The organism is Microbacterium halotolerans (assembly GCF_003569805.1).
Lineage (GTDB): Bacteria > Actinomycetota > Actinomycetes > Actinomycetales > Microbacteriaceae > Microbacterium > Microbacterium halotolerans.
Map to the genome: position 1 here is coordinate 779,033 of NZ_KZ984051.1, position 112,738 is coordinate 891,770.

The 112,738-nt window shown below is 68.8% G+C and carries 103 protein-coding genes and 3 pseudogenes (2 of these 106 cut by a window edge); 74 read left to right on the top strand and 32 right to left on the bottom strand.

Going from position 1 to position 112,738, the window contains the following annotated elements:
• The 4 genes in view from DZG09_RS03560 to DZG09_RS03575 are tightly spaced (each overlapping or abutting the next) and all read left to right on the top strand, a layout consistent with a single transcriptional unit that may run on beyond the window.
• Window positions 1–247, top strand: partial view of a cysteine hydrolase family protein gene (locus tag DZG09_RS03560; RefSeq protein WP_119696315.1) — the final stretch only. Its footprint begins 467 nt before the window's first position; only the last 247 of its 714 coding nucleotides appear in the window; its start codon lies off the left edge, out of view; its stop codon occupies window positions 245–247.
• Window positions 244–1,581, top strand: a complete 1,338-nt coding sequence (locus tag DZG09_RS03565; protein ID WP_119696316.1) for an amidohydrolase — start codon at window positions 244–246, stop codon at window positions 1,579–1,581. The genes DZG09_RS03560 and DZG09_RS03565 overlap by 4 nt, the downstream gene beginning before the upstream one ends.
• The gene (locus tag DZG09_RS03570; protein ID WP_119696317.1) at window positions 1,578–2,597 is read left to right on the top strand and encodes a phosphotriesterase family protein; all 1,020 of its coding nucleotides are present in this window, start codon (window positions 1,578–1,580) and stop codon (window positions 2,595–2,597) included. The genes DZG09_RS03565 and DZG09_RS03570 overlap by 4 nt, the downstream gene beginning before the upstream one ends.
• The gene (locus DZG09_RS03575) at window positions 2,594–4,009 is read left to right on the top strand and encodes an amidase (protein ID WP_119696318.1); all 1,416 of its coding nucleotides are present in this window, start codon (window positions 2,594–2,596) and stop codon (window positions 4,007–4,009) included. Before DZG09_RS03570 ends, DZG09_RS03575 begins: the two co-directional genes overlap by 4 nt.
• A gap of 33 nt (window positions 4,010–4,042) precedes the next feature.
• Here DZG09_RS03575 and DZG09_RS03580 read toward each other — a convergent pair whose 3' ends face one another.
• Entirely contained in the window at window positions 4,043–4,546 is a 504-nt protein-coding gene (locus DZG09_RS03580) for a RidA family protein (RefSeq protein WP_162893138.1), read from the bottom strand.
• A gap of 398 nt (window positions 4,547–4,944) precedes the next feature.
• Between DZG09_RS03580 and DZG09_RS03585 the strand changes: the two genes are divergently transcribed.
• Genes DZG09_RS03585 through DZG09_RS03605 form a run of 5 tightly spaced genes read left to right on the top strand, consistent with a single transcriptional unit; the run spans window position 4,945 to window position 11,393 of the window.
• Entirely contained in the window at window positions 4,945–6,510 is a 1,566-nt protein-coding gene (locus tag DZG09_RS03585; RefSeq protein WP_162893139.1) for an ABC transporter substrate-binding protein, read from the top strand.
• A gap of 44 nt (window positions 6,511–6,554) precedes the next feature.
• Window positions 6,555–7,616: an ABC transporter permease gene (locus DZG09_RS03590; protein ID WP_119696321.1), complete on the top strand. Its 1,062-nt coding sequence runs from the start codon at window positions 6,555–6,557 to the stop codon at window positions 7,614–7,616.
• Complete coding sequence (locus DZG09_RS03595) at window positions 7,609–9,339, top strand: dipeptide/oligopeptide/nickel ABC transporter permease/ATP-binding protein (RefSeq protein WP_240423669.1); 1,731 nt, start codon at window positions 7,609–7,611, stop codon at window positions 9,337–9,339. Before DZG09_RS03590 ends, DZG09_RS03595 begins: the two co-directional genes overlap by 8 nt.
• A complete protein-coding gene (locus DZG09_RS03600; protein ID WP_119696322.1) occupies window positions 9,336–10,109 on the top strand; it encodes an ABC transporter ATP-binding protein in 774 nt (257 codons plus the stop codon). Before DZG09_RS03595 ends, DZG09_RS03600 begins: the two co-directional genes overlap by 4 nt.
• Before the next feature lie 3 nt (window positions 10,110–10,112).
• On the top strand, window positions 10,113–11,393 hold the full coding sequence (locus DZG09_RS03605; RefSeq protein WP_119696323.1) for a metal-dependent hydrolase family protein: 1,281 nt from the start codon (window positions 10,113–10,115) through the stop codon (window positions 11,391–11,393).
• Between the two features lie 21 nt (window positions 11,394–11,414).
• On the opposite strand, the gene DZG09_RS03610 is transcribed toward DZG09_RS03605, so the two are convergent.
• A complete protein-coding gene (locus DZG09_RS03610) occupies window positions 11,415–12,101 on the bottom strand; it encodes an alpha/beta fold hydrolase (protein ID WP_119696324.1) in 687 nt (228 codons plus the stop codon).
• 21 nt (window positions 12,102–12,122) lie between these two features.
• Window positions 12,123–12,782, bottom strand: a complete 660-nt coding sequence (locus DZG09_RS03615) for a cyclase family protein (RefSeq protein WP_119696325.1) — start codon at window positions 12,780–12,782, stop codon at window positions 12,123–12,125.
• A gap of 181 nt (window positions 12,783–12,963) precedes the next feature.
• Here DZG09_RS03615 and DZG09_RS03620 point away from each other — a divergent pair, with 181 nt between their 5' ends.
• Together DZG09_RS03620 and DZG09_RS03625 are read left to right on the top strand one after the other, a co-directional pair.
• On the top strand, window positions 12,964–13,728 hold the full coding sequence (locus DZG09_RS03620; RefSeq protein WP_119697368.1) for an amidohydrolase family protein: 765 nt from the start codon (window positions 12,964–12,966) through the stop codon (window positions 13,726–13,728).
• A 4-nt stretch (window positions 13,729–13,732) separates the two neighbouring features.
• Window positions 13,733–14,176: a cytidine/deoxycytidylate deaminase family protein gene (locus DZG09_RS03625; protein ID WP_119696326.1), complete on the top strand. Its 444-nt coding sequence runs from the start codon at window positions 13,733–13,735 to the stop codon at window positions 14,174–14,176.
• A gap of 33 nt (window positions 14,177–14,209) precedes the next feature.
• Here the strand turns inward: DZG09_RS03625 and DZG09_RS03630 are convergent, their stop codons facing one another.
• Window positions 14,210–14,569, bottom strand: a complete 360-nt coding sequence (locus DZG09_RS03630) for a cupin domain-containing protein (RefSeq protein WP_119697369.1) — start codon at window positions 14,567–14,569, stop codon at window positions 14,210–14,212.
• A gap of 122 nt (window positions 14,570–14,691) precedes the next feature.
• Between DZG09_RS03630 and DZG09_RS03635 the strand changes: the two genes are divergently transcribed.
• The 5 genes from DZG09_RS03635 (at window position 14,692) to DZG09_RS03655 (ending at window position 19,753) form a co-directional block, all read left to right on the top strand.
• Window positions 14,692–14,910 (top strand): hypothetical protein, encoded by a 219-nt coding sequence (locus DZG09_RS03635; RefSeq protein ID WP_162893140.1) that lies wholly within the window; start codon window positions 14,692–14,694, stop codon window positions 14,908–14,910.
• On the top strand, window positions 14,907–15,734 hold the full coding sequence (locus tag DZG09_RS03640; RefSeq protein ID WP_119696328.1) for an N-acyl homoserine lactonase family protein: 828 nt from the start codon (window positions 14,907–14,909) through the stop codon (window positions 15,732–15,734). The genes DZG09_RS03635 and DZG09_RS03640 overlap by 4 nt, the downstream gene beginning before the upstream one ends.
• Before the next feature lie 141 nt (window positions 15,735–15,875).
• Complete coding sequence (locus DZG09_RS03645) at window positions 15,876–16,667, top strand: sulfite exporter TauE/SafE family protein (protein WP_119696329.1); 792 nt, start codon at window positions 15,876–15,878, stop codon at window positions 16,665–16,667.
• Window positions 16,668–16,854: 187 nt separating this feature from the next.
• On the top strand, window positions 16,855–17,709 hold the full coding sequence (locus DZG09_RS03650; protein WP_119697370.1) for a dihydrodipicolinate synthase family protein: 855 nt from the start codon (window positions 16,855–16,857) through the stop codon (window positions 17,707–17,709).
• A gap of 184 nt (window positions 17,710–17,893) precedes the next feature.
• A complete protein-coding gene (locus DZG09_RS03655) occupies window positions 17,894–19,753 on the top strand; it encodes an HNH endonuclease signature motif containing protein (RefSeq protein ID WP_119696330.1) in 1,860 nt (619 codons plus the stop codon).
• Between the two features lie 263 nt (window positions 19,754–20,016).
• On the opposite strand, the gene menE is transcribed toward DZG09_RS03655, so the two are convergent.
• Genes menE through DZG09_RS03680 form a run of 5 tightly spaced genes read right to left on the bottom strand, consistent with a single transcriptional unit; the run spans window position 20,017 to window position 25,116 of the window.
• Window positions 20,017–21,609, bottom strand: a complete 1,593-nt coding sequence (gene menE, locus DZG09_RS03660) for an o-succinylbenzoate--CoA ligase (protein ID WP_119696331.1) — start codon at window positions 21,607–21,609, stop codon at window positions 20,017–20,019.
• Between the two features lie 35 nt (window positions 21,610–21,644).
• Entirely contained in the window at window positions 21,645–22,103 is a 459-nt protein-coding gene (locus tag DZG09_RS03665; protein WP_119696332.1) for a MaoC family dehydratase, read from the bottom strand.
• A gap of 33 nt (window positions 22,104–22,136) precedes the next feature.
• On the bottom strand, window positions 22,137–23,324 hold the full coding sequence (locus tag DZG09_RS03670; protein ID WP_119696333.1) for an acyl-CoA dehydrogenase family protein: 1,188 nt from the start codon (window positions 23,322–23,324) through the stop codon (window positions 22,137–22,139).
• A complete protein-coding gene (locus DZG09_RS03675; RefSeq protein WP_119696334.1) occupies window positions 23,321–24,205 on the bottom strand; it encodes an amidohydrolase family protein in 885 nt (294 codons plus the stop codon). The genes DZG09_RS03670 and DZG09_RS03675 overlap by 4 nt, the downstream gene beginning before the upstream one ends.
• Entirely contained in the window at window positions 24,202–25,116 is a 915-nt protein-coding gene (locus DZG09_RS03680) for an SDR family NAD(P)-dependent oxidoreductase (RefSeq protein WP_119696335.1), read from the bottom strand. Before DZG09_RS03680 ends, DZG09_RS03675 begins: the two co-directional genes overlap by 4 nt.
• A gap of 132 nt (window positions 25,117–25,248) precedes the next feature.
• Between DZG09_RS03680 and DZG09_RS03685 the strand changes: the two genes are divergently transcribed.
• Entirely contained in the window at window positions 25,249–25,701 is a 453-nt protein-coding gene (locus DZG09_RS03685; RefSeq protein ID WP_119696336.1) for a MarR family winged helix-turn-helix transcriptional regulator, read from the top strand.
• A 54-nt stretch (window positions 25,702–25,755) separates the two neighbouring features.
• On the opposite strand, the gene DZG09_RS03690 is transcribed toward DZG09_RS03685, so the two are convergent.
• A complete protein-coding gene (locus tag DZG09_RS03690; RefSeq protein WP_162893141.1) occupies window positions 25,756–26,343 on the bottom strand; it encodes a DUF4870 domain-containing protein in 588 nt (195 codons plus the stop codon).
• Window positions 26,344–26,651: 308 nt separating this feature from the next.
• Between DZG09_RS03690 and ectA the strand changes: the two genes are divergently transcribed.
• The 5 genes from ectA (at window position 26,652) to DZG09_RS03715 (ending at window position 30,772) form a co-directional block, all read left to right on the top strand.
• Window positions 26,652–27,167 carry a diaminobutyrate acetyltransferase gene (gene ectA, locus DZG09_RS03695; RefSeq protein ID WP_162893142.1) on the top strand — a complete coding sequence of 172 codons (516 nt, stop codon included), beginning with the start codon at window positions 26,652–26,654 and terminating at the stop codon, window positions 27,165–27,167.
• A gap of 53 nt (window positions 27,168–27,220) precedes the next feature.
• On the top strand, window positions 27,221–28,483 hold the full coding sequence (ectB, locus tag DZG09_RS03700) for a diaminobutyrate--2-oxoglutarate transaminase (RefSeq protein ID WP_119696339.1): 1,263 nt from the start codon (window positions 27,221–27,223) through the stop codon (window positions 28,481–28,483).
• Between the two features lie 29 nt (window positions 28,484–28,512).
• Window positions 28,513–28,914, top strand: a complete 402-nt coding sequence (locus DZG09_RS03705) for an ectoine synthase (protein WP_119696340.1) — start codon at window positions 28,513–28,515, stop codon at window positions 28,912–28,914.
• 154 nt (window positions 28,915–29,068) lie between these two features.
• The gene (gene thpD / locus DZG09_RS03710; RefSeq protein ID WP_119696341.1) at window positions 29,069–29,968 is read left to right on the top strand and encodes an ectoine hydroxylase; all 900 of its coding nucleotides are present in this window, start codon (window positions 29,069–29,071) and stop codon (window positions 29,966–29,968) included.
• Window positions 29,969–30,058: 90 nt separating this feature from the next.
• Window positions 30,059–30,772, top strand: coding sequence for a hypothetical protein (locus DZG09_RS03715; RefSeq protein WP_119696342.1), 714 nt, complete (start codon window positions 30,059–30,061; stop codon window positions 30,770–30,772).
• Between the two features lie 10 nt (window positions 30,773–30,782).
• On the opposite strand, the gene cydC is transcribed toward DZG09_RS03715, so the two are convergent.
• From cydC to DZG09_RS03730, 3 genes are read right to left on the bottom strand one after another with little or no spacing between them, the layout of a single operon-like run.
• Window positions 30,783–34,280: a thiol reductant ABC exporter subunit CydC gene (cydC, locus tag DZG09_RS03720; protein WP_119696343.1), complete on the bottom strand. Its 3,498-nt coding sequence runs from the start codon at window positions 34,278–34,280 to the stop codon at window positions 30,783–30,785.
• A complete protein-coding gene (cydB, locus tag DZG09_RS03725) occupies window positions 34,277–35,323 on the bottom strand; it encodes a cytochrome d ubiquinol oxidase subunit II (RefSeq protein WP_119696344.1) in 1,047 nt (348 codons plus the stop codon). Before cydB ends, cydC begins: the two co-directional genes overlap by 4 nt.
• Before the next feature lie 18 nt (window positions 35,324–35,341).
• Complete coding sequence (locus DZG09_RS03730) at window positions 35,342–36,943, bottom strand: cytochrome ubiquinol oxidase subunit I (protein WP_119696345.1); 1,602 nt, start codon at window positions 36,941–36,943, stop codon at window positions 35,342–35,344.
• Window positions 36,944–37,057: 114 nt separating this feature from the next.
• On the opposite strand from DZG09_RS03730, the gene DZG09_RS03735 reads away from it, so the two are divergent.
• Together DZG09_RS03735 and DZG09_RS03740 are read left to right on the top strand one after the other, a co-directional pair.
• Complete coding sequence (locus tag DZG09_RS03735) at window positions 37,058–37,408, top strand: BlaI/MecI/CopY family transcriptional regulator (RefSeq protein WP_119696346.1); 351 nt, start codon at window positions 37,058–37,060, stop codon at window positions 37,406–37,408.
• 55 nt (window positions 37,409–37,463) lie between these two features.
• Window positions 37,464–38,240 (top strand): M56 family metallopeptidase, encoded by a 777-nt coding sequence (locus DZG09_RS03740; protein WP_119696347.1) that lies wholly within the window; start codon window positions 37,464–37,466, stop codon window positions 38,238–38,240.
• Window positions 38,241–38,380: 140 nt separating this feature from the next.
• Here DZG09_RS03740 and ilvD read toward each other — a convergent pair whose 3' ends face one another.
• The gene (gene ilvD, locus DZG09_RS03745; RefSeq protein WP_119696348.1) at window positions 38,381–40,243 is read right to left on the bottom strand and encodes a dihydroxy-acid dehydratase; all 1,863 of its coding nucleotides are present in this window, start codon (window positions 40,241–40,243) and stop codon (window positions 38,381–38,383) included.
• 83 nt (window positions 40,244–40,326) lie between these two features.
• On the opposite strand from ilvD, the gene DZG09_RS03750 reads away from it, so the two are divergent.
• Together DZG09_RS03750 and DZG09_RS03755 are read left to right on the top strand one after the other, a co-directional pair.
• Complete coding sequence (locus DZG09_RS03750) at window positions 40,327–41,115, top strand: helix-turn-helix transcriptional regulator (RefSeq protein WP_119696349.1); 789 nt, start codon at window positions 40,327–40,329, stop codon at window positions 41,113–41,115.
• A 62-nt stretch (window positions 41,116–41,177) separates the two neighbouring features.
• The gene (locus DZG09_RS03755; RefSeq protein ID WP_119696350.1) at window positions 41,178–41,477 is read left to right on the top strand and encodes a putative quinol monooxygenase; all 300 of its coding nucleotides are present in this window, start codon (window positions 41,178–41,180) and stop codon (window positions 41,475–41,477) included.
• 205 nt (window positions 41,478–41,682) lie between these two features.
• On the opposite strand, the gene DZG09_RS03760 is transcribed toward DZG09_RS03755, so the two are convergent.
• A complete protein-coding gene (locus tag DZG09_RS03760) occupies window positions 41,683–42,939 on the bottom strand; it encodes an MFS transporter (RefSeq protein ID WP_240423671.1) in 1,257 nt (418 codons plus the stop codon).
• 64 nt (window positions 42,940–43,003) lie between these two features.
• Complete coding sequence (locus DZG09_RS03765) at window positions 43,004–44,182, bottom strand: 4-hydroxybenzoate 3-monooxygenase (protein WP_119697372.1); 1,179 nt, start codon at window positions 44,180–44,182, stop codon at window positions 43,004–43,006.
• A gap of 362 nt (window positions 44,183–44,544) precedes the next feature.
• Here DZG09_RS03765 and DZG09_RS03770 point away from each other — a divergent pair, with 362 nt between their 5' ends.
• From DZG09_RS03770 to DZG09_RS16710, 5 genes are read left to right on the top strand one after another with little or no spacing between them, the layout of a single operon-like run.
• Window positions 44,545–45,495: an ABC transporter permease gene (locus tag DZG09_RS03770; protein WP_119696351.1), complete on the top strand. Its 951-nt coding sequence runs from the start codon at window positions 44,545–44,547 to the stop codon at window positions 45,493–45,495.
• The gene (locus DZG09_RS03775; protein ID WP_119696352.1) at window positions 45,492–46,427 is read left to right on the top strand and encodes an ABC transporter permease; all 936 of its coding nucleotides are present in this window, start codon (window positions 45,492–45,494) and stop codon (window positions 46,425–46,427) included. The genes DZG09_RS03770 and DZG09_RS03775 overlap by 4 nt, the downstream gene beginning before the upstream one ends.
• A 7-nt stretch (window positions 46,428–46,434) precedes the next feature.
• Window positions 46,435–48,003, top strand: coding sequence for an ABC transporter substrate-binding protein (locus DZG09_RS03780; protein WP_119696353.1), 1,569 nt, complete (start codon window positions 46,435–46,437; stop codon window positions 48,001–48,003).
• Window positions 48,000–48,869 carry an ABC transporter ATP-binding protein gene (locus DZG09_RS16705; protein ID WP_205529045.1) on the top strand — a complete coding sequence of 290 codons (870 nt, stop codon included), beginning with the start codon at window positions 48,000–48,002 and terminating at the stop codon, window positions 48,867–48,869. The genes DZG09_RS03780 and DZG09_RS16705 overlap by 4 nt, the downstream gene beginning before the upstream one ends.
• On the top strand, window positions 48,866–49,639 hold the full coding sequence (locus DZG09_RS16710) for an ATP-binding cassette domain-containing protein (RefSeq protein ID WP_205529046.1): 774 nt from the start codon (window positions 48,866–48,868) through the stop codon (window positions 49,637–49,639). Before DZG09_RS16705 ends, DZG09_RS16710 begins: the two co-directional genes overlap by 4 nt.
• A gap of 13 nt (window positions 49,640–49,652) precedes the next feature.
• On the opposite strand, the gene DZG09_RS03790 is transcribed toward DZG09_RS16710, so the two are convergent.
• Together DZG09_RS03790 and DZG09_RS03795 are read right to left on the bottom strand one after the other, a co-directional pair.
• Window positions 49,653–51,566 (bottom strand): helix-turn-helix domain-containing protein, encoded by a 1,914-nt coding sequence (locus DZG09_RS03790; RefSeq protein WP_119696354.1) that lies wholly within the window; start codon window positions 51,564–51,566, stop codon window positions 49,653–49,655.
• Window positions 51,563–52,411 carry an alpha/beta fold hydrolase gene (locus DZG09_RS03795; RefSeq protein ID WP_119696355.1) on the bottom strand — a complete coding sequence of 283 codons (849 nt, stop codon included), beginning with the start codon at window positions 52,409–52,411 and terminating at the stop codon, window positions 51,563–51,565. Before DZG09_RS03795 ends, DZG09_RS03790 begins: the two co-directional genes overlap by 4 nt.
• A gap of 166 nt (window positions 52,412–52,577) precedes the next feature.
• Between DZG09_RS03795 and DZG09_RS03800 the strand changes: the two are divergent.
• The 7 genes and pseudogenes from DZG09_RS03800 to DZG09_RS03830 all read left to right on the top strand — a co-directional run.
• A pseudogene (locus DZG09_RS03800) lies at window positions 52,578–53,879 on the top strand (hydroxymethylglutaryl-CoA reductase, degradative); the annotation flags it as partial.
• Window positions 53,876–54,817, top strand: a complete 942-nt coding sequence (locus tag DZG09_RS03805) for a hydroxymethylglutaryl-CoA lyase (protein WP_119696357.1) — start codon at window positions 53,876–53,878, stop codon at window positions 54,815–54,817. The pseudogene DZG09_RS03800 and the gene DZG09_RS03805, both read left to right, overlap by 4 nt.
• A complete protein-coding gene (locus DZG09_RS03810) occupies window positions 54,814–56,037 on the top strand; it encodes a CaiB/BaiF CoA transferase family protein (RefSeq protein ID WP_119696358.1) in 1,224 nt (407 codons plus the stop codon). Before DZG09_RS03805 ends, DZG09_RS03810 begins: the two co-directional genes overlap by 4 nt.
• Window positions 56,034–56,882, top strand: a complete 849-nt coding sequence (locus DZG09_RS03815; protein ID WP_119696359.1) for an HTD2 family dehydratase — start codon at window positions 56,034–56,036, stop codon at window positions 56,880–56,882. Before DZG09_RS03810 ends, DZG09_RS03815 begins: the two co-directional genes overlap by 4 nt.
• Window positions 56,879–57,511, top strand: a complete 633-nt coding sequence (locus tag DZG09_RS03820) for an FMN-binding negative transcriptional regulator (protein WP_119696360.1) — start codon at window positions 56,879–56,881, stop codon at window positions 57,509–57,511. Before DZG09_RS03815 ends, DZG09_RS03820 begins: the two co-directional genes overlap by 4 nt.
• Complete coding sequence (locus DZG09_RS03825; protein ID WP_119696361.1) at window positions 57,508–58,980, top strand: amidohydrolase; 1,473 nt, start codon at window positions 57,508–57,510, stop codon at window positions 58,978–58,980. The genes DZG09_RS03820 and DZG09_RS03825 overlap by 4 nt, the downstream gene beginning before the upstream one ends.
• Before the next feature lie 3 nt (window positions 58,981–58,983).
• The gene (locus DZG09_RS03830; protein WP_119696362.1) at window positions 58,984–60,561 is read left to right on the top strand and encodes an amidohydrolase; all 1,578 of its coding nucleotides are present in this window, start codon (window positions 58,984–58,986) and stop codon (window positions 60,559–60,561) included.
• Between the two features lie 8 nt (window positions 60,562–60,569).
• Here DZG09_RS03830 and DZG09_RS03835 read toward each other — a convergent pair whose 3' ends face one another.
• On the bottom strand, window positions 60,570–62,045 hold the full coding sequence (locus DZG09_RS03835; protein WP_119696363.1) for a PucR family transcriptional regulator: 1,476 nt from the start codon (window positions 62,043–62,045) through the stop codon (window positions 60,570–60,572).
• Window positions 62,046–62,118: 73 nt separating this feature from the next.
• Between DZG09_RS03835 and DZG09_RS03840 the strand changes: the two genes are divergently transcribed.
• The 10 genes from DZG09_RS03840 (at window position 62,119) to solA (ending at window position 74,585) form a co-directional block, all read left to right on the top strand.
• Window positions 62,119–63,231, top strand: a complete 1,113-nt coding sequence (locus DZG09_RS03840; protein ID WP_119696364.1) for a DUF917 domain-containing protein — start codon at window positions 62,119–62,121, stop codon at window positions 63,229–63,231.
• Window positions 63,228–64,811: an ROK family protein gene (locus tag DZG09_RS03845; RefSeq protein ID WP_119696365.1), complete on the top strand. Its 1,584-nt coding sequence runs from the start codon at window positions 63,228–63,230 to the stop codon at window positions 64,809–64,811. Before DZG09_RS03840 ends, DZG09_RS03845 begins: the two co-directional genes overlap by 4 nt.
• Window positions 64,812–64,859: 48 nt before the next feature.
• Window positions 64,860–66,443 (top strand): ABC transporter substrate-binding protein, encoded by a 1,584-nt coding sequence (locus tag DZG09_RS03850; protein WP_119696366.1) that lies wholly within the window; start codon window positions 64,860–64,862, stop codon window positions 66,441–66,443.
• A gap of 11 nt (window positions 66,444–66,454) precedes the next feature.
• Window positions 66,455–67,462 (top strand): ABC transporter permease, encoded by a 1,008-nt coding sequence (locus tag DZG09_RS03855; protein ID WP_205529047.1) that lies wholly within the window; start codon window positions 66,455–66,457, stop codon window positions 67,460–67,462.
• A 10-nt stretch (window positions 67,463–67,472) separates the two neighbouring features.
• Window positions 67,473–69,302, top strand: a complete 1,830-nt coding sequence (locus DZG09_RS03860; RefSeq protein ID WP_119696367.1) for a dipeptide/oligopeptide/nickel ABC transporter permease/ATP-binding protein — start codon at window positions 67,473–67,475, stop codon at window positions 69,300–69,302.
• Window positions 69,299–70,066 (top strand): ABC transporter ATP-binding protein, encoded by a 768-nt coding sequence (locus tag DZG09_RS03865; RefSeq protein WP_119696368.1) that lies wholly within the window; start codon window positions 69,299–69,301, stop codon window positions 70,064–70,066. The genes DZG09_RS03860 and DZG09_RS03865 overlap by 4 nt, the downstream gene beginning before the upstream one ends.
• A complete protein-coding gene (locus DZG09_RS03870; protein WP_205529048.1) occupies window positions 70,066–71,277 on the top strand; it encodes a M20 metallopeptidase family protein in 1,212 nt (403 codons plus the stop codon). The genes DZG09_RS03865 and DZG09_RS03870 overlap by 1 nt, the downstream gene beginning before the upstream one ends.
• A 32-nt stretch (window positions 71,278–71,309) precedes the next feature.
• A complete protein-coding gene (locus DZG09_RS03875; RefSeq protein ID WP_119696369.1) occupies window positions 71,310–72,149 on the top strand; it encodes an HpcH/HpaI aldolase/citrate lyase family protein in 840 nt (279 codons plus the stop codon).
• Window positions 72,146–73,294 (top strand): CaiB/BaiF CoA transferase family protein, encoded by a 1,149-nt coding sequence (locus DZG09_RS03880; RefSeq protein WP_119696370.1) that lies wholly within the window; start codon window positions 72,146–72,148, stop codon window positions 73,292–73,294. Before DZG09_RS03875 ends, DZG09_RS03880 begins: the two co-directional genes overlap by 4 nt.
• A 172-nt stretch (window positions 73,295–73,466) precedes the next feature.
• Window positions 73,467–74,585, top strand: a complete 1,119-nt coding sequence (gene solA / locus DZG09_RS03885; RefSeq protein ID WP_119696371.1) for an N-methyl-L-tryptophan oxidase — start codon at window positions 73,467–73,469, stop codon at window positions 74,583–74,585.
• A 432-nt stretch (window positions 74,586–75,017) separates the two neighbouring features.
• Here the strand turns inward: solA and DZG09_RS03890 are convergent, their stop codons facing one another.
• The gene (locus tag DZG09_RS03890; protein WP_205529049.1) at window positions 75,018–75,596 is read right to left on the bottom strand and encodes an XRE family transcriptional regulator; all 579 of its coding nucleotides are present in this window, start codon (window positions 75,594–75,596) and stop codon (window positions 75,018–75,020) included.
• 296 nt (window positions 75,597–75,892) lie between these two features.
• Between DZG09_RS03890 and DZG09_RS03895 the strand changes: the two genes are divergently transcribed.
• A complete protein-coding gene (locus tag DZG09_RS03895) occupies window positions 75,893–77,401 on the top strand; it encodes an MFS transporter (RefSeq protein ID WP_205529050.1) in 1,509 nt (502 codons plus the stop codon).
• A gap of 4 nt (window positions 77,402–77,405) precedes the next feature.
• Here DZG09_RS03895 and DZG09_RS03900 read toward each other — a convergent pair whose 3' ends face one another.
• Window positions 77,406–78,167 carry an IclR family transcriptional regulator gene (locus DZG09_RS03900; RefSeq protein ID WP_119696373.1) on the bottom strand — a complete coding sequence of 254 codons (762 nt, stop codon included), beginning with the start codon at window positions 78,165–78,167 and terminating at the stop codon, window positions 77,406–77,408.
• A gap of 47 nt (window positions 78,168–78,214) precedes the next feature.
• Here DZG09_RS03900 and DZG09_RS03905 point away from each other — a divergent pair, with 47 nt between their 5' ends.
• The 8 genes from DZG09_RS03905 to DZG09_RS03940 all read left to right on the top strand — a co-directional run bounded on the left by DZG09_RS03905 (window position 78,215) and on the right by DZG09_RS03940 (window position 87,277).
• Window positions 78,215–78,979: an IclR family transcriptional regulator gene (locus DZG09_RS03905; protein WP_240423673.1), complete on the top strand. Its 765-nt coding sequence runs from the start codon at window positions 78,215–78,217 to the stop codon at window positions 78,977–78,979.
• Between the two features lie 95 nt (window positions 78,980–79,074).
• Window positions 79,075–79,887: a protocatechuate 3,4-dioxygenase subunit beta gene (gene pcaH, locus DZG09_RS03910; protein ID WP_119696374.1), complete on the top strand. Its 813-nt coding sequence runs from the start codon at window positions 79,075–79,077 to the stop codon at window positions 79,885–79,887.
• Between the two features lie 2 nt (window positions 79,888–79,889).
• Window positions 79,890–80,447: a protocatechuate 3,4-dioxygenase subunit alpha gene (gene pcaG, locus DZG09_RS03915; protein ID WP_119696375.1), complete on the top strand. Its 558-nt coding sequence runs from the start codon at window positions 79,890–79,892 to the stop codon at window positions 80,445–80,447.
• 119 nt (window positions 80,448–80,566) lie between these two features.
• A complete protein-coding gene (locus DZG09_RS03920; RefSeq protein WP_240423675.1) occupies window positions 80,567–82,090 on the top strand; it encodes a lyase family protein in 1,524 nt (507 codons plus the stop codon).
• Entirely contained in the window at window positions 82,087–82,860 is a 774-nt protein-coding gene (locus tag DZG09_RS03925; protein WP_119696376.1) for an alpha/beta fold hydrolase, read from the top strand. Before DZG09_RS03920 ends, DZG09_RS03925 begins: the two co-directional genes overlap by 4 nt.
• The gene (gene pcaC, locus DZG09_RS03930) at window positions 82,857–83,279 is read left to right on the top strand and encodes a 4-carboxymuconolactone decarboxylase (RefSeq protein WP_119696377.1); all 423 of its coding nucleotides are present in this window, start codon (window positions 82,857–82,859) and stop codon (window positions 83,277–83,279) included. The genes DZG09_RS03925 and pcaC overlap by 4 nt, the downstream gene beginning before the upstream one ends.
• A gap of 304 nt (window positions 83,280–83,583) precedes the next feature.
• Window positions 83,584–85,791 (top strand): lamin tail domain-containing protein, encoded by a 2,208-nt coding sequence (locus DZG09_RS03935; protein WP_162893143.1) that lies wholly within the window; start codon window positions 83,584–83,586, stop codon window positions 85,789–85,791.
• Between the two features lie 112 nt (window positions 85,792–85,903).
• Window positions 85,904–87,277 (top strand): flavin monoamine oxidase family protein, encoded by a 1,374-nt coding sequence (locus DZG09_RS03940; RefSeq protein ID WP_119696379.1) that lies wholly within the window; start codon window positions 85,904–85,906, stop codon window positions 87,275–87,277.
• On the opposite strand, the gene DZG09_RS03945 is transcribed toward DZG09_RS03940, so the two are convergent.
• From DZG09_RS03945 to DZG09_RS03960, 4 genes are all read right to left on the bottom strand, one after another.
• Window positions 87,220–87,948 carry a Pr6Pr family membrane protein gene (locus tag DZG09_RS03945; protein ID WP_119696380.1) on the bottom strand — a complete coding sequence of 243 codons (729 nt, stop codon included), beginning with the start codon at window positions 87,946–87,948 and terminating at the stop codon, window positions 87,220–87,222. The genes DZG09_RS03940 and DZG09_RS03945 overlap by 58 nt on opposite strands.
• Before the next feature lie 92 nt (window positions 87,949–88,040).
• Window positions 88,041–89,228, bottom strand: coding sequence for an acetyl-CoA C-acetyltransferase (locus DZG09_RS03950; protein WP_119696381.1), 1,188 nt, complete (start codon window positions 89,226–89,228; stop codon window positions 88,041–88,043).
• A 61-nt stretch (window positions 89,229–89,289) separates the two neighbouring features.
• Complete coding sequence (locus DZG09_RS03955; protein ID WP_205529051.1) at window positions 89,290–89,931, bottom strand: 3-oxoacid CoA-transferase subunit B; 642 nt, start codon at window positions 89,929–89,931, stop codon at window positions 89,290–89,292.
• 2 nt (window positions 89,932–89,933) lie between these two features.
• A complete protein-coding gene (locus DZG09_RS03960) occupies window positions 89,934–90,692 on the bottom strand; it encodes a CoA transferase subunit A (protein ID WP_119696382.1) in 759 nt (252 codons plus the stop codon).
• Between the two features lie 115 nt (window positions 90,693–90,807).
• On the opposite strand from DZG09_RS03960, the gene DZG09_RS03965 reads away from it, so the two are divergent.
• On the top strand, window positions 90,808–91,590 hold the full coding sequence (locus tag DZG09_RS03965; RefSeq protein ID WP_119696383.1) for an IclR family transcriptional regulator: 783 nt from the start codon (window positions 90,808–90,810) through the stop codon (window positions 91,588–91,590).
• 172 nt (window positions 91,591–91,762) lie between these two features.
• On the opposite strand, the gene DZG09_RS03970 is transcribed toward DZG09_RS03965, so the two are convergent.
• Both DZG09_RS03970 and DZG09_RS03975 read right to left on the bottom strand, forming a co-directional pair.
• The gene (locus tag DZG09_RS03970) at window positions 91,763–92,179 is read right to left on the bottom strand and encodes a cupin domain-containing protein (protein ID WP_162893144.1); all 417 of its coding nucleotides are present in this window, start codon (window positions 92,177–92,179) and stop codon (window positions 91,763–91,765) included.
• A 76-nt stretch (window positions 92,180–92,255) separates the two neighbouring features.
• Window positions 92,256–92,573, bottom strand: a complete 318-nt coding sequence (locus tag DZG09_RS03975; protein ID WP_119696385.1) for an ArsR/SmtB family transcription factor — start codon at window positions 92,571–92,573, stop codon at window positions 92,256–92,258.
• 16 nt (window positions 92,574–92,589) lie between these two features.
• On the opposite strand from DZG09_RS03975, the gene DZG09_RS03980 reads away from it, so the two are divergent.
• The 5 genes from DZG09_RS03980 to DZG09_RS04000 all read left to right on the top strand — a co-directional run bounded on the left by DZG09_RS03980 (window position 92,590) and on the right by DZG09_RS04000 (window position 96,767).
• On the top strand, window positions 92,590–93,069 hold the full coding sequence (locus DZG09_RS03980; protein WP_119696386.1) for an SRPBCC family protein: 480 nt from the start codon (window positions 92,590–92,592) through the stop codon (window positions 93,067–93,069).
• Window positions 93,070–93,324: 255 nt separating this feature from the next.
• The gene (locus DZG09_RS03985) at window positions 93,325–94,071 is read left to right on the top strand and encodes a 3-oxoacid CoA-transferase subunit A (RefSeq protein ID WP_119696387.1); all 747 of its coding nucleotides are present in this window, start codon (window positions 93,325–93,327) and stop codon (window positions 94,069–94,071) included.
• On the top strand, window positions 94,068–94,709 hold the full coding sequence (locus DZG09_RS03990) for a 3-oxoacid CoA-transferase subunit B (protein ID WP_119696388.1): 642 nt from the start codon (window positions 94,068–94,070) through the stop codon (window positions 94,707–94,709). The genes DZG09_RS03985 and DZG09_RS03990 overlap by 4 nt, the downstream gene beginning before the upstream one ends.
• A gap of 3 nt (window positions 94,710–94,712) precedes the next feature.
• Entirely contained in the window at window positions 94,713–95,882 is a 1,170-nt protein-coding gene (locus tag DZG09_RS03995) for a thiolase family protein (RefSeq protein WP_119696389.1), read from the top strand.
• Window positions 95,883–96,005: 123 nt separating this feature from the next.
• Window positions 96,006–96,767 (top strand): IclR family transcriptional regulator domain-containing protein, encoded by a 762-nt coding sequence (locus DZG09_RS04000; RefSeq protein ID WP_119696390.1) that lies wholly within the window; start codon window positions 96,006–96,008, stop codon window positions 96,765–96,767.
• A 194-nt stretch (window positions 96,768–96,961) separates the two neighbouring features.
• Here the strand turns inward: DZG09_RS04000 and DZG09_RS04005 are convergent, their stop codons facing one another.
• Entirely contained in the window at window positions 96,962–97,591 is a 630-nt protein-coding gene (locus DZG09_RS04005) for a MerR family transcriptional regulator (RefSeq protein ID WP_119696391.1), read from the bottom strand.
• Window positions 97,592–97,674: 83 nt separating this feature from the next.
• Between DZG09_RS04005 and DZG09_RS04010 the strand changes: the two genes are divergently transcribed.
• The gene (locus DZG09_RS04010) at window positions 97,675–98,154 is read left to right on the top strand and encodes a DUF4188 domain-containing protein (protein WP_119696392.1); all 480 of its coding nucleotides are present in this window, start codon (window positions 97,675–97,677) and stop codon (window positions 98,152–98,154) included.
• 60 nt (window positions 98,155–98,214) lie between these two features.
• Complete coding sequence (locus DZG09_RS04015) at window positions 98,215–98,892, top strand: GNAT family N-acetyltransferase (protein ID WP_119696393.1); 678 nt, start codon at window positions 98,215–98,217, stop codon at window positions 98,890–98,892.
• Between the two features lie 23 nt (window positions 98,893–98,915).
• On the opposite strand, the gene DZG09_RS04020 is transcribed toward DZG09_RS04015, so the two are convergent.
• Window positions 98,916–100,349 (bottom strand): MFS transporter, encoded by a 1,434-nt coding sequence (locus DZG09_RS04020; protein ID WP_119696394.1) that lies wholly within the window; start codon window positions 100,347–100,349, stop codon window positions 98,916–98,918.
• Between the two features lie 127 nt (window positions 100,350–100,476).
• Here DZG09_RS04020 and DZG09_RS04025 point away from each other — a divergent pair, with 127 nt between their 5' ends.
• From DZG09_RS04025 to DZG09_RS04050, 6 genes are all read left to right on the top strand, one after another.
• Window positions 100,477–101,370 carry an NAD-dependent epimerase/dehydratase family protein gene (locus DZG09_RS04025; protein WP_119696395.1) on the top strand — a complete coding sequence of 298 codons (894 nt, stop codon included), beginning with the start codon at window positions 100,477–100,479 and terminating at the stop codon, window positions 101,368–101,370.
• Between the two features lie 115 nt (window positions 101,371–101,485).
• Window positions 101,486–102,871 carry a glycine--tRNA ligase gene (locus DZG09_RS04030; RefSeq protein ID WP_119696396.1) on the top strand — a complete coding sequence of 462 codons (1,386 nt, stop codon included), beginning with the start codon at window positions 101,486–101,488 and terminating at the stop codon, window positions 102,869–102,871.
• Window positions 102,872–102,983: 112 nt separating this feature from the next.
• Window positions 102,984–103,817 carry an ABC transporter ATP-binding protein gene (locus tag DZG09_RS04035; RefSeq protein WP_276116031.1) on the top strand — a complete coding sequence of 278 codons (834 nt, stop codon included), beginning with the start codon at window positions 102,984–102,986 and terminating at the stop codon, window positions 103,815–103,817.
• A 25-nt stretch (window positions 103,818–103,842) separates the two neighbouring features.
• Window positions 103,843–104,847, top strand: a complete 1,005-nt coding sequence (locus DZG09_RS04040) for an ABC transporter substrate-binding protein (RefSeq protein ID WP_119696397.1) — start codon at window positions 103,843–103,845, stop codon at window positions 104,845–104,847.
• The gene (locus DZG09_RS04045; protein WP_119696398.1) at window positions 104,844–106,919 is read left to right on the top strand and encodes an iron ABC transporter permease; all 2,076 of its coding nucleotides are present in this window, start codon (window positions 104,844–104,846) and stop codon (window positions 106,917–106,919) included. Before DZG09_RS04040 ends, DZG09_RS04045 begins: the two co-directional genes overlap by 4 nt.
• Before the next feature lie 199 nt (window positions 106,920–107,118).
• A complete protein-coding gene (locus DZG09_RS04050) occupies window positions 107,119–107,535 on the top strand; it encodes a ribosomal maturation YjgA family protein (protein WP_119696399.1) in 417 nt (138 codons plus the stop codon).
• Here the strand turns inward: DZG09_RS04050 and DZG09_RS04055 are convergent, their stop codons facing one another.
• Both DZG09_RS04055 and DZG09_RS04060 read right to left on the bottom strand, forming a co-directional pair.
• Window positions 107,536–107,961 (bottom strand): DUF1801 domain-containing protein, encoded by a 426-nt coding sequence (locus DZG09_RS04055; RefSeq protein ID WP_119696400.1) that lies wholly within the window; start codon window positions 107,959–107,961, stop codon window positions 107,536–107,538.
• Window positions 107,962–107,963: 2 nt separating this feature from the next.
• The gene (locus tag DZG09_RS04060) at window positions 107,964–108,530 is read right to left on the bottom strand and encodes an HhH-GPD-type base excision DNA repair protein (protein ID WP_119696401.1); all 567 of its coding nucleotides are present in this window, start codon (window positions 108,528–108,530) and stop codon (window positions 107,964–107,966) included.
• 66 nt (window positions 108,531–108,596) lie between these two features.
• On the opposite strand from DZG09_RS04060, the gene DZG09_RS04065 reads away from it, so the two are divergent.
• Entirely contained in the window at window positions 108,597–108,884 is a 288-nt protein-coding gene (locus DZG09_RS04065; protein WP_119697380.1) for a nucleotidyltransferase family protein, read from the top strand.
• 115 nt (window positions 108,885–108,999) lie between these two features.
• On the opposite strand, the pseudogene DZG09_RS16850 reads toward DZG09_RS04065, so the two are convergent.
• A pseudogene (locus tag DZG09_RS16850) lies at window positions 109,000–109,095 on the bottom strand (HhH-GPD-type base excision DNA repair protein); the annotation flags it as partial.
• 464 nt (window positions 109,096–109,559) lie between these two features.
• Here DZG09_RS16850 and DZG09_RS04075 point away from each other — a divergent pair.
• The gene (locus tag DZG09_RS04075; RefSeq protein WP_119696402.1) at window positions 109,560–110,861 is read left to right on the top strand and encodes an ABC transporter substrate-binding protein; all 1,302 of its coding nucleotides are present in this window, start codon (window positions 109,560–109,562) and stop codon (window positions 110,859–110,861) included.
• A gap of 130 nt (window positions 110,862–110,991) precedes the next feature.
• A pseudogene (locus DZG09_RS16855) lies at window positions 110,992–112,738 on the top strand (polysaccharide lyase family 8 super-sandwich domain-containing protein) (its annotated part continues 1,142 nt past the right edge of the window); the annotation flags it as partial.

Here is a 112,738-nt window from a genome sequence, read left to right on the forward strand (position 1 = left end):
CCACCAGCACGACTATCACGTGCGTGTCATCGCCGACTGCGTCGCGGGATCGACGCGGCGAGCGCACGACAGCGCGCTCGCCGCCATCAGATATCTTCAGCGCGACGCCCTCGTCGTCGCGGACGACGTGCACGGCTATCTCGACGCGCGCCTCGCATCGTCCTCCGTGCACGCCGGGAGCCGCACTCGAGCCGACGCTTCGACCGAGGCCCAGGAGCAGGAGCAGGAGCAGGAGAGGATCGTATGACCGCGCTGCCCGAGGCGAGGACGTACGTCGCACCGATCGTGACGATGGACCCCGCGACACCGTCCGCCCAGGCGTTCGCCGTGCATGGGGGACGGATCCTCGCGGTCGGGACGGTCGACCACGTGCGTGCCGCGGTTCCGGGCGCGACCGTCGAGGAACTCGACGGGGTCGTCCTTCCCGGGCTCATCGACGCGCACATGCACATGCAGCGAGCCGGGCTCAAGGCGCTGGACCACATCAGCGATGAGGACAGTGTGGCGACCTACATCGAACGGATGCGCGACAGCTTCGACGACGACGGTCCGGAGGATCCGCCGTTCGAAGACCGGATCCGCGCTCTCGAGCGCGTGCAGCCGCTGCTGCACGCGCTCGGGTTCACCGGTGTCATCGACCCTGCGGTCACCGTCGACGAGATGCGCGGATACCAGGAGGCGCACCGCCGGGGCATGCTCACGATGCGGACCGTGGCGATGCCGTATCTCGAGATCGGATCCGGCGCGACTCCGGACGTGGACGCCGTCATCTCCCATCTCGACGGCACGGGTCTCTCGACCGGATTCGGCGACGATCAGCTGCGGCTCGGGCCGATCAAGGTGTACGCCGACGGAGAGGCGCTCATGGGCCAGGCGCTGCTGGAACGGCCGTGGGACGACGACGGCTATGCCGGACTGCAGCGCATCTCCGACGAGGAGTTCACGCGGCTGGTGCGGTGGTGCGGCGAGCACGGCTGGGGCGTGGGCACGCACGCCGTGGGCGGCGGCGCCGTCGCGCTGGTGGCACGGGCATACGCGCAGGCAGGTGAGGCCGTGCGTCGGGAGCGATTCCAGGCGATCCACGCCTATCTCGAGCCCGCTGCAGAGTCCATCCGGTCGCTCGCGGATGCGGGGGCGATCGCCTCCGTCCAGCCGTCCATCATCTGGCACAACGGGCGCGGACTGCGTGCCAAGCTGGGTGCGCGGGCGGAGCGAGCGAACCCGGTGCGCAGCTGGCTCGATGCAGGTGCCGTCGTCGCCTTCGGCTCGGACGGGCCGTTCTTCGCGTTCGATCCCCGTCATCTGATGTGGCAGGCCGTCACGCGACGGGTCGCCGGCGAAGAGGAGCCGCTCGATATGGCCGAGGCGATCACGACGGAGGAGGCACTCGCCGCCTACACCACTGGTGCCTCGTATGCCGCAGGAGCGGAGCACGACCGAGGCGCGATCCGTGCCGGTATGTGCGCCGACTGGGCGCTGTGGTCGGATGACCCGACGACTGCCGGAACCGAAGCACTGCGCACGCTCACGGTGCGCCGCACCGACGTGGGAGGCCGTACCGTGTTCGAGGAGTCCGCATGATCGAGACCGTGCTCGGCCCCGTCTCGCCCGCCGAGCTGGGAATCGTGGCGAGCAACGAGCATGTGCTCACCGACTCACGTCATCTTCTGCGGCCCACCCGCGACGGCGCACCGCTCGAGGGACCGATCCGCACCGAGATCCTCGGCGACCTGCGCTGGAACTATCTGTCGCTGGCGGACAATCTTGCTCTTGACGACGAGGACGCCGCGGTCGACGAGCTCGCCTCCGCAGCCGCGTCGGGGCTCGGTACGATCGTCGAAGCCACGTCATGGGGGATGGGGCCGTGCCACGCGCGCCTGCCCGATATCTCCCGCCGCAGCGGAGTGCGAATCGTGTCCGCCTACGGCACATACATCGACAAGACGATCCCCGAGGCATGGCGCGAGAAGCCCGAGAGTGCGCTCGAGGCGGAGTTCACCACGGCTCTGGTCGATGCGGTCCCCGGTACCGCGTTCCGCGCAGGGCTCCTCGGCCTTCTGGGTACGAGCGCGGAGATCACGCCAGCAGAACGGCGCGCTCTGCGTGCGGCCGCGCGCGCCGCAGCCTCCGCAGGCGCGGCCGTGAGCATTCGTCTGGACGGCGCGGCGCGGCGCGGTCCGGAGGTCGTCGACATCCTCAGGTCGGAGGGGCTGGCGCCTGGTCGCATCCTCTTCTGCAACATGGACAAGGTGCTCGACGAGGGCTACGTGGGCGAACTGAGCGATCGCGGTGCGGTCGTCGAGTTCGCGTTCGGCAGCGAGAACCACTTCGGCGATCGTGCGCGCGATGCAACTGACACCGAACGGCTCGATTTCGTCGCCCGTTTTCTCAACGCCCGCCCGGATGCTCCGGTGACACTGACCTGTTCGGTCTGGACGAAGGGGCAGCTCAGCGCGTTCGGCGGAATGGGGTACGGCCATGTCGTGCGCCGTGTCGTTCCCGCTCTCCGGCGTCTCGGCGTGCCGGACGACCGTCTGCATGACGTCCTCGTCGCCGCACCGGCGGCACTCCTGAATCGAACGGAGCCGACCCCATGACCGATCAGCCGCTGTACTGGTGGACCGCCCGTGAGCTCGCAGCCGGCATCCGCACACGTGAGATCTCCGCTGAAGAGGTCATGCGTGCGCACTTGGAACGCATCGACGAGGTCAACGACGAGATCAAAGCCGTTGTGGCGATGATCCCCGAGCCGGAGGCCATCGAGGCCGCTCGCGAGGCGGACCGGGCAGTGGTACGCGGCGACCGTCTCGGCGTCCTGCACGGGCTGCCGACCGCGGTGAAGGATCTGCTCGATGTCGCCGGATTGCCCACCACGCACGGTTCCTCCGTGCACGCCGGGGCCGCTCCCGCGGCAGCGGACGCCATGATGGTGGGCAGAATGCGGCGCAGCGGTGCCATCGTGATCGGCAAGACCAACACGCCGGAGGGTGGCTTGGGGACGCTCACGTTCAGCCAGGCGCTGGGCACGTGTCGCAACCCGTGGGACCTCTCCAGGCATGCGGGCGGCTCGAGCGGAGGCGCGGCGGCCGCGCTCGCGTCTGGCATGCTTCCCATCGCCGACGGATCCGACAGCGGCGGCAGTCTGCGATATCCGGCTTCGTTCTGCAACGTCGTCGGGCTGCGTCCCACGCCCGGTCGCGTCGCGAGCGGACGGCTCGGCAACGGATGGACGGCGCACGGCGTGCTCGGCCCGATGGCACGCACGAGCGAGGATGCTGCGCTCCTGCTGGCAGGAATGGCCGGGCCCGATCCGATGGCGCCGATGTCGATCGCCGAGGATCCTGGGCCGTTCGCTGACGTTCGGGCCGACGGCCCCGTCGGAGTGCGGGTGGGGTGGAGCGCCGACGCGGACGGTGTGCCGATCTCCGATGAGGTCGCGACCGTCATGCGGGAGGCACGATCGACGCTCGAATCGGCGGGGTACGAGATCATCGACATCGATATCCCGCTCGCAGACGCCGAGGCGGCCTGGGAGACGATCGAGATGTTCAACTTCTACGCCTCGTACCGCGAGGAGGCCGCGGCGCACCCGGAGCTTCTGCGTCCCGACCTGCTGCGCAACATCCGCCAGGGCGAGCGGGTGACGGCCGCTCAGCTCGCCGACGCCCTCGCGGTTCGCACGGACGTGTACCGACGCACGGAACGACTCCTCCAGGACGTCGACGTCATCGTCACCCCGGCCACGCCTGTGGCCGCCCCGCCGACGGAGGAGGAATGGGTGCGAAGGGTCGGCGATGTCGAGTACGACCGCTACTTCCGCTGGCAGATGCTTGCGAATCGCATCACCGTCACCGCGCACCCTGCCGTAGTGACCCCTGCTGGATTCGTCGGTGCGCTGCCGGTGGGGATGCAAGTGGTCGGCCGCAATCGCGGTGAGCTCGATCTTCTGTCGCACTCGGCCGGCTTCGAGCGAGCGCTCGGCATGGTGGACCGGCGTCCCGCCGTCTGACGGGGTCCAGCCGTCGCGTCGGCGGGACCGTGCTCAGCCCGCGACCGCCGATTCGGCGGCTTCGAAGCTCAGCCACAGCTCGAAGCAGTTGCGGCGCGAGAGGCTCGTGACGCCGATCGACGCACGGCCGACGGCACCGACCTCCGGGCCGAGGACGTCGATGAAGAGCTCGGTGGCTGCGTTCGAGACCTCGTTGAGGAGGTCGAACGACGACGCTGACTGGACGAAGCAGAGCGCGCGGGAGAGCGCGACGACGTTGTCGAGGGAACCTACGGCGAGTCGAATCATGCCGAGCGCGTGAGTGGCCGTGAGTCGTGCCGCCTCACGCGCCTGGCCCAGGGTGACGTCCTCGCCGACCGTTCCGGGATGCAGCTGCCTCCCTGAACGATCCTCCGGGGTGATCCCACTGAGCTCGACGAGGTTGCCGACGCGGTGGAATGCCTTGAGCCCGCTGCCGTAGCGCCCGCCGTACGGCGGGTCGCTGTAGTCGGGGATCCGCAGTCCGAGATCCTTGGCGCGCTGTTCGGGTGACGTCATTGCGTGTACCTCCGCGATCGAGAAACCTCTCGACATTCTAGCGGATCCACAATATAGTAAATTGGATCCACGCCGATGGACCTGAACGCAAGGGAGCGCTCTGTATGACCATGGCACATCGCATCGCAATGTCGCGGTCGTCTGTCGGCACGAAGCGCCCGACGTGGAGTCGGAATGCGCGGCGATCGTCCGGCTCGGATCCCCGTGCCTGCTCGGCGTGCTCTGCGGCTGGTTCGGGCGGCTCGTTTGTTTCCAGAGCGTAACTCTGTGGAAACACAATTGGATGCGTAAATGACTACATTGGATCCATAATGATCCTGATCCGATCGCGTTGTGTCATGCGAGGCAGCGACCGTGGAACCCGTCCGGCGCACCAGAAGTCCTTGAGAGGAACAAGAATGTTCAGGAAGAACCCGATCACAGGGGTCGCACTCGTCGCCCTCGCAGGCATGGCGGTTGCGGGCTGCGCCGGCGGCAGTCCGGACGCACCAGCGAGCGAGACCGACTCGATCAATCTGGAGCTATGGTACGCGCCGGCCACGTTCAACCCGGCCCTCGCGACGGCCACATCAGATCTCCAGGATGCGCGACTCGGTTTCGACACGCTGACCCGCGCCGGCGAGGACGGGCTGGTCGGGGGACTCGCCGTCGAATGGGAAGCCGCTTCACCGTCCGACTACACGTTCGCACTGCGCGATGATGCGACCTGTGCGGACGGAACCCCGATCACCCCGAGCATCGTCGCCGACTCGTTCGAGTATCTCGTCGGCCTCGATGACGCCGCCGCTGTGACGTGGAAGAACCAGGCGTTCGGCTCGGGGGAGCCGACGTTTGCGGCCGACGACGGCGCTGGAACTCTCAGGATCACGGTGAGCGAGCCGTACTCACAGCTGCTCGCCGGAGTCTCTCAGCCCGGTCTCGGCGTCATCTGCCCCGCAGGCCTCGACGACCCAGAAGGGCTCGCCGAGGGCAGCGTGGAGGGAGCATTCTCCGGACCGTATGTCCTGTCGGATCAGCAGCCGGGCACCAGCGTCACCTACACGCTGCGCGATGACTACGACGCATGGCCGGAATGGTCATCCGTCGACGGCACACCCGCGAAGACGCTCAACTTCTCAGTGCAGCCTGACGGCAACACGAGCGCCAACCTGCTGGACTCCGGTGGCATCGACGGAGCGCGCTTCTACGACTCCAATGCGTCCCGCTTCAGCGAGGACGACGGGTACGGCACGGTCTCCTTCGCCAGTTCTGCATACAACCTCGTGTTCAACCAGGCGCCGGAGTCGGGCTCGGTGTTCGAGGGCAACAAGGCGCTGCGCGTCGCCGTTGCGCAGGCGATCGATCCGCAGGGATTCAACGACGCCGGGCTGGACGGGCTCGGGGAGACGCAGTACACGGTCAACTCGGCCGGCTACGTCTGCGCGCTGGAGGATCCCTCGCTGCTGCAGGAGTACGACCCCGCGGCGGCATCTGCTGAGCTCGAGGGTCAGACCATCCGGCTGCTGCTGATGAGCAACTGGGATCCGGCCGCCGACTATCTCGCGGAGTCCCTCAGAGCGGCGGGCGCCACCGTCGAGGTATCCGCTCCCGACCCGGCGGAGTGGTCGTCCCAGATGCGCTCCGAACCTCAGAAATGGGATCTGGCCATCGCCGCGGAGAACGCGGGGCCCGGTCTGATCCATCTCTCGATCGCGCGATACCTCGGCCCGACGTACTCGCAGGGCGGGACGAACGTCGTGGGCGCCGATAATCCCGAAGGCGTCGCCTCCTTGGCGGAAGCCATGGAATCGGCCGACCAGGACGCGCAGTGCGCCGCGTTCGAGGAAGCGCAGAGGACCGTGCTGGAGCGCGTCGACATGATGCCGCTGATCACCGACACGCACCGGTATGTCACTCGTCCGGGCTTCGCCGCCCACGTGTTCAGCGGATACTGGGACCCGACGGCGATGCGCATCACGGGCTGACCTGTGACATGCGGTCCTGACCGGAACCCACAGGAGATTCGAACATGAGCATCGTCCCCGTCGTGCCCTCCGCGACCGCGGTTCCGGATGGCCCTGCTCCGGATGGCCCGGATGACGCGGGCGGCCCCCGCGCCGCGTCCCTCGGAGGCGCATGGCGCAGGTTCCTCCTGCGCCGGGCCGTCGGGCTGGTCATCAACGTCGCACTGCTCGTGGTGATCACCTTCCTGATCGTGCAGCTGATTCCCGGCGACCCGGCGGTTGCGATCGCCGGCGAGAACGCGACGCTCGCCCAAGTGGAGATGGTCCGCGCCCAACTCGGGCTGGACCAACCCGTCCTCGTCCAGTTCGCGGACTACCTGTTCGGCGTGGTCCGAGGCGACTTCGGCGATTCCTTCCGCTTCCGCGTTCCCGCGTTGGATGTCGTCCTCGCAGCGGTGCCCTACACGCTGAGCATCACCATCCCCGCGGTGCTGCTGCTCCTGGTGCTCGGCATCGCCTGCGGGATGGCGATCGGCGTGGCCACTCGCGGCGACCGGAGACGGTTCCTGGGAGCGGCGTTCAACGTCGTGACCGGACTGATCTCCTCCGTGCCCGTGTACGTCCAGGCGACCGCACTGGTCGTGATCTTCGCCGTATGGCTCGGGGCGCTCCCGCCTGCCTACTCGCAGGCCTACGATCTCCGGCAGGCGGCCATCCTGCCGATCCTCTCCCTCACGCTCGGCGGCGCCTGTTCGGTCGCTCGAATCGTCCGCCGCGAGGCCGCGGTGATCCTCGAGCAGGACTACATGCGCACGGCTCGCGGCTGGCGATTGCCGGCTCTTGCGCTGTACGTCAAGCACATGCTCCCGAATCTGCTCACAACCGCGCTCACCCTCTCAGGAATCATCCTGACCGCACTGCTGGGCTCGGCTCTCATCACGGAGGCGGTCTTCGCTTGGCCGGGTCTCGGCGGCGTCATCGTCCAGGCGATCGCGATCGACAAGGACTACCCCGTGATCCGTGCGGCTGTGTTCGTCATCGGCCTGATCTCGCTCGTCATCACGCTTGTCATCGACGTGATCCTCGGCATCATCGATCCGCGAACGTTGGGAGAAGAGCGTGGGTGAGACCACTTCGCTGCTGCGTACAGCGGGTTCCGACCGACCCAGAGCATTTGCGTGGAACGGCGGTCTCATCGCCGGTCTGGTGATGCTCGTGCTCATCGCCGTCACGGCCATCCTCGCCCCCTTCACACTGGCGGACCAGGCCACAGGGCTCGGCACCAGCTCGCCGAACTCCGGCTCAAGTCCGGAGCATCTGCTCGGCACGGATACGCTCGGCCGCGACATGCTGGCGCGCACGCTGGTCGCCACGCGTCCGACCGTGCTGATGGCGGTCGTGGCGACGGGGCTGTCCGCCGTTGCGGGCATCGCCGTGGGCATTGCGATCTGGCTCGCGCCGCGTCGGCTGCGTGAGTTCGGACTGCGGGCGGTCGAGTTCGCGGTGAGCTATCCGACCATGCTGGTCGCGATCATCATGGCAGCGATCCTCGGCCAGGGCGTCGTGCAGGTCGTGCTCGCAATCGCCATCGCGAACACAGCGGGTTTCGCGCGTCTGACGGCGAACCTCGCTGCCAGAATCGCGTCGAGTGAGTACGTCACGACGGCGCGGCTGATGGGGGTGCCGATGTCGCGGCTCGCCGTCCGCCATGTCCTTCCCAACATGGCGGAACCGATTCTGATCCTGATCGCCGGAGCATTCGCCGGAACGCTCGTCGAGATCTCGGGTCTGTCCTTCCTCGGTCTCGGGGCGCAGTCACCCGCCTTCGACTGGGGGACGCTGCTCAACGAGGGACTGAGCAAGATCATGGTGAACCCTGTCGTCATCGCCGGACCCGCTGTTGCGCTGACCTTCGCCTCGCTCGCCGCGCTCCTTCTGGGCGACGGCTTCGCGGCCGCAGCGAACCCCCGTTCCAACGGCACCAGGGCGCGGTTCGTGCGTGCCGCCGAGCCGCCGTCATCTGCACCGATCCCGTCCGATGTCGTGCTGGCCGCGGAGGGCATCACAGTGACGCACGAGTCCAGCGGCCGCGAGCTCGTTTCCGACGTGTCGTTCACCATTCGCCGCGGGGAGGTCCTCGGCATCGTGGGAGAGTCGGGCTCCGGCAAATCGCTCACCGCTTCGGTGGTCGCCCGGCTGCTCAGTGAGGGACTCTCCGCCTCCGCGCGGCGGCTCGAGTTGGCCGGGACCGATCTGCTGGGCCGGGTCTCGGACCGAGAACTGGCGTCCCGCGTCGGTCTCGTCTATCAGGATCCTGGCACTTCGCTCAACCCCGCACTGCTGTTGGGCAGTCAGCTCACCGATGTACTGCGGCTGCGGCTCGGGCAGACGCGCCGAAGCGCAGCAGCCAGGCTGCTGGCGGGGTTCCGAGACGTGCGTCTGACGGATCCGGAGGGTCGACTGCGTCAGTATCCCCACCAACTGTCAGGCGGCATGAAGCAGCGGGCGATGATCGCCTCCGCCATGAGCCCCGATCCGGATCTGCTCATCGCGGACGAGCCCACAACAGCACTCGACGTGACCGTGCAGCGCGAAGTGCTGTCGGTGCTCAAGCGGATGAATGCGGAGTCGGGCACGGCAGTCCTGTTCATCTCGCACGATCTCGGGGTGGTGCGCGCGCTCTGTGATCGCGTGCTCGTGCTCAAGGACGGCGAGATCGTCGAGCGGATCGATGACACCGAGGATCTGACGAACGCGAAGGTGGTGCATCCGTACACGAAGAAGCTGCTCGCGGCGACGCCCGTCGTGTCGCAGTCGGATCGCAGCGCAGAGAAAGAGGCGGCCGTATGACCGGACCGATGGTGGAAGTACGCGGACTGGACGTCGCATTCGGATCGGTTCAGGTGCTCCACGGCGTGGATCTCGCGGTGGAGCGCGGCCGAACGGTCGGGGTCGTCGGCGAATCGGGATCGGGCAAGTCGACTCTGGCGAAGGTGCTCGTCGGAGAGGTGGGGCCCGCGGCGGGAAGCGTGATCGTCGGGGGCGACGATCTGACCAGGCACGACCGTACGACGCTCCGTCGGCAGCGGCGCCGCACCCAGATGATCCCCCAGGATCCCTACTCTTCGCTCTCGCCGCGTCGCACGATCGCCCAGACGCTGGCCGAGGCCATCGATCCGGTGCGCGCACGGGTGAAGACGCACGAAGACCAGATCGCGTCATGGCTGAGTCTGGTCGGTCTCGAGCCGGAGATGATGCATCGCTACCCTCACGAGTTCTCCGGCGGACAGCGACAGCGCATCGCGATCGCACGCGGCCTCGTGATCGAGCCGGACGTCGTGATCGCGGACGAGATCACCTCCGCCCTCGACGTCTCCGTCCAGGCGCAGATCCTCGACCTGCTCGCCGAGATCAAGGAGTCCCTCGGCATCACCGTGCTGTTCATCTCGCACAACCTCGCGGTGGTGCAGCGAGTGAGCGACGAGGTCGTCGTGCTGTATCGCGGTGAAGTCGTGGAGGCCGGGCCGGTGGAGAGGATCTATGCGGACCCCCAGCATTGGTACACCCGTCGACTGCTCGACGCCGACCCGGGATCGCCCGGATTCCGTCTTGCGAGCTGAAGGATGAGTCGGACACGACCTCGACTGCCGCTCACCCCGATTGCTGAAGGTCGAGTGGTCTTCCGCGGTGCCACTCTCGTCGACAGTGAGACAGACGCTCCGCTCCCCGAATCAGAGGTGGAGGTTCAGGACGGCGTCGTGCGCTACGTCGGCCCGCGGCGGGAGGGGAGCATCGACGACGGAGTGCGCGTCGTCGACCTGACGGGGGCGTGGCTGACGCCAGGCTTCGTCGACGTGCACGTGCACCTCGCGATGGTGCCGACGGCAGTCGAACGGCAGCGCGCATGGTTCGCGGAGGAGTCGGTGCTTGCGGTTGCGGCACAGCTGCGTGCGACTCTCGAGGCAGGTGTCACGACCGCACGCGATCTCGACGGCCTCACTCCGGGGTACCGGCAGGCGATCGAATGCGGGACGGCTGTCGGACCGCGACTGCACCTGGCGGTTTCGATGCTCTCGCCGACGGGCGGGCACGCCGACCCCGTGCTGCCGAACGGCAGCATGCCTGCTTGGGCGATACGCCCGGAGATGCCGGAGCCAGGCGTCGTCGACACGGATGATGACGTCATACGTGCCGTGCGCCGCTTGATCCGGATGGGCGCGGATGTGATCAAGGTCTCGGCGTCGGGCGGGTCAGGGTCGCCGACGGATGCGCCGGAGGACACCGGAATCACCGAGGAGCAGGTCCGTCTGATCCGTCGGCTCGCTGACGAGCGCGGGGGCCTGCCCATCACGGCGCACGCGCTCACCGATGCGGCGGCGCGTGCCGCCGTGCGAGGCGGTGCCAGCGTGATCGAACACGGCTATGACCTGTCGGATGCCACGATCGACCTCATGCGCGAGCACGACACGGTGCTGGTGCCGACGCTGAGCACACTGATGCGCGACATCGGCCAGGGCGTCACAGCAGAGCGGCGCCATGAGCGCGAGAACATGCGCCGACGCGGCATGGACTCGATTCGCCGTGCGATCGCCGCGGGAGTTCCCGTCGCACTCGGCACCGACGCCGGGGTGGTGCCCCACGGTCGGAACCTCGGCGAGCTGGCATGGCTGATCGAAGCAGGGCTGACTCCCGAGGCCGCCCTGCACGCCGGCACGATGGCTGGTGCGCGGGTACTGGGAATCGAGGATCGGGTCGGATCGGTTGCCGTAGGCAAGATGGCCGATTTCGTCGTCACGGACACTGATCCTCTGACGTCGCTCGACCGACTGTGCGAACCGGACGCCATGCGCATGGTCGTGCAGTCGGGCCGGGTCGTCGTCGATCGCGATCGTCGAGCTGGCTGAACGCATCGGGGCCCGGCCAGGTCATCTCGGTGAGAGCGCAGCGACAGCGCTGGAGACGAAGGAGCTGACGCGCTCCGGCGCAGCCAGCGGGATCGAATGACTGGTCGCGATCTCTTCGACTGTCGCATGAGCGCGCGTAGCCATGTCGCGTTGCGCCTCTGGGCGCAGGTGCTTGTCGAGTGTCGCGATCATGTACCACGCCGGCTTCGTCGCCCACGCGGGTTCGCCGGCGGGGCGGGTGAAGATGCCATCGGCGCTGGCTCTTCTGCGCTCGCGACGTGCCAGCATCACCTGTTCCGGCACATCCCACGACAGCGCCATGCGCGCCTCTTCGCTCTCGACGCTGCTCCACTCTCCGTCAGGCCCTCGAGTCATGAACCGTGAGACCTCGGCCGGCTCGTAGCCGGTGACGATCCCGTTCACCGTCTCGCCCTCGGCCGGCGCGAAGGCGGCGATGTAGACGACTCCTCGGACGCGTTCGTGTCGTCCGGCGTCGGTGATGACCGCGCCGCCGTATGAATGTCCGACGAGCAGGACGTCTCCGTCTGCGGCATCGACCAGTGCACGCACCGCTGCGACGTCGTCGTCGAGCGATTGGGACGGGTTGTCGGCCACGGCCACGAGATGGCCCGACGCCTCGAGGAGCGGGGCGACAGCGCTCCAGTCGTAGTCGGAGCCGCCCATGCCGTGAACGAGGATGATGTGCATCGTGCACTCCTTCAAGCGGGATCAGCGCAGTCGGGCCGCGTCCTCCGCGGGCAGCGGGAGGAGGATCGTCGGAGCAGGCGCGGCCTCGCGCCCTTCGAACGGCACCGGCTGGCAGACCATCAGGTAGTCCCCCGGTTCCACACGTGAGAGCTCGGCGTTCTCCAGGATCACGATTCCCGCCGTGCAGAGAATCACGTGGGTCGGCCACTCCTGAGTGTGTTCCGGGGCCTCGATGGTCATGTAGTCGTTCCCGGCGAATCGCACGCCGCGATCCGCCAGCCACTGAGCGCCGGTGGGGCCGAGCCCCACCCAGGTCTCCGACTTCTCAGCGCGTGTGAGCGCGTCGGTGGAGTTGCGCGTCCGGAACAGCACTCTTTCTGCGCCTTCCGCGCCGGCGGCCTCGAGATCCTCCGCGGTGATCTCCTCGCTCACCGCACGCAGATCGAGCACGCGGACGGGGCCGACGACGCTCTCCAACGCGATCTGATCCACGGTCGCACCGCCCGGGACGAAATGGGATGGAGCGTCGACGTGCGTGCCGGTGTGGGCACCGATCAGCCAGCGTGAGACATCGGAGGCGAACCCATCGGCGATCTGCTCGACCATCTCGTACGTTGGTCGGCGCCCCCAGTGCAGCATGTCGCCGTGGATGGGAATGTTGATGTCGATGGGATCGGTCATGCAGCCTCCAGACGTTGAAGTAAATTGCATTCGATTCTATTGGGATTGTATCCCAAATGAGGTCCTGCTCGCTTCCGCGATCATGATGCCGCACGTCGCCAGGCTCTCGAGTCGTGATTGAGAATGTATCCTAACATCAAGAAAGTGGATCCATATGTTCGCGAGCCAGAAGGATGACGGCATGATCATCGACGCATACAACACGACCCAGGATGTGCGGGGTCGTTCCGACTATCTGACCGGTGCGCGCCCTGGTGAGGAGCCGCCCGCATACACGCCGTTCGATCCGAATCGCATCCTCACCCGTATGGATGCGGCCGGGGTGGACATGGCGATGGTCTGCTCGCTTGCGCAGCGCATCGAGAACGACTTCATCATCGGGCTTCAAGACGCTCATCCCGACCGGTTCATCGGGTTCGGTCAGGTGATGCCTCAGGCGGACGATGCGCTGAGCGAGATCCGCCGGATGAGCGAGGCGGGAATCCGCGGACTGAAGCTGCACCCCAGCATGCACGGCTACCACGTGGCGGATCACGGCCTGCTCGATCCCGTCTTCCGCCTGTGTGCAGATCTGGGTATGGCCGTCATCGTCAATGCCCTGGACGATGCCTTCTGCGCACCGTTCGCGATCGAGGAGATCGCGAAGGGGCACCCGGACGTGCCGACGATCATCGCGCACATGGGCGCGGTGTGGAACGTGCCGGAGGCCATCATCGTCGCCGAGCGCCGATCGAACGTCTACCTCGAGACGTCGGCGACGCTGATGGCGGACGTCAAGCGCGCGTACGCGCGCGTCGGACCCGAGAAGATCCTGCTGGGATCGGAGTGGCCGGGTTCGGACTTCGATCTCGAGCGGATGAAGATATTGAAAGCCGTGCCGGACGAAGCGGATCGCGCGCTCATCGAAGGCGGGAACTACGCCCGCATCATGCGGATCGAAGGGTGAGCTGATGTCACGACCACCTCTGACCCGCCCTGCCGTCATGGGCGACGACGACGCGGAGCTGATGGCGAGGGCGCTCGACCTGCTCGACCGCGCGTACGCGGAGGGGCGGCACGAGGTCGTGGCGGCGATGCGGACTGCTGATGGTGCCGTCCATCTGGGCGTGCACGTCGACGGCTCAGCGCGTCGCAGCAGCGTGTGCGCCGAGGGCGCCGCCGCGTCCGGGGTCGTCGCGCACCGGGCGTCCGGTGGTTCCGGCGAGCTGATAGCCGCGGTGAGCGTGCTGAGGCGCCCAGGCGGATCGACACACGTCATCGAGCCGTGCGGGGTGTGCGCCGAACTCATCACGGATTACTGGCCGGAGGCCAGGGTGTGGGTGACGCAGGGGGACGAGACCGTCGCGGTCGCCGCCCGGGAGCTGCTGCCGGTCAAGCGCACGCGACGGTGGTGAGGAACGTCGAGCGGTGCCCCTCACCACGCGCACTCACTTGTAGACGACGTAGAACTTGCGCACCGGTCGCGTAACCGTCCAGACGCCGGTCCAGCCGAGCGGGAAGTATGCGACGCTCCCGGTGGTGAGCTCGACGGCTTCCTCGCCGTCGCGCTGCACGGTCATCGCACCCTCGAGAATGTGCACGATCTCGGCACGCGTCAGGAACTCCCAGCGCGATGTGCCGAGGTCGCTCTCCCAGGTGCCGGAGATAACGGTGCGCTCATCATTGATGAACTCCACTTTCGAGCGCGTGATGATCTCACCGGAGATCGGTCGGGCACTCGGAAGGGCGAGCGGCTTCGCCTCGAGCTCAGTGGCGGGAATCTCGGCGGGGCGGTAGGTTTGCGTCATCATTGGATCCTAAATGAGATACAGTGGATCCTCAATGGGAAAGGTGCGACCAGATCGGTGCTCCAGGGCTCGCAGCTGTGTTCGCTCCGAAACGAACCGTATGGATCACAGAGACGGGGTTGGTGTCGATGGTCGGCGATCACGACGGCTTCGTCGACGGGTTGCCGTTCGGGGTCATGCTCACGGGATCGCCGTTCGCTGATCGGGCTCTCGCCCACCTCGCCGAGGGCATCGCCGCGTCGGGTGTCGACCTGCTGGTGACGGGTGCTCATCTGCGTGGGCGAGCACTGAACGATCAACTGCTGGAAGCCGGCGGGAATTCTGTGGCGGCCGCGGTATGACCCGTGTCGATGCGTGGACGGGAGCCGCTCCGCTGGCTGTGCGCGGCAGGCCTCGGCGGCTCGTTCCGATGGTTCTCGGGTTCGAACCGATCCGGGAAGACGTCTCGATTCGCGGCGGGAGTGCATTCCGCCATCTGATGGAGCCGGTGACGGCAGCCGCTGTCGTCTACGACGAAGGCTGGATTCTTCTCGACGGCGGCTTCGATCCTGACCGGGTGCGGGATCCGGTCAGGCGCGCGGCATCCTTCGACTACGAGGGCTACACCCCGATCGTCCCGCAGGGCGACCCTCTTGTCGATCAGGTCGCGGAGGCAGGTCTGCAGTGGGGCGACCTCGCCGGCGCCGCGATCTCGCACGCGCACTTCGACCACACCGGCGCGGCTCGGCTGCTCGACGACGACCAGCCTCTCCTGTTGCAGCGCCGCGAATGGCAGCACGTCTGTGAGGCTCCGTCGGAGCGCGCAGCGTTCCTCTTCCGTGCCGATTTCGATCACCCGAGGCTGCGGATCGGTCTGCTGGACGGGGACACGTCGCTTGCACCTGGGGTGGACGCCATCGACACGGCCGGCCACACTCCTGGTCATCAGTCGTTCGTCGTCCGCCTCGCGGGCGAGTCGATCGTGCTGGCAGGCGACGCCGCCGACCTGCGTGCCAACATCGACCAGCGCGCCCCGACGGGTTCCGTCGCGGATCCCGTCGACGATGCGGCAGCGCAGCGCGCGGTCGACCGTCTGACGGCGCTCGATGCACGAGCCGACACCGTGGTGTGGCCGTCGCACGATCCGGAATGGGAGCCTTGGCAGCGGACCATCCGCAGGCGCTGACGAGGTGTGGCCCCGCCCGTCAGCGCAGCGCGTCGGCGAGTCGCGCACAACCAGGTCGGGAGCTTCACGTTCCTCTCGGTAGATCCGCGTTGTTCGTATCCTATAATGCTTGTATTGGATCCAACAGTCTGGAGAGTGCAGATGCACGCAGTTCCCGTCGGCGTTCGTCGGAGTCCCGGCTACGTGCTCTGGTGCATCGGCATCGGCCTGCTCACCGGGATGCTCTCCGGACTGTTCGGCGTGGGAGGAGGCACGGTCATCGTGCCTCTGCTCGTTCTGCTGCTGTCCTTCGACCAGCGGCTGGCCGCAGGCACCTCGTTGACGGCGATCGTGCCGATAGCGGTGATCGGGGTCATCTCCTACGCCGGCCACGGGTCCGTCGCGTGGTTGCCGGCGCTGCTGCTCGCGTGCGGCGCGATCGTCGGTGCCCAGATCGGCACCTGGCTGCTTCCGCAGGTGTCTCAGCGCATTCTGCGCCTGTGCTTCGTCGCCTTCCTCGCGGTCGTCATCGTGATGCTCTTCGTGGTGATTCCATCTCGGGAGGCGATATGGGAGCTGACGTGGCTCACCGCGGCGCTTCTGGTGCTGCTCGGCCTGGCCACCGGCACGGTGTCCGGACTGATCGGGGTGGGAGGCGGGATCATCGTCGTGCCGGTGCTCATGCTCGCTTTCGGAACGAGCGATCTGGTCGCGAAGGGCACATCGCTGCTCATGATGATCCCGGCAGCGGTCTCCGGCACGATCGGGAACCTGCGCCGGCACAACGTCGACCTCGTCGCAGCTGGCATCATCGGCGTCTCGGCGTGCACGACGACGGCGTTCGGTGCGTGGCTGGCCGTTCGCGTCGACCCGTTCGCGGGCAACGTCCTGTTCGCGATCTTCCTCGTCTTCATCGCCGTTCAGATGGTGATCAAGACGTTCCGCAGTCGTTGAAGCGCGCGCAGCGCCGTTGCTTCGGCAGATCTCGTGCGCCTCGCACGCGTTGCGCGTCGAGCGACCTTCCTCGGGCAGTGAAGCAGGAATCGAGGATGGCGGAATCTGAGCGCACGCCTTGTGGTCGAGCGAGCTCCGCTCGCATCCGGACGCAAGCGGCACGCTCGGCGGGTCGTACGCTGACACCATGACCTTCACCGGTGTCAGCGCGTTCCCCCTCACTCCGTTCATCGACGACCGGATCGACGAGGAGGCGTATGCGGGGATCGTGCGACGGGTGGCTGCCAGCGGGGTCTCGTCGATCACGGCGCTGGGATCTACGGGATCGTACGCGTATCTGTCGCGCGAGGAACGGGCCGCCGCGCTGCGTATCGCGGTGGAGAACTCGGGCGAGAAGCCGGTGTTCGCCGGAGTCGGCGCCACCCGCACACGCCATGTGATCGAGCACGTCGCCGATGCCGCCGAGGCCGGCGCAGACGGTGTGCTGCTCGCGCCCGTCTCGTATCAGCCGCTGAGCGACGACGAGGTGCTCGGGCTGTTCCGCGATGTAGCGGGGCAGAGCGAGCTGCCGATCGTCGTGTACGACAACCCGCGCACGACCGGCTACGCATTCACGCCGGAGATGTATGCCAGGGTTGCCGAGATCGACGGCATCGCGTCGATCAAGATCCCGGGCGTTCCCGCGCATCCGGAGGCTGCGGCGGCGCTCGTCTCGCGCATCCGGAGCATGGTTCCCGAGCATGTGACCATCGGCGTGTCCGGTGACGCGTTCGCCGCAGCGGGGAGGGCGGCCGGGAGCGATGCGTGGTACTCGGTGCTGGCGGGGACGCTGCCGGATGAGGCGGTGCGGCTGTGGCAGACGGGGAACGACGAGCTGGGGCCGCTGTGGGAGATCTACGCCGAGGCCGGCGGCGGCCTGCGCGTGATGGCGGCCATCGCCGAGCAGTTCGGCCTCGTGAGGCGCCCCTGCCTGCCACGGCCGCTGATCGGACTGGACGACGAGGTGCGGGTGCGGCTGGCGGGGGTTCTCGCGCGAGCCTGACAGATGCCGCGGGGCCTTCCGGCCGGGCGGTCGGGCCGGAGGCGACGCTGTCGCGGAGCTGAGAGCGTCCGGTTCAGGTCGAGGCTCCGGCGGGTCGTCTCGGTTGGGTGACGACCGTGTGGGTGGGCGGGTCTGGGGTGTCTGGGCGAGCGGGAATGTCGGAGGTCGGTGGGATGGTGAGGGCATGACCAGACAGCAGATTCTCGATCCCGCGGCGGCGGCAGCGTCGTCGGTGCCGGGCGCGGGCGGGGCTGATGGGGTCGGGCCGGTTCGGGCCGCGTCGGATGGCGCTGGTGCGGGGGCAGGGTCGTCGCGTCGTCGCGGGTGGGATCCGACGCCGGAGGAGGCGGCGGTGACGGCGCAGCTGTTGCAGATGCGTCGGATGGCGGGTCAGGCGATCGCGCAGCTGCAGGCGAGCCAGTCGGTGATCGATGGGTTGCTGCTGCAGGTCGCGCAAGGCCAGCAGGCGCGCGCCAGGGGTGTGTCTGTGGGGCAGACGCGAGATGGTGTGCCGGTGTTCGAGGCGGATGACGCGGCGATGCGGGCGATGCAGAATGAGATCTCCGCGGTCTGTCATGAGAGTCGTCGGGCCGTGCAGACGGATCTGAGCGAGGCGTGGATGCTGCATAGCCAGTTCCCGCAGGTCGAGGCAGCGCACGGTCGCGGTGAGATCGACGCAGACCGGGTCTCGGCGATGCTCGCCGAAGGCGCTCGCCTCACGGACGATGGTGTCCGGGCGGAGTTCGAGCGTCTCGTGCTCCCGTTCGCGAGAGAGTCCACCGTGCATGCGACACGGCAGGCCGCGAAGCGGATCGCCGCGGACCTGGAGCCGGAGGGGCTGGAGACCCGGCATGAGAAGGCGCGGCGGAAGCGGGGCGTGTTCGTGTGGGATCTGGAAGACGGGATGGCGGAGCTGTGCCTCGTCTCGGACGCGATCGCCGTGCACGGGGCGCATGATCGGGTGACGCAGATGGCGCGCCGCATCGCCGCGGCCCGCGACAGCGACGGCGACGGCGACGGCAGTGACAGTGCGGGGGACGATCTCGCGGCGGGCGCTGACCCTGCAGCAGCTCACGGTTTCGCGCCGGTGGATGCGGATGGGAATCCGGTCGTCGATGAGAGGTCGTTCGATCAGATCCGTGCGGATGTCGCGGCGGATCTTCTCCTCACCGGTGCTCCGGATGCGCATCATGTCGCGGATCCGACCGGGCGGAACATCCTCGATGCGGTCGTCGCGAGGGTGCACGTGACCATCCCGGTGGCCGCGCTCGCCGGGCTTGAGGACGAGCCGGCCGACCTAACCGGGTATGGGCCGGTCGCCGCGAGCGTCGCACGCCGGGCGGCGGCGGGCGCCGGAGCGGCGGCAGGTGGGGCAGCCTGGGTGCGGTTGTTCCATCACCCCGACACAGGTGCCCTGCTCACCGTGGATCGGTATAGGCCGACTGCCGAGCAGCGCCGGTTCCTGGTGGCGCGGGACGAGACATGTCGGTTCCCGCACTGCACCCGCACCGCGGGTGGTTCGGACATCGACCACACCATCGACTATGCGTTCGGCGGGGACACCGACGTCGGGAACCTGGCCCACGTGTGTCGCCATCATCACGTGCTCAAGCACCAGTCTGCCTGGGCCCCGACATTGCATCCCGGAGGGGAGGTGACCTGGAAGAGCCCTGCCGGGCTGGAGTACGTGACCCGGCCGGCACCGGTGGTGCGATTCGTCGACGCGGAGGATACCCGACGTGCCAGGAGCGAGCACCCACAGGGGCGGCAGGGTGCACGGGTGGATCAGGAGCCACCGAAGCGGTGGGGCACAGCGCAGCACCCCACCCCGACGGAAGACGCACGCCCGACGGGCAGCCACGGCCCGGCGGACGGCCGCGGCCCGGCGGACGGCGCCAGCCCGACCGAGCAAGACCACCCGCAGGCCCGCGCCCGCACCCGTCGCGCCATGGCGGTGCTCCGCACCGGCGACAAAGCCAAGACCGCACACGCCTGGGCGACCCTCACCGACGCGTACGCGACGACCACCGACACACCCTTCTGAAACCAGCCGCGGCACCCCTCCGCGAGACGGCACACTCCGCATCGCTCGGATCGGGAGTGCAGAACGGCCGGCCCCGCCCCGAGGGGGCGAGACCGGCCGTCTGTGCCTGCCGGTCGCCGGGTTGCCGGAAGCCGACGGGGCCACCGGCGGCCGCGGCTCAGTCGGCGATGCCTGGGCCTCCCGAGCTGGGCTTGCAGGCGAAGCTCGACGCGTCTTCTCATGGGTTCTCCTCGTCTTCGAGGGGTGGAGAAGCGGGCGGCGCCCTACGTCTTGGTCGTGCGCACCGTCTCCGTCTTCCAGGGGTCGGCGGTGCCGGGCTCGTGCTGCTGGCGGGCCTCACCCGCGAACATCGCGCGCAGGTCGGCCTTGCGGATCTTTCCGCTGGCCGTGCGCGGGAACTGCTCGACGACGCGCGTCACCTTCGGCACCTTGTACCTGGCGATCTGGCCGGTCAGGCTGTTCACGACGTCTTCCGAACTCAGTTCGGCGCCCTCGCGCAGTGACACGATCGCCCACGGCACCTCGCCCCACTTCTCGCTGGGTACGCCGATCACGGCCACGCCGGTGACGCCGTCGATGTCGGAGATCAGGTTCTCGATCTCGGCCGGGTAGATGTTCTCGCCGCCCGAGATGATCATGTCCTTCAGCCGGTCGGCGATGAACAGGAAGCCGTCGTCATCGAGATAGCCCATGTCGCCCGATCGGAACCAGCCGCCCTCGCGGAACGACTCCGCTGTCTTCTCCGGCAGCCCGTGATATCCCAGGAACACGTTCGGGCCCTGGATCTCGATCTCGCCGATCGTGCCGCGTGGTACGACCTCACCACGGTCGTTCGTGATCCTCACGCTCGTGAAGAACTGCGGCAGACCGACGCTGCCCTGCTTCGAGCGCGTGTACTCCGGCGTGAGCTGCGTCGCCCCCGGCGACGTCTCGGTCATCCCGTACCCCTGCGAGAACGACATGCCGCGCTCCTCGTACGCGTTCAGAATCCGCATCGGCACGGCCGATCCGCCGCAGGTGAGCTTCTTGAGGGTCGACAAGTCGGTGCCGGCCCAGTCCGGATGATCGGCCATCAGCTGGAAGGTCGTCGGCACCCCGGAGAGCATGGTCACACCGTGGCGTTCGATCTGCGCGAGCGCGCGGCCCGCCTCGAAGCCGCGCTCGAGGATGATCGTGCCGCCGACGAGGATCGTGGGAAGCGCGCCCATGCCGAGAGAGGCGACGTGGAACAGCGGCGAGATGAGCAGCGCGACGTCGTCACGCGAGACGCCCACATCGAGCACCGCGTTGATCGACACGAAGGTCAGGTTGCGGTGGCTGAGCACCGCACCCTTCGGCTTGCCCGTGGTGCCGGATGTGTACACGATCGCCGCAGGGTCGTCCGCGGCGACCGTCACACTCACCCGCCCGCCGGAGGGCCGGTCGATCAGCTCGGGCAGTCCGGGGAACCCGGGAAGACCACTTTCGGTCGGGATCGCATGAGCGATGCCCGCCGCCTCGATGCCCGGCAGCACCTTCTCGGCGTACTCGATGTCGTACACGATCGCCCGCGCCCCGCTGTCGGTGAGCACGTGTGTGACCTCCGGCGGTGCCAGCCGCGTGTTGACCGGTACGAACACCGCCCCGATCTGCGCGCACGCGAACAGCGTCATCAGGAACTCCGGACTGTTCTCCCCCATGTACGCGACGCGATCGCCCTTCGCGACGTCGCGCACGTGCAGCAGCTCAGCGATCCGGTCGGCCCGGTCGGCGAACTGCGCATAGGTGAACTCGCGCGCATCGAACACGAGCGCCGTCTTGTCCGGCGACTTCAGGCGATGCTTGTCGGGCCAGGCGCCGATTCCTTCGTCGTACATCTGAATGACCTCTTCATTGAGTTCGATGGAACGGGTTACTTGTAGAAGCGGTAGAGCCCTCGCGCCACTACGGCCGGCCGCTCGCCGCCATCGATCTCGATGGTCTGGTCGACGGTCAGCTGCCAGCCGCCCTTGACCTCGGCGACCTCGGCGACGACCGCGTTCATCCGGACCTTCGCGCCCACCTTCACAGGTGAGACGAAGCGCACCTTGTCGAGGCCGTAGTTGACCTTGGTCGACACCTCGTTCACGTCGAGCAGTTCGCTCCAGAACTTCACGGTCAGCGACAGCGACAGGTAGCCGTGCGCAACGGGTGCGCCGAACGGGCTCTCGGCCGTGGCGCGCTCGGGGTCGACGTGGATCCACTGGTGGTCGTCGGTCGCGTCGGCGAAGGTGTTCACGCGATCCTGCGTGACCTCCAGCCAGTCGGTCCAGCCCAGGTCGCGGCCGGTGAGGCCGGCGATCTCGGAGTACTCGATGACGTTCTTCGACATGGTGTCCCTTTCTCAGGTTCCGGATGGAGTGGTTCAGACGAATGCGGATTCGCCGGTCAGCGAGCGCCCCACGATGAGCGCGTTGATCTCGTGGGTGCCCTCGTAGGAGTAGACCGCCTCGGCGTCGGCGAAGAATCGAGCGGCGTCGTTGTCGAGCAGAATGCCGTTGCCGCCCATCGTCTCGCGCGCCAGTCGGCCGTTCTCGCGTGCGCGCTCCGCGGTGACCATCTTCGCCAGCGCGGCGTTCTCGTCGCTGAAGGTGCCGGCGTCCTGCGCCGCGGCGAGCTCGACGGCCAGAGCGAGCGAGCTCGTGGCATTTCCGAGCATCCGGGCCAGCTTCTCCTGCACCAGCTGGAAGCCGCCGATCGCCCTGCCGAACTGCTTCCGCTCGCGGGCGTAGCGAACGGCGGCATCGAGGGCTCCTGCGGCGACGCCCGCGGCGATGAAAGCCACGTCGGAGCGCATGCCGCGCAGCAGTCCTGCCACATCGCGCCAGGAGTCCACGCGCTGCAGGCGTCGCGCCTCGCTCACGCGCACGCCGTCGAACGTGATGTGGGCGTTCTGCACCGGGCGCAGCGAGACCTTTCTCCGGATGATCTCGAGCGAGACACCTGGAGCGTCGCGGTCGACGAGGAAGCACTTGACGGATCCGTCGTCGGCGTCGCGCGCGAACACCGCGAGCACATCGGCGGCGTCGGCCCCGCCGATCCAGCGCTTCGCTCCGTCGATGATCCATTCGTCGCCGTCGCGACGGGCGAGCGTCGACATTCCGCCGGCGATGTCGGAGCCGTGCTCCGGCTCGGTGAGTGCGAACGCGCCGCGCATCTCGAAGCTTCGCACGAGCGGATCCCACCCGGCGGCCTGCTCCGGCGAACCGCCGTTCCGCACCACGGCGCGGAACAGGCCGGACTGGCCGTTGTAGACGGTGGCCACGGATGCGTCGGCACGGGCCAGATGGAAGTTGCGGAAGCCGCTGAACATGGTCGAGTCTGCTTCTGCCTGATCGACTCCGTCCGGTGCCATCAGGTTCAGCGCGGCGAGTTCGCCGATCACCTCATCCGGCATCACGGCGCGCTCCCACGCGTCGTTCATCAGCGGCCTGATCCGCTCGCAGACGACCCTGTCCATCTCGGTGAGCGCCTTGCGTGCGGGCGCACTGAGGTGCCGCTGCGCGAAGCCGAGGCGCCCGGCGACCGGGTCGACGTCGTACGGGCCGGTCATGCCAGTCCCAGCAGGCGCGCCGCGTTGTCGCGCATGATGCCCGCGCGGATCTCGTCGCTGCGGAACAGCTCGACCTTGTCAGCATCATCGCGCCAGCGGTCGGGCGTCAGCAGCGGGAAGTCGCTGCCGAACAGCACGCGGTCCTTCAGCATGCGGTTGGCGTAGCGCACCAGCTCGGCCGGGAAGTACTTCGGGCTCCAGCCCGACAGGTCGATCCAGGTGTTGTGCTTGTGCGTCGCCACTGACAGCGCCTCGTCCTGCCACGGCACGGACGGGTGAGCCATGATGATCTGCAGATCGGGGAAGTGCGCCGCGACTGTGTCGAGCAGCATCGGGTTCGACAGCGCCAGCTCGAAGCCGTAGCCGCCGCGCATGCCGGCGCCGATGCCGGTCTGGCCGGTGTGGAACAGCGCGATCATTCCGGCTGCCTGCAGCACCTCGTAGAGCGGGAAGAACCGCTCGTCGTCGGGGGAGAAGCCCTGCACGGTCGGGTGGAACTTGAAGCCGCGCACGCCGCGCTCGATCAGCCGCTTCGCCTCGTCCACCGCGTCGGCACGGTTCGGGTCGACGGACGCGAATGGGATCAGGATGTCGCTGTGTCGGATGCAGCCGTCGATGATCTCGTCGTTCGAGATCGGGGTGTGGTCGAGGTTCGTCGTCGAGTCGACTGTGAACACCACGGCGGCGGTGCGGCGCTCGCGGTAGTAGTCGGCGACGCTGTCGAGATCGGGCCGTGGCCCGTCGGCGCGAAAGTACTTGCTGGCCGCCTCGTTCAGCTCATCCGGGATCGAACGGTGGCCGTGCTGATCGATCTCGATGTGCACGTGCACGTCGATGGCGTCGAGGGCCGCCACATCGACGGCGGACTCGTAGCGCGTCATCGTGCCAGCTCATCCGGGAGCTGAGGCATCTTCTCACCGACCGACTGCAGTTCTCCGACGGCCTCGGCGAAGCCGGACTGCAGGGCGTCGTACGTCCAGCCGCCCTCGCGATAGGCGGTGGCGACGGCCTCGGGGTGCGACCACAGCTGCAGCCGGTCGCCGCCGACGCCGATCGCCTGGCCCGTGACGGAGGCGGCCTCGTCGCTGGCGAGGTACGCGATCAGGCCCGCGACGTCGTCGGCCGTGCCGAAGCCCAGCTCGTGGCGGAAGAACTCGGGCATCGCCTCGCCGCGCTCGTCGGCCTCGACGGCGGAGGCGAAGAACGGGATGGTCTTGGTCATGGCCGTGGCGGCGACGGGGATGACGACGTTGGCGGTGATGCCGGCCTTCTTCAGCTCCAGCGACCAGGTGCGCACCATGCCGACGATGCCTGCCTTGGCGGCCGAGTAGTTGGCCTGGCCGAAGTTGCCGCGCTGGCCGGTCGGGGAGCCGATGCAGATGATCCGGCCTGCGGTGCCGTCCTCGCGCATCCGGGTGGCGGCCTCGCGCACACAGGTGAAGGTGCCGCGCAGGTGCACGTTCACGACGAGATCGAAGTCCTCGTCGCTCATCTTCCAGGTCACCTTGTCGCGCAGCACTCCGGCATTGGTGACGAGGATGTCCAGGCGGCCGTAGCGGTCGTATGCCGCATCGACGAGCTGCTTCGCCGTCTCGGTGGGCCCGACAGGCGCGACGACTGCGGATGCGGTGCCGCCCGCCTGCTCGATGGAGGCGACGGCCTCGCTCGCCACGACCTCGTCGACATCGTTCACGATGACGGACGCGCCCTGCTTCGCGAGCTCCTGGGCGTAGGCGAGGCCGAGGCCGCGGCCCGAACCGGTGACGATGGCTACTTTGCCGTTCAGCGACATTGCGTGCTCCCTGCGTGACGTCCGGATGAGACGCCCCACTGTCACAGGACGCCTTCGTTCGTCACCATAAGATCGCATTTGCTTGAAAAAGTCAATGATTGAATCTTTCCTCGTTCGCTGTACAGTGTCGGCATGGCGACGGCAGCGAACGGACAGGCGGGAAGGGCCAGGATCGACGATCTGAGCTTCCTTCTCGCACGCGCCAACGCGGTCTCGCTCCAGGCCGCGACGGCGGCGCTGCGCCCGTTCGGGCTGAAGACGCGTTCGTACTCCGTGCTCGCTATGGCGCTGAGCGACGAACCGCCGTCGCAGCGCGAGATCGCCGAGTACCTTCGCCTCGACCCGAGCCAGGTCGTCGCCCTCGTCGACGGGCTGCAGGAGCGCGGGCTCGTCTCGCGCGAGACCGACGAGCGCGACCGCCGCGCGAGGGTCGTCGTCGCCACTCAGGCCGGTGCCAGGCTCTACGCCGACGTCGACGCCACCGTGCACGGCGTCGAGGACGAGGTGCTGCGCGAGCTTGATGCGTCGGAGCGTGCCGTGCTGCGGGAGCTGCTCGACCGGATCGCGTTTCCCGCGTACGACTGAAGCCCTCCGAGTCGCCGGGACTCGGAGGGCTTCAGTCGTACGGAGACGCTGGCGTTACTTGATCCAGTTCGGCGTCAGCATGAACTTGCCGTACTGGCCGGCATTGACGTCGCCGGGGACCTTCGCGGCGTGGATGATCGCGATCACGAAGGTTCCGATGACCACGGCCAAGTAGACGAGGATGCCGGCGATCGGAATCCAGATCACGAATGCGGAGGCCACGATCGCGATGATCCTGATCAGCTGGAAGTTCAGGTTGTCGGCGGCGGCCTTGCGGGCGACCGGGTTCACCTTGTCCTTCTCGACCAGGTAGAAGATCAGCGCCGGGATCCAGGAGAAGAACACGCTCAGCCACAGGTTGAGGGTGATGTTGCCCGGCTCGTTGCCGTAGGGCTGACCGTAGCCCGGCTGGGGCTGGCCATAACCCGGCTGGGGCTGGCCGTAGCCCGGCTGAGGGTACTGCTGGCCGCCGGCCGGCGGCGGGTTGTATCCCGGAGGCTGCTGGCCGTAGCCAGGCTGCTGCGGCGGCACCGGCTGCTGCGGCGGCACCGGAGGCTGCTGCCCGGGGGGAGGAGGGGGAACGGCACCTGGATCGGGTGCGCCCCCTGGAACGTTCTGGGGGTCCGTGGGGTCGTTCGTCACGGCGAAACCTGCCTTCGGTGTAATCGAGTCATCCGCGGGCCCCGCGATCTGAAGGTGCGAGTCCCGTCGTTCCCCAACAATGCCAGGTTGTGTGCGCGATAGCGAGAGTTTGCGCGGTGTTGGCGGAAGTCGGCGGAGGGCAGTTCTGCCCATGCTCGGTGATGACCGGATCGGTCGGGGCGCAATTATCCGGCCAAAGTCCCGAAAATTCGACCTTGTCCGGCTTCGGCGTGTCGCTTGCTATGGCTGGGAAGACGACGGGGATGCCCGGGGAGGTCCATGGGAAGGGCCGGTATCGTGAAGGGGCAATGTCGAGCACAGAAGCAGACCAGGCCCATCCGACCGATACTTCTCTCACGATCCGCAGCACCTCCGTCTCCGATGGAGCGAGCATGTGGACGCTCGCCCGTGATTGCGGGCTCGACCTCAACTCCTCATACGCGTACCTGATCTATGCCGCCGATTTCTCGGCGACGTGCCGTGTCGCCCTGCTCGGCGACGAGCCGGTGGGCTACGTGCTCGGCTATCGCCCGCCGGAGCGGCCGTCGCACCTGTTCGTGTGGCAGGTCGGGGTCTCGTCACGTGCCCGCGGCCATGGGGTCGCCGCTCGCATGATCCACGATCTGCTCGATTCGCTCGACGAGGTCGAGGTGCTCGAGGCCACCGTCGAGGAGTCCAACGACGCGTCGCGCGCGCTGTTCGCGTCGATCGCCGCCGCACGAGGAGGCGACCTGGCCTGGACCGACGGCGTGCTGTCGACGGACTTCCCGGACGAGCACCCGGGCGAACCGCGCCTCGAGATCACCGGAATGCGCGCGCGCTGAGCGCGCCGTCCGGCCACAAGACGTCACTTCATCGAAACCAGGAGAACAAGATTATGTCTACGAAGATCGATACGACAGAGCTGGAATCCAGTGTCAGGAGCTACTCGCGTTCCTGGCCGGTGGAGTTCGACACCGCGCACGGCGCGACGATGGTCGCATCCGACGGCACCGAGTACCTCGACTTCTTCGCTGGCGCCGGAACGCTCAACTACGGGCACAACAACCCCGCGCTCAAGAAGGTGCTGATCGACTACCTCGCCAGCGACAAGGTCGTGCACTCGCTCGACATGTTCACGACGGCGCGCGCCGAGTTCCTGACGACGTTCAAGGAGCAGATCCTTGAGCCGCGCGGCCTCGACCACAAGGTGATGTTCCCCGGACCGGGCGGCGCGAACGCGGTGGAGGCCGGCTTGAAGCTGGCCCGCAAGATCACGGGCCGCGAGGCGATCGTGAACTTCACCAACGCGTTCCACGGCATGACGCTCGGTGCGCTCAGCGTCACCGGCAACTCGATGAAGCGCGGCGGTGCCGGCATCCCGCTGGTGCACGCGACGCCGATGCCGTACGACGACTACTTCGACCAGGATGTCACCGACTTCCTCTACTTCGAGCGCATGCTCGACGACGAGGGATCAGGACTCAACAAGCCGGCCGCCGTGATCGTCGAGACGCTGCAGGGAGAGGGCGGAATCAACAGCGCTCGCGCCGAGTGGCTGCGTTCGCTCGCCGCGCTGTGCAAGAAGCACGACATCCTGCTCATCGTCGATGACATCCAGATGGGCTGCGGTCGCACCGGAAGCTTCTTCAGCTTCGAAGAGGCCGGCATCGTGCCCGACATCATCACGCTGTCCAAGTCGATCTCCGGATACGGCCTGCCGCTGGCGCTCACGCTCGTGCGCCCCGAGTACGACGTGTTCGAGCCGGGCGAGCACAACGGCACGTTCCGCGGCTTCGCGCCGGCGTTCGTCACCGGCGCGGAGGCGATCCGCCAGTTCTGGAGCGACGATCAGCTGCAGCGCTCGACCCTGGAGAAGGGCCTCGTGATCGAGAGCGCGTTCAACGCGCTGGTTGCGAAGTACCCGGAGGCCGAGCTCATCTCGAAGGGTCGCGGCCTGGCGCGCGGCCTGCAGTTCGGTGAGGCGGAGAAGGCCGGCGAGGTGGCGCGCGAGTGCTTCGAGCGCGGTCTGCTCGTCGAGACCTCCGGTCCCGTCGACGAAGTCGTGAAGCTGCTGCCGCCGCTGACCGTCACCGACGACGAGCTCACCCGTGGCCTCGGCATCATCGCCGACTCCGTCGCAGCCGTGCTCGCCCGCTGACCAACCAACCAATCGAAGAGGGATAATCCATGATCGTTCGCACCCTTGACGAGATCGCCGACACCGAAGCCGACATCAAGAGCGAGAACTGGCGCAGCAAGCGCATCGTCCTCGCGAAGGAGGGCGTCGGCTTCTCGGTGCACGAGACCACCCTGTACGCGGGCACCGAGAGCTACTTCTGGTACGCGAACCACATCGAGGCCGTGTTCATCACGTCCGGTGAGGGCGAGATCGAAGACCTCGCGACCGGAGAGGTGCACGAGCTGAAGCCCGGTTCGCTCTACCTGCTCAACGACCACGACAAGCACAAGGTGCGCCCGCGCACCGAGATCAAGTGCGTGTGCGTGTTCAACCCGCCCGTCACCGGCCGGGAGGTGCACGACGAGAACGGCGTGTATCCGCTGGTCACGGAGGAGACGGCGGCGGTTTAGCGCCACAGGTTCACAGACCTCACGCAAGGCGGGGACCTCGGCGTCCGGAGAGATCCGGACGCCGAGGTCGTCCCTTGCGCTGGTGGGCCCGCCGGAAACGACGGGCAGCGGAAAGTTCACGAGACCCGGTTCTGCCGGGAGAAGGGAATTGACCATGACCACCGCAATGATCCAGCAGGATCAGTACCCCACCCGCACGGGTGAGCAGAACGTGCCGGCGACGACGCGCACCCACCCGACCGTGTGGGGCGATGCCGCGGACGGCCCGTTCGATCAGGCGGCGCTCGACGCGCACGCGAACCGCGGGTTCTCCATCTTGGAGGACTTCATCACGCAGGACGAGGTCGAGCTGTACTCGTCCGAGCTGCGGCGGCTCTCCGCAGACGAGAGCCTGCGCGGCGACCCGCGCCTGATCACGGAGAAATCGACCGGAGCCGTCCGGTCGGTCTTCGCAGTGACGGGGCTGAGCGAGGCGATCGACGCCCTCAGCCGCGACCCTCGGGTGCTCGATCGCGCCAGGCAGCTGCTCGGCTCCGATGTGTATCTGCACCAGACGCGGGTCAACTTCATGCCGGGGTTCACCGGCAGCGGCTTCTACTGGCACTCGGACTTCGAGACCTGGCATGCCGAAGACGGTATGCCGATCCCGCGCGCCGTGAGCTGCTCGATCGCACTCACACCCAACTACCCGTACAACGGCGGGCTGATGGTGATGCCTGGGTCGCACCGCACGTTCGAGCCCGGTGTCGGTGAGACGCCGTCGAACAACCACGCGTCCTCGTTGAAGGCGCAGGTCGTAGGCGTTCCGAGCGAAGACGCAGTGACCGGAATGGCCCATCAGTTCGGCATCGACCAGTTCACGGGGCTTGCGGGCTCGGCGCTCTGGTTCGACTCCAACATCATGCACGGCTCGGGCAACAACATCACGCCGTTCCCGCGCTCGAACGTGTTCATGGTGTTCAACTCGGTCGAGAACGCGCTGGTGGAGCCCTACGCCGCACCGGCGCCGCGCCCCGAGCACATCGCCAGCCGGGACTTCACGCCGCTGCGCTGATCTCGGCGCACTGCCGCTGCGCCCGTGCGAACGCGCTCGTCATTCGCACGGGCGCAGGCCGTTCGGGTCGGTCGTCGTAGCCTGGTCTGCATGGAACCCCTGCTCAACTTCATCGGCAGCTACTGGTGGCTGGGCTTCATCGTCGCCGGGCCGATCGTCGGCATCGTCGGCTCGGCGAAGGGCTGGTGGCGCGAGCAGGAGGAGCTCTCCCACAAGCGCAGACTCGAGCTGATCGAGGCGAAGGCGCGGGCGCAGGCGATCTCATCAGGCGCGGAACTCACCCCGGATGAGGTCGAGAAGGCCGACGCGGTGAGCCGCTCCGACCGCATCCGGCGTCTGATGGACACGCACGACGAGGTGTCCCGGCGCTGGCTGGACTACGAGCTCGACGTGGCGAAGCTCATCGCCTTTCCGACGATGAGCGACGGGCGCGACCCGCGCACCGCCGCGTTCCTGAGAGCCAAGAAGGTCGCAGACGGACTGCGGCCGGCGTCGCCGGAAGAGCGCGTCGATGCGGAGACCTACGCCGAGTACCGCGACGCGGTGCACGACTTCGAGGTCGCATTCGACGTCGCCGAACAGGAGGCGCGCCGCGTGCGCGACACCGGGTTCACCGAGTCAGAGCGCCAGCGCCTCTCCCGCGCGCAGCAGCTGCTCAACGTGGCCGTCGACCAGTCGGCGACGGCTGCTGAGCGCCAGACCGCGTACCGGAGGGTGCGCGACGAACTCGAGGGGCTGATCGTGCTCTCGGATGCTGCGGAGGAAGAGCTGAAGCACCGCGTAGCCGGGGAGCTCGAAGCCTGACACCGGCGCTTCAGACCTCCGCGAGCCGCCCGGGCTTCTGCGTTGCCGCGGCCGGTCGCTGCAGGCCGACGATGCGGTCGCCCTCCCGGCGGTCCGCCGGACGGTGCGAGACCAGCACGGTGACCCGGTTGCGCGAGGAGCGCCGGATGTCGCCCATCATGTCTTCGGCCGTCGGTGCGTCGAGGTGCGCGCTCGGTTCGTCGAGGAGGAGCACATCGGCTCGGCTGAGCAGTGCGCGGGCGACCGCGAGCCGCTGGCGCTCGCCGCCGGAGAGCGCTGTCCCCGCGGGTCCGACGCGGGAGTCGAGTCCGTCGGGAAGTTCAGCGACCAGGCGCGCCAGGCCCGCGCGCCCCAGCGCGCGGCGGAGATCCGCATCGGTCGGAGCATCACCGGCTCGGCGCGCGAGCAGCAGATTGCCGCGCAGCGTCGAGTCGAACACGTGCGCATCCTGTGGGCACCACGCCACCCGATCGCGCCAGTTCTCGGGTGAGAGCTCGGGCAGCGGCACGCCGTTCGCGCGCACCTCGCCGCCCTCGGGCCGCAGCGCGCCCATCAGCACCGACAGCATGGTGGACTTGCCCGCACCGCTGGGGCCGTCGATCACGAGCCACTCGCCGATGCCGACGCGCGCGTCGATGCCGGTGAACACGTCCTGGTCCGTGCCGGGGTAGCGAGCCGTGAGACCGTCTGCCTCGATCGTCCGGATCTGGAACTCCACGTCCCGGTCGCCTGTGAGCGCTGCCGGGGTCGGGCGCAGCACGGGTGCGATGCGTCGCAGCGCCGCGCGCAGGGCGGGGAGGCGCTGGGCCGCGGCGACGAGGCCCGCGACGGGCTCGAGCGCCGCGAGGGAGAGCAGTGCGACGACGGCGGTCCGTTCGGCCGGCAGGCCGTAGGAGGCGGCGAGCGGGGCGATGACGGCGGCGAGCACACAGACGGCGAGCATCGCGACCGCCGCCCCGAGCCCTGCACCCCTCGCCGCGCGGCGCTCGGCTGTCGCGAGGCGCGCGGCGGTGGCGTCGAGCATGGACAGCGCCGCCGACGACGGGTCAGCGCCGGCGCGGGCGGCCTGGCCGGAGTTGCCGCGCAGATCGTCTGCCGCTGATGCCAGAGCAGACGTGCCGCGCACGACTTCCGCCCGTTCGGCGACGCCCGCGACGCCCGCACCCCGCTCCGCGATGACGGCGAGAACGGCGCCGATGACCGCCGCTGCGACGAGGACGGCGCCCACGAGCGGGGCGAGCGGAGGCGTCACGATCCACGTCGTGATCGTGACCCCGGCGATCGCGAGCACGCCGACCGCAATCGGTGGGAGGGTGCGCGGGAGCTGGTCGCGCAGCTCGTCGGCCTGCGTGACGAGGTAGTCGACGGGCGATCCGCCCTCCAGCAGCCGTCGGGAACCGGCGCCGCGAGCGGCGATCGCCCGCCACATCCGGATGCGCAGATCGTCGATCACGCGGAATGCCGCGGAGTGCGTGGCGAGGCGCTCGGCGTAGCGGGCGACGGATCGGCCCAACCCGAAGAAGCGCACACCGACGATCGCGACCATCAGCGCCGCGATGTACTCCTCCGTGCTGGCCCGCACGATGAGCCACCCCGACACCGCGGTGAGCGAGAGCCCGAGCGCCGTCGCGACGAGGCCGAGGGCGACCGCGCCCGCCCAGCGCCAGCCGGCGGAGCGGAGCAGGCCGGTGAGCGGGCCGCGGTCGGCGGTGACAGAACGCAGTCGATTCGAGCTGTGATCGCCGAGATCGCCGGTGCCCTGCCGGGTCGCCTGGCGGACTTCCCGCGTTGTGCTCCTGGCATCGCCGGAGCCGTGGGGCGCGCGCGGAATCGGACCGGTCGGAGCGGCGACGGCGACTCTGCGGGTGGCGAGGGCGAGGGTCTCCGGCTCGTGCGAGGCGAGCACGACGACGGCTCGGCCGACGCGGCGACGGATGGCTGCTCGCACCAGCTCGGCCGCCGCCGCATCGAGGTGGGCCGTCGGTTCGTCGAGCACCAGCAGGGTCGCTCCGGCATCGACGCGGGTCAGCGCGCGGGCGACGGCGAGCCGGCGCAGCTCCCCGGGACTGATCTCGGCCACCGACGCGTCGGCGACGTACGCCAGGCCGAGCTCATCCAGCGCCGCTTCGGCATCGCCCGCGCCGTACAGCGCGAGCTCGTCGCGCGGTGTCGTGGCGAATGCGCGCGGCGCCTGCGGTGCCCAGGCCACGCCGTGAGCACCTCGCTCCGGCGCGGAGCCGGGGTCGCCATCGGGGGCAGAGCGGTGCCGGACGCCCGTGATCGCACCAGCCACGCTCGCATCATCCGGCAGCACCCCGGCCAATGCGGCCAGCAGGGTCGATTTCCCCGATCCGCTCGGCCCGGTCACGGCAGTGATCCCTTCCAGGCCGGTGCTCAGATCGTCGATCACGGCGCGATCGCGACCGGCGTAGCGCACCGTCAGCCCCGAGACGCGGATCTCGGTCGATGCCTCGTGATCAGCGGCGCGGGGACCGCCCGAGAGCCGGCCGTGGGTGACTTCCGCGGCCATCGCGCCATGACCGCTCCGTTCATCCGGAACACGGACATCCGGAGCGGTCGGTCTCGCAAGCAGCTGCTTCACTCGTGCCAACGCCGCCAGCCCCGCCTGCGAGGAGTGGAAGGCGGTTCCCACCTCGCGCAGCGCGGAGTACACCTCGGGCGCGAGGATCAGCGCGATCAGCGCGGCCTCGAGTGGGACCGTGCCGTACATCAGCCGCAGCCCGAGGAATACGGCCACGACCGCGACGGACAGCGTCGCGATCAGCTCGAGCGCGAGCGCCGAGAGGAACGCCGTGCGCAGCGTCGCCATCGTGCGTTCGCGATACTCGCGCTGGATCGTCTCCAGCGCCGCGGTCTGCTCCTCTACGCGGCCGAGGCCGACCAGTACGGGCAGCCCTCGCGCCAGCTCGGCGAGATGATCGGCGAGTCGGGTCAGAGCACCCGTCGCCTCCTGAGTCCGCTCCTGGGTGTGCCTGCCGATCAGAATCATGAACACCGGTACGAGCGGAACGGTGAGCACGACGACGACGGCGCTCACCCAGTCGGCGCCGAGGATGCGCAGCCCGACGAGCGACGGAACGGCGACGGCGGCGATCATGGCGGGCAGGGACTGCGTGAAGTAGTCGTCCAGATCGTCGAGGCCCTCGCTCGCCAGCACGCTCGTGCCGCCGTGGCGTCCGCCGCCGCCGGCCGCGATGCGGCGCCACAGCTTCGCGCGCAGATCGGCCTTGACCTCGGTGGCGACCCGGCGCGCTGCGACCTGGGTCGCCCATCCGGCGCCCGCCCTGACCAGACCGCCGGTGACGCCCAGGGCGAGCACAGCCGTCGCATCGAGGGTTCCGTCGGCGACTCCAGCGATGCCGCGCGCGACGGCCTCGGCGACGAGCACGAGACCGAGCGCCTTCAGCGCGGCGAGGATGCCGAGCCAGAGGAGCCGGATGGGGCGCACCGGGCCGAGGTCCGGTCGCGCGATCATCGCGGTGCTCATACCGGTGGCTTCTCGCGCAGGATCGCCGGCAGGAACGTGTGCGGCTCTGGCATCATGCCCGGCGTGAGGCGCTGGCGGAAGATCCAGTAGGACCACGCCTGGTACGCGATCACGATGGGGAGGCCGACGGCCGCAACAACGGTCATCACGGTCAGCGTGTAGTCGCCGCTCGATGCGTTCCACGCGGTGAGTCCGTGTGCGGGGTCGAGGGTCGACGGCAGCACGTAGGGGAACATGCCGACGAAGATCGACGCGGCACCGCAGACGATGAACGCGGCGTACCCGGCGAATGAGAGCCCCTCGCGTCCGGCCCGTGCGGCGAGCCATCCCGCGATCGCACCCGCTGCGGCGAGAGCGACCAGCGTCCACGGGATCCATCCGCTGTCGTGCGCCAGCTGCACCCACACGGCCCACGCCACCGCGGGGGCGAGCAGCACAGGAGCCCACGTGCCGGCGAAGCGGCGGGCGCGCTGTCGGATGAGGCCGTCGGTCTTCAGCGCGAGGAAGGTTGCACTGTGCACGAGCGAGAAGCCGACCAGGCCGAGGCCGCCGAGCACGGTCGGCCACCCCAGCCACACGAACGGGCCGCCGACGCGGTCGCCGTTCGCGTCGATCGGCAGCCCGGTCGAGGTGATCGCCAGCATCGCACCGACGCAGAACGCGGTCACGAGCGAGCCGAGGCCGAGCGCCCATGTCCAGACGCGGCGCCAGCGGTCGTCGTGCACCTTGCCGCGGAACTCGATCGCCACGGCCCGTGCGATCAGGGCCAGCAGTGTGATCGTCAGCGGCACGTAGAGCGCGGAGAAGAGAGAGGCGTACCAGGCGGGGAAAGCCGCGAAGAGCGCGGCTCCCGCGGTGATGAGCCACACCTCGTTGCCGTCCCACACTGGGCCGATCGTGTTGAGCATGGTGCGGCGCTCCCGCTCGTCGCGGGCGGCGAAGAGCACGCGCATGCCGACGCCGAGGTCGAAGCCCTCGAGCACGAGGAAGCCGATCCACAGCGCCGCGATCGCGACGAACCAGACGACGGGGAGAACGTCCATGACTCCTGCTCCTTCCGGTCAGTAGGCGAAGGCGAGCACGTCGTCTCGCCGGTCATCGTCTCGGTCATCCGGATCAGGGCCCTCGGAACCGGATGACGGGGGTTCGTGGGAGAGCTCCGGCATGGCGGCGGCGACCCCGCCCCGCACGTATTTCACGAGCAGGATGATCTCGACGATCCCGAGCACTCCGTACACCGCCGAGAGCGAGATCGTGGAGAACAGCAGCTCGCCGGCCGTCACGCCTGGCGACATCGCCGCCTGCGTGAACATGAACACGCCGTCGACGCCGGTGTGATCGGGGTTCGGGGCGACCACGAAGGGCTGACGTCCGATCTCGGTGAAGATCCATCCTGCGATGTTGGCCGCGAAGGGCGCGGCTATGCCGAGGATCGCCAGGCGCATCACCCACGGTGAGCGCGGCACCGTTCCTCGTCGCGTCAGCCACAGTGCGATCACGGCGGCTCCCGCGACGAGGCCGCCCAGGCCGATCATGAGCCTGAACGCCCAGTAGGTGACCCACATCGGCGGCACGTACTGCACTTCGACGCCTGCATGCTCGCCGTAGATGGCCTCATCCGGGATCGCCTCGCCGTACTGATCCTGGTATCGCGTCTCGAGCTCATTGATGCCGGCCATCTCGTGGCCCCACTCGTCCGTGGCGAGGAAGCCGAGCAGGCCGGGCACCTCGATCAGAGTGATCACGTCGTTGCAGTCGCGAGAGCCGGGGTCGCCGAGCGAGAGGATCGAGAAGGAGGAGCCGCTGTGGCACGCCGCCTCGGCTGAGGCCATCTTCATCGGCTGCTGCTCGAACATGAGCTGACCCTGGTTGTGGCCGCTGAGCGCAGTGCCGGCGAAGCCTATAATCGCGACGACGGCGCCGAGGCGCAGCGACGTCAGCCAGACGCCGTGATCCTTCTTGTCGCGGGAGGGGACATCCGGTGCCTCGCCGACGACGACGCGGCCGACCTGGTCGACCGTGTCGATGCCGTCGTGCCGCCGACGCCAGAGGTGGTACCAGCTGATGCCGAGCAGGAACATGCCAGCGACGACGAGCGCACCCATGACGGCGTGTGTGAAAGCCGAGATCGCCGTGCTGTTGCTGAGCACGGCCCAGATGTCGGTCATCACGGGGCGGCCGTCGTCGCCGAGCTCGACGCCGACGGGGTGCTGCATCCATGAGTTGGCGACGATGATGAAGTACGCCGACACCCAGCTGCCGATGACAGCGCACCACAGCGCGGTCAGATGCAGTCCCTTGCGGATGCGACCCCAGCCGAAGATCCAGATTCCGAGGAACGTCGACTCCACGAAGAAGGCCAGCAGCCCCTCGAGTGCGAGCGGGGCACCGAAGACGTCTCCGACGAAGCGCGAGTACTCGCTCCACGCCATGCCGAACTGGAACTCCTGCACGAGGCCGGTGGCGACGCCGACGATGAAGTTGATCAGGTAGAGCTTCCCCCAGAACTTCGTCATCCGCAGCCACCGCTCGTCGCCCGTGCGCAGCCATCGCGTCTGCATGATCGCGACGGTGAGGCCGAGCCCGATCGTGAGCGGGACCATCAGGAAGTGATAGACGGTGGTGATGCCGAACTGCCATCTGGCGATGTCGAGCGGGTCCATGTGTCGAATTCTACGTCACGTAGAAGTATTTTGACAGCGCGTAGAAGAAATTTTTCGACTCAATGTAGAAGTTCTTCGATCTCGGGTAGAATGTTTCGATCGGAAGGAGGGGCGATGGCACATCTGGGTGATCTGGAACGCGCCGTCATGGACGTCATCTGGGACGCAGACGGATCGCTGACCGCGTACGACGTCAAGGACGTGCTCGAGGCCGATGGTCGCGATCTTGCGGCGACCACGTTGCTGACGGTGCTCTCGCGCCTCGACAAGAAGGGGTTCGTCGCCTCCGACCGCACGGCGCGCCCGCACCGGTATCACGCACTCGGCACGCGTGAGGCGCACATGGCCGAGCTGATGCACGAGGTGCTCGGCGTCGCAGGAGACCGCTCGGCGGTGCTCGCCCGTTTCGTCGGCGGCGTCTCCCAAGAGGACCAGGCCGTCCTCCGCCGCCTCCTCGAGAGCTGAGCGCCGCTGCCGGACTGCGTATCTCGCGGGCAGCGTGCGGGCCTACGCTGGAACGGTGAGTGCACAGGCCTGGGACCTCGTCGTCGCGGCAGCGTGTGCGCTCGTCGCGGTGATGCTGGCATGGCCCGTTCCGATCTGGCTGTCGCGCTCCGCGTGGCCGCCGCGGCATCCGGCGCTCGCGCTCGTGCTGTGGCAGGCGATCGGCGCAGCGGGCGGTCTCACCATGATCGGTGCGCTCTGGCTGGTGACCATGGCGTTCGTTCCCAGCGCGTGGCTCGCGGGCATCCCGGCGATGGCGCTCGCCGTGTACCTGCTCGCGCACCTCGTCGCGGCGATCGTGTCGTTCGACCGGCAGCGCCGTCGCCACCTCGCCCTCGTCGAGCTGCTCTCGGTGCCTGATCCGGATCGGGCGCGCACCCGCGTTCTCGACGATGCCGCACCCGTGGCCTACTGTCTTCCGCACGGCGTCGGATCCGTCACCGTGCTCTCGCGCGGCCTGCTCGACGCGCTGGCGCCGGATGAGCTCGCGGCCGTCACGGCGCACGAGCGCGCCCACATCGAACAGCGCCACGAGGTGCTGCTCGTGGCGTTCAAGGCGTGGCGGCGCGCGCTGCCGTGGTTCCCGATCGCGGCCAGAGCCGAAACCGAGGTCGCCGCGCTGATCGAGATGATGGCTGACGACGTCGCCCGCCGCACGCAGCCGGATGACGTGCTCGCACGGGCGATTCTGGCCGTCGCCTCGTCCGGATCGCTCGGCACGGCATCCGCAGAGCGAGCATCGACCCGCCGCGACCGGATGCACGACCGCTTCCGGAGGCTGGCCGGGGCCTGACCATCCGGCTTCGCCGCGAGGCCCGAGGCGCGATCCACTGCCCCGAGCCGCGTCAGAATCGCCGAGCCGCGGCACAATCCGGCGGATTCTGCCGCGAACCGAGGATTTTGCCGTATGTCGGAACGCCTCTGCGGCAGACCTCAGTCGATCTCGGGCACCAAGCGTACGGCGCCCTTGTCGGCTGACTGCGCGAACGCGGCGTAGGCGCGCAGCGCCGGCGTCACCTTGCGGTCGCGCTTCTCCTTCGGCCGGTAGCCGCCTGCGGCCTCGAGTTCAGCGCGACGGCGGGCGAGCTCGTCATCTGGTACCTCGAGCTGCAGCTTGCGGGTGGGGATGTCGATCGAGATGATGTCGCCCTCCTCGACCAGGGCGATCGTGCCGCCCGCCGCCGCCTCGGGCGAGACGTGCCCGATCGACAGACCCGACGTGCCGCCCGAGAAGCGACCGTCGGTGATCAGCGCGCACGCCTTGCCCAGGCCGCGGCCTTTGAGGAACGACGTCGGATAGAGCATCTCCTGCATGCCGGGCCCGCCCTTCGGTCCCTCGTATCGGATGACGACGACGTCGCCCTCGGTCACTTCCTTGGCGAGGATGCGCCGGACGGCCTCATCCTGCGACTCGCACACGACGGCGGGGCCGGAGAAGGTCCAGATCGACTCGTCGACGCCCGCGGTCTTCACCACGGCGCCGTCGACGGCGATATTGCCTCGCAGCACGCCGAGGCCGCCGTCCTTCGAATACGCGTTCTCGAAGTCGTGGATGCAGCCGTTCGCGGCATCAGTGTCGAGTGACTCCCACGTCTTCGACTGCGAGAACGCCTTCGACGAGCGCTCGCCTCCCGGCGCCGCGTGCCACAGCGCATTCGCTTCGTCGCTCGCCTTGCCGCCGCGGATGTCCCACTCGTCGAGCCAGGCGCCGAGGGTCTGGGCGTGCACTGTGTGCACGTCCTCGTTGAGCAGGCCGGCGCGGCGCAGCTCACCGAGCAGCGCGGGGATGCCGCCGGCGCGGTGCACGTCCTCCATGTAGTAGGTGCGGCCGTTGGCGACGTTCGGGGCGACCTTCGCGAGGCACGGCACACGACGTGAGACAGCGTCGATCTCCTCGAGGCCGAAGTCGACTCCCGCCTCGCTCGCGGCGGCGAGCAGGTGCAGGATCGTGTTGGTCGAGCCGCCCATCGCGATGTCGAGCGCCATCGCGTTCTCGAACGCCTCGGGAGTGGCGATGTTGAGCGGCAGGACCGAGTCGTCGTCCTCGTCGTAGTAGCGGCGCGTGATGTCGACAACCAGCGACCCCGCCTTCTCGTACAGCGCGCGGCGCGCGGTGTGCGTGGCCAGCACCGAGCCGTTGCCCGGCAGTGACAGGCCGATCGCCTCGGTGAGGCAGTTCATCGAGTTCGCGGTGAACATGCCGGAGCACGAGCCGCATGTCGGGCACGCTGCCTCTTCGATGCGCTGGATGTCCTCATCCGAGACCTTTTCGTTCACGGCCTCGCTGATCGCGTCGACGAGGTCGAGCGTGCGCTGGTTGCCGTTGACGAGCGTCGCGCGGCCGGACTCCATCGGGCCACCCGAGACGAAGACGGTCGGAATGTTGAGCCGCATCGCCGCCAGCAGCATGCCTGGCGTGATCTTGTCGCAGTTGGAGATGCACACCAGGGCGTCGGCGCAGTGCGCATTGGCCATGTACTCGACCGAGTCGGCGATGAGATCGCGCGAAGGCAGTGAGTAGAGCATGCCGTCGTGGCCCATTGCGATGCCGTCGTCGACGGCGATCGTGTTGAACTCGCGGGGGATGCCGCCCGCGGCGCTGACGGCCTCGGACACGATGCGGCCGACGGGGGCGAGGTGCGTGTGGCCCGGCACGAACTCGGTGAACGAGTTGGCGACGGCGATGATCGGCTTGCGGCCGATGTCGCTTCCTTCGACACCGGATGCGCGCATCAGTGCGCGGGCGCCCGCCATATTGCGGCCGTGGGTGACAGTGCGTGAGCGAAGAGTGGGCATGATGCCATTCTCGCCCGCCTTCTGCGCACTTCATGCACGTTCGCCGATGCGGTTGGTACCAGTACTGGGAGTACTATCGGGGGATGATCCGCCCGCGCACGCCTCGCCGCGAGGAGCTCGGAGCGTTCCTCGCCGATCGCCGTCGCGCCGCCCGCCGCACGGCGCTCGGGCTGCCGCCGACAGGGCGGAGGGTGCATACGGGTCTGAGCCGCGAGGAGGTCGCCACCCTCGCCGGCGTGAGCGCGAGCTGGTACACGTGGCTGGAACAGGGTCGCGACATCAACGTCTCACGGCAGGTGCTGAGCGCTGTTGCCAGGGTGCTGCGTCTCACCTCCGCGGAGACCGACTACGTGATCGGTCTCGCCGAGCGGGAGGCGGCCGTTCCCGAGATCCGGCGCGAGGCGATTCCGGAACACCTGCAGCGACTCGTCGACGCGCTGGACTTCCCCGCGTTCGTCGTGGCGACGGACTGGGCGATCGCCGGCTGGAACGCCGGATACGAGTGGCTGTACCCGCGCATCGCAACCGTCGAGGTCACAGATCGCAACCTGCTCTGGCTCGTCTACACCGATCCGGAGCTGCGCGAGATGCTGCCGGACTGGGAGCGCGAGAGCAGGAGGTTCCTCGCAGAGTTCCGCGCCGAGTCGGGAGTGCGCCTCGCCGGGCCGGGGCATCGCGCGATCGTCGACCGGCTGATGGCGGCCAGCGCGGACTTCCGCTTGCACTCCGCCGATATGGCCGTGGAACGGTTCGCGTCTCGCCGTCGCGTGTTCCGGCATCGCGAGGAGGGGCTGCTCGAGTTCGAGCACCATCGCCTCGTCCCCAGCGACGCGGTCGACCTGCACGTGGTCATGTACGTCCCCGTGCGCTGACGGGGCTTCCGCACGCCGGATGACCTGATGCACAACGAGCGCCGGTGGTGTGGAATGGGCCCATGACTGAGAAGATCGCCGCCATCGTGCGGTTCACGTTCGTTCCGGATGCTGAAGAGCGGGTCGCGGCCGTGGTCGAGCGTACGCTGGCGATCACGCGCACCTTCGCCGGCTGCGAGCGCATCGATATACTGCGCAGTGCGGAGCGCCAGGACGAATGGACGCTCTACGAGATCTGGGCGGATGCCGACAAGGAACAGGCGTATCGTGACTTCCGCGCGAGCCCTGAGGGCGCAGATGCGGACCTCGCCGCGCTCTTGGCTGCACCGCCGACCCTGGAGCGCTTCACTCTGCGCGACTGATCAGGCGACGACGACGTGCACTGGGCGCAGCGTCCTCCCCTCCACAGCCGCGAATCTGCGGTCTTCTTCGTCCGCAGGCGCGCAGACTGCTCGCGTCCTTCTGCGAGTGTCGGCATCCGGCATGACGGCATGGACCGGGATATCCAGTACCTGATGCGCCGCGAGTACGACCGCGGGCCCGAGTGACGCCTGCGCTGACCTTGCGCTAATTCTCCTGCAGCCGGTCGAACACGTATCGATCGCGCCCGACGGCGAGGCCGAGCACGAGCTGAGCGGCGCAGGAAGCGAGCAGGAACAGCAACGATGCCGTCCAACCGTTCGTCAGCGCGTGCAGCGCGCCGAAGGTGACGGGAGCGGCCCCGGCGATGACATAGCCGACCGATTGGCCCATGCCGGAGAGCGCGGACGCGGTGTGGTGGTCGCGGGCACGGGTCGCCATCAGCGTCAGCGAACACGCAATCGAACCTCCGCTGCACAGCCCGATCAGCGAGATCCAGAGGAAGATCCCCTCGGGTGCGAGCAGCAGGCCGCTGACGCCGATCAACGAGAAGACGGGAAGCATCGCCGGCACCCAGCGCTCCGCGCGGCCGCGCATCGTGAACGGCAGCAGCACGGAGCCGAGGACTCCGACCATCTGGAAGATCATCACGTCGTAGCCGGCCAGCACCTCGCTGTGCCCGAGTGAGCGGGCGTAGGGTGCGAGCCATGTGATCATGACGTAGAACATGATCGCCTGGGCTCCCATGTACAGCCCGACGAGCCACGCCACAGGATCGCCCCACACGCTCGGCCCGCGTGCGGAGCCGCGCTCGATGCGCCGCCCGGAGTCGGCGCCGAATCGGCGCATGTGAAGCAGCCACAGCACGATCGCGATCGGCAGCGTCGCGGCCACGGCGACGAGCGCGAAGCGCCATCCGGCGTCCCCGCCGTTCGGCTCGACCGCGTAGGAGACGGGGACGACGACACCGGATGCCAGGGCGCCGCACCCGGCGAACAGCGCGGTGTACATGCTGGTCACGAGCGCGACGTGCCTGCCGAACGAGCGCTTCACGACAGCGGGGAGGAGCACATTCGCCACGGCCAGGGCGACGCCGACGAGCGCCGTGCCGAACCAGAGCGAGAACTCCGGCCCGGGTATCGAGCGGATCAGCGTGCCGAGCGCCAGCACGACCAGGGCGCACAGCACGATGCGGTTCATCCCGAACCGGTGCGACAGCGTGTGCGCGAACGACGACAGGATCGCCCACAGCACCACGGGCACCGACGTCAGCGAGCTCAGCAGTGCAACCGATTCGCCGGTCGAGGCGCTCATCTGCTCGAGCAGCGGTCCGACGCCGGTGATCGTGACGCGCATGTTGATGCCGATCACGACGATCGCCGCGAGCAGCAGGCCGATCGACACCCCGCGTCCTGCGGCTGGGGCTGCAGCGGGGATCGACATCGGTGACTGCTCGTTGCTCACCCGGTGACCTTACGCCTGCACGGCATCGGGTGCCGTGCAACCTCTCGTTCAGCGGCAGGCGGCACTACCGCCCCAGCAGCGGCCAGCCCGTGTATGCCTCTGCCAGGTAGCGTCGGCCGGCCTCGCTGTCGGTGACGGTGCGCAGCTCGGCGATCTGGCGGTGGCGCTCGAAGTCACTCGCGCCAGGCTGCTGGTGCAGCATGCTCGTCATCCACCAGGAGAACTGCTGCGCCTTCCATGTGCGGCGCAGCGCCTCATCCGTGAAGTTCTCGAAGTCCTCGCCGTCGCCGTCGAGCAGCAGAGTCCGGATCGCGCGGTTCAGCAGGACGACATCGGCGACGGCGAGGTTCATCCCCTTGGCGCCGGTGGGCGGCACCGTGTGCGCGGCGTCTCCGACGATCACCGCGCGCCCCGACTGCATCCTGTGCGACACGAAGCTGCGGAACCTCAGCACGTCGCGCTGGAAGATCGGGCCCTCCTTCAGCTCGGTGCCGGGCGTGCGGCGCTGCAGCTCGTCCCAGATCTCGGCCTCGCTCATCGCGTTCGGATCGGCGTCGGGGTCGCACTGGAAGTACATCCGCTGCACCTCGGGGCTGCGCTGGCTGATCAGCGCGAAGCCGTCGGGTGAGTTCGAGTAGATCAGTTCGTCCTTCGACGGCGGCGCCTCGCACAGGATGCCGAACCACGCGAACGGGTACTCGTGGAAGAAGCCGCCGTGCGATCCGGTTACGGCCTCGCGCACGACGCTGCGCGAACCGTCAGCGCCCACGACGACGTCGGCTTCGATCGTGACCTCGGTGCCGTCGGTGTCGCGCGTGATCACGCGAGGGCGAAGGGAATCGGCGTCTTCGACGCGCTCCGCGGTCACACCGAAGCGCAGGTCCTGTCCACCGGCCGAGCGCGCGGCGATCAGGTCGATCAGCACCTCGTGCTGCGGGTAGAGCCAGACGTTGCGGCCGATCAGCGCGCCGAAGTCGATGTGGTGCAGCTCGCCGTCGAAGCCGAGATGGATGCCGGAGTGCCTGTCGCCGACGGTGTGCACGCGGTCGGAGATGCCGGTCTCCGTCAGGACCTCGACGGTGCCCTGTTCGAGGATCCCGGCGCGGATCGTCGTCTCGATCTCCTCGCGGGTGCGGTTGTCGACCACGATCGAGTCGATTTCCGCCTCGGCGAGCAGGTGCGAGAGCAGCAGGCCGGCCGGCCCTGCCCCGATGATGGCGACCTGGGTGCGTTCTGCGGTCATGGCGTCTCCTTCGACGGATGCGGTGGTCTCGCCGCGTCGACGAGCTGTTGGGACGATCATCCGGGATCGAGGACCGGAGAGCTCGTCAGATGCCGTTGAACGGGCATCGGGCGGCGAGAGGGGCCGCCGGAGAACGGCAGCCCCGATGCAGAGCGCCCCGCGTGGCACGATCGTTCGTGCGCGCCGCTATGTGCGGATCACCCATCAGAACGCCGATTCCAGGGGCAGGATTCCATTAAGCCGCAGCCCCGTGATCAGTAGCGTGACCGACATGTCCGCGACAATCGCTGCTCGCCCTGCGCACTTCACCCGCCCGGTGACGGCGGTCCGCTGCGCATCCGGTGGCGCGACGAAGGGGTGACATGGCTCGCTACGCCCTTTCCCGCCTCGCCTCGTCGCTGTTCGTCCTGTTCGTCCTGTCGGTGCTGGTGTTCTCGATGGTGAGGGTCATCCCCGGCGACCCGCTGGCGGCATTCGCCGACCCGTCCAATCCTGATCCGGCTGCCCTTGACGCGCTGCGACACGAGCTGGGACTCGATCGGCCGTGGTTCACTCAGTACTTCTCGTGGCTCCTCGGGGTCCTGCAGGGTGATTTCGGGAATGCGATAACTGTTCCGGGGAGCGTTTCGGGCCTGATCGCCACTCGGCTGCCGCTGAGTCTTGCTCTCGCTGGGATGGCCACGCTGTTCGGCGTCGTCATGGGCGTCCCTGCTGGGATCCTGGCTGCGGTCCGATGGCGAAAGGCATCGGACAACGTCGTCAAGGGCTTCTCTTTCGTACTTCTGGCGACCCCGCCCTTCGTGCTCGGCACTGTGCTGATCCTGCTCAACTCGCTGACGCTGAGACTGCCACTGGTCGGCTACTCCGGAGCTGCCGCGGATCCGATACGAGCAATCGGCGTGCTGGTCCTCCCCGCGTTCCTGATCGGTCTCGTGCTCGCCGCCGTCACCGCCAGGTACACCCGAGGCACTCTCCTGGACACGCTGGGGCAGGACTTCGTCCGCACCGCCAGGGCGAAGGGCGCCTCGCCTGCGCGCTTGGTGGGCAGGCACGCGCTGCGCAATGCGCTTATCCCGGTGACTACCGTGGTCGGCATCGAACTGGCCGCACTCGTCGGCGGCACCGTCGTGATCGAAGCCGTGTTCGCCTTGCCTGGCATCGGGACGCTGCTGCTCACCGGCATCAGGGCATCGGACTATCCGATCATTCAGGCCACCGTGCTGCTGATCGGCGCCGTCTACGTGCTGATCAACTTCGTCGTCGATCTCCTCTATCCCCTGATCGATCCGAGAGTCAGGGTGCACACACCATGACTGTGTCAGGCAAAGGCGTCGCGAGCCGCCGTCGACTCGGACCGGCCTTCTGGGGAGGCGCGGGCATCCTGCTGGCGATCCTGTCGGTCGCCGGTTGGATGACGCTATGGCCGCTGCACGATCCGCTGGCCAACGCAGGTCCGGCGATGGGCGGGCCCATGCCGCAGCACCCGCTCGGAACGGACAACCTCGGTAGGGACACCTTCACCAGGCTCGCGCTGGCGACACGCACCAGCCTGCTCATCTCCGGTGCTGCCGCGCTCCTCGGCGCCGTGATCGGCACCGCCTTCGGGCTCATCGCCGGTTACATCGGCGGCTGGGCGGATGCCGTCATCATGCGGGTCGTCGATGCCCTGCTCGCGCTGCCGGCGATCCTCGTGGCGCTGGTCGTCGGCGTCGTCATCGGAAACGGACCGTGGCCGCTGATCCTCGCGCTCGGCTTCATCTTCGCTCCAGGGTTCGCCCGCGTGATGCGAGCGCCGGTGATCGCGCTGCGGGAGCGGGACTTCGTGCTCGCAGCGAAGATCAGCGGAGTGCGGAGCACTCGTGTGATGGCCGAGCATCTGCTTCCCAACGTGCTCACGCCCCTGTTCGTCCAGTTCGCGTCCGTCGCCTCGCAGATCGTGCTGATCGAAGCGGCACTGAGCTATCTCGGTCAGGGTGTCCAGGCGCCGGAGCCCTCGGCGGGCCGCATGATCAGCGAGTTCACCCGCTTCATGCAGGTGCAGCCGCTGCTGATCATCCTCCCATCACTGGCCATCATCCTCCTGTCCGCGGCGTGGAACCTCCTGGCCGACGGCCTGCAGGACCGGCTCGCGCCGAGACGGGAGCCGGCGTTCTCGCTCGGCGCGAGCCGAAGGCGCATGGCTGCGAGCAGAACCTCTTCCCCACGCCCGGGCGACCACCGCAGCACTCCCCCGACACAGAGATGAGAGAACCATGAAGCAGCCGATCACAGCGGGGGCCGTCATCGTCGCGGCCTCATTCGTCCTCGGAGGATGCGCCGCGGGCGCCCCAGCCGATCCAGGCCAGGACGAAGGCGAACCTGTCGCCGGCGGCACCCTCACCTGGGGCGTCCCCGCCGAGCCGTCCGCAGGGGGCGTCGATCCGATGGTCGGCACCGCCATCGCGACGGAGGTCATCGACTCGATCGCGTACGACACCCTGCTCGTCAAGGACGAGGACGGCACGGTCGCGCCCGCCCTGGCGACATCGTGGGAGCAGCAGGACGAGCTGACCTGGGTGTTCGAGCTCCGCGACGACGTCACGTTCGCCGACGGGAGCGAGTTCGGTCCTGACGACGTCGTCTACTCCTTCGAGACGCGGAAGGACGGCGGCTCCAACGCGACCTACTTGAGCAGCATGGAGAGCGTTGAGGTGACAGGCGAGAACGAGGTGACGTTCCACTTCAGCCAGCCGGACGGCACCTTCCTGGACGCCGTCTCCGCGCGGCAGACGTTCTTCATCGTCGGGGAAGAAGGGTACGGTACGGCGTCCCAGGGCGAACGCGAGACCAGGACCTTCGGCACCGGGGCCTTCCAGGTCACCGACTGGACGAAGGGCGTGAGCGTCACGATGGAGAAGAACGACGACTACTGGGGCGATGAGCCCTACCTCGATGAGATCGTCTTCGAGCTCTACGAGGACCAGAGCACTCTGCTGGCCGCACTGCAGCAGGGCAGCGTGCAGGCTGCGGCGTTCACCGACGGCAGCATCGCAGGCCAGGCGGAGGCCGCAGGCTACACGCTCGGCGATGCCGCCTATCGCCAGAACCTGGCGGTCTACATCAACCCGGAGTCAGGACCGCTCTCCGACGTGAACGTGCGGAGGGCGTTCTCGCTCGCGCTGGACCGCCAGGCGCTCGTCGACACTGCCCTGCTGGGCTACGCCGGTGTCTCGTTCGCGCCGCCGTCCGGCGATCCTGGTGCACCCGACGCCAGCGATCTGCCCTACTACTCCCGAGACGTCGACGAGGCCAAGAGGCTGCTCGCCGAGGCCGGCCAGCAGAACCCGGAGATCACCCTGAGCTACATGGGAGATGTGGCACAGGCGCATCATCCTGTCTACGAGATGATGCAGCAGCAGCTCACCGAGGCCGGGATCACCCTGAAGCTCGACTCGAAACCCCTCTCGGAGATCGCGCCCGTCTTCACCTCTGGCGAGTCATGGACGGATCTGGTCGCCATACCTGGCAGCCCCAGGGCGTCGTCCGTGTTCTACTTCGAGCCCATGCTGCTCGAAGGCGGCGTGTACAACCACTGGGACGGCAACCCCGACGCCGAGCATGCGCGTGAGCTGCTGGTCCAGGCGAAAGCGACAGCGGACCCTGACGAGTACGCGGATCTCGTCGACCGGCTGGCGGAGGAGGCGGCCGACCAGGTGCTCGAGTTCGTGCCCGCTGCGGTACCGGTGTACTTCGAGGTGTGGGACGGCAACGCGCTGCACGGATATCAGAGCGACGCGTTCTACTCCCGCTACCGGCTGGACGAGAGCTGGGTGACGCAATGAGCGCCGACACCGACGTTCTGCTGGCGGAGGACCTGACCATCGCATACGGAGGGGCGCCCCCGTCGGTGTCCGGCGTCTCCCTGCGTGTGCGCCGCGGAGAGATCGTCGGTGTCATCGGGGAATCGGGCAGTGGCAAGTCCAGCGTCGCTCTGGCCGTGATGGGGCTGCTGCCGGTTTCGGCCGTCGTCTCCGCGGAGAGACTGAGCGTCGCTGGCAGTGACATGAGGGCTGCGACAGAGCGTGACTGGGCACAGGTGCGCGGCGTGCGCGCCTCGATGGTGTTCCAGGAACCGATGTCCGCGCTCAACCCGTGCATGCGCATCGGTGCTCAGATCGCCGAGGTGCTGCGCATCCACGGGACGGTCGGCAGGAGGAGAGCCCGTGAACGCGCCATGGAGCTCCTGGAGCTGGTGCGGATGCCGGATCCGCGGCGCCGGCTGGACTACTATCCGCACCAGCTCTCCGGAGGACAGCGACAGCGAGTGGTGATCGCGATCGCAGTCGCCGCCGACCCAGCCGTACTCGTGGCGGACGAGCCCACAACCGCGTTGGACATGACCGTCCAGGCACAGATCCTCGACCTCATCCGGACGCTCCGCGACGAGACGGGGATGGGCGTACTGTTCATCAGTCACGACCTCGGCGTCGTCGGCCAGCTCTGCGAACGGGTGGCAGTGATGTACAGGGGGCGGACCGTCGAGTCGGGCGCGGCTGAGCGCGTGCTCGACGATCCGCACCACCCGTACACGCAGGCGCTGCTGGACAGCATTCCCCGGCCTTCGGTAGCGTCGCGCTCGCCGCTGGCGGTCATCCCCGCAGATAACGACTACGCGCACGTCCCCGCCGTGCTCGAGGAGGTCAGGTGAACGAGCCGCTGCTGCGCGTCGACGCGGTCAGCCAGCGCTTCGGCCATGGCGCGCACGAGATCACAGCTCTCGACGAGGTCAGCATCGACGTGCGGCGTGGCGAGACGCTCGGTCTCGTCGGAGAATCCGGGTCGGGTAAGAGCACGCTCGCCCGCGCGATCCTGCTCATGCGCCGCCCGACCGCCGGGCGCATCGAGTTCGACGGCAACGACATCACGGATCTGCGCGGGCGTGCCATGCGCGCCCATCGCCGCAGAGTGCAGATGGTATTCCAGGACCCCAACGATTCGCTCGATCCGCGCTTCACCGTCGCACGCTCGATCGCGGAGCCGCTCGCCGCTGCAGGGTACGGGCGCGTCGATCGGCGGCGACGGGTGATCGAGGTGCTGGAACAGGTCGGCATCCCAGAAGGCGCCGTCACTCGCTATCCGCACGAGTTCTCCGGCGGGCAGAGACAGCGGATCGCGATCGCGCGTGCCATGGCGGCGGCTCCTGAGCTCGTCGTCCTCGACGAGCCGACCTCAGCGCTGGACGTCTCCGTGCAGGCGCAGGTGCTCAACCTCCTGATCCGCTTGCAGAAGGAGACCGGGGTGACCTACCTGTTCATCACCCACAACCTCTCGGTCGTGCATCACATGGCGCATCGGGTCGCCGTGATGCACGACGGCCGGATCGTAGAGGAGGGCACGGGGGAACGCGTGATGACGGCCCCGGAACATCCGTACACCCGGAGCCTGCTCGCCGCGATGCCCATCCTCTATCGGACGTGACAGAGCGGTGGGCTCACTCCCGACCGTCCAGTCGCTCGCGCAGTTCGTCCAGCCGTACTGCCATGCCGATACGGAACATCCGCTCGTCCTCGCGCCATGACTTCCCCAGAACGTGATCGATCCGCTCCAGCCGCTGCAGGATTGTGTTGGTGTGGAAGTTCATCGCCCGCGCGGTGCGGGTCGGGCTGGCGTTGTTCCGCACGAAGGCTCGGAGCGTGCCCAGCAGATCGGCGCCGCGATCTGCGTCGTAGCGCCGCACTGCGCCGATGGTGTCGGAGAGGAACTGCGACAGAGCCCGTGCATCAGCGTCGAGCACGGCGGAGTACGGCAGGAAGTCGTCGGTCGTCACCGCGATGTCGGTGAGCTCGAGCGCCGCGACCAGTCGGGCAGTGCGCATCGCCGTCGTGAAGGCGGCGACGAGGTTGCTCGTACCGACCGACGGGGCGACGGCGATCACCGGATGATCGATGGCGCGCGCGATGTGCGCTCGCAGTGCTTCTGGGTCGATCCCGTCTCCGGTCGACGAGAACGCAGCGACGACATAGCCGCGGTACTCGCCGGTGAGCGCGTGCTCGTCCAGCCGCCTGGTGAGGGCGCGCGCCGTCGCTGCCTGCTGATCGCCCGGCACCGAGAACAGCAGCAGCGAGTCGAGTTCGTCCGGCTCCACGCCGAGCCGTCGCGCTCGTCGTTCCACGTCGGGGCGCCGCTCCGGCACGTCGTCGAGCAGATCGGCGATGAGCTCGCTGCGCAGCCGGTGGTCCGCGCCGGATGCCGCCTCCTGCTGCAGCACGAGCAGCGCGGCGACCTGAGCGGCGCGCTCGATGGTGCGCACGTCCACGGATCCCAGTTCCAGATCGCCGTCGCCCAGCAGCAGCGCGCCGAAGTGCTGGGCGCCGGCGTTCAGAGCGGCCACGGCGCGCACGCCCGCCCCTGGCGCCGCGACGCAGTGACCTGACCTGCGGCTCTCAGCGATCGCCTCCCTGGTCGTCTCGTCCAGCCCCAGCATCCACTCGGGCAGCGGAAGGCCGGCCGCAGCGATGAGCTGCTCGTTGGCATCGACGATGGCCACGGCCCTGTTCAGCGCGGAGGCCAGCGTCTCAGCGACCGGCGCGAAGCCGCCCCCGGCGAGCACCGCCTGCACGAGCTCCTGATGCACCGTGTTCGCCCGATCGCGCTCTCTCAGATGCGACGTGAGCCGCTCCAGTGTGCCGCGTGATTCGTCCTCGGAATCGCGCAGGTCGCGGAGGATCTGGGTGGTCTGCAGAATCACGGAGGCGTGGTCGGCGAGCGCGGACAGCAGCGCGACCTCCTCTGGGGAGAAGTTCTTCTCCTCCCTGTTGGCGACGAAGAGCACGCCGAGCACGTCGTCGCGGCTCAGCATCGGCACGCCGAGGATCGACACGAGCCCCTCCGACGACACCGCGTCGTCGATTCCGGTGTCGTGGCGCTCCCGTGCATAGACCGAGTAGTCGGCTGCCCACTGCGCCGACCGCGATTCGACGACCGCGCTGGCCAGTCCGCGCCCAGGAGGGACCCTGATGCGCTGGAAATCGCCGCTCACCGAGCCGCTGGTCTCCCGCACGCGCAGTTCGCGGGTCACAGGGTCGAACTCGGACAGGTAGGCGAGGTCGACGCCCATCATCTCGCGCGCACGCTGCACCAGGCGGGCCAGCACGGCATCGCTGTCGCGGAGCTCCGCGAGCTCCCTGGCGCTGGAGAACAGCGCGGACAGCTCGTGCTCGCGCCTGCGCAGCCGCGACACCTCGCGCTGGGTGCGATGCACGCGATCGGTGATCTCGGCTGCGTCGGCGTCGGTGATGCCCAGCCGGCGCAGCGCATCACCGACCGCCGTCGGATCGGGAGGCTCGCTGTCGTGACCGGCTCCCAGCAGAACGGCGACCGCCTGCGCTGGGTCGTGTGGGCTCATCCGGCCTCCTCGCCCCGGCGCACCGTCCGGGTGAGCGCGGCGCTGAGCTCGGGCCACAGCTCGTGCGGGGCGAGGTGGCCCATGTCGGGATGCACCTGCAGCTCCGAGGTCGCGATGGCGGCGGCCATGTCCGCGGCGGCCTGCCAATGCACGACGTCGTCCTCGCGCCCGTGGAAGATCAGCGTCGGAACCGTCACGGCTCTGAGCGCTTCGAGGCGCTCGGGCGCGCGCAGCAGCGCGGACCACTGCCGCGCGTAGCCCTCGGGGGAGTAGCCGCGGTCATAGGCGGTCGCGGTCGCGTTCAGATGCCATTCCAGCTGCGGGTCGTAGCGGCCTGGCGGCAGTGCGCGGATGGCGGCCTCGGTCGCGGCGACCGCCTGCTCCTTCGTCATGCGCACAGGTGTCGAGCGCAGCTCTGGGCGCTCCCCGTGGAGGACGTAGCGACGGTCACGGCCGGGGAGCGTGGAGAGCAGGCCGATGCTGCGCACGCGCTCCGGATGCTCGATCGCGAGCATCTGGGCCATCATTCCGCCCATCGAATGCCCTGCCACGTGCGCGGAGGCCACTCCCAGCGCGTCGAGCACGCGCACGATGTCGCCCGCCATGTCGGAGAGGCCGTACCCGCCGTCGATGTCCTCCTCACCGCCGAAGCGCTGGGAGAGGCCGGTGTCGCGGTTGTCGAACCGGACGACGCGGATGCCGGCGTCCGTGAGCAAGGCGATGAAGCGCTCATCCCACGACAGCAGCTGCGCGCCGCCTCCCGAAGCGAGCACGAGCACCGGGTCAGAGGCTCGGCCGAAGACCTCGTAGTAGATCCGGATGTCGTCGGACTCGGCATAGGGCATGGGATCCTCCTCCGCGTTTCGAGTGAGTCTACGAGCGAACCAGAGCCTGTCGCATGTGCGGATCACCTATGGATTCGATGACATGACGGACTGTCCACCCATCGATCGGCGAGCCGAACGCTCATATCGTCGTGCATGACATCGCGGCACCGAAGACCGGAACGTCGCACGCGAAGGAGGGCGGTCCATGCCGATCAACAGCCGTATCAAGGGCCTGCGGGACCACACCCCTGACGAGCGCCTGGCCATGGTCGCGCAGAGCGCCGACCTCGAACCGCACGCACTCGATGCCCTCAGACCCGAGGCCGGGCTCGGCATCGCTCAGGCCGACCACATGATCGAGAACGTCGTCGGCCTCATCCAGATCCCCGTCGGCATCGCCGTCAACTTCACGATCGACGGCCGCGACCGCCTCGTCCCGATGGCCACGGAGGAGCCGAGCGTGGTCGCCGCCGCGTCCAACGCCGCGCGGATGGCCAGGGTGCACGGCGGCTTCACCACCTCGTACACCGGCGACGTCATGATCGCTCAGATCCAGGTGCTCGACTCCGTGAATCCCCACGGCGCGCAGTTCGCGCTGCTGGAGGCGCGCGAAGAACTGCTGGGGCTGGCGAACCAGCAGGACCCGACGCTCGTCTCGCTCGGCGGCGGGGCCTTCGATCTCACGGTGCGCGTCCTGCCCACGCGGGCCGGCGTGCAGGTCATCGCCCACCTGCACGTCGACGTGCGCGACGCGATGGGGGCGAACGCGGTGAACACGATGGCCGAGGCGATTGCGCCGCGCATCGCCGAAGTCACCGGGTCGCGCACGCTGCTGCGCATCCTGACGAACAAGGCCGAGCGGCGCCTCACCAGGGCGCGAGCCGTGTTCGACGCCGAGATGCTCGGCGGTGCCGCCGTCGTCGACGACATCGTCGCCGCCAGCGCCTTCGCCGAAGCGGACCCCTATCGCGCGGCCACGCACAACAAGGGCATCATGAACGGCATCACGGCCGTCGTCCTCGCCACGGGCAACGACACCCGCGCCGTCGAGGCCGGATGCCACTCGCACGCGGCACGCTCCGGACAGTACACGGCGCTCTCGCAGTTCGAGAAGAATGCGGACGGCGACCTCGTCGGCACGTTGGAGGTCCCCCTCGCCGTCGGCCTGGTCGGCGGCGCCACCCGGGCGCACCCGTCGGCACGCGCGGCCGTGCGGCTGCTCGGGGCGGAGACCGCGCGCGAACTGGCGAGTGTGATCGCCGCCGTCGGCCTCGCGCAGAACCTGGCGGCATGCCGCGCGCTGGCGGCGGAGGGCATCCAGCGCGGGCACATGACGCTGCACGCGCGTACGGTCGCGGCCAGTGCGGGCGCCGCCGTGGACGAGGTCGGACAGGTCGCGGAACGGATCGTCTCCGACGGCCGCATTCGCGTCGAGCACGCGCGCGAGGTGCTGGCGACGCTGCGCGCCGAGAAGGCACGAGCATGACGGCGCCGAGGACCGAACCGGAGGACGGACTGCCGACCAGCGTCACCGTGTACGAGGTCGGGCCGAGGGACGGCCTGCAGGCCGAGACCGATGTCGTGCCGACGGACGTGAAGGCCGAGCTGTGCAGGCGGCTGTACGTCGCGGGAGTGCGCGACCTCGAGCTGACCAGCTTCGTGCCGCCGACGTGGATCCCGCAGCTGACGGATGCCGCCGAGGTGGCGGCATCCGTGCGCATCCCCGACGGTGCGCGCGGCGTCGCGCTGGTGCCCAACCTGCGCGGACTCGAACGGGCGCGCGACGCGGGCATCGGCGAGATCGCGGTGGTCGTCAGCGCGACGGAGGCGTTCGCGCACGCGAATCTCAACACCACGAAGGAGGGGGCCGTCGAGCGCGCAGAGGACGTCGTCGCCGAGGCATCCGGCATGCCGGTGCGGGGATACGTCTCGATGGCGTTCGGGGACCCGTGGGAGGGCGAGGTCGACATCGACGCGGTCGCAGCCACAGCGGCGCGGCTGTATGCCGCGGGCTGCGGCACGATCGCGCTCGGCGACACCATCGGCGTGGCAACGCCGGGTCTCACCGCTCGCGTCGTGCGGGAGACGATCGCCGCAGGCGTTCCGGTCGAGGCCGTCGCACTGCACCTGCACGACACCTACGGCCAGGCGCTGGCGAACGTGCACGCCGCGCTCCGTCTGGGCGTGAGCGAATTCGACGCAGCGGTGGGCGGACTCGGCAGATGCCCGTACGCGAAGGGTGCGACCGGTAACCTCGCCACCGAGGCCCTGGTGTGGATGCTGGACGGATTGGGCATCGAGACGGGGATCGATGTCGGCGCAATGGCCGCGACGACGACCTGGTTGTCACGTATGCGGGGCGTTCGCGCGCCGTCGAACATCGCGACCGCGCTGGCCGCGGCCGCATCCAAGGAGGAATCATGACTGGTCTGCCGGCCCCCGGTGCCCTGAACGGCATCGTCGTGCTCGATCTGTCGCGTGTGCTCGCCGGACCGTATGCCGCGCAGATGCTCGCCGACCTCGGCGCGACGGTGATCAAGATCGAGAATCCCGCCGATCCGGATGTCTCGCGCGGGTTCCCGCCCTACCTCACGGACGGCGAAGAGGAGTTCAGCGCCTACTACGCCCAGTACAACCGCGGCAAGCTCGGCGTCGGTCTCGATCTCGCCGCGCCGGAGGGCAAGGAGGTGCTGAAGGATCTGGTCCGCTCCGCCGACGTGCTGATCGAGAACTTCCGCCCCGGCACGATGGAGAAGCTCGGCGTCGGGTACGAGGTGCTCCGCGAGGTGAATCCGAAGCTCGTCTACGCCGCGATCTCCGGCTACGGTCAGACGGGATCCCGCAGTCGGCGCCCGGCCTTCGACAACACCGCGCAGGCTGCGGGCGGGCTGTGGTCGATGAACGGCTACCCCGACATGCCGCCCGTGCGCGTCGGCGTGACGATCGGCGACCTGTCGGCGACGCTGTTCGCCGTCATCGGCACCTTGGCGGCGCTCCGGCACGCCGAGGCGACCGGTGAAGGGCAGCTGGTCGACGTCGCCCAAGTGGACAGCATCGTGGCGCTGACGGAGACCGCCGTCGTCGACTACACCGTCGACGGGAAGGTCGCAGCGCCAGCAGGGAACGAGCACGCGTGGGTGAAGCCCTACGAGCTCTTCGACTGCGCCGACGGGCAGGTGTTCTTCGGCGCATACACCGACAAGCTGTGGCGCGCGGCGTGCGAACTCTTCGGCACTGCGGAGCACGCATCGGATCCCGAGATCGACACGATGCGCAAACGCCTCGTTCCCGAGGTGTACCAGCGCCGGGTGAAGCCGATCGTCGCGGAATGGCTGAGGGATCGGACCAGGGCACAGCTCGAGGAGCTGGCGGGCGATGTCGTCCCGCTCACCGCCGTCAGGAACATCGGCGAGGTGGTCGACGATCCCGGCACAGCGGAGCGCGACATGATCGTCGAGGCGGATTACGGCTCGCTCGGCACCCTGCGCATGTTCGGCCAGCCGATCAAGCTCAGCGCGACGCCCAGTTCGCCCGGCAGAACGGCGAACCGGCTCGCCGAGCACGCCGACGAGGTGCTCGCCGACCTCGCAGGCTATGACGGGGAGCGCATCGCGGCTCTGCGCGACGCGGGAGTGCTGCCGTGAGCGTCGTGCGCACCGAGCCGATCGCCGCGACCGTCGCCGAGGCGTACCGCGGCACCTTCGCCGTCGGCGAGGTGCCGCTGCGTTCGGGCGACGCGCTCCCGCCGGCGTGGGAGGGCGTGTACTTCCCCTTCGAAGCCCCGCTGACGGATCTTCGGCCGGATGGGACTCCGGCCGAGGACGGGGTGCTGCCGGAGATCGACCTGCCGCGGCGGATGTACGCGGGGGAGACGACCGAGTTCCTCCGCCCGCTTCCCGTCGGAGCCGAGGCCGTCCAGACGACGTCGCTCGGCTCCGTCACCGACAAGCGCGGCTCAGGGGGCAGGCTCGTCTTCGTCGACATCGAACGCGATTACGAGGTCGACGGCGAGGTCGCGATCCGCAGCGTGTGGCACGACGTGTTCCTCGAGCAGACCGATCCTGATGCTCCGACGAAGCCGCCGCGCCGAGATCCGGACGTCGCGGCTTCTGCCGACTGGTCGGAGGAGCGGATGCTCGACGCCAGACAGCTGTTCCGCTTCTCTGCGCTCACCTTCAACACCCACCTCATCCACTACGACCGTGCGTGGGCGCGCGAGGTCGAGCACCTGCCCGACCTGCTCGTGCACGGCCCCCTCACTCGCATCCTGCTGATGGACGCCGCCCGCAGGAACGTGCCAGGCCGAATGCCGGAGCGACTCGACGTCAGGGCTGTGGCCCCCACGCTCGTCGACCGCCCGGTCCGCTTCGCCGGGCGCACCGTCGGCGGAACCACCAGGGTGACCGCCCTCGGTGAAGACCACGCCGTGCTGGCGACAGCGGAGATCGCCTGGGCTCCGGCGGATGGACGGGAGGGCACGAACGCATGAGGCCGAACTCCGATTTCGCGCTCGAAGATGTCGAGCGGATCCGTGAGCTGGTCGAGCAGAACCCGTGGGCGACCATCGTCAGCTCGGTCCCGGAGCGCGGCCTGGTCGTCTCCCACTATCCGGTCCTGCTCGATGACGACGCAGAAGGTCTTGTGCTGCTCAGCCACGTCGGGCGTCCGGATGAGCGACTGCACGAACTCGGTGCGCACGAGTGCGTGGTGATCGTCTACGGCCCGCAGGGCTACGTCTCCCCCGGATGGTACGGGTCGTCACCGGCTGTGCCGACGTGGAACTTCGCGGTCGCCCATCTCTACGGCACCCCGGAGATCCTCGACGACGACGAGAACCTGCGAGTGCTGGAGCGACTGGTCTCTCACTTCGAGAGTCCGATGCCCGAGCCGTTCCTGATGAACCGCACCCTCGAGAACGCCGACTACGCGGCCAGGATCGTGCACGGCACGGTCGGCTTCCGGATGAGGGTGGAGCGCTTCGAGGCGAAGGAGAAGATGAGCCAGGACAAGTCGCCGGAAGCGGTTGAGCGCGTCATCGATGCGCTGCGCAGACAGGGGCCGTATCGGAACCCCGAGCTGGCCGACCGGATGGCGCAGGCGCAGGAGCAGCAGACATGACGTCACCCGAGACGATCACCCTCAGCGGAGCCCGGCCCTATGGCGGAGAGCCCCTCGACGTCGTCATCAGCGACGGGACGATCTCACAGATCGCTCCTGCCGGAACCATGCCTGCGGTCGGCGAGGTCGTCGACGCCGCAGGCCGTTGGATCGGACCGGGGCTCTGGGACTCGCACGTGCACTTCACGCAGCACGTCATCCGGCGTCGGCGCATCGATCTCACGCAGACCCGCAGCGCCGGCGAGGTGCTCGACGCCGTGCGCGGGGCACTCGACCACGGAGCGCCGCTGACCGACGGCATGCTGATGGGCTACGGCTTCCGAGACGGTCTGTGGCCGGAGCCGGCCACCCTGGCCGCACTGGAGGAAGCCGTCTCCGATGTGCCCGTCGTCCTGGTCAGCGGTGATCTGCACTGCGGCTGGCTGAACAGGGCAGCCGCCGCTCGGCTCGGCGCGGAACTGGACGAGACGGGGCTGATCAGGGAGGGACCGTGGATCGGCCTGCTGCACTCGCTCGACGAAGCGTCGTCGCTTCCGCCCGACGCCTACCGTGAGGCCGCGGACGCCGCGGCTGCGCGAGGAGTCGTCGGCATCGTGGAGTTCGAGAACACCGACAACGTCGCGGAGTGGCCCGCACGCGTCGCAGAAGGCGTGACGAGTCTCAGAGTCGAGGGTGCCGTGTGGCCTGACCGCCTCGAGCAGGCCGTCGCGGCCGGTCTGCGCACCGGCGACCGCCTCGACGATCAGGGCCTGGTCACCTTCGGGCGGCTGAAGGTGGTCGTCGACGGCTCGCTCAACACCCGCACCGCGTGGTGCTGGGATCCGTACCCCGGCCTGGACCCCGCCGGCCCGCACGCCTGCGGCATGGAGAGCGTTCCCGTCCCGGAGCTGCGCCGGCTGCTCGAACGAGCCGACGGGGCGGGCATCGGCGCCGCCGTGCACGCGATCGGCGACCGCGCGAACAGCGAAGTGCTCGACGCCTTCGCGTCCGTCGGCATGCCAGGTGTGATCGAGCACGCGCAGCTCGTCCGCGACGACGACTTCTCCCGGTTCGCCGAGCTCGGGCTCGCCGCCAGCGTCCAGCCGGAGCACGCCATGGACGACCGCGACGTCGCAGACCACCACTGGGCGGGGCGCACAGCCCGCGCATTCGCCTTCGGCTCGCTGCACCGGTCCGGCGCCGAGCTCCGACTCGGCTCAGACGCGCCGGTCGCACCGCTGGATCCATGGGTGTCGATTGCGGCGGCGACCGCCCGCAGCCGGGGCGGCAGGGGTGCCTGGCATCCGGAGCAGCGGCTGCCGCTGGACGCCGCGCTCGCCGCTTCGTCCCGCGGCGTGCTGGGCGTCGGCCGTCGCGCCGATCTCGTCGTGGTCGACCGCGACCCGTATGCGTGCGACCGCGACGAGCTTCGCACGATGCCCGTCGCGGCCACGCTGCTGGGCGGACGCTTCACCCGACGGGAGATCTGAGCGATGACCACCCAGCTGTTCACGAACGCGAAGGTGTTCACAGGCGAGTCGGAGACCGGCTTCGCCTCGGCCTTCCGCACAGTCGACGGCACGATCGACTGGGTCGGCGCCGCCGAGGAGGTCGAGGGGGAGACCGCCGTCGATCTCGGAGGGCGCACGGTGCTGCCCGGACTGATCGACAGTCACACGCACCCCGCGCTGATCGCGGGCACAGCCGCCGCCGTCGAGTGCTTTCCGCCGGCGGTCGCGTCCGTCCACGAGCTGGTGGAGACCCTGCGTATGCACGCGGCGTCGACCGGCGACGACTGGGTGCTCGGCCGAGGCTTCGACGAGTCGAAGTTCCCCGAGCGGCGGATGCCGACCGCCGAGGACCTCGACCGGGTCTCGAAGGATCGACCGGTGCTGGTGTGGCGCTGCGACGCGCACTCGGCCGTATGCAACTCCGCGGCGCTGCGCATGGCGGGTATCGACGAGAGGACGCCCGACCCGGAGGGTGCGCGCTTCGAGCGCGACGATGCCGGGCGCCCGAACGGGGTGCTGACCGAGATAGCGGCCGTCGCGGCTGTGGCGTCGGTCATCCCGGCGCCGTCCAGGGAGGAGCAGGTCCTCGCCGTCCTGAGGTTCGGCGAGGACCTCGCCTCCCGCGGCATCGTCGCCGTCTGCGACCTGCTCTCCACGCGCATCGACGATCCGCTCGGCGTCTTCCGCGAAGCGGAAGCGCGAGGACTGCGCACCCGCGTCGCGCTCTACCCCGGTTGGGACCCGGAGCAGCCGCTCGCCGATCTCGATCCGCTCGACACCAGGGGGCGCATTCGCGTCGCGGGCGTCAAAGTGGTCATGGACGGCGCCTACTCGAACCGGACAGCATGGGTTCACGAGCCCTACCCCGACTCCTGCGACCACGGCCTCCGACTGGTCGAAGACGAGGACGTTCTCGCAGCTGCCGACTGGGCCAGGCGCAACGGCGTGCAGCTGGCGGTGCACGCGATGGGCGATCGCACCCTCGATCGCGTGATCGAGCTGTTCGCCGACCGGGAGCCGTGGCTCGACGGCGTGCCGTCCGTGCGCATCGAGCACGCCACCCTCGTCAGTGAAGCGCGCGCCGAGCGGCTGCGCGCGGCCAGGATGTCGTTCGGCATCGCAACGCACACGGTGTTCTTCTTCGCCGAGTACGACGGATACGAGAAGGCACTGCGTGCCGAGCAGGTGCCGGACGCGTATCCGATCGCGAGGCTGTACGAGCAGATCGAGCCCCTCGCGCTGTCGTCCGATCGCCCCGCGACCGCATGGAGCGGTGCCGATGACGTGATGCTGTCGATCGCCGCCGCCGTGCGGCGCACGGCGTACGACGGAACCGAGTTCGGCATGGAAGCCGCGGTCACGGTGCCGCAGGCCGCCATGCTGTACACGGGCCGCGCGCGGCTGCTGTCACCGCTGGAAGGCGTAGGCATACTGGCTCCCGGCCTCGACGCGAGCTTCGCGGTGCTCGACCGCGACGTCTTCACCGTGCCGGAGGACGAGATCGCGTCGGTGCGCGTCGCCGAGACCTGGATCGGCGGTCAGCGGGTGTTCATCCGCTGATCCCGCGATCAGGACGAGCCGAGCAGCCGCACCCGGCAAGCCAGCTCTACGGCGAAGCGCACATCGGGGTCGTCGAGGTCGACGTCGAGCCTTTCGCGGATGCTTCGCATCCGGTAGCCGACGGCGTTGGGGTGCAGCATGAGCTCATGGCCGGCTCGGCTGAGCGAGTTGCGGTTGCCGAGGTATGCGAGCAGCGTGCGCACGGCCGTGAGCGATCGCTGCGGGCCGAGCGCGTCCAGCGGGTGCAGCACGTCCTCCAGCAGGCTGCGGCTGATCGGAGAGGCGTAGAAGTCGAGCAGCACGCGGCGAAGACCGGTCACGTCCGTCGTCTCCACACCGCCGAGGCGCCCCGCGGTGATCGCCGAGTCGGCGGCCACGCGCGCCTCCGCGGCGGACTGCCTGAGGCCTGCAGGGCCGCTCTGCGGCGTGCCGAGGCCGAGCGTCCAGGTCCAGTCGTCTCCCGAGAGCGTGCCCGCGTATGCCTGCACCCGTTCGGCGACTTCTCGCAGGCGGCGCTGGTGGTCTCCTGCGCCGTGCTCCTCCGTGCAGACGACGAGCGCGCCGTCCTGGATGTGGGTGATGTGCCAGAGCTCATCGCGGTCCTCCACGAGCTGCAGTGCGAACAGCTCGATCGCGGGCTGAACGCCGCGGGGAGGCGGGGCATCCGGATCCGAGCGATGCTGCGACCTGATCCACGCCGCCGCGTGCGACAGCTGCAGGGGCAGCCCGAGACGAGCAGCGGGGGCGACGAACACATCGACCCGCGACGCTTCGGCGAGCGTCAGCTCTGCGATCAGGTCGGCCCTGGACCGGTTCGGACCGAAGCGGTCGCGGATCTGGCGCTGGATGGAACGGGAGATGAGGGAGGAGACGACGGGGATCACCGTTCGCGTGGCGTCATCCGGATGATCCGCAGACAGCCGGGCGATGGACACCTCGCCGATGAACACCGCCGAACTGTCCGTCCATTCGGCGTGCGGGGCGTTCGACATGGTCAGCGTCACGCCGAGAGCGCCGGATGCCGCGGCCAGGATGTGCTCCGGGTCGGCGTCCTCCTCGCCTGCGGCGGCGATGGCGCGCTCCATCGCATAGCTGGCGCGCGCCATCGATTCCGCAGCGCCTCCCACCAGCACCCTGTCGATGGCGACGGCCAGGTCCGTCGGCGACTCCTCGCTCGAGACCATGACCGCGACCGTGCCGTTGTCCGCGAGCGCCGCCGCGGTCGCCGTGAGGCCGAAGCCCTCCGGGAACACGATTCCCGCGACGCCCAGGGCGTTCGCGCGCCGGAGAGCGACGTCGACCAGGTAGGGAGCGGGGATGTCACCGGCGATGATCGCCAGGGTTCCGCGGGGGCTCTTCGGTAGGGAGGCGAGTTCGATCACCTCGACACCGGTGACCGCTTCGGCGTCCGTGGGCCCTGCGAGCAGAGTCAGCCGGAGGCGATCGGCCTGGGCGAGCAGGTCCGCAACCTTGAACTGTGCCACAAGCACAATGTAGAAGATTTCTCAGTGCTTTTGGCACATTGTGGCGCTCTGGTCTCGCTTCTAGTGTCGATCTATGGCACCCGTCACCCAGCAGACGATTCCTGACGAGCAGGTTCTCACCAGCGTTCAGCCGGAGGATGTGCCCGCGCTCGCGGCGGGCGCGGCGATCTTCGGAACCGGTGGGGGAGGCGCAGTCCACACGGCGCAGCAGGTCGTGCAGCGCGCTCTCCTCGAACACGGCCCTGTCGAGCTCGTCGGGGTGGACGACCTCACAGCCGACGACGCGGTCATCATGATGTCGGGGGTCGGTGCGCCGACGGTCGGAATCGAGATGCTCTCGTCGACCGCGCAGGCCGAGACTCTTCTCACGGAGGCCCAGCGCGCGCTCGGGCGCCCGATCACCACGATCATGCCGGCGGAGATCGGCGGGAGCAACGGGGTGTCGCCGATCGGATGGGCCGCGCGCCTCGGGGTCAAGGTGCTGGACGCCGACGGCATGGGCCGCGCCTTCCCCGAAGCGACCATGATCTCTCCGAACGTCGCCGGCGTTCCCTGCGAGTTCGCGGTGCAGGCCGATGTGGTCGGAAACGTCGATGTGCGCAGGACCGTCGACCTGACCTGGCTCGAGCGCCACGCGCGGGCAGGCGTGGTCGCCTCCGGCGGCATCGTCGTCGCCGCGCACTATCCGCTCACCGCGGAGACCGCCCGAGGCGCGGTGATCCCGCGCACCATCAGCCGCGCCATCAGAGCAGGGCACGCTCTGCTGTCGTCCTCCGATCCCGTGCCGGCCATCGCGGATGAGCTCGGGGCCGAGGTGCTGATCACGGGCAAGATCGTCGACGTCGCCAGGCGCACCGAAGGCGGTTTCGTGCGAGGATCCGTCACCGTTGCGGGAACGGGGGAGAACCGCGGTCGGCTGCAGCGGATCGAGCTGCAGAACGAGAACCTCGTCGCGCTCGAGGACGGGAACGTCCTGGCCAGCGTGCCCGACCTCATCTCGATCCTCGACTCGGAGACGGGCCACGCCATCTCCACAGAGATGATCCGGTTCGGTCAGCGCGTCGCGGTGATCGCCTGGCCGTGCGATCCGCTCTGGCGCACACCGCGCGGCCTGGAGTTGGCCGGCCCCGCCGCGTTCGGCTACGACCTGCCCTACGTCCCCTTCGAACGGAAGAGCATCAGATGACCCTGGAGAACGGCCTGTCCATCGGCGTCGACGTCGGAGGGACGAACACCGATGCCGTCGTCCTCGACGCCGAAGGCACCGTGCTGACGAGCACGAAGCAGCCGACCGCCGACGACGTCGTCGAAGGCATCCGCGCCAGCATCGGCACGGTGCTCGACGAGATCGGCGATCGCCGTTCGCAGGTGACCAGGGTGATGCTCGGAACCACGCACGCGACGAATGCGATCGTGGCCAGGCGAGGGCTGGCACGCGTGGCGGCGATCCGCCTCGGCGCACCCGCCGGCACCGAGTGGCCGCCCCTGGCGGGATGGCCGACCGACCTGTCGGCCGAGATCCTGGCGGGATCGGTGATGCTCGGGGGCGGTCATATGGTCGACGGAACGCCGATCACGCGGCTGGACCGGGACGGACTGCTCCGCTTCCTCGACGAGACCGCCGACCGCTGCGACGCGATCGCGGTCACCGGAATCTTCAGCCCGTCCTTTCCCGAGCAGGAACGCGAAGTCGATGCGATCATCCGGGCGCACCTCGGTCGCGACGCGCCGACCTTCCTGAGCCAGGACATCGGCCCGACCGGGCTGATCGAACGGGAGAACGCAACGGTGCTCAATGCGGCGCTGCATCGCGTCGCACACGACGTGACCCACGCGCTGCTCGCGGTCGTCGAAGAGCAGCGCTTGGACGCCGTGACGTTCTTCGCCCAGAACGACGGCACGCTGATGTCGCTGGACGTCGCCGAGACGTTCCCCGTGCTCACGATCGGCTCCGGACCGGCGAACTCGATCCGCGGCGCAGCCTATCTCTCCGGCGCATCCGACGCGATCGTCGTCGATGTCGGCGGCACCACGAGCGACCTCGGCGTCGTCGCGAACGGATTCCCGCGCGAATCCACCCTCCCTCGGGAGATCGGCGGTGTGCAGACGAACTTCCGGATGCCGGACATCCTGTCGCTCAGCATCGGCGGCGGCACCGTCGTCGACGTGGCCACAGGCCGGGTCGGCCCGAGCTCGGTCGGCCACCGGATCAATCGCGAGGGGCTGCTGTTCGGCGGTTCGACGCCGACGCTCACGGATGCGGCGTCGCTGCGCCGATCTGCCGTCGCCGGCCGCCGTCTGCCGAAGCTCGACGGGGCCACCACGGCCGCGCTGGAGGCATCGATGACGGTCGTCGCCGAGCGACTGGAGGAGGCCGCCGAGCGTCTCTCGCTCGGGCGGATGGATCTTCCGCTCGTCGTCGTCGGCGGCGGCGGATTCCTCGTGCCCGACGGGCTGAACATCGCCGGCGACGTGCTCCGCCCGGCCTATGGCGACGTCGCCAACGCGGTCGGCGCGGCGATCTCGCTCGCCGGCGGTCGCGCAGAGCACATCGCGCACATCGAAGAGCGCGCCGAGGGCATCGAAGCCGCATCCGAGGCGGCGATCGCCAAGGCCATCCAGGCGGGTGCGGACCCGCTCAGGGTCGAAGTCGTCGAGGTCCTCGAGACGCCGATCTCGTACACGTCCCACCCGACGGTGAGCATCTCCGCCAAGGCGGCGGGGCCCTTGTCCCATCTGGGCGGAGTCGTTCCCTCCCCCGCGTAGGAGCGGCACAGTCCGCACCGCAGCAACATCCAGAAAGAGGAGAAAGCCATGAAGCACAGCACTTCAGTACCGGCAGCCGCTGGCGCCGTCGTCCTCGCACTGACCCTCACCGCCTGCGGCGGTGCGGAGCCGGATGCCGACGGCGAAGTCGTCTCCGGCGGCACCTTCCGGCATGCGATCTTCCCCGAGGTCGGCAGCATCATCCCGATGAGCGCCACCCAGCCTCAGGAGATCCAGATCATCACGTATGCCTACGAGTCTCTCGTCTACACCGACCAGGAGGGGCAGCAGATGCCGTGGCTCGCCGACTCCTGGGAGCTGTCGGACGACGGCACCTCGGCGACCTTCGAACTCAAGGACGGAGTCACCTTTCACGACGGCACGCCGTTCGACGCCGAGGTCGCCGCGGCGAACATCAACTACCACTCCGATCCGGACAACGCGACAACGCTCGCGGACGTGCTGCCGGAGGGACTCGAGGCCAGCGGCGAGGGCGAGACACTCACGGTCACCGCCGATGTGGCCGACCCGTTCATGGTGAGCGTGATCGGCAACATCGTCATGGTCGGCGATGCCGGCCTGCAGGATCCGGCCAGCCTCGAATCGGCCTCCAACGGCACGGGGCTGTACGAGCTCACCGGCGTCGAGGCCGACATGTACGTCTTCGACGCCAGAGACGACTACACCTGGGGGCCGGACGGACTGACCTCCGACACCGAAGGGCTGCCGGACGCGCTCGAGATCAGTGTGGTCACGGATGCCTCGACGCGGGCGAACCTGCTGCTGTCCGACGAGGTCAACGCCGCGGCCGTGGAAGGGCCGGATCAGGAGCGCATCGACAGCGCGGGCTATGAGTTCGCCGGCACGATCAATCCGATCGGCCAGATGCTCTTCAATGAGCGGGAGGACCGCCCGACGCACGATCCGCTTGTGCGCGAGGCGCTGATCCTGGGCTTCGACCATGAAGACGCATCCGAGGTCGTCTCGAACGGGCGTCCCGTCGACCTGACCTCGTGGATCACCGATGCGCCCTTCACGTGCTTCAACGAGGAACCGGTCTGGGAGCGTCCGGCCGCCGACGCGGCGCGCGCCGCCGAGCTGCTCGACGAAGCGGGTTGGACCGAAGGCGCGGACGGAGTCAGGGAGAAGGACGGCGAACCGCTGGAGATCGACTTCATCTACGACGCCGGATCCACCGCCCACTCCTCGGCCGCTGAGCTGTTGGCACAGGACTGGGAGGAACTGGGCATCGCGACGAACCTGATCGGGATGGACGGGGCCGGATGGTCGGAGTACCTCTACGAGACCTTCGACTACGACACCGGATGGATCCAGATCGGCGTCGGCAGCCCCGTCACGCAGAACCTGTTCTACGGCGGAGCGTCGCCGGAGGACGGCGGCCTGAACTTCATGGGCGTCGACGACGACGAGTACAACGCACTCGCTCAGCAGGCGGGTTCCGCCGCCGACGCGGACGAGGCGTGCGAGTACTGGTCGGAGGCCGAGAAGCTGGTCGTCGAGAAGTTCCACACCCTCCTGCTCACCGGCACCATCCGGCCGACTTACATGTCGGGAGCGGAGTTCGAGTTCACGGACTACCTCCAGCCTGTGACGATCCGCATGACCGAGTGAGGGAACGTCAGATGACAGCGACGATGACCCGGCCGGTTCGGCTCCCGCGGCTCAGACAGCTGCGAGAGCGGGTCTCGCCGCGGACCGACTTCGCGATCAGGCGGCTCGGACGGCTCGTCGTCAGCCTCGTCGTCGTCGTTCTCGCCGCGTTCTTCCTGGTGCACTTGGTGCCGGGCGACCCGGTCAGAGCCGCGCTGGGGCCGACGGCCCCGGCGGGCCTGGTCGAGAGCACCAGGGTGGCTCTGGGCCTCGATCAGAGCATGCCGCAGCAGCTGCTGAACTACCTCTCAGGGCTGCTGCGCGGCGACCTCGGCACATCCATCCAGTCCGGGCTCTCCGTCAGCGACACCATCGCCTCCCGCTTCCCGACCACGCTGACCCTCGCCGCACTGGGCTTCGCGGTCGCCGTGGTCGGCGCGCTTCCGATCGGTATGGGGGCAGCGCTCATCGCACGGACGCGTCGGGGCAGAACCGTCAACGGCGGCATCTCGGGCTTCCTCGGCGTGCTCATCGCGATCCCCGACTTCGTGCTCGCCGTCGGACTGATCTCGGTGTTCAGCATGTGGCTGGGGCTGCTTCCGCCGGCGGGCTGGGGCGATGGGCCGGATGCGGTCCTGCCCGTACTGGCGCTGTCGCTCGGCGCGATGGCCTATCTGGCGCGGATCGTGCAGGTGGAGATGATCAAGGTGCTGGACTCCACCTACATCACCACAGCGCGCGCCAAGCGCCTCCCGCAGCGGCTCATCCTGTTCCGCCATGCCCTGCCGAACATCGTCACAGCCACGCTCACCGTCGGCGGACTTCTGCTGTCGGGCCTGGTGGCGGGAACCGTGATCATCGAGACGGTCTTCGCCGTTCCGGGCGCGGGCAGCACGCTCGTCTCCGCTGTGGGGACGAAGGACTATCCGATGATCCAGGGCATGGTGCTCGTCTACGCGGCCATGGTGCTCGCCGTGAACCTCGTCGTCGATCTGATCCTGATCACGATCGATCCCAGAACCACGATCGCAGAAGGGTGAGTGACAGACGATGACGGCCTCCGTCTCAGGAAAGCTGGGCACCTCGACCCCAGGCGAACCCGCTGCCAAGCAGCGCAGACGCTCCCGTTGGATCAGCTTCACCGGCATCACCGCCATGGTCGGCATCGCCGTGCTGCTGGCGATCGCTGTACTCGGACCCAGCATCTGGACCGAGGCGGCGACGGTGCGCAACATCGCCGAGCGCTGGGCGCAGGCGGGGGCGGCGCATCCGTTCGGCACTGACGACATCGGCCGCGACATCCTCGCGCGCGTCATGGTCGCCACGCGCACATCTCTCCTGCTGACGCTCGGGGCGACGGCGATGCTCGTCGGCGGCGGGCTGATCATCGGACTCACCGCCGCCATGCTCCCGCGCACGCTCCGTCGCGCCCTCATCTGGGTGATGGACATGCTGCTGGCCTTCCCATGGCTGCTGCTGGTGCTGTTCTTCACCGTCATCTGGGATGCGACCGCAACAGGGGCGATGCTCGCAATCGGTCTCGCCGGTATCCCGAACGTCACGCGCCTCGTCTACAACATGGCCTCGTCCGTGACCGATCAGGACTACGTTCGCGCCGCGCGGGTCGTCGGAGTCGGGCCGTACGGCATCATCACCAAGCACATCCTGCCGAACATCGCGAACCCCCTGCTCGTGCAATCGGCGGCGGCTGCCAGCACGACGCTGCTCGCCTTCGCCGGGCTCTCGTTCCTCGGGCTCGGGGTCCAGGCACCGGAGTACGACTGGGGCCGACTGCTCAACGAGGGACTGAGCCACCTCTACACGAACCCCATGGCAGCGCTGGGTCCTGGCATCGCCGTGGTCTTCTCCGGCGTCGTCTTCACGATGGTCGCCGAGACGGTCGGCGACCAGCCGGGACAGGGGCTGCGCTCGGTCGTCAGAGCGGGCCGCGGAATGGCGCTCGGCTCGCGGCAGAAGACCGCAGCCCCCGCCGCCCCCGAGCGGGACGACAGCTCCAGGCTGGCCGAAGTCCGCGATCTTCATGTCGCCTTTCCCGATGGTGAGGGCGGGCTCGTCGAGCGCGTGCGCGGCGTCGACCTGCACGTCGCGCCGGGTGAGGTGGTCGGCATCGTCGGAGAATCGGGATCGGGGAAGTCGCTGACGGCGATGGCCATGGCAGGGCTGCTGGGGAAGGAAGCCGTCGTGGCCGCCTCGGTGCACTCCTTCGACGGCATGGACATGGCAGGTCCGCTCAGCGCCGCCGATCGCTCGCGGCTCGGCGTGGAGCTCGGCATGGTGTTCCAGGATCCGCTCACCTCGCTGAACCCGGCGCTCACGATCGGACGGCAGCTCACCGAAGTGCCGCAGGCGCATCTGCACATGAGCCGAGGGCAGGCCAAGCGGCGGGCCGCCGATGCCCTGGGCTCCGTCGGCATCGCGGACAGCGAGCGCAGGCTCCGCCAGTACCCTCACGAGTTCTCGGGAGGCATGCGTCAGCGCGCGATGATCGCCATGGCGATGACGGGCAGGCCGAAGCTGATCGTCGCCGACGAACCGACGACGGCGCTCGACGTCACCGTGCAGAAGCAGGTGATGAAGGTGCTGAAGGGAGCGCAGGAGGCGACCGGTGCCGCGATCGTGTTCATCTCGCACGACATCGCCCTGGTGTCGGCGTTCTGCGATCGTGTGCTCGTGATGAAGGACGGCCGCGTCGTCGAGGAGCTCGATGCCGAGCGGATCCAGCAGGACGCGAAGCACCCGTACACCCGCGCGCTGATCGCCTGTCTGCCCGACATGCGCTCGGACCGGACGCGGCCGCTGCCCGTGATCTCCGAGGCGCTTCTGGCCGAGGCCGAGGCCGTCGAGGAGGTGTCGGCATGAACGCTCTGGAGATCGAGAGCCTGCGCGTGCGCTACGGCGGCATCGACGTGGTGTCGGACGTGAGCCTCGCCGTTCCCCATGGCAGGACGGTCGCACTGGTGGGGGAATCCGGCTCCGGCAAGAGCACGATCGCCGCAGCGGCGGTCGGGCTGGTGCGTCCCGCCTCCGGCGACATCCGAGCAGACGGCGTGAGCGTGGTCGGCGCCGGGAAACAGGCGCGTGCCGCGCGCCGACGTCTGCAGCTGGTCTTCCAGGACCCGTTCTCGGCGCTCGACCCCCGGATGAGCATCGGCGATTCGATCGCGGAGGCGCTGCGTGCGACCGGTCGTCGCTGGAGTCGCGCCGAACGCGTTGCGCGCGTGCGGGAGCTGCTGCGCCGGGTGCGTCTCGACCCGGATCGCGCCGACGAGCGCCCCTCCGTCCTCTCGGGAGGGCAGAGGCAGCGGATCACGATCGCCCGTGCGCTGGCCGGTGAGCCCTCCGTGCTCATCGCCGACGAAGTCACCAGCGCACTGGACGTGTCGGTGCAGGGCGCCATCCTGAACCTGCTGCGGGAGCTGCAGGAAGAGCTGGGGCTGTCGATGCTGTTCATCTCGCACAACCTCGCGGTGGTCCGCTACATCAGCGACTCGGTCTGCGTGATGCGCGGAGGACGCCTGATCGAGTCTGGGCGGACCGAGGAACTGCTCGATCGTCCGCAGGACCCGTACACCCAGGATCTGCTGGACGCCGTTCCCGTTCTGGGGGAGAGGATGGCCTTCTGATGCATCGTGCCGAGCCGTATGCGGTTGGGATCGGCTCGTTCGCCGCGCAGGCGAGCGCGATGAGACCCGACCTCGTCTCCGTCCGCCGGGAACTGCACGAGCATCCGGAGCTGGGGCTGACGCTGCCGCGGACGCAGCGGGTGATTCTGCGCGAGCTGGCCGTGCTCGGCCTGGAGATCTCCACCGGCGACGAGCTCTCATCGGTGACGGCAGTGCTGCGCGGCGGCCGCGCCGGCCCGACCGTTCTCCTGCGCGCAGACATGGACGGCCTGCCGATCGAGGAGGCCACGGGGCTGTCGTTCGCCTCAGCCGACGGCACGATGCACGCCTGCGGGCACGACCTGCATATGGCGGGTCTGCTCGGTGCGGCACGGCTGCTCGTCGATCGACGCGACGAACTGCCAGGCAGCGTCGTCTTCATGTTCCAGCCGGGCGAGGAGGGGTACGCGGGCGGTCAGCTGATGATCGAGGAGGGTGTTCTCGAGGCCGCGGGCGATCGGCCGGTCGCCGCGTACGCCGCCCACGTGGAGTGCACGGTGCCTCGCGGTCAGATGGTCACCAGGAAGGGCTCGATGATGTCGAGCGTCAGCGCGATGCGGATGACGCTGCGCGGCACCGGTGGGCACGCCGCCTTCCCTCAGGCGGCGATCGATCCGGTGCCCGTCGCGGCACAGCTCATCCTGGCGGCGCAGGCCTTCGTCGCCCGTCGTCTGCCGGCCGTCGACCAAGCGGTGGTCTCGATCACGAAGCTCGCCAGCGATTCCGCCGCCGGCAACGTGCTCGCCGCCGAGGTCGGGATGGAGGCGAACATCCGGACGCTGTCCGCCTCCACGCTGGAGACCGTCCGCGAACAGCTGCCGCCGATGCTCCGCGGCATCGCAGAGGCGAACGGCTGCGCGCTGGAAGCGGAGTTCATCGAGTCGTATCCGGTGACCTACAACGATCCGAGCGAGACGGGCTTCGTGCTCGACGTGCTGGACGAGCTGGTGGGGCCGGAACGGGTCACCCGGCTGGAGACGCCGTCGATGGCGTCCGAGGACTTCGCCTATGTGCTCGATGAGGTGCCGGGAACGCTGGTGTTCCTCGGCGCGGAGCCGGAGGGCGGGTCGGGTCCGCTGCATTCGGAGCGCGCCGTGTTCGACGACAGCGTGCTCGACCTGCAGGCATCCGTGCTCGCCGAGCTCGCGTGGCGCCGCCTCGCCCGTGACTGAGAGACCGAGGAGAGACCGAGGGAGGTCTGAGAATGCACGACGGCGCTGCAGTGCCGGGCCCGGCACTGCTGTTCTGCCCGGCCGATAGGCCCGAGCGGTTCTCGAAAGCGGCCTCGTGCGCCGATGCCGTCATCCTGGACCTGGAGGACGGCGTCGCGCCGGAGGACAGCAGCGCCGCACGTGCCGCCGTCGCGTCGTCGTCGCTGAACCCGGAGACGACATTCGTGCGGATCAACCCGGCGGGCACAGCGGAGTTCGATCTCGACTTCGACGCGCTGGCCCATACTCCGTACCGCCGCGTGATGCTGGCCAAGAGCGAATCCGCGGCGCAGCTCGACGCGCTGCAGAACGCGGGCTGCGACGTCATCGCCCTGTGCGAGACAGCCGCTGGGGTTGAGAACGCCGCAGAGATCGCCCGTCACCCCGCCGTCGTGGCGCTGATGTGGGGAGCGGAGGACCTCGTGGCGGGCATGGGCGGGCGCTCCAGCCGGAGCGCTGACGGGACCTACCGTGACGCGGCTCGATATGCGCGCTCCCGTGTGCTGATCGCGGCGCGATCGGAGGGGAAGGCAGCTGTGGACGCTGTTCATCTCGACATCGCTGACGTGGAGGGGCTCAGGGAGGAGGCATCGGATGCCGCAGCCGTCGGCTTCTCGGCCACCGCCTGCATCCATCCGAGCCAGGTCGCGGTGATCCGCGCGTCCTACGCGCCCTCTCCCGGCGAGCGGGAGTGGGCGATCGCCGTGCTCGACGAGGCGGAGACGCAGCCCGGCGTGTTCCGGTTCGGCGGTCGGATGATCGACGAACCGGTGCTTCGGCAGGCGCGAGCCGTGCTCCGTGCCGTACCGACGAAGCCCGAGGAGGAAGGATGAGCGGCCCTCTTGCCGGTCTGCGCGTGCTCGATGTCACCTCCGTGATCATGGGCCCCTACGCGACGGCGATGCTCGGCGACATGGGCGCAGACGTCATCAAGATCGAACCGCCGACGGGCGACGTGGCCAGGCGGATCGGCCCTTCCCGCTCTGCGGGGATGAGCGCGGTCACACTGAACCTGGGGCGCAACAAGCGCAGCGCGGTGCTGGAAAGGAACAGTGACGACGACCGTCGCAGGCTCGCGGAGCTGATCGGCGGCTGCGACGTGATCGTCACGAACCTGCGGCCAGGATCGCGTCTCAGGCTCGGCCTGGACTGGGACTCCGTGCGCGAGCTCAATCCGGGGGCGATCCTGTGCACCGCGCAGGCCTTTGCCACCGGCTCTGCGAAGAGCGAGGAGCCCGCGTACGACGACGTGATCCAGGCGGCATCCGGGATGTCGGACATCTATCGCCGAGTGCACGGTGCCCCGGCATTCGCGCCGTCCGTACTGGCGGACAAGATCTGCGGCCTGATGATCGTCAACTCCGTGCTCGCCGCGCTGCACAGCAGAGCGTCGACGGAAGAGGGGCAGTGGGTCGATGTGCCGATGGCCGACGCGATGCTGGCCTTCAACCTCGTGGAGCACCTCGGCGGCGGGACCTTCGACCCTCCCGAGGGCGGGGTCGGCTGGAACCGCACCCTCGTGCCGAACCGCGGGCCCCATCGTGCGGCGGATGGGTGGATCTGCGTGATGCCGTACACCGACGAGAACTGGGCCGACTTCTTCCGAGCCGTCGACCGGCCGGACCTCGCCGCGGATACCAGATTCTCCAGCAACGGTGCCAGGCACGAGCACAACGCCGTTCTGCAGGCCGAGCTGGCCGAGCTGGTCGCAGATCGCACCGTCGCCGAGTGGCTGGAGCAGTGCCGGCGCCTCGGCATCGCCGCGGAACCGGTGCTCGATCTCGACCGCATCGAGGAGAACCCGTACTTCGCGCAGCGTCGGGCGCTGATCGACGCGCACCATCCGACCGAGGGCGCCTACCGGCTCATCCGATTTCCGGTGGACTTCTCTGGCACGCCGGTCACCGAATATCGACCAGCCGAGCCGCTGGGCCCTCCCCTTTCCGCAACGGGCTGGCTGGCGCAGGGGATGCCATGAGCGACGTCCTCCCGGCACATGGATCGCGCGCTTTCGTGTGGCTTCGACCTATGGTTGCGCCGCCGGTCGGCGGGCACAGTGGTCCTGCGGCAGTCGTCGCAGGGAGCAGCATGCAGGGGCCCGCACGGGCGTCCTGGAGAATCCGCGGAGCACCGCGGGATGAGGAGAGGTCATGGAGTCGTTCGAGGTCGCCGTCGTCGGGATGGGCGCCATGGGCAGCGCCGCCGCCTACCACCTCGCTCGCCGCGGTGCGCGCGTCGTCGCATTCGAGCAGTACGATCTCGGCCACGTCCGCGGTGCGTCCCATGACACCTCGCGCATCGTGCGCACCTCATACGGTGCGCCGGAGTACGTCCGCCTCGCCCAGTCGGCCTACCGGGACTGGGCGGATCTCGAGCAGGAGTCGGGCGAGCGGCTGCTGACCATCACGGGCGGCGTGGTCTTCCTTCCGGTCGACGGCCCGTACGCCGCGGCGGACTTCACCTCGGCGCTTCAGGAGTGCGGGGTGCCCTATGAGCTCCTCAACCCGGAACAGGTGCGCCAGCGCTGGCCGCAGTTCGGCGTGCCGGACGGGGTGGAGACGGTGTACACGGAGGACTCCGGCATCGCGCACGCCGCCCGCACCGTGGCGACCCTGCAGATGCGGGCGCGGGTGCACGGCGCGGACATCCGCGACAGAACGAGCGTCGAGAGCATCGTCCCCGACGGCGACGGAGCGATCGTGCGCACTTCGGGGGGAGATGTGCGCGCGGGCCGCGTCATCGTGGCGGCCGACGCATGGACGAACGCACTGCTCGAACCTCTGGGAGCTGCCATCCCCCTGGACATCATGCAGGAGCAGGTGACGTACTTCCGACCGGCCGACCCAGAGCCGCTGGGGCCCGATCGCCTCCCCGTCTGGATCTGGGAGGACGAGGAGTGCTATTACGGGTTCCCGACCTACGGCGAGCCGACGGTCAAAGCCGGCCGCGACGTATCCGAGAACCGGATGCTTCCGCAGGAGCGCTCGTTCGTCCCCTCCGATAGTCTCTCCCGCGAACTCGCCGAGTTCGTCGGCGGGCTCATCCCCGCATCGGGCCCCGCGCTGCGCACGGTCACCTGCCAGTACGCGCTGACGCCGAACCGGCGCTTCGTGCTGGCTCCCGTGCCCCAGCACCCGGCGATCATCGTCGGCCTCACGGCCGGGCACGGCTTCAAGTTCACTCCGGCGATCGGTCGCGTGCTCGCAGAGCTCGCTCTCGACGGCGAATCGACGGACGACGTGTCCTCGTTCGGCTTCCCCTCCCCGTGATGCGGCGCGCTCGCTCATCACTGTCCGCAGGCTCGGAGACGTGTCAGCTCCGGCGAGGGGAACTGCGGTGATCAGGTGCGGCGGGCGGTCCAGGAGAGCGAAGGTGCCGGCGCCCGTGCCGCAGCCCAGGTCGACGATGTGGTGAGGAGCGGTCCGCACAGGCACCATTGCGGTGATGGAGGCGGTGTGCTCGGCGAGGACCTCGGCATCCAGGTCGAGGATGTCCGACTGGCCGTCCGATGTGCGCTCGTGGTGATGACTGTGCGAAGTGTCGTGGCGGAGGGCATGGGTGTGCATAGCTCATGCTCTTCAGACTAGGGTGAGTATGCTCGTTAGGCATGACATGTCCCTGTCTGCGCAAATTCATGGTCGACCTCGCTGCCTGACGCGCAATGTGCCATCGTCATGGCAGGCTGTCGCGCGGCCTCGCGGTCACTCGGCCGCGTCTTCGCTGTCTCCCTGGTGGCCGCGACGGGCGTCGCGGTCGAAGATGCCGAGGAGCTCGCAGGGTCCGCTTTCTGTGCCGATCGCGTGCGGCATCATCGTGGGGAACTCGGCGGCCTGGTTGGTCTCGAGACGGAAGCGGCGGTGGCCCAGCATGAGGATCGCGGTGCCGGACAGGACGACGAGCCATTCGCGCCCAGGGTGGGCGCGCATGTGCGCCGGGTTCTCCGGCGGTGGTTCGGTCATGCGCTGGCGCACCACGCTCATCCCAGGGTCGGCCTTGATGATCCAGCGCATCCGGCCGTGGGCGCTGTCGACGGTCGGGCTGATGACGACCTCTTCGTCGGCGGTCTCTACGAGTTGATCGAGCGTGGTGTCCATTGCGCGGGCAATGGTGACCAGTTGATCCAGGGCGAGGCGGCGCTGGCCGTTCTCGATGCGGCTCAGCGAGGACTGACTGAGGTGGGCGCGGGAGGCCAGTTCTCCCAGGGACCAGCCTTGCGCGACCCGCAGTGCGCGGATGCGTTTGCGTACGAGGCTGTCCAGATCTCCATCTTCTTGCTCCATAAGCAACAGTGTATGTCTACTGCGCAAGTTCACGTTAGCGTCGTGCGCAGACAGTCCGCAAGGTCCGGAACCGGGCACGACGAGTTGACCGAGAACCTGACCTTCTTCGCCCAGGGCGGCGCCTCAGCCGGCCCTTCGCTCAGCGACCGGTCATGCCCCGGTGCTGATTCAGCATGCTCTTCTGAGAGGAACCCATGAGTACGAACCAGCCATCGCCAGCCACCGCAGTCAGCGGCCAGGGTGCCCCTGACGCGCGTCAACTGCGCACGATCCTGATCACCGTCTCCATCGCCCTGATGGCGGTCATCGCCTCGGTGAGTGGGTTGAACGTCGCGCAGACCCACATGGCCGTGGAATTCTCTGCCTCCCAGAGCACGGTTCTGTGGATCATCAACATCTACACTCTCGCTCTGGCTGCGCTGCTGTTGCCGCTCGGCGCCCTGGGCGACCGCATGGGCCGCAAGCCTATGCTCGTCGTCGGATTGGGAGTCTTCGGCGTCGCCACGGTGGTCGCGGCCCTGGCTCCGACGGCCGAAGTGATGCTCGCCGCCCGCGTCGTCAGCGGCATCGGCGCTGCCATGATCATGCCGATCACCCTCGCCGTCATCACCTCCACCTTCCCCGAAGAGCAGCGCGGCAAGGCGATCGGCGTGTGGACGGGAATCGCCGGAGGCGGCGGCATCCTGGGGATGTTCCTTTCCGCGCTCCTCGTCGACGTCGCCGACTGGCGCTGGCTGTTCATCCTGCCCGCAGTGCTGGTCTTCGTGGCCCTGGCCATGACATTCAAGTCGATTCCCAACTCTCGCGAGACCTCGGCACACAGATTCGACACCGTCGGCGCGCTGGTCTCCATCGTCGCTGTGGTCTCCATCATCTTCGTCCTGCAGGAGGGCCCGGAACGGGGCTGGACCGCCCCCGCAGTACTGGTCGGTCTGGCTGTCGGCCTCGTTGCCGCAGTCGTCTTCGTGGCCTGGGCACTGCACCGCCGTGACGCCTCGCTGCTGGACGTGCGGCTGTTCCGGGAACGCGGACTATCAGGCGGCTCGATCACGCTGCTGGTGGTCTTCGGCGTCCAGGCCGGCATCGGGGTGGTCCTCTTCCCGTTCTTCCAGGCCGTGCTCGGCTGGTCGGGTCTGCTGTCCACGGTCGCGATGATGCCCATGGCTCTCGCCATGATGATGTCCTCCGGCCTTGCGCCCATGCTGGCCGCAAGGGTCGGTGCCCGCTTGACGATGTTGGTGGGCGTCGCACTGGCCGGCATCGGCATGGCGCTCCTGGCGCTGCTCGTCTCCGTCAGCGGCGGCTTTCTGTTCGTTCTGCCTGGCCTGCTCGCGATGGGCATCGGGATGGGCCTGTCGATGACCCCGTCCACGGCAGCCATCACCAGCTCTCTGCCGCGTGAGAAGCAGGGCGTCGCCTCCGCACTCAACGATGTCACTCGCGAACTCGGCACCGCGCTCGGCGTCGCTCTGCTCGGCGCGCTCGTGTCCGCCGGCTACCGCAATGCCATCGATGACAAGCTGCACGGCATCCCTCAAAGTGCTGCGGACATCGCCCGCGAGGGCGTAGCCAACGCGGTTGAAGTGGCTGGCGCCACTGGACCGCACGCACCAGACCTGCTTCACGCGGCTCAGCAGTCCTTCGTCGACGGCTGGCAGCAAGCCATGTGGGCGGGTGCCGTCATCATGGGTGTCCTGTTCATCTACATCGTCATCCGTGGCCCCAAGAACACACCTTCCGCGGCAGCGGACGAGGCTGGTCCCGCTGAGCGTTCCTCTGGGAAGGGCTCGCATATCAAAGCGTGAGGGCTCACGTCCGCGGCGGCTGAGTCAGCTGCGCCGAGATCCGGACGGCCGCGGAGCGCAGCTCGTCGACGGCGCCGGCCGTGGGCGCGGCGCGCGGGATGACCACCGACAGTGCGGCGATCACGGGGCCGGTCCTGCCGTCGCGCACGGGTACGGCGATGCCGGTGGAGACGTCCTCGATCGAACCGGGGGCGATGGCGACTCCGTCGCGGCGGATCCGCTCGAGCGCCGTGCGCAGCTCATCCGGGTCCGTCACGGTCTCAGGGCCCACAGCGGTCAGCGGCCCGGCCAGCATGCGCTCCCGCAGCGCGTGGTCGGCGTGGGCGAGCAGCACGAGGCCGGATGAGGAGGCGTGCAGCGGCAGGCGACCCGCGATCCGCGTGATGTTCGACACTGCGCGAGGGTTCGACAGCCGCTCCAGGAACAGCGCCTCGTCCTGTTCGAGCACGGCGAGCTGGGTGTGCTCGCGCAGCCTGGCCTGCACGTGCTCCATGTGCGGAAGTGCGATCTGGCGGAGGCGCAGTGCCCGCGATCCGCGCTGGGCGAGCTCCCACAGACGCAGGCCCAGTCGGATGCGACCCGCATCGTCGCGCTCGAGCAGGCCGCTGTCGACGAGGTCGGCGACCATCCGGTGCCCCGTCGACGGCGGGAGCTCTCCGCGGCGGGAGATCTCCGCGATGGTCTGCACCGGGCGGTCGGCGTCGAACGTCTCGAGCACGCGCACGATGCGCTGCGTGACCGATTCGCCGCTCGGTGAGTTCGCCATCCGGGGCCTCGTCTCCTATCCAATGGGAGAAAGTCTAGGATGGCGACGTGACGACGGCGAACGGCGACAGCGGAATGCTCGCTCGTGTCATGCGCATCCTCGGCTGCTTCACCGAGGATGCGCATGAGCTCGGCGCGTCGCAGCTGGCTGAGATGACGGGCCTTTCGCCTTCGACGCTGCACCGCATCACGTCGCAGATGGTCGATGTGGGGATGCTCACGCGGGTGCCGGGGCGACGCTACGCGCTGGGCGACCGGCTGTTCGAACTGGGCGAGCTCTCGCCGCTCTCGCTGCGCCTGCGCGAAACGGCGCTGCCGCACATGCAGCGCCTGTACGAGGCGACGGGGGAGAACGTGCACCTGTCGGTGCTCGATCGAATGGAGCCGAGCGGCGCGGCGGCGCTGTTCGTCGGGCGCGTGACGGGGCACGGCTCGATCCCGACCCTGACCAGGATGGGCGGGCGCCAGGTGCTCCACGCCGTCGGAACGGGGAAGGCGATCCTGGCCGCGCAGAGCGACGACTGGATCGCGGAGTACTGTCGGTCTCCGCTGCTGCACGAGACGGTGCACACGCTGGTGACGGAGGAGGACATCCGAGCCGATGCGGAGGCGACCAGGGTCCGCGGCTACGCCGTCGCGCGCGAGGAGATGACGCTCGGCAACGTGTCGATCGCGGCGACCCTCGGCACGCTCCCCGGTCTGCCTCCCGCGGCGCTCGGCGTCGTGGTGCACATCGACCATGCCGATGAGCGCCGACTCGGCGGACTGGTCCGCCAGGCGGCAGCTGACCTCACCCGCGCCCTGCGCGCCTGACGATGCCTCATCTCCCATTCAGCGGGAGGTGAGGCATCAGGGGGAGAGCCGGTGCGGGAACCTGGACGGGATCGTTCCTGTCGAAGGAGACACCCATGGCTGACAACCAGGCAGCGGCACCCGAGTCGCTCCTCGCGGCCCCGGATCAGGCATCCCAGAGCCAGATCACGGAAGAGATCCGCAGCATCCACGCAGACGCCGCCGCACGCGTCGCCGCAGGCGAGAACGTGCCGACCACGCTGTACGACTTCGCGCCGTACCGCTCGAGCGTGCTGCGCCATCCCACGAAGAACCCCAAACTGGTCGATCCGGAGACGATCGAGCTGTGGAGTCCGGCGTACGGCGAGCGCGATGTCGCCGCGCTCGAGTCCGACCTCACTCTGCAGCACCGCGGTGAGCCTCAGGGCGAGCGCATCACGGTCTCGGGCCGCCTGCTCGACGGCCGGGGCCGCCCGATCGCCAACCAGCTCGTCGAGGTGTGGCAGGCGAACGCCGCTGGCCGCTACATCCACCAGCGCGACCAGCACCCCGCACCGCTCGACCCGAACTTCACGGGGGCCGGCCGCACGGTGACGAACGCGAACGGCGAGTATCGGTTCACGACCATCAAGCCGGGGCCCTACCCGTGGAAGAACCACGTGAACGCATGGCGTCCCGCGCACATCCACTTCTCGGTGTTCGGCTCGGGCTTCACCCAGCGCCTCATCACGCAGATGTACTTCCCGGCCGACCCGCTGTTCGCGCTCGACCCGATCTTCAACACGATCCGCGACGAGAAGGCCCGCGACCGGCTCATCTCCACGTACAACCACGACGAGACCGTTCCGGAGTTCTCGATGGGCTACAACTGGGACATCGTCGTCGACGGTCCCGACCACACGTGGTTCGAGTCGGAGGAGGAGCACTGATCATGGCGAACGAGAAGACCATGCAGCCCACGGGCGGCCAGACCATCGGCCCGTTCTTCCGCTTCGGCCTCGAATACGACCGGATGAACGAGATCGCGTTCCCCCACAGCGAGGGCTCCGTGGTGCTGAAGGGCACGCTGTACGACGCAGAGGGTGCGCCGATCCCCGACGGGCTGATCGAGATCTTCGGCGCCGACAGCGACGGCACCGTGCCGCGCGAACGCGGCGCCCTCGCCCGCGACGGCTTCAGCTTCACCGGATTCGGCCGCTGCATGACCAACGACTCAGGCGAGTTCCACTTCTGGACGCGCAACCCCGGCGCGATCGACGGCAGGGCGCCGTTCTTCGCGGCGATCGTGTTCGCGCGGGGCCTGCCGAACAAGCTGCACACGCGCATCTACCTTCCGGATGACGAGAAGCTGCTCGCCGAGGACAAGCTGCTGTCGTCCCTTTCGGCCGCCGAGCGCGCCACCGTCGTGGCCGAGCGCACCGCCGACGGCCACCTGCAGCACGACATCCACCTGCAGGGAGAGCACGAGACCGTCTTCCTCGCCTACTGACCTGCCGCTCAGGTGCGGTGAACCGCCGCCATCCGGCGGTTTCAGCGGCCGTTCGCCGCACCTGAGCTGCGGGGTGGGAGTATGGAAGCGACGGATCTCGGCGCACGGGAGGCGGCTTCGTGACAGTTCGCGGTAATCGACCGGTCGATGTCGGCGATGCCGGGCGTGCATCGATGCCGGACGCGTTCGACGTCGGGCTGCTGACGCCCGTGTCGGCGGGGCGCGATGCGGTCGTCTCCGACGGTGCGGTGCTGCATGCGATGGTCGAGGCGGAGGTCGCGCTGATGCGCGCGTACGCAGATGCCGTCGCGCAGACGGCGGCGCCGGAGGCGGATTCCGCCGGAGCCGAGCAGCTGCGCCGCGCGGCGAACGCCGCCGACGTGCTGCATGCCGTCACGATCGACCCGGCGCAGCTAGCCCTCGATGCCGTCGCGGGCGGCAACCCGGTCATCCCGCTCGTCAAGGCGCTGCGCGCCGGAGCCCCGGATGACGTCAAGCCATGGGTGCATCGGGGGGCCACCAGCCAGGACATCCTCGACACGGCACTGATGCTGGTCGCCCGTGACGCCGTCGAAGAGATGCTCGCCGCCCTCGACCGCACAGTCGCGGCCCTGCGCGGCTTCGCCGCCCGCCATCGCGACGTCGTGGCGGCAGGCCGCACACTGACCCAGCACGCGGTGCCCACCACCATCGGCCTGCGCGCCGTGAACTGGCTCGCCGGCGTCGAGCGCGCGGCCGAGCGGCTGCGCGCGCTGCGGCTGCCCGCCCAGCTGGGCGGCGCGGGCGGCACGCTCGCCGCGACGGTGGAGTTCTTCCGCCGCAACGGGCGTGCCGATGACGCGGCGGTCTCGGATGAGTGCGATCCAGCGGACGCCGACCCGGGACATCCGGGTCGCGCTCTTCTCGATGGTTCGTACTCGGCTGGGCATGGTGCCGGAGCTGATCGCGACGCGATCGACGTCGCTCTCGCCGTGCGTGATGCCTATGCACGCGAGCTGCGGTTGGGCTCGCTGCTCGCCCCGTGGCACTCGAGCCGCTGGCCCGTCACCGAGCTGGGCGACGCGCTCGCCCAGGCTGTCGCCGCGCTCGGCAAGGTCGCCACCGACGTCGCCACCGCCAGCCGCACCGAGATCGCCGAGCTGGCAGAGCCGACGGGCGGCGGCTCGTCTGCCATGCCGCAGAAGCAGAACCCTGCCCGCTCCGTGCTCATCCGGTCCGCCGCCATCCGGGCGCCGCAGCTGGCCGCGACGCTGCACCTGGCCGCGGGCCTTGCCGCGGACGAGCGTCCCGACGGAGCATGGCACGCTGAGTGGCCCGCGCTGCGCGACCTGCTGCGCGCCGCGCTCGGGGCCTCGTCGCAGGCCGCCGACCTGGTCGAGGGCCTGCGCGTGAACGAGGCCGGTGTCGCGCGCAACCTCGGCGCGACCGGCGGGCTCATCGTCTCCGAGCGCCTCAGCGCCGTGCTCGGCAAGGACCGCGCCGCCGAGATCGTGGCGGGCGTCGCCGCGGGCGGCGACCTCGCCGAGCTGGTCCGCGGCGCGGGGGAGGACCCCGCCGAGCTGCTCGACCCGGCGAACTACACGGGCCTGGCCGGCGAGTTCGTCGACCGGGCCGCAGACAACGAGAACAGGAGCACCGGATGACCCTTCCCGACCTCGCCGTCACCGAGCCAGAAGGTGCCGACGGCGCACCCGTCGTCGTGCTGGGGCCGTCGCTCGGCACCGCGTCCGCCACCCTGTGGGAAGACGTTGTTCCCGCGCTGCAGCAGCGCTACCGGGTTGCGCTGTGGGATCTGCCAGGCCACGGCGCGTCGAAGCCGGCATCCGAGGCGTTCACCACCGAGGACATCGCCGACGCACTGGCGGAGCGGATCGCCGAGTTCGGTCCCGTGCTCTATGCCGGGGTCTCGCTCGGCGGCGCCGCTGGCCAGCAGCTCGTCATCCGGCACCCCGACCTGCTCGCGGCAGCGGCCATCGTGTGCTCCAGCCCGAAGTTCGGCACCCCGCAAGGCTGGCACGAGCGCGCCGCCCAAGTGCGTTCGCAGGGCACGCCCGTGCTGGTGCGCGGGTCAGCCGAGCGCTGGTTCGCGCCGGGCTCGATCGCCGCCCGCCCTGACATCACGGGGCGGCTCCTGCACAACCTCTCCGACACCGAAGACAACAGCTACGCGCTGTGCTGCGAGGCGCTCGCCGCGTTCGATGTGCGCGAGGCGCTCAACGGTGCCACGACTCCGGTGCTGGCGATGTACGGCGAGCACGACGGCGTCTCGACGCGCGCCGACCAGGAGATCATCGCCGGCGCCGTGGCGAACGGCCGCGTGGTGCGGATCGACGGGGTCAGCCATCTCGCCCCGGCCGAGAAGCCCGCCGAGGTCGCGGGCGCACTGATCCGCTTCTTCGAGGAGAGCCGATGACAGAGAACGACGACCGCATCGGCGAGCGCCCTGCAGGCGGCGGGCTGGCCGACAGCGAGCGCTGGCACAACGGCATGTCCGTGCGCCGCGAGGTGCTCTCGGACGAGCACGTCGACCGTTCTATCCGGAATCAGACGGAGCTGACGGCGGACTTCCAGGACTTCATCACGCGGGTCGCGTGGGGGGACGTCTGGCAGCGGCCAGGTCTGGGGCGCCGTGAGCGTTCGGTCGCCGTGATCACCTCGCTCATCGCACACGGCCATCACGAGGAGCTCGCCATGCACCTGCGCGCGGCGCTGCGCAACGGGCTCACCGTCGACGAGGTCAAGGAGATCATCCTGCAGTCGGCGATCTATTCCGGCGTGCCTGCGGCGAACACCGCGTTCCGCATCGCGAGCGAGGTCTACGAAGCCGACTGAGAGCGCAACGGGCTCTGGGTTAACACGATCGTCATCGCGGTGAAACGGCGCCGGTATCCGGCGGCGAGAGGGTCGAACCGCGTCGCGTGTCGACGCGGGACGCGCGCTCGGCGGTTGTCAGTCCCGCCCGGCGTGCATTGCGAGCGCCCGCCCTCACCTCCTATCCACCCCATTGGAGCGGGCGGGCGTTCGCCCCGTGTTCATCCGTGGTTCACGTCGAGCCGATCGCCGGGTCATATCGATGCCGCACGATGGCGAGGTGTCCACTCGAACCTCCCTGCCTGCCCGACGTTCCCTTCTTGCGGTGACCGCGGTCGCCGTCCTCGGCTGCGGCCTCGTCGTCGCTGCGCCGGCCGCTGCCGCCGACACCGACATCCGGATCAACGAGGTCCAGTCCACGAGCGAGACCGACGCTCCCGACTTCGTAGAGCTGACGAACGTCGGTGCGGAGCCCATCGACATCTCCGGATGGATCCTGCGCGACGACAAAGACGATCACGGGGGCGCGGTCGCCGATGGCACAACCATCGCCCCTGGCGAGTTCTTCGTGATCGAGCCGAAGTCGTTCGAGGACGACTTCGGTCTCGGTAAGAACGACATGGCGCGCCTCTTCACCGCTGAAGAGCAGCTGGTCGACAGCTACGAGTGGACCGAGCATGCGGCGAGCGAGGGCAGGCTGCCCGACGGCACCGGCGACTTCGTCGAGACCGAGCCGACGCCCGGCGAGGCGAACGTCGTGCGCGAGGAGGAGCAGGACGAGCCGGACGAGCCGAGCGATGCGCCCGTCGTGATCAACGAGATCGAGTCGAACGGCGATGCCCGAGGTGACTGGGTGGAGCTGGCCAACACCGACGAGAACGACTCCGTCGACGTGTCCGGATGGACGCTGATCGACAACAAGGCGTCGCACGACCCGGTTGTGCTCGACGAGGGAACCGAGATCGAGTCAGGTGGATACCTGGGCGTTCTCACCGAGCCGAACTTCGGCCTCGGCGGCGGTGACAGCGTCACGGTGCGCGATGCCGAAGGCCTGCTCGTCGACGCGATCGAGTGGACGGAGCACGCGTCGACGACGCTGGCGCGCTGCCCCGACATGACGGGTGACTTCACCGAGTCCGGCGAGGGCACCTTCGAGCTCGCCAACAACTGCTCCGAGGTCGTTCAGCCGGAGATCGAGGTCTCGCCGTGGCCGTACAACGACGAGGTGACCGACGCGGTCGCGTCCGGCACCTGGGGCGACGACATGTCGGGCATCGACGTCGCGCCGGACGGCACGGTGTACGCGGTGAACAACGACGCGGGTGAGATCTCGCGCCTGGCCGGCGGCCCCGAGACCTACACGGTCGACGCGACCTGGCAGCCGAGCTACCCGGACGGCACGGGCACCCCGGACGGCGAGGGCATCACGGTCGCAGACGACGCGATCTACCTCGCCACGGAGCGCAACAACGACGAAGGAGACGTGAGCCGTCCATCCGTCCTGCGCTTCGAGCTGGGCGAGCCCGGCGCCGTCGCGGCGACCGACGAATGGAACCTCGCGGAGCTCACGGGCGAGCTCGGCGCGAACGGCGGCGCCGAGGCGATCGAGTGGATCTCCGACGCCGATGCGCTCGCGGCGGGGCTCGACTACGATCCGTCAGCATTCGGCGAGCACTTCGGCGGCATCTTCACGGTCGGCATCGAGCAGACCGGCAGCATCCACGTCGTCGTGCTCGAGGCGGATGGCGGCATCACCGAACTGCAGATGATCGCACCGAGCGAGGCCGTGGCCTCCGTGATGGGCCTGGACTGGCGCGCTGGCGGCAACCAGCTGTTCGCGCAGTGCGACGAGGAATGCGACAACCGCTCAGCGGAGTTCCGGATCGCGGACGGCGCCTTCGAGCGCATCGACGAGTACGCGGCGCCGGCCGGAATGAACCCGTCGTACACCAACGAGGGCGTCGCGATGACCTGGTGCGACCAGGCGGCGGAGACGGTGCCGACGGTGCTGTGGATGTCCGACTCCGCTCACGAGGGAGTCTCGCTGCGCACGTCGGTCGGAAGCGACTGCGCTCCGGACGGTGACGGAGACGGCGACGACGGCAACGACGACGAAGGCGGCGACGAGGACGGCGGTGACGCCGACAGCGAGCAGGACGGCGCGGTCAGCGTTCAGGCCTCGGCCGAGCGCGGCGAGACGATCAGCGTCACGGTCGTCGGTCGCGAAGGCGAAGAGGTCGCCGTCTGGCTGCACTCGGAGCCGCAGCGCCTGGTGACCGGCACGGTCGCCGCGGATGCGACGATCAAGGCGACGATCCCGGATGACGCGGAGCTCGGCGAGCACAGCATCGTCGTGCGTGCGGCCGACGGCACCACGATCGGCTCGGCGCCGATCGAGATCGTCGCGGCCTCCGACGCCGACGGCGAACTCGCCGTGACCGGAGCGGAGTTCTCGCCCGTGCTGCCCATCGCGGCCGCGGCGCTCCTGCTCCTCGGTGGCGCGCTGGTGCTGCGCCGCACGGTGCGCGCGTAACGCGCGAATCAGATCCGCGGGTGCGGAGTCGTCGCAAGGGTTCGGGGGAACCGCGACGACTCCGCACCCGCGCTGTGCACACGTGCTCCGGCGCGAGATAGGCTGACCGGACATGAGGATCACGCGACGCTCGCTGCTCGTCGGCGCCGGTTCCGGTGCCGTCGCGATGCTGCTCGCGTCCTGCGTGCCGGAAGGGTCGGACCCGGATCCCGTTCCGACAGAGCCGGACGTCACGCCGACGCCGTCGCAGGATGTGCCGGCCCCGGCCGGGTTCGTGCGCAGCGAGTGGACGACCGATCCGCTCTCGCGCGGTTCACGGGCCTTCGTGCCCGCCGGCTCGGGTGAGGCCGATAGAGCGGTCCTCGCGGAGCCGCTCCAGAATCGCGTGTTCTTCGCCGGCGACGTGCTGGGCAGCCCGATCGGCACGATGCAGGGAGCGTCGAGCGACGGCTTGCGTGCCGCGGCACTCGTCGCCGACACCGCATCGCCCGGCGAACGCGTGATGATCGTCGGAGCAGGCATCGCGGGCGCGAGGGCGGCGCGGTTCCTCGCCGATGCCGGCCACGATGTCACCGTGATCGAGGGTCGCGACCGCACAGGCGGCCGCATCCGCACCGTCGATCTCGACGAGTGGCCCGTGGCGCCGCAGCTGGGCACCTGGCTCACCGACTCCGATGCGGAGGCGCTGCACCAGAGCCTCGCCCAGCAGGGCATCGTCACCCGTGAGCTCGAGGGCGAGACGGCCAGAGGGCCGGAGGGCGCAGCCGACGTGCCGCCGCTAGATCCCGTGCGCGCGGCGATCGATCGGGCGGCGGAGCAGAGCGCCGATGCGGCGCTGAGCGATGCGCTCGCCGATTCCGGGGCGGACGTCGAGAGCGCGGAGCTCGTCGCAGCGCTGGCCTACCTGACCGACAGGTCCGGCGCCGAGGCGGCCGAGCTGTCGTCTTGGTATCCGCCGACGATCCCGGATGAGCCGGTCGCGCTCTCCGGCGATCTCGGCGGCGTGGTCGACGAGGCAGTCGACGGCCTCACGGTCTCGCTCCAGACGACCGTGGTCGGCGTCGCCTACGATCGCGACGGCGTGAGCCTGCGCCTGTCGACGGGGGAGGCGCTCTCGGCCGATCGCGTCATCCTGACGACGCCGATCGGGGTGCTGCGCCACGGCTCGATCGAGTTCGAACCGGCGCTGCCGTTCCCGTACCGCACCGCAATCGATTCAGTCGGCTCCGGTGCCGTCGAGACCGTGTGGCTGAGGTTCGACGAACCGTTCTGGCAGGCGAGCGAGGCGCTGTGGCATGTCGTCGACGGCGAGGCCGCCGTGCGCACCTGGATCAACCTGCAGCCGTCGACGGGCGAGCCGATCCTCGTCGGGCTGATCGGCGGTGACGCCGCGCGTGCGTTCGCGGAGATGAGCGACGAAGAGGCCGCTCAGGCCGCCGTCGATTCTCTGGCCTTCTTCGCCGAGGCGCCTGCCGACGAGTCCTGATCCGGGCTGGGTCGGCTTGCTCCATCCGGAGCGATCTGCTCATCCGGGACCGTCTGGTGCACTTTGCTGATGCCGATCAGGCCGCTCGCGACCCCGGCGAACACCGCCAGCGCGATGAGGCTGGTGAGCAGGAACTCGCCGATGCCCGAGACCTGTCGCAGATCGAGGAAGTAGTACGGATACCAGCCGATGGAGGCGCCGCGCCACATGGTGAACAGCCCCCATGCGACGGGGAACAGCAGCACCCACGGGATCAGCCACCAGCGCGCTTCGGGGCGGCCGGGGCCGTAGATCCACGCCGCGATCGTGATCGCAGGCAGGCCGAAGTGCAGCACGACATCAGACCACGGCACCGTCATAGGTATGCCGCGCAGCCCCGCCTGCCACATCAGCAGGGCGAAGACGAGGCCTGCGGTGATCGTCCAGCTCAGCACGATGGTTCGGATGTCGGTGAGCCAGCGGGGATCGACCGGATGACGCAGGGCGACGATGCCGGCCGTGATCGCGACGATGGTGAACGCGATGTTCGACTGGATCGTGAGATAGGCGAAGAAGTTCTGTCCGGCGATCGTCTGCGAGCCCAGCCCCCAGAACAGGCGATGCACGAGCGCCGCGATGCAGGTCGCCGCCGCCGCGAACCTGACCGCGGCGAACCACGTGCGTGCCGCCACGTCGCCTCCCTCGCGCTCCCCGACTGCCGTCGAACCGAGTCTACGGAGCGCGGGTCAGCGTGCGGTGACCTCGACGATGGTGAGGCGGCGCGTCAGCGCGTCAGGATGAGCGCGTCGCCCTGACCGCCTCCGCCGCAGAGCGCGACGGCGGCGGTGCCCCCGCCGCGGGCGGCCAGCTCGTGCGCCGCAGTGACGACCAGGCGCGCGCCGGATGCGCCGACCGGATGCCCGAGGGAGATGCCGCCGCCGTTCGGGTTGACGAGGTCGTCCGGCAGGCCGAGCTCGCGCTGCGACTGGGCGACCACGGCGCCGAAGGCCTCGTTGATCTCGATCAGATCGAGGTCGCTCGCGGACAGTCCCTGTCGCTCGAGCGCGGCTGCGGTGGCCCGGGCCGGCTGGGCCTGGAGCGAGTTGTCCGGGCCGGCGACCTGACCATAGGCCCCGACTGTGGCGAGCACGTTCCAGCCCTGTGCGTCGGCGTTCGTCCGTGTGGTCAGGGCGACGGCCGCCGCACCGTCGGAGATCTGCGAGGAGTTGCCCGCGGTGAGCGTGCCGCCCTCGGCGAAGGCGGGGCGCAGGCCGGAGAGCGTCTCCAGCGTCGTGCCCGGCCGGATCCCCTCATCCTGGGAGACGACGATCGGGCCGCCTTTTCGCTGCGCGATCTCGACCGGTGCGATCTCGGCGTCGAAGCGCCCTGACGTCGTCGCCGCGGCCGCGCGCTCGTGCGACCGGACTGCGACCGCGTCCTGATCGCCGCGGGTGATGCCGAAGCGCTCGTTGTGCCGCTCGGTCGCCAGGCCCATCACCTGGTCGTCGTAGGGATCGTGAAGAGCGTCGTGCAGCAGGTGGTCGAGAACTTCGACCGAGCCGTACGCGTAGCCGCTGCGGGAGTGCGGCAGCAGGTGCGGGGCGTTCGTCATCGACTCCATGCCGCCTGCGACCACCGTCGTCGCGTCGCCGAGACGGATCATCCTGGTCGCGTCGATGATCGCCGACAGGCCGGAGAGGCAGACCTTGTTGACTCCCTGGACGGGCACGTCCCAGCCGAGCCCTGCGCCGATGGACGCCTGTCTGGTCGGGTTCTGACCGGCACCGGCTGGCAGGACCTGCCCCATCAGCACGGCGTCCACTGCCTCGGCGGTGATCCCGCCGCGCGCGAGCGCACCGGCGATCGCCGCCGATCCGAGCGCCGTCGACGACAGCGAGGCGAGCGCTCCGCGGAAGCGGCCCTGTGCGGTGCGTGCGGCCGCGACGAGCACGACGTCGGCTCCGGATGTCATCAGCACATTCCTCTCTTGTGCGCGCAGTGCGCATCCCAGCGGACCGGTCGTCCGGCGCCGTTCACGATTCCACCGCCACGATCAGCGGCGGTTCTGTCGCGGCGGCGACCTCTTCCACTGTGACACCCGGAGCGAGCTCGCGCAGCACCAGGCCATCGGCGGTGACGTCGATCACGGCGAGATCGGTGATGATCCGGTCGACCACACCGAGGCCGGTCAGCGGCAGCGAGCAGTCGTCCACGATCTTCGCCGAGCCGTCCTTGGCGACGTGGGTCATCAGCACGATCACCCGGCCCGCGCCATAGACGAGATCCATCCCGCCGCCCGGGCCCTTGACCATCTTGCCCGGGATCATCCAGTTGGCGAGGTCTCCTCGCGCCGACACCTGCATCGCGCCGAGGATCGCGGCGTCGATCTTTCCCGCCCTGATCATCGCGAAGCTCGTCGCCGAGTCGAAGAACGACGTGCCTGGCAGCGTCGTGACGGTCTCCTTGCCGGCGTTGATCAGATCCGGATCGACGTTCTCCTCCGTCGGGTACGGCCCGACGCCCAAGATGCCGTTCTCCGACTGGAGCACGACGGTCACGTCATCCGCAACGTAGTTGGGAACGAGTGTCGGCAGGCCGATGCCGAGGTTCACGTACGAGCCGTCGGTGAGCTCGCGAGCTGCGCGGGCGGCCATCTCGTCGCGTGTCAGCGCCATGATCATGCCCCCTCGGTGCGAACGGTGCGGCGTTCGATGCGCTTCTCGGTGTCGGGGCCGACCTCGATCATCCGGTGCACGTAGACGCCGGGCAGGTGGATACGGTCGGGGTCGAGTTCGCCGGGTTCGACGAGTTCCTCGACTTGCGCGATGCAGACGCGGCCGGCCATGGCGGCAAGCGGGTTGAAGTTGCGGGCGGCCTTGTTGAAGACGAGGTTGCCGTGTCGGTCGCCGCGTAGGGCGTGCACGAGTGCGAAGTCGGTGACGATCGCCTCTTCGAGCACGTAATCGCCGTCGCCGAAGGCGCGGACCTCCTTCTCCGGTGAGGCGACGGCGACCCCACCGCTGCCGTCGTAGCGGCGGGGGAGTCCGCCTGTGGCGACCTGTGTGCCGAGCCCGGTCTTGGTGAAGAACGCCGCGATGCCCGCGCCGCCCGCGCGCAGCTTCTCGGCGAGGGTGCCCTGCGGTGTCAGCTCGAGCTCGAGTTCGCCGGAGAGGAACTGTCGCTCGAACTCCTTGTTCTCGCCGACGTACGAGGCGGTCACCTTCCGGATGCGCCCGGCGCCGAGAAGGATGCCGAGCCCCCAGTCGTCGACGCCGCAGTTGTTCGAAGCGACTGCGAGGTCGGATGTCCCCTGCGCGTAGAGCGCCTCGATCAGCGCCGTCGGGTTGCCGGAGAGGCCGAACCCTCCGACGGCGAGGCTGGCGCCGTCCGGGATGTCGGCAACGGCCTCTGCGGCCGAGCCCCACGTCTTGTCCATCGCGGTGTCACTCCGTTGTGTTCGGCGGTCGGGTCACCACAAGTGTGCGACGCCCTTCGGCAGCACGTCCAGAATCGATTGCATGGCGGATGATGTGGACGATAGTGTCCATAATATGGACGTTGACTCGCCGCGGGGCGCGCAGTCGGTGGCGCGCGCGGCGCTGCTGCTGCGACTCGTGACGGCGCAGGGAGAGCGCGGCGGGGCGCGCACCGCCGACCTGGTCGCGGAGTCCGGGCTGTCCAGGCCGACGGTGCATCGCCTGCTCACGGCGCTGAAGTTCGAGGCGCTGCTCGACCAGGACCAGGCGACCGGCCGCTGGTTCCCCGGACCGGAGCTGTTCCTGATGGGTTCGGTCGCGGCCGAGCGCTACGACGTCACCGAACGCGCTCGCGACATCGTGCACTCGCTGGCGGCGACCACGGGAGAGAGCGCGTTCCTCTCGGTTCGACGCGGCGACGAGACCGTCTGCCTCGTGCACGAGGACGGTGCCTTCCCCATCCGATCGCACGTGCTGAGCGAGGGCGTGCGCTTCCCGCTCGGCGTCGCATCGGCGGGGATCGTGATCCTCGCCCTGCTGCCGGAGGAGGAGGCGGAGGCGTATCTCGCCGCGCACGACCTCGTGCCGCGCTGGGGCGAGGAGCACGCCGCCAGGCGTCTGCGCGAGCGCCTCGCCGAGACGCGGGACCGCGGCTTCTCGGTCAATCCGGGGCTCATCGTCGAGGGGAGCTGGGGTATGGGCGCCGCCGTGCTCTCCCGTGCAGGCCGGCCCGAGTGGGCGCTGAGCATCACCGGCGTCGAGTTCCGCTTCGGCGAGGACCGCCGGGACAGGCTCGGCCGCGCGCTGCTCGGGCATGCGCACGAGCTGAGTCAGCGGATGCAGCGCAGAGCGGGCTGAGGCGGGGGAAGTGGTGTCGACGCTGGCGCTCGCAGGTCCGCCGAGCAGGAGGCATCGACGCAGGACGCAGCTCGGAGGTGTCAGAAGAACCGGCACTGACAGAGGGGATGCATCCCGTCTCGGCCGCTCGTGGCGCACGCGGTGCGTGCGTCGTGCCGGGGAACTCGCCTGCTCAGCTCCAGGGGAACGGCTCCCGTGAGATGTCCGCGTCGTCGCCGACCTCCGCGAGCGGAGTGGGGGCCGAGCGCACGCAGATGAAACGCAGGTCGGTGGGGCTGTCCGCGTTCGCATGCACGGCCATCATGGTGTCGGGCGCGACCCGCACGGTGGTGCCCGCGGTGACATCGACGACGTCTCCGCCGAGCGCCATCCTGCCCTCGCCGCCCAGGAAGACGTAGATCTCCTCGATCTCGGCGTGCTTGTGCCAGAACGGCGAGCTGTGGCCTGCGGCGAGGCCGTTGATGCTGAGACCGGCGTTGCGGGATTCGACCAGGGGGTCGATGAAGACCTTGCCGGTCATTCCCTTCCCGCCCTCGAGCGCGTGCCACTCGTCGACGGGACCCAGTTCGGTGATCTTGTAGTCGCTCATGCCTCCACGATAGGGGTGCACCGACGTATCCGGGCTGGAGGAGAGACAGCGGCACTTCCGATCGCTGCACCGATCGCTAGAGCGAATCCAGCAGCTCCACCGCGGCGCGCGCATACTCTCCGATCCAGCGGTCGTGGAGGCGCTTGATCGGCAGGGGCGCAAGTGCGAGTCGACGTTCGCGGCCGACTCGGCGCCCTGTCACCAGTTCAGCGCGCTCCAGCACGCGCAGGTGCTGCAGCACGGTCGTGCGGTCGAGGTCCGGGAACTGTTCGCACAGGCGGCCGGTGCTGCACGAATTCGCTTTGAGGATGTCGAGGATGCGGCGGCGCGTCGGGGAGGCGAGAGCCTTGAAGACCAGGTCGTCGCCTTCATCCTTGTCCTCGTGCGCAGACATGTTATATATTTACCATATGAGAGAAGCAGACAGCGAACTGAAAGAGCTGAGTTTCACGGTCTCCGGCCGAGTGGCCAGGCCGTGTGCCGACGTCTTCGAAGCGGTGGCGGACCCGGAACGGCTTTCGAAGTACTTCACCACCGGGGGTGCGAAGGGGCGCCTCGAGCCGGGCAGCGATGTGATGTGGGACTTCCACGACTTCCCCGGCGCGTTCCCCGTCACGGTGGTCGAAAGCGAGCCCCCGCGCCGCATCGTGATCGAGTGGGAGGGGGAGGAGGCCGCCGACGGAGGTGATGCGACTCGGGTCACCTTCGAGTTCGAGCCGCTCGACGGCGACACCCGAACACTGGTGACGATCACGGAATCGTCATGGCGTGCGACCGAAGGCGGTGCGCTCCGCGCCTTCGACAACTGCGAGGGCTGGACCGGCATGCTCAGCGCGATGAAGGCCTGGGTCGAGCACGGCATCAATCTGCGCGAGGGGTTCTATGTGTAGGGATGAGGTCTGACTCGCCTGGGTGAGTCTGCGCGCGGCTCGTTCAGGTGTGCCGAGTGGCGCTGCTGGCGCTCTCCCGATGTCGTCGCGGTCGCCCGGGGTCACCGAGGAGCAGCAGCTCGGCAGGCCGGAAGCACCGCGGCGAGGGTTTCGAACGAGGGCGGGGTGCAGTAGAGTATCCGCATAGCGAACGCCCGTTCGCATAGCGAACAACTCGGCATGGAAGTCGTGTCGACTGGAGCCACTGGAGGCCGGATGATCGACAAGACCGTCGTGGGCGTCGCAGACGCCGTGGCAGGCATCGAAGACGGCGCGACCGTGATGATCGGCGGGTTCGGGAGGGCCGGTCAGCCCGTCGAGCTCATCGACGCGCTGATCGAGCAGGGCGCGGGCGACCTGACCATCGTGAGCAACAACGCGGGCAACGGCGACACCGGCATCGCCGCGCTTCTGGCGAAGAAGCGCGTGCGCAAGGTGATCTGCTCCTTCCCGCGCCAGAGCGACTCGTGGGTGTTCGACGGCCTCTATCGCGCAGGTGAGGTCGAGCTCGAGCTGGTGCCGCAGGGCAACCTCGCCGAGCGCATCCGCGCCGCAGGTGCCGGCATCGGCGCCTTCTTCACGCCGACCGGAGTCGGCACGCAGCTCGCCGATGGCAAGGAGCAGCGCCGAATCGACGGTCGCGAGTACGTGCTCGAGTACCCGATCCGCGCCGATGTCGCCCTGTTCAGTGCGCTCAAGGGCGACCGCTGGGGCAACCTCGTCTTCCGAGAGACCGCGCGCAACTTCGGCCCGATCATGGCGACCGCCGCGAGGACTGCCGTGGCGCAGGTCGATGAGATCGTCGAGCTCGGTTCGCTCGACCCGGAATCCATCGTCGCACCCGGCATCTTCGTCGACCGCGTCGTCGCCGTCGGCGAGCGCCGCTGGCTGGAAGACGGCGTCTTCGTCGGAGGCGTCACACTCGAAGGCGAGCCGCTCGCCGCAGGGGAGGAGTCGAAGTGACCACGCGAATCGACCGCAGCCAGCTCGCCGCGCGCATCGCGACCGACATTCCTGAGGGCGCCTACGTGAACCTCGGAATCGGCGCGCCGACCCTGGTCGCCAACGCGTTGCCGGAGGGGCAGGAGATCGTCCTGCACACTGAGAACGGCATGCTCGGCATGGGACCTAGGCCGGCTGAGGGCCAGATCGATCCGGATCTGATCAACGCGGGCAAGCAGCCCGTCACGGCGCTTCCAGGTGCTGCGTACTTCCACCACGCCGACTCCTTCGGCATGATGCGAGGCGGCCACCTCGACGTGTGCGTGCTCGGCGCATTCCAGGTCGCGCAGAACGGTGACCTCGCCAACTGGTCGACGGGCGCACCCGACGCGATCCCCGCCGTCGGCGGCGCGATGGACCTCGCCATCGGTGCGAAACAGGTGTTCGTGATGACCGATCTGCTCACCAAACAGGGCGGGTCGAAGCTCGTCGAGACCTGCACCTACCCGCTCACGGGTGTCGGCTGCGTCACGCGCGTGTACACCGACCACGGTGTCTTCGACACCTCGCCGGACGGGTTCCGCGTTCGCGAGCTGTTCGGAGACAACACCATCGCCGAGATCGCAGAACTGACCGGTCTCAGCCTGAAGGAGGCGTGAACCATGACCGCGAGCTTCGTCTACGACGCCGTGCGCACACCGTTCGGCCGCGCGGCAGGCGCTCTCAGCGGAGTGCGCCCGGATGACCTGGCCGCCGTCGTCATGAAGGCATCCGTCGAGCGTGCGGGCCTCGACCCCGCCCGCATCGACGACGTCATCTTCGGCGACGCCAACCAGGCGGGCGAGGACAATCGCAACGTGGCGCGCTTCGGTGCGCTGCTGGCCGGATTCCCGACCTCGGTCACCGGCGTCACCGTGAACCGGCTGTGCGCATCGTCTCTCGAGGCCGTCTTCCAGGGTTCCCGGGCGATCGAGTCCGGCGACGCCGACGTCATCCTCGCCGGCGGCGTCGAGTCGATGAGCCGCGCTCCGTTCATCGTCGAGAAGTCGCCGAAGCCGTGGCCCGCCGTCGGCAACCAGACGATGTGGAACACCTCCATCGGCTGGCGGATGGTCAACAAGCAGCTGCCGACGCACTGGACCATCTCGAACGGCGAGTCCGCCGAGAAGATCGCCCGCGAGTGGGGCGTGACGCGCGAGGCCCAGGATGAGTTCGCCGCGCGCAGTCACCGCCTCGCCGCCGAGGCATGGGCATCCGGAGTCTATGACGACGAGATCGCGCAGGTTCCCGGGGTCGAGCTGGCGCGCGATGAGGGCATCCGCGACGGTTCGACCGTCGAGAAGCTTGCGAGCCTCAAGCCGCTGTTCGCCGCGGACGGGTCCGTCACGGCAGGCAACTCCTCGTCGATCAATGACGGCGCATCGGCCGTGCTGGTCGGCGGCGAGAACGCCGTCGACGCCGAACCGCTTGCCCGCATCGCCGGCCGCGGCTGGCACGGTGTCGATCCGGATGACTTCCCCATCGCCCCCATCGAGGCGGCGAACAAGGCGCTGAAGCGCGCGGGGAGGACCTGGGCCGACGTCGACGTCGTCGAGTTGAACGAGGCGTTCTCGTCGCAGTCGCTCGCCTGCATCGCCGGATGGCCCGATCTCGACCCCGAGAAGGTCAACATCCACGGCGGCGCGCTCGCCATCGGCCACCCGCTCGGCGCATCCGGCGGCCGCGTGGTCGGCCACGCCGCGCACGAGCTCAAGCGCCGCGGCGGGGGCGTCGCCGTCGCCGCGCTCTGCATCGGCGTGGGGCAGGGCCTCGCCGTCGTCCTGGAGCGCTAGCGCCTGCTGCGCTGGGTGTGGAGAGCGCATCTCGCGGCGGCGTCGTCGGCGTAAGACGGGTCTTCCTCGTCCGCCTTGCTGAGGCGTCAGTGCGGGAGGATGTACCGAAGTGAAAGGAACCGGATGACCGACACCGAATCGCGCGACTTCGTGCAGTCGCTGGCGCGCGGGCTGCAGGTCATCCGGGCATTCGACGCCGATCATCCGTCGCTCACGCTCACCGAGGTCGCCGAGCGGGCGAGCATTCCGCGTGCGGCCGCGCGGCGATTCCTGCACACGCTCGAGACGCTGGGGTATGTGCGGTCGCGGGCGCGGAGCTTCTCGCTGACGCCCCGCGTGCTCGAGCTCGGGTTCAGCTACCTCTCCGCGCTGTCGCTGCCCGAGATCGTGCAGCCGCATCTCGAGCGGCTGTCTCATCGCGTCGACGAGAGCGTGTCTGCTGCCGTGCTCGACGGCGACCATATCGTCTACGTCGCCCGCGTGCCGACGCGGCGGATCATGAGCGTCGGGATCACGATCGGCACACGCTTCCCCGCGCACGCGACGAGCATGGGGCGCGTGCTGCTCGCGTCGCTGGCCGTCGGCGAGCGGGTGCCGTCCGGGCCGCTCGTCTCGCCTGCGACGGGTCAGCGCATCGACGAGGGGGCGCTCGAAGCGTCCGTCGCGCAGGCGGCGCTGGACGGCTATGCGATCGTCGACGGCGAGCTGGAGCCGGGCGTGCGCTCCGTCGCCGCGCCGGTCCGCGGAGGCGACGGGCGCGTCGTCGCCGCGGTCAATGTGTCGACGGCGAAGACGCGCGTGCCGCTCGAAGCGCTGCGTGAGAGGATCCTGCCCGCTCTGCTGGAGGCGACGCACGCCATCGACGCTGAGCTGCGACACGTCTGATCCTGCCGCGGCCCCACGATCTGGAGGCGGCGAAGAAAGAGCTCGCCTTCGGCAGCTGGAACGAGTAGGCAGACCGCTACCTCGCGGGCCTCTACGCGTCGAAGTTCAGCGCGGACAGACAGCGCACCGGATCGATCGACTGGCTCAAGTCCGACCCCGCGAGTCCGTGGCGCCAGGTGAACTGGCCGCGCTGATCAGTTCCCCGCCGCCGGTGTCCGCGGCGGGGCCTGACCGAATCGTTCGGCTGAGGCGTGCTGCTCCGCCAGGCGGCGCAGCACCAGGAGGAGCGGCTCGGTGAGGATGGAGCCGAGCACCGCGTACCGCAGTGCTGCGGAGGGCTCGGCGGGCATCGCCTCGAGCTCGGCGTGACCGATCCGCTCCGCCGCGGCGATGTAGCCGTCCATGACGACGTCGGGGACGGTGAAGCCTGCATCGTCGAGTGCGTCCAGTGCGCGTGCGAGCTGGAAGATCTCCGGGCTGGAGGGGTCGACGCGCCATCCGGAGCGCTCGACGAGTGCCAGTGCGGCCGAGGGGTCGACGTCCTCGACCGCACCATACGTCGCCATCTGCGCGGCCCCGAGCGCGTGGAACATGTCGTCTCCGGGGTCATCGATGACGCCGAGCACGTCTCGCGCCTGGGAGATCGAGAGGCTCCCAGGGCCGAGCAGGGCGCGCACGAGCCGCAGACGCGCCACGTGCTGTTCGCCGTACTGAGCCTGCGTCGTCGACGTGAGCTCCCCAGGCGGCACGAGTCCCTCGCGCAGGTAGTACTTCGCAGTCGCGGTCGTGACGCCGCCGCGGCGGGCGAGTTCGGAAATGCGCATGAACCTCCTCTTGACATCGGAGAGTATCACTATCCATTATTAGAGAGTGACACTATCCAATACTCAATGCTGGGGAGAGCACCATGCGATCGAAGCCCGAACGTCTCACTCATGACTACGACGGCGAGCTCGTCGTCTTCCTGATCGGCATGCGCATCAACCGCTGGTCGCGCGTCAGGGACTGGTTGCCGACCTTCAGGGCGATGCCTCCGATGATCACGGAGCTGATGAGCGATCCGGATTCGGGGGCCGTCGGCTACCGACTGTTCGGCCTGCCTCGTACGCCGACCGTGCTGCTGTACTGGACCAGTCTCGACAAGCTCTACGAGTACGCGTCTGATCCCGATTCGAAGCACCGCCCCGCCTGGGGCGAGTTCAACCGGCGGGCTCGCACAGCGGACGGTTCGGTCGGAATCTGGCATGAGACCTTCCAGGTGGAACGGGCCGAGACGTTCTACTACGCGATGCCGCCGACCGGTCTCGGCGCGGCGACGGCGCTGAAGCCGGTCACGACGAAGGGCGCGCGGGGCCGGATGCGAGAGGGGCGCACGGCGTCGGCCTGAGCGGGGGCTGTCGAGGCGTTGCGGGGCTGTCGAGGTCGCACGACGGATACGCTGTTATGCATGCGTGAGATCCAAGACCTGGACACCGTCGAACTCATCCTCGAGGCACAGGGCATCTTCGATGCCATCCGGGGCGCTCGTGTCATCGACGCCGGGACGATGCGCGCGCTGCAGCAGTCGGGCAACTACGTCACCGGCTACTTCGACGATGGCCGTATGGTCGGTGCATCCGTGGCCTTCTTCGGCCTCCCGGATGATCGCACGATGCACTCGCACATCACGGCGCTGCTGCCGGAGTTCCGCGGCCGCGGCTGGGGGCGAGAGCTCAAGGAGCATCAGCGGCAGTGGGCGCTGTCGCGCAGCGTCGGCAACATCACATGGACCTTCGACCCGCTCGTGGCCCGCAACGCGCGCTTCTACCTCGGCGTGCTCGGTGCGCGCGTGACCGAGTACGCGGTGAATCAGTACGGCATCTTCGGCGGCGGCGACGCCGGAGACGAGAGCGACCGGCTCGACGTGAAGTGGGCGCTCGCCGACCTGGCTCCGACACCCGCAGACGATGATGTCGAGGCCACGCTCGAGATCCCGGACGACGTCGAGCAGCTGCGCGATGCCGATCCGTCCGCCGCGCACGAGTGGCGGATGAAGGTGCGTCGCGAAATGGCCGTGCTGCACGGGCGCGGCCTGCGCATCGGCGGCTTCGACGCAGCCCGCGGCTACCTCTTCGTGAGCGCCTGACGCCGCACGCCGCCGGCGTGCGGCTACGGCACCGACGGGTGGGCTTCCTGGGTGGGTGTGCGGGGGATCAGCAGCGACATGATCACGGCTCCGACGCCGACGATGGCGCCGATCCAGAAGCAGGTGACGAACGCCTCGGGTGTCGGCACGGATCTGCCGCCGACGTCGACCGTCATCGCGGCGAGCATCGCGGCCATCACAGTCGATGCGCTCGACGTGCCGAGTGAGCGGGCGAGTGCGTTGATGCCGTTCGAGACTCCCGTCTCCTCCGCCGGCACCGAGCGCATGATCATCATCGGCATGGCGGCGAAGCTCAGACCGATGCCGACGCCCACGATGAGGTTGGCGATGAACAGGTGCCAGATCGTGCTCGACCAGATCAGCAGGACGATGTATGACACGGTGACGGCTGCCGTGCCAGCAGTGAGCATGATGCGCGGACCGACAGTGCGCTCGAGCCATCCGGACAGCGGCGAGATGATCATCATGATGAGCCCTGCGGGCATGACCAGCAGCGCGGTCTCGAAAACGCCCACCCCGAACCCGGATCCGGTCTCGACCGGGAGCTCGAGCATCTGCGGCAGCAGCACGTTGCTGCCGAACAGTGCGAATCCCATGCAGATCGATGCGAGGTTCGTGAACAGCACGGCGGGGCGGGCGGCGACGCGCAGGTCGATCAGTGGCTCGCGCGTGCGCAGCTGATACCTACCCCACACGAGCAGTACGACGATGCCGCCGATGCCGCTCAGCAGCGTGGCGGGCGACAGCCAGCCCCATTCCGCGCCGCGCGAGATCGCCAGCAGGATGCCGGAGAGGCCGACCGTGAGCCCGATCATACCGATCACATCGAAATGGCCGAGCGAGCGCAGTGTGCTCTGCGGCACGATGAGGAACACGAGCAGGAACGCGACGACGCCGAGCCCGGCCGACACCCAGAACAGCGTGTGCCAGTTGAAGTGCTCGACGATGAAGGCGCTGACCGGCATGCCGAGCGAACCGCCGACGCCCATGGTCGCGCTCATCAGGGCGACGGCGGTGCCGAGGCGTCCTGGTGGGAGAACGTCGCGCATGATCGCGATGCCGAGCGGCACGACGCCGGTCGTGAGGCCCTGCAGGCCGCGGCCCACGATGATCCAGGCGATGTTCGGGGACAGTGCGGCGACGACCGATCCGACGATGAGCGCCCCGATCAGTGCGAGCACCACCGTGCGCTTGCCGTACATGTCGCCGAGACGGCCAGAGATGGGCGTGGCGCATGCGGCGACGAGCAGCGTGATCGTCACGACCCACGCCGTGTCCTCACGCGGTGCATCGAGCAGGCGAGGCAGCTCGGACTGGATCGGAACCACCAGCGTGAACATGTAGGCAGAAGCCATGCCGGTGAAGGCGAGTGCGAAGACGATGAGCCACTTGGGTACGGAGTGAGTGAGACGGTGTCTGTCGTCATTGCCACTCATTCCTTTCACATTACCTTTGCCGTGAGGCACTCGGCGCCGCCATCCGCGAGATGGGAGGCGAGCAGGTACGCCGGGCGCGACGTCGAGATCGTCTGAGCTGCAGATCGCCGCCTCGTAGGCTGGGTCCATGGACACAGCAGCGCAGCGGGTCGTCGTCACGGGGAGCAGCGGAAAGCTCGGTCGAGCGGTCGTCGCGCATCTCGCAGAGCACGGGTACGCCGTCACGGCGGTGGATCGCGTGCGGCCGGCCGCGCTGCCAGAAGGGACGCAGTTCCTGCAGGCCGATCTCACCGACTACGGGCAGGCCGTCCAGGTGCTCACCCACGTCGATGAGCACTACGGCGCGCTGCCGGTCGGCTCCGGCCCCGGCGTCGACGCCCTCGTGCACCTCGCCGCCATCCCCGCTCCGGGGCTCATCCCCGACGCGGCGACCTTCGCGAACAACACCGCGATCACCTACAACCTCTTCTCCGCGGCGCGGATCGCGGGCGTCCGCCGGGTCGTGTTCGCGTCGAGCGAGACGCTGCTCGGGCTGTCGTTCGCGGACACTCCGCCGCCGTACCTGCCGGCGGACGAGGAGTATGCGGTCCGGCCGCAGACCTCGTACTCGCTCAGCAAGGCCGTCGACGAGGAGATCGCGCGCCACTTCGCTCGCTGGTGCCCGGAGGCGGGCTTCCTCGGATTGCGGTTCTCGAACGTGATGGAACCCGACGACTACGTGAGCTTCCCCGCCTTCGACGCCGACCCGTCGAAGCGCTCCTGGAACGCCTGGGGGTACATCGATGCGCGCGACGGTGCGCTCGCGTGCCGGCTCGCCGTCGAAAGCGGCATCACCGGCACCGAGAACTTCGTGATCGCGGCGGCCGACTCCGTCATGTCCCGGGGCTCGGCCGAGCTCGCGGCCGAGGCGTTCCCGGATGTCCCGCTGCGCGGTGACGTCGAGGGCACCCAGACGCTGCTGTCGATCGAGAAGGCGCGTCGCCTGCTGGGCTTCGAGCCGCAGCATTCCTGGCGCGACTGAGCACCCGGCCAGCGCCGGCGGACAGCATGCCCAGCCCGCGCCAGTAGGATTGGGGCACCGTGCGCGTGTGAGGATTCCGCGCGCGATCCGCACCCCAGCGACCATAGGAGCCACCGTGGCCGAACAGTCCCGCCTCGACAAGGTCATCGCCCTCGCCCGTCACCGCGGGTTCGTGTTCCAAGCGGGTGAGATCTACGGCGGTTCCCGGTCGGCCTGGGACTACGGTCCGCTCGGCACGGAGCTGAAGGAGAACATCCGGCGCCAGTGGTGGCAGACCTTCGTGCGCGGCCGCGGCGACATGGTCGGCCTCGACTCGTCGATCATCCTGCCCAGCAAGGTCTGGGAGGCATCCGGCCACGTCGCCACGTTCACCGACCCGCTGGTCGAGTGCCTGCAGTGCCACAAGCGGCACCGTGAGGACCACCTGATCGAGGCGTTCGAGCAGAAGAAGGGTCGTCAGCCGGAGAACGGGATGGACGACATCGTCTGCCCCGACTGCGGCACCCGCGGCAAGTGGACCGAGCCGCGCTCGTTCTCCGGGCTGATCAAGAGCTACCTCGGCGTCGTCGACGATGAATCGGGCTTGTACTACCTCCGCCCCGAGACGGCGCAGGGCATCTTCACCAACTTCGCCAACGTGGTCACCGCGGCGCGCAAGAAGCCTCCGTTCGGCATCGGCCAGGTCGGCAAGGCGTTCCGCAACGAGATCACGCCGGGCAACTTCATCTTCCGCACCCGCGAGTTCGAGCAGATGGAGATCGAGTTCTTCGTCGCACCGGACGAGGCTCCGGAATGGTTCGACCACTGGGTCGAGGCGTGCTGGAACTGGTTCGTCGACCTCGGTGTGGACCCCGACCACATGCGGCGCTTCGATGTTCCGGATGGTGAGCGCGCACACTACTCCGATCGCACGATCGACTTCGAGTACGACTTCGGCTTCCCCGGCAAGGGCTGGGGCGAGCTGATGGGCGTGGCCAACCGCACCGACTTCGACCTGAAGAACCACATCGAGCACTCCGGCGCGAACCTGTCGTTCTTCGACCAGGCGTCAGGCGAGAAGTACGTGCCGTACGTGATCGAGCCGTCCTTCGGCCTCACCCGGTCGATGATGGCGTTCCTCGTCGACGCATACGCGGAAGAGGAGGTGCCCAACGCGAAGGGCGGCACCGACACCCGCACGGTGCTCAAGCTCGACCCGCGCCTTGCGCCCAACAAGGTCGCAGTGCTGCCGTTGAGCCGCAACGAGCGGCTCTCGCCGCTGGCGCGCAAGGTGGCGGAGGATCTCCGCACCTCATGGAACGTCGACTTCGACGACGCCGGGGCCATCGGCCGCCGCTACCGCCGTCAGGACGAGATCGGCACGCCGCTGTGCGTCACGGTCGACTTCGACTCGCTCGACGACGACGCGGTCACCGTGCGCGACCGCGACACGATGGGCCAGGAGAGGGTCTCGCTCGACGGCCTCTACGGCTACCTCGCTGAGCGCCTGCGCGGCGCGTAGGCGGCGCGCAGGCGAGCAGACGTACTCCGATCAGCAGCAGACCCTGTCGTGGTCTCGAGGTAAGAGCCCGCCACCTCTGCCGCTATAGGTTAGGTAATGCTAAGCTAATCCGGTGTCCGACGTCTCTGCTGCGCCCGCCTGGTCCCTGCGAGCGGGCGAGCTGTCCGTGTCGTACGGCGAGAACACCGTCGTCGATGCCGTCTCGATGACACTGAGACCTGGTCGCGTCACCGCCCTCGTCGGGCCGAACGGATCAGGCAAGTCGACCTTCCTGCGCGCCGTGTCGCGGCTCGTGCGCGCACGCGGCGGATCCGTCGCGCTGCCCGACGCGGACGATGCGTGGACGCTGTCGTCGCGCGAATTCGCCAAGCGCATCACACTCCTCGCCCAGCAGCGTCCGTCGCCTGTCGGCATCACGGTCGCGGATCTCGTCGGCTACGGGCGTCACGCGCACCGTGACGGCTGGCGGGGGCGGGATCCCCTGGGTGCGGCAGCGATCGAGCGCGCGCTCGATCTGACGGGGCTTGACGCGCTGCGCGACACGCCTCTCGAGACTCTGTCGGGCGGCCAGATGCAGCGGGCCTGGTTCGCTGCGGCGCTCGCGCAGGACACCGGCGTCCTGCTGCTCGACGAGCCGACGAACCATCTCGACCTGCGCTATCAGGTCGAGACGCTCGACCTGATGCGCCAGCTCGCGGACGACCATGGCGTCGCCGTCGGCGTGGTCCTTCACGACCTCGCCCACGCCGCCGATGTCGCAGATGACGTCCACGTACTCAGCAGAGGACGCGTCGTCGCACATGGCGATGCGGCCGCCTGCCTCACCGCCGAGCTGCTGAGCGATGTCTACGGGATCCCCGTCGACGTCGCTCACGATCCCGCGACCGGCGCCATCGACATCCGCGCGCGCCGCCAGCGTGCCCGACGGATCGCATCCGCGGTCTGACACTCACCAGGCAGGAGAAGACATCATGACACCACTGCGCGTATCCGCCACCGCAGTCACCGCCCTGACCGCAGTCGCGCTTCTCGCCGGCTGCGGCACAACGAGCGATGCTGTAGGTGAATCGGCAGACGACGCTCAGACCGGTCAAGCGGTCGTCGTGCAGGATGCGGATGGCGAGGACGTCGAGCTGCCGAACGGCGCAGCCTCCGAGATCGTCGCCCTCGAATGGGGTCAGGCCGAGATCGTCGAGTCGCTCGGACTCTCGCTCGTGGGGCTGTCCGACGTCGAGGGATACGAGAGCTGGGTCGGCTCTTCCATGCCGCTCTCGGGCGAGCCCGCCGATGTCGGAACGCGCAGCGAGCCGAGCGTCGAGGCGATCGCCGAGATCGAACCCGACCTCATCGTCGGGGTTCCGAGATCCGTCCCCGATGAGGTGCGCGAGCAGCTCGAGCGCGTCGCGCCCGTGCTCCTGCTGACGCCCGCCGAGGCCTCGGATCCGCTTGGCAACGTCGAGAACACGGTCACGACGCTGGCTACGGCGACAGGGCGCGAAGACGAGGGCCGCGCGCTGATCGACGAACTCGACGCGACGATCGCCGACAACGCCGCGGCCATCGCCGATGCGGGCCTCGACGGCACGCCGGTCGTCTTCACGTCGCCGTACGCCGATGGAAGCAATGTCAGCATCCGCATGCACGGGCCAGGATCCGCTCCGCAGGCAGTCATGTCGGCGATGGGGCTCGAGATCGCGTGGGACGACGATGAGGGCGATGAGGGATACGACCTGACGTACACCGACATCGAGGGGCTCACCGCGCTCCCCGACGACGGGTGGTTCCTCTTCTGGGCCAACGCCGACAGCGAAGACCCCGTCGAGACACACCTCAGCGGCAACGCCGTGTGGGACAGTCTGCCGTTCGTCGAGGACAGGCGCGTCGCCGGCGTCGCCGACGGCATCTGGGTCTACGGCGGGCCTGCGTCGCTGATGGACTTCAGCGACGACGTCACCGCGACTCTCACGGCGGGATGACGCTCGACACGACGCACGCGGCACCCGCCCCCGTCCGCTCCGCGCGACGGGGGCGGGGCGCTGTCGTCATCGGCGCTGTCGTGCTCTGGCTCGCGGTCGCGAGCATCGTCCACCTCACGCAGGGCACGGCCGACGTCGACGCCGCCACCCTCTGGGCCGCCGCCACGGGCGGCGAGCTCCCGCGCGCCGCCGCTGTGCTCATCGAATCGCGGGTCCCCCGCCTCGCGGCCGCTCTCGCGGTCGGGTCGGCTCTGGGCTTCTCCGGCGCCGCGATGCAGTCCGTCTCCCGCAACCCGCTGGCCTCGCCCGAGACGACGGCGGTCGGTGCCGGCGCCTTCTTCGCCCTCACACTCGCGGCGGCGCTGGGCATCGGTCTCTCCCCGCTCGCCGGTCTTGCAGCCGCCTTCACCGGCGGCCTCGTCGCGGCCGCCGCCGTGCTCGGGCTCGCGTCGGGACGCGGCCTGTCGCCCGTTCGGCTCGTGCTCGCCGGATCCGTGCTGACGCTCGGGATATCTTCGCTCACGACCGTTCTCCTCCTCCTTCTCCCGTGGGAGACGCAGGGTCTGTTCGCATGGGGCGCGGGATCTCTCTCGCAGAACGGTCTCGACGCCGTCATCCGCGTCGCACCCGTGCTCGCAGTCGCGGCGGTCGTCGTGCTCGCATTCGGCCGCCGGCTCGATCTCCTCCAACTCGGCGAGGACGCTGCGAGTTCTTTCGGTGTCCCCGTGCTCTCGACGCGCGTATGGGTCATCGTCGGCGCCGTGGCACTCGCCGCCGGTGCCGTGACGATCGCCGGACCGATCGGATTCGTCGGTCTCTGCGCTCCTGCCGTCATGCGCCTCGTGGTGCGCCGGATCCCCGCGCTCCGGCGGCAGCGGACGTTCCTCCTCCTCAGCGCGGTCGCGGGCGTCGCCCTCGTGCTCACCGCGGACGTCGCGCTCCGCATGATGTTCGGTGCCATCGCGGGCGTGACGATTCCGACGGGCGTCGTCACCAGCGTCATCGGCTCAGCCTTCCTCATCGCGGTCGCTCATCGCCTGCCGACGGCAGGAGGAGACGGCGAGTCGCTCATCACGCTCAAGGCCGGAACTCGCATGGGGCGCAGGCGGCCCGGCATCGTCATCGCAGTGGTGGGGGTGCTCGCGCTCGTCGTCGCCATCGGGTCGGTCCTGGTCGGAGACAGCCTCATCCTGCTCGGTGACATCGCGAACTGGATCCGCGGGGCGGCGGCCGTGCGAGTCGAGATCATCCTCGACTCGCGGGTGCCGCGCGTCGTCGGCGCTCTCCTCGCGGGTGCGTGCCTCGCGCTCGCCGGTCTGTTCGTGCAGGCCGTCTCCCGGAATCCGCTCGCGGATCCGGGGATCCTCGGAGTCTCCGCGAGCGCAGGTCTCGGAGGCGTCGTCGTCATCACGGTGCTTCCCGTGAGCTCCGACCTGCTCGTGTTCACGGGCGCGGCGGCAGGGGCGGCGGGCGCAGCCGTGCTCCTGGCGCTCTTCGGCCGTGCCGATCAGCTGCGCCTCGTGCTCGTCGGCATCGGCGTCGGCGCGGGCGCGGCGGCACTCACGACGCTGCTCATCGTCGGCACGGATCCGTGGAACCAGACGAAGGCCATCACTTGGATGGGCGGGTCCACCTACGGTGCCTCCCTGGTGCAGATCGCACCGATGGCGATCCTCTTCGTCGTGGCGGCGGTCGTCGTCGCGCGCACGCGGAGGGACCTCGACGTGCTCCAGTTCGACGACACGGCGCCGCGCGTATGGGGCGTGTCCGTCGAGCGCTCGCGCGTCGTGCATATCGGGCTCGCTGTCGCGCTGACCGCTGCGGCAACCGCGTGCATCGGCGTGATCTCGTTCGTCGGCCTGGTCGCCCCGCACGCGGCACGCATGATCGTCGGGAAGAGCCACGCCGCACTCGCCCCGCTCACGGCGATCCTCGGCGCAGGTCTCGTCGTCGTGAGCGATGCCGTCGGCCGCACGGTCCTCGCCCCAGAGCAGCTGCCGGCCGGCCTCGTCGTCGCCCTGATCGGCACGCCGTACTTCCTCTGGCTCCTCCGCCGCATGCGCGAGGGGTGAGGCGTGTTGTCCGCGTAGGTATGCGCAGACGAGAGATCGATACGCCGAGCGTCGGCCACTATCCGGCAGGCGGACACCGGATACGAGTCTGCAGACGCAGGAGCGCACTCGATGACCGCCTTCGAGCTGGCGGTGCAGAACGTGCACGGCGCCGGAGCTCTCGAGCGCAGTTTGTGATGCGATCGCGTATCCTCACCGCATGCGCCGCTTCCTGCTCGCCCTCGTCGCCTTCTGCGTGATCGCGGCCGGTCTCGCGGTGCACGCACTCGCGCCCGACGGATTCGTCGGCGACGCGGCGGGCGATGCGCTCTACGCCGTCCTGATCTACCTGCTTGTGGCGTTCGTCTTTCCGCGCTGGCCCGTGTGGGCATCAGGAGGCGTCGCGCTCGCGTGGTGCACGGCGATCGAGTTCTTCCAGCTCACGGGCCTGCCCGAGCTGTGGGGGATGGCGTTCCGTCCGCTCATGCTCGTATTCGGCACGGTGTTCTCCTGGTGGGACATCGTGATGTACTCCGCAGGGGTTGCGATCGCCGTTGTGGTCGACTCGATCATCCGGATGGCCGGACGGGCGAGGCGGCGGAGCGCGGAACGGATCGCCTCGCGGGCGGACCGATGATCAGCCCGTGACGGTGATCGCCGCGTACTCGGAGCCCCCGGCCTCCGTCCACGCGAGGGAGCGCTCGAGGATGCCGCGGAGCACATCGAGATCGACCTGCGTCAGATCCCGCAGATAGAGACAGCCCACGCCCGTCGTGTGCGCGCCGAGCCGTGCCAGCGCCTCGGCGTGTGCGTCGACGCCGTCGAGCAGGTAGATGGTGGTCGCCGTCTTGCGCGGCGCGAAGCACAGCAGGGGCGAATCGCCCTCGTTGCCCGTCGGATAGCGGTAGCGGCAGGACCCGAATCCGATGATCGTGCCCCACTCCTCGGGCTCGCGACCGGTGATATCGCGCAGCAGCGCGATGAGCGCCTCCGCGTCCCGCCGCCTCGCCGCGGGGGCGGCGCGTGCGATCAGCCCCGTGACATCCTTGCCGGTGCGCTTCACTTCTAGGCCTTCGCCGCGGCCTTCATCGCCTTCTTGGTCTCGCGCACCTTCGCCAGCGACTCCGGGCTGACGATGTCCGCGACCGAGCGGAACGCACCGTCCTCCCCGTACGGTGCGCATGCTTCGCGCCATCCGGATCCCGCATACCCGTACTGCTTGCCGAGCAGCGCGAGGAAGATCTTCGCCTTCTGCTCGCCGAATCCCGGCAGCGCCTTCAGTCGCTTCAGCACCTCGCGGCCGTCCGGATCGCCCGAGGTCCACAGCGCAGCGGCATCGCCGCCCCATTCGTCCACGATCCTCTGACAGAGGGTCTGCACGCGCCCCGCCATCGAGCCGGGGAAGCGGTGCACGGCCGGCGTCTGCCGGAACGCCTCGACGAAGGCCTCGGGGTCGTAGCCCGCGATCGTCTCCGCGTCGACGGCACCGATCCGCTCGTGCAGCTTGCGGGGCCCCGCGAACGCGGTCTCCATCGCGACCTGCTGGTCGAGCAGCATGCCTGTGAGAAGCGCGAGCGGGTTGTCGGTGAGGAGCCGGTCTGCGGCGGTGTCTCCGGTGATGTGAAGGGCCATGGGGCTATCTTCTCGCGATTCGGTCGGATCAAGCCAGGCGCATGCATGACCACGTACCATGTTCGCATGGGTGGGATCACCTTCGACGCGGATCGGCTCCGCGAGATCGGCGAGCGCTACGGCGTCGCGCGATTGGAGGTGTTCGGTTCGGTTGGTCGAGGGGACCAGCACGGTGACAGCGATCTCGACCTGCTGTACGAACTCAAACCCGGAACTCGATTGGGGTTCGCCTTCTTCGAACTCGAGGACGAACTGACGGAGCTGTTCGGGCGCCATGTGGATCTTGTCGCACGCGACGCCGTGAACGAGCACATCCGTCCGCAGATCCTTCACGACGCTCGGCTGTTCTATTAGGTCGCATCCTCCGCGATGAGCGGAGCGAGCTTCTCGAGGTCATGACTGTTCGTGCGGCGCTCATACTCGCGCATGAAGTCGAGCGCCGTGGAACCATTCTTGCCCATGGCTGACGCACCTGCTGGTCGAGCAGCATCCCCGTCAGCAGCGCGAGCGGATCGTCGGTGAGGAGCCGGTCGGTCTCGGCGTCCCCTGTGATGTTCAGCGCCATGCCCCATCCTCTCGCATGCCACGGGGCGTCACCCCTCGGCGTCCGGATTCGGGGCGGGGCCGCCTCGGACGAGCCCTCGGGGAACGGAGGCGCGGGTGCACTCATCCGACGGATACGCCTCTTTCGTGCAACTCGAGCAGGGATTCGAGGACGCGAGCGGAGCTGCGTGAGTTTAGGAAGTTTAGTTTCGGGCACGGAGTGGGAACTGCACGTAGAAAAGGCATCAGCACTGGTTGCAGTTCGTCTGTATAGCAACGATTGACAAGGCAGTACAAAACCGGTTTACTGAACGTGTTCAGTCCCCTCGTGGGATGTCGGATGCGTCTCCCGCGGGCGATTCGGCACCGTCGGTCGATCCACCCGGCGTAAGGCGAGTCATCGTCTGCGCGGATCGGCTCCTTGGAGGGGCAGAGATCACAGCTGGAGACTCGCGTGGGGGTCTTCGAACGAAGGAGTTCTGCGCAATGAAGCGTTACGCAGGTACCGCCATACTCTTCGCCGTTGTGCTGCCTCTGGCAGCGTGCGCCTCCGGCGGGGCCGATGAGGCGGATGAGGCGGATCTCGCATCCGGCCCGATCAAGATCTGGTACTCGACGAACGAGCAGGAGATCGCCTGGGGCGAGGCTGTCGTCGAGACTTGGAACGCTGAGAATCCCGACGAGCAGGTGACGGCGGAGGCGATTCCGTCCGGCAAGTCCTCGGAGGACGCGATCGGCGCGGCGATCACGGCAGGCAACACGCCGTGTCTGGTCTACAACACCGCTCCCGCCGCTGTGCCGGCGTTCCAGAAGCAGGGCGGGTTGGTCAACATCTCGCAGACGTTCGACGACGGAGAGTCCTTCATCATCGAGCGTTCCGGCGACGCCGCGGACGGGTTCCGCTCGCCCGACGGTGACCTCTACCAGGTCCCGTGGAAGGCGAACCCCTTCATGCTCTACTACAACAAGGACGCGTTCGAGGCAGCAGGTCTGGACCCGGAGAACCCGGAGCTGTCCACGTACGACGACGTGCTGGCTGCGGCCGCCGCCATTCAGGAGGCCGACTCGGCGGACTTCGCGCTCTACCCGCCCGCGTCGAGCGACTACACGAACTCGCTGTTCGACTTCTATCCGTTCTACCTCGCGAACTCCGGAGGCACGCAGCTGGTCAGTGACGGTGCGGCGACCTTCGCCAGCGAGGAGGGCATGGAGACGCTCGAGTTCTGGAGGACCCTGTACGCCGAGGGCTACTCGTCCGCCGAAGCGTACAGCGGCGACGCGTGGGCAGGGCCCTTCGCCGACGGCGTCGCCGCGATGGGCATCGCCGGCCCCTGGGGCGCGGCACAGTTCGACGGCAAGGTCGACTACGGCATCGTGCCGCTGCCAACCGCCGACGGAATGCCGGTGGAAGAGACCTACACCTTCGGCGACTCCAAGAACGTCGGCCTGTACACCTCCTGCGAGAACCAGCAGACCGCGTGGGACTTCGTGAAGTTCTCGATGGATGCCGAAAACGACCTCGCACTGCTGGAGACGACCGGACAGTTCCCGATTCGCACGGACATCGACACGGTCGCCGCGGACTACCTAGCCGAGGACCCGGTGCTGGAGACCTTCTCGCGCGGAGTGCCGCTCACGGTGGACGTCCCGAACATCCCCAACACCACGGAGATCTGGCAGACGTTCCGTGATGCATGGAGCGGCGCGGTCATGGCCGGCGAGGGCGACCTCGACGAGACCATGCGCTCGGCCGCAGAGACCATCGACGGTCTCGCCACGCAGGAATAGTCCCGCCTCTCCCCACCGCCCGGGGTGCGCCCCCCGCCGCACCCCGGGCATCTCCACAGTCACAGCAGCACGTGCGCCGCGGCGCAGGCGCGCACACCCGACACTCACGCCAGGCAAAGGAGCCCGTTCGATGAGACGCATCAAAGCCCTGCTCGCCCTCTCCCTCGTCCTTATCCTCGGAGTCAGCGGGCTGTCCGCGAGCCCTGCCGTCGCCGCAGGGTCGGACGAGGACATCAGTGTGATCATCGATCGCCTTCAGGACTACTACCTCGCCCAGGGCGACGAGATCATCATCGCCAACGGCATCTATCTCGCCCGCACGTCCGAGGCCCTCGACTACGTCGAGTCTCAGGAACCGGACGGGTCCTGGGACGATGTGGACTACGCGGACCGGACCAGCTCAGCGAACGGAGCGACCTGGTCGGCGTACATCGCGCTGTACCGTATGGTCGCGATGGCCCACGCCTACCGCGATCCCACAGCCCCCGGGTTCGAGGACCCGGCTCTGGTTGAGGCCCTTGATCGCGCCCTCCTGTACTGGGACGAGGCGGACCCTGGCAACGCGAACTGGTGGGAGACCGAGATCGGTGAGTCGATCGCGATGGGCCGAGTCTCGATCCTCCTGCGCGATGAGCTCAGCGACGCCGCTCTTCAGGTCTCACTGGAGCACAACACCGGCAAGCTCGACCCGGTCGGCGCCAACGGTGCCTGGCGTACATCGAACTACATCTTCGAGGGGCTCGCGACGGGTGATCTCGATCGGGTCACCGACGGGTTCTCCACGATCGTGGAGACGATCGCCGTCGACCCCTCCGGCGAGGTGAACGAGGCCGTGCAGCCGGATGGGAGCTTCTGGGCGCACGGCGCACAGCTCTACAGCGAGGGCTACGGCATGGTGCTGTTCACGTACGCGGCTCTCTGGGCCGATGCCGCGCGCGGCACCGGGCTGGCGTTCACGCGTGACCAACTCGACTCGATCGCCTTCTACATCGTCAACGGCACGCGGTGGATGATCCGCGGCGAGATCGGGATGCTCTACCTCAACTACCGTCCGCCGAAGACGATCCAGGGCGTCACGAGCCACGCGTCCGAGTTCATCGAGCCGTTGCAGTGGATGGTGCGCACCGACCCGCTCTACGCCACATCGTACGAGGCGATGCTGGATGGGATCCTCGGCGAGACGCGGACCAACGGAGCCTCCGGGAACAAGTACTTCTGGCGCTCGGAGTTCAGCTCGCACATCCGTGACGAGTACGGCATCTTCACCCGGCTGAACTCGTCGCGCACGTTCGGAGCGGAACTGCGCACGGCGTATCGCGACGAGCTCGGCAATCCCGTGTACTGGAACGCGATGGGGTCGACCGCAATCCAGGTGAACAATCGCGAGTACCTCGATCTGGGGCCGACGTTCGATTGGGTCCACTACCCCGGCGTCACTGCGCCGGATGAGAAGCGCACGGAACGCGGTGTCGCGAACCGAGGACGCAACGGGGACGGCGCGAGCTTCACCGGCGGTGTCTCCAACGGCGAGTACGGTGCGAGCGTCCTGACGCTCGACACGGCACGGACCGAAGCCCGCAAGAGCTACTTCGCCTTCGACGACCAGGTGGTCGCGCTGGGCACGGATATCTCTTCCGACAGCGACGCCGCCGTGCACACGACGATCAACCAGGTGGTCGCGAAGGACAATGCGAGCGTCGGCGGCGAGAGCGTCGCGCCGGGGACCGCCTTCGACAGCGTCGGGGACGCGCGCTGGGCGTACAACGACGAGGTCGGCTACGTCTTCGCAGAGGGCCAGGATGTCCGTGTGTCGAACCGCACCCAGACCGGTAGCTGGATCGATGAGGACCCGGTGGATCGCGACGCGTTCATGCTTC

What these genes read in the sequence shown, in the direction of transcription:
- DZG09_RS03565 (WP_119696316.1), top strand. Translation starts at nt 244, where the DNA reads ATGACCGCGCTGCCCGAGGCGAGGACGTACGTCGCACCGATCGTGACG.
- DZG09_RS03570 (WP_119696317.1), top strand. Translation starts at nt 1,578, where the DNA reads ATGATCGAGACCGTGCTCGGCCCCGTCTCGCCCGCCGAGCTGGGAATC.
- DZG09_RS03575 (WP_119696318.1), top strand. Translation starts at nt 2,594, where the DNA reads ATGACCGATCAGCCGCTGTACTGGTGGACCGCCCGTGAGCTCGCAGCC.
- DZG09_RS03580 (WP_162893138.1), bottom strand. Translation starts at nt 4,546, where the DNA reads ATGACGTCACCCGAACAGCGCGCCAAGGATCTCGGACTGCGGATCCCC.
- DZG09_RS03585 (WP_162893139.1), top strand. Translation starts at nt 4,945, where the DNA reads ATGTTCAGGAAGAACCCGATCACAGGGGTCGCACTCGTCGCCCTCGCA.
- DZG09_RS03590 (WP_119696321.1), top strand. Translation starts at nt 6,555, where the DNA reads ATGAGCATCGTCCCCGTCGTGCCCTCCGCGACCGCGGTTCCGGATGGC.
- DZG09_RS03600 (WP_119696322.1), top strand. Translation starts at nt 9,336, where the DNA reads ATGACCGGACCGATGGTGGAAGTACGCGGACTGGACGTCGCATTCGGA.
- DZG09_RS03605 (WP_119696323.1), top strand. Translation starts at nt 10,113, where the DNA reads ATGAGTCGGACACGACCTCGACTGCCGCTCACCCCGATTGCTGAAGGT.
- DZG09_RS03610 (WP_119696324.1), bottom strand. Translation starts at nt 12,101, where the DNA reads ATGCACATCATCCTCGTTCACGGCATGGGCGGCTCCGACTACGACTGG.
- DZG09_RS03615 (WP_119696325.1), bottom strand. Translation starts at nt 12,782, where the DNA reads ATGACCGATCCCATCGACATCAACATTCCCATCCACGGCGACATGCTG.
- DZG09_RS03620 (WP_119697368.1), top strand. Translation starts at nt 12,964, where the DNA reads ATGATCATCGACGCATACAACACGACCCAGGATGTGCGGGGTCGTTCC.
- DZG09_RS03625 (WP_119696326.1), top strand. Translation starts at nt 13,733, where the DNA reads ATGTCACGACCACCTCTGACCCGCCCTGCCGTCATGGGCGACGACGAC.
- DZG09_RS03630 (WP_119697369.1), bottom strand. Translation starts at nt 14,569, where the DNA reads ATGACGCAAACCTACCGCCCCGCCGAGATTCCCGCCACTGAGCTCGAG.
- DZG09_RS03640 (WP_119696328.1), top strand. Translation starts at nt 14,907, where the DNA reads ATGACCCGTGTCGATGCGTGGACGGGAGCCGCTCCGCTGGCTGTGCGC.
- DZG09_RS03645 (WP_119696329.1), top strand. Translation starts at nt 15,876, where the DNA reads ATGCACGCAGTTCCCGTCGGCGTTCGTCGGAGTCCCGGCTACGTGCTC.
- DZG09_RS03650 (WP_119697370.1), top strand. Translation starts at nt 16,855, where the DNA reads ATGACCTTCACCGGTGTCAGCGCGTTCCCCCTCACTCCGTTCATCGAC.
- DZG09_RS03655 (WP_119696330.1), top strand. Translation starts at nt 17,894, where the DNA reads ATGACCAGACAGCAGATTCTCGATCCCGCGGCGGCGGCAGCGTCGTCG.
- menE (WP_119696331.1), bottom strand. Translation starts at nt 21,609, where the DNA reads ATGTACGACGAAGGAATCGGCGCCTGGCCCGACAAGCATCGCCTGAAG.
- DZG09_RS03665 (WP_119696332.1), bottom strand. Translation starts at nt 22,103, where the DNA reads ATGTCGAAGAACGTCATCGAGTACTCCGAGATCGCCGGCCTCACCGGC.
- DZG09_RS03670 (WP_119696333.1), bottom strand. Translation starts at nt 23,324, where the DNA reads ATGACCGGCCCGTACGACGTCGACCCGGTCGCCGGGCGCCTCGGCTTC.
- DZG09_RS03675 (WP_119696334.1), bottom strand. Translation starts at nt 24,205, where the DNA reads ATGACGCGCTACGAGTCCGCCGTCGATGTGGCGGCCCTCGACGCCATC.
- DZG09_RS03680 (WP_119696335.1), bottom strand. Translation starts at nt 25,116, where the DNA reads ATGTCGCTGAACGGCAAAGTAGCCATCGTCACCGGTTCGGGCCGCGGC.
- DZG09_RS03685 (WP_119696336.1), top strand. Translation starts at nt 25,249, where the DNA reads ATGGCGACGGCAGCGAACGGACAGGCGGGAAGGGCCAGGATCGACGAT.
- ectA (WP_162893142.1), top strand. Translation starts at nt 26,652, where the DNA reads ATGTCGAGCACAGAAGCAGACCAGGCCCATCCGACCGATACTTCTCTC.
- ectB (WP_119696339.1), top strand. Translation starts at nt 27,221, where the DNA reads ATGTCTACGAAGATCGATACGACAGAGCTGGAATCCAGTGTCAGGAGC.
- DZG09_RS03705 (WP_119696340.1), top strand. Translation starts at nt 28,513, where the DNA reads ATGATCGTTCGCACCCTTGACGAGATCGCCGACACCGAAGCCGACATC.
- thpD (WP_119696341.1), top strand. Translation starts at nt 29,069, where the DNA reads ATGACCACCGCAATGATCCAGCAGGATCAGTACCCCACCCGCACGGGT.
- DZG09_RS03715 (WP_119696342.1), top strand. Translation starts at nt 30,059, where the DNA reads ATGGAACCCCTGCTCAACTTCATCGGCAGCTACTGGTGGCTGGGCTTC.
- cydC (WP_119696343.1), bottom strand. Translation starts at nt 34,280, where the DNA reads ATGAGCACCGCGATGATCGCGCGACCGGACCTCGGCCCGGTGCGCCCC.
- cydB (WP_119696344.1), bottom strand. Translation starts at nt 35,323, where the DNA reads ATGGACGTTCTCCCCGTCGTCTGGTTCGTCGCGATCGCGGCGCTGTGG.
- DZG09_RS03730 (WP_119696345.1), bottom strand. Translation starts at nt 36,943, where the DNA reads ATGGACCCGCTCGACATCGCCAGATGGCAGTTCGGCATCACCACCGTC.
- DZG09_RS03735 (WP_119696346.1), top strand. Translation starts at nt 37,058, where the DNA reads ATGGCACATCTGGGTGATCTGGAACGCGCCGTCATGGACGTCATCTGG.
- ilvD (WP_119696348.1), bottom strand. Translation starts at nt 40,243, where the DNA reads ATGCCCACTCTTCGCTCACGCACTGTCACCCACGGCCGCAATATGGCG.
- DZG09_RS03750 (WP_119696349.1), top strand. Translation starts at nt 40,327, where the DNA reads ATGATCCGCCCGCGCACGCCTCGCCGCGAGGAGCTCGGAGCGTTCCTC.
- DZG09_RS03755 (WP_119696350.1), top strand. Translation starts at nt 41,178, where the DNA reads ATGACTGAGAAGATCGCCGCCATCGTGCGGTTCACGTTCGTTCCGGAT.
- DZG09_RS03765 (WP_119697372.1), bottom strand. Translation starts at nt 44,182, where the DNA reads ATGACCGCAGAACGCACCCAGGTCGCCATCATCGGGGCAGGGCCGGCC.
- DZG09_RS03770 (WP_119696351.1), top strand. Translation starts at nt 44,545, where the DNA reads ATGGCTCGCTACGCCCTTTCCCGCCTCGCCTCGTCGCTGTTCGTCCTG.
- DZG09_RS03775 (WP_119696352.1), top strand. Translation starts at nt 45,492, where the DNA reads ATGACTGTGTCAGGCAAAGGCGTCGCGAGCCGCCGTCGACTCGGACCG.
- DZG09_RS03780 (WP_119696353.1), top strand. Translation starts at nt 46,435, where the DNA reads ATGAAGCAGCCGATCACAGCGGGGGCCGTCATCGTCGCGGCCTCATTC.
- DZG09_RS16705 (WP_205529045.1), top strand. Translation starts at nt 48,000, where the DNA reads ATGAGCGCCGACACCGACGTTCTGCTGGCGGAGGACCTGACCATCGCA.
- DZG09_RS03790 (WP_119696354.1), bottom strand. Translation starts at nt 51,566, where the DNA reads ATGAGCCCACACGACCCAGCGCAGGCGGTCGCCGTTCTGCTGGGAGCC.
- DZG09_RS03795 (WP_119696355.1), bottom strand. Translation starts at nt 52,411, where the DNA reads ATGCCCTATGCCGAGTCCGACGACATCCGGATCTACTACGAGGTCTTC.
- DZG09_RS03805 (WP_119696357.1), top strand. Translation starts at nt 53,876, where the DNA reads ATGACGGCGCCGAGGACCGAACCGGAGGACGGACTGCCGACCAGCGTC.
- DZG09_RS03810 (WP_119696358.1), top strand. Translation starts at nt 54,814, where the DNA reads ATGACTGGTCTGCCGGCCCCCGGTGCCCTGAACGGCATCGTCGTGCTC.
- DZG09_RS03820 (WP_119696360.1), top strand. Translation starts at nt 56,879, where the DNA reads ATGAGGCCGAACTCCGATTTCGCGCTCGAAGATGTCGAGCGGATCCGT.
- DZG09_RS03825 (WP_119696361.1), top strand. Translation starts at nt 57,508, where the DNA reads ATGACGTCACCCGAGACGATCACCCTCAGCGGAGCCCGGCCCTATGGC.
- DZG09_RS03830 (WP_119696362.1), top strand. Translation starts at nt 58,984, where the DNA reads ATGACCACCCAGCTGTTCACGAACGCGAAGGTGTTCACAGGCGAGTCG.
- DZG09_RS03840 (WP_119696364.1), top strand. Translation starts at nt 62,119, where the DNA reads ATGGCACCCGTCACCCAGCAGACGATTCCTGACGAGCAGGTTCTCACC.
- DZG09_RS03845 (WP_119696365.1), top strand. Translation starts at nt 63,228, where the DNA reads ATGACCCTGGAGAACGGCCTGTCCATCGGCGTCGACGTCGGAGGGACG.
- DZG09_RS03850 (WP_119696366.1), top strand. Translation starts at nt 64,860, where the DNA reads ATGAAGCACAGCACTTCAGTACCGGCAGCCGCTGGCGCCGTCGTCCTC.
- DZG09_RS03855 (WP_205529047.1), top strand. Translation starts at nt 66,455, where the DNA reads ATGACAGCGACGATGACCCGGCCGGTTCGGCTCCCGCGGCTCAGACAG.
- DZG09_RS03860 (WP_119696367.1), top strand. Translation starts at nt 67,473, where the DNA reads ATGACGGCCTCCGTCTCAGGAAAGCTGGGCACCTCGACCCCAGGCGAA.
- DZG09_RS03865 (WP_119696368.1), top strand. Translation starts at nt 69,299, where the DNA reads ATGAACGCTCTGGAGATCGAGAGCCTGCGCGTGCGCTACGGCGGCATC.
- DZG09_RS03870 (WP_205529048.1), top strand. Translation starts at nt 70,066, where the DNA reads ATGCATCGTGCCGAGCCGTATGCGGTTGGGATCGGCTCGTTCGCCGCG.
- DZG09_RS03875 (WP_119696369.1), top strand. Translation starts at nt 71,310, where the DNA reads ATGCACGACGGCGCTGCAGTGCCGGGCCCGGCACTGCTGTTCTGCCCG.
- DZG09_RS03880 (WP_119696370.1), top strand. Translation starts at nt 72,146, where the DNA reads ATGAGCGGCCCTCTTGCCGGTCTGCGCGTGCTCGATGTCACCTCCGTG.
- solA (WP_119696371.1), top strand. Translation starts at nt 73,467, where the DNA reads ATGGAGTCGTTCGAGGTCGCCGTCGTCGGGATGGGCGCCATGGGCAGC.
- DZG09_RS03890 (WP_205529049.1), bottom strand. Translation starts at nt 75,596, where the DNA reads ATGGAGCAAGAAGATGGAGATCTGGACAGCCTCGTACGCAAACGCATC.
- DZG09_RS03895 (WP_205529050.1), top strand. Translation starts at nt 75,893, where the DNA reads ATGGCGGTCATCGCCTCGGTGAGTGGGTTGAACGTCGCGCAGACCCAC.
- DZG09_RS03900 (WP_119696373.1), bottom strand. Translation starts at nt 78,167, where the DNA reads ATGGCGAACTCACCGAGCGGCGAATCGGTCACGCAGCGCATCGTGCGC.
- pcaH (WP_119696374.1), top strand. Translation starts at nt 79,075, where the DNA reads ATGGCTGACAACCAGGCAGCGGCACCCGAGTCGCTCCTCGCGGCCCCG.
- pcaG (WP_119696375.1), top strand. Translation starts at nt 79,890, where the DNA reads ATGGCGAACGAGAAGACCATGCAGCCCACGGGCGGCCAGACCATCGGC.
- DZG09_RS03925 (WP_119696376.1), top strand. Translation starts at nt 82,087, where the DNA reads ATGACCCTTCCCGACCTCGCCGTCACCGAGCCAGAAGGTGCCGACGGC.
- pcaC (WP_119696377.1), top strand. Translation starts at nt 82,857, where the DNA reads ATGACAGAGAACGACGACCGCATCGGCGAGCGCCCTGCAGGCGGCGGG.
- DZG09_RS03940 (WP_119696379.1), top strand. Translation starts at nt 85,904, where the DNA reads ATGAGGATCACGCGACGCTCGCTGCTCGTCGGCGCCGGTTCCGGTGCC.
- DZG09_RS03950 (WP_119696381.1), bottom strand. Translation starts at nt 89,228, where the DNA reads ATGACATCCGGAGCCGACGTCGTGCTCGTCGCGGCCGCACGCACCGCA.
- DZG09_RS03955 (WP_205529051.1), bottom strand. Translation starts at nt 89,931, where the DNA reads ATGGCGCTGACACGCGACGAGATGGCCGCCCGCGCAGCTCGCGAGCTC.
- DZG09_RS03960 (WP_119696382.1), bottom strand. Translation starts at nt 90,692, where the DNA reads ATGGACAAGACGTGGGGCTCGGCCGCAGAGGCCGTTGCCGACATCCCG.
- DZG09_RS03965 (WP_119696383.1), top strand. Translation starts at nt 90,808, where the DNA reads ATGGACGTTGACTCGCCGCGGGGCGCGCAGTCGGTGGCGCGCGCGGCG.
- DZG09_RS03970 (WP_162893144.1), bottom strand. Translation starts at nt 92,179, where the DNA reads ATGAGCGACTACAAGATCACCGAACTGGGTCCCGTCGACGAGTGGCAC.
- DZG09_RS03975 (WP_119696385.1), bottom strand. Translation starts at nt 92,573, where the DNA reads ATGTCTGCGCACGAGGACAAGGATGAAGGCGACGACCTGGTCTTCAAG.
- DZG09_RS03980 (WP_119696386.1), top strand. Translation starts at nt 92,590, where the DNA reads ATGAGAGAAGCAGACAGCGAACTGAAAGAGCTGAGTTTCACGGTCTCC.
- DZG09_RS03985 (WP_119696387.1), top strand. Translation starts at nt 93,325, where the DNA reads ATGATCGACAAGACCGTCGTGGGCGTCGCAGACGCCGTGGCAGGCATC.
- DZG09_RS03995 (WP_119696389.1), top strand. Translation starts at nt 94,713, where the DNA reads ATGACCGCGAGCTTCGTCTACGACGCCGTGCGCACACCGTTCGGCCGC.
- DZG09_RS04000 (WP_119696390.1), top strand. Translation starts at nt 96,006, where the DNA reads ATGACCGACACCGAATCGCGCGACTTCGTGCAGTCGCTGGCGCGCGGG.
- DZG09_RS04005 (WP_119696391.1), bottom strand. Translation starts at nt 97,591, where the DNA reads ATGCGCATTTCCGAACTCGCCCGCCGCGGCGGCGTCACGACCGCGACT.
- DZG09_RS04010 (WP_119696392.1), top strand. Translation starts at nt 97,675, where the DNA reads ATGCGATCGAAGCCCGAACGTCTCACTCATGACTACGACGGCGAGCTC.
- DZG09_RS04015 (WP_119696393.1), top strand. Translation starts at nt 98,215, where the DNA reads ATGCGTGAGATCCAAGACCTGGACACCGTCGAACTCATCCTCGAGGCA.
- DZG09_RS04020 (WP_119696394.1), bottom strand. Translation starts at nt 100,349, where the DNA reads ATGAGTGGCAATGACGACAGACACCGTCTCACTCACTCCGTACCCAAG.
- DZG09_RS04025 (WP_119696395.1), top strand. Translation starts at nt 100,477, where the DNA reads ATGGACACAGCAGCGCAGCGGGTCGTCGTCACGGGGAGCAGCGGAAAG.
- DZG09_RS04040 (WP_119696397.1), top strand. Translation starts at nt 103,843, where the DNA reads ATGACACCACTGCGCGTATCCGCCACCGCAGTCACCGCCCTGACCGCA.
- DZG09_RS04045 (WP_119696398.1), top strand. Translation starts at nt 104,844, where the DNA reads ATGACGCTCGACACGACGCACGCGGCACCCGCCCCCGTCCGCTCCGCG.
- DZG09_RS04050 (WP_119696399.1), top strand. Translation starts at nt 107,119, where the DNA reads ATGCGCCGCTTCCTGCTCGCCCTCGTCGCCTTCTGCGTGATCGCGGCC.
- DZG09_RS04060 (WP_119696401.1), bottom strand. Translation starts at nt 108,530, where the DNA reads ATGGCCCTTCACATCACCGGAGACACCGCCGCAGACCGGCTCCTCACC.
- DZG09_RS04065 (WP_119697380.1), top strand. Translation starts at nt 108,597, where the DNA reads ATGGGTGGGATCACCTTCGACGCGGATCGGCTCCGCGAGATCGGCGAG.
- DZG09_RS04075 (WP_119696402.1), top strand. Translation starts at nt 109,560, where the DNA reads ATGAAGCGTTACGCAGGTACCGCCATACTCTTCGCCGTTGTGCTGCCT.